This is a genomic window from Paenibacillus sp. 22594, assembly GCF_052044425.1.
Classification (GTDB): Bacteria; Bacillota; Bacilli; order Paenibacillales; family Paenibacillaceae; genus Paenibacillus_AQ.
Genome location: NZ_JBQENA010000003.1, coordinates 115,343 through 230,685, shown reverse-complemented (window position 1 = coordinate 230,685; position 115,343 = coordinate 115,343). Strand labels below are relative to the sequence as shown.

Below are 115,343 nucleotides of genomic sequence, written 5' to 3'. Positions count from 1 at the left end.
CGTGCCTTCCTTAAGGAATTAAGCGATGCCGGAGTTCAGGTAGCGTCTTATGGCAATTCCACATCCTTTTTTTCCAGCCGGGTCAACTATCGGAATCACCGTAAAATCGTGGTGATTGACGGAGATGTCGGATTCATGGGCGGGTTAAATGTGGGGGACGAATACCTCAGCCGCAGCAAGACGTATGGTTTCTGGCGCGATACCCATATGCTGATTAGGGGCGAAGCGGTGCGGACGATGCAGATTATTTTTCTGCAGGACTGGATGCATACAACGGGCGAAAAAATACTGGAGCAGGATTATCTCTCTCCGCAGCTGCGGTTTACGACGGGGGACGGGGCGGTGCAGATTATCGCCAGCGGACCGGACAACGAGCGGCGTGCCCTCAAAAATATTTTCTTTTCCATGATCACCTCGGCGGAAAAATCAGTATGGATCGCCAGCCCCTACTTTATCCCGGATGAGGATATCTTAACGGCACTGCGGGTGGCTGCGATGTCCGGCCTGGATGTGCGGCTGCTGTTTCCGGCCAAACCGGACAAGTGGATTCCCTTTCTGGCCTCCCATTCCTATTTCCCGGCTCTGCTGGAATCGGGCGTGAAGATTTATGAATATGAGAAGGGGTTCATTCATTCCAAGCTGCTGATTACCGACGGTCAAATTGCCACGATTGGAACAGCGAACATGGACATGCGCAGCTTCCATCTTAACTTCGAGGTCAATGCGCTGCTGCTGCAGACGGAAAGTGTCTCCCGTATCGTGGCGGATTTCGAACGCGACCTGCTGTCCACCCGTCAGATTGTGCATGAGACCTTCATGAACAAGCGGCTGCTGGAGCGGCTGCTGGAATCGGCAGCAAGACTGATGTCTCCGCTGCTGTGAGTCAAGCTTAGGCGGGCTTACGCATATGGCTGAGTAGTCCGCATTCCAACATCATACCTGAAAAGACCGCCGGACAAGGCTGCGTACAGCTGTCCGGCGGTCTTTGGCATGAATATAAGACAGAATTGCCTGTCAGGGAGTGTAATATTTCTTCTGTACTTAAAAAGTAGTGAAACCCAGGTTCTTCTGCATACGGAACAGGATGTATTTGATCCAGGTTACATCACTTTGGTACTTTTCCAGCGGCAGGCTGTACTGTGCATCCTCGTTGCTCCACAGCCGGTTGAAGTAGCTTTCTATTTCGGCATACAGCGGCTGGTCCTTCGTCATGCCGACCCACAGATTATTTTCCAGATTGAAGTCATCCAGGTTGCGCGCTGTAAAATTGGTTGAGCCGCCCAGAACTACCGACTGGCCGCTGCCTTTGGCAATGAACATCAGCTTGGAATGGTATTGTTCTGTGCCGGTATTGTACCAGCGGATGGCGATTTTTCCGCCGGTGCGCTTGTTCAGATCCATGGCCACCGGACGGTTGGGTATACCGATTTTATCGCGTCCGAAGGCGTTCTGGTTCGGGTCCATCAGGAGCCGGATGTCTGCTCCCCGTGCGGATGCCTTCACCAGTTCGTCCAGAATCCTGTCATCGGCCAGATAGAACATGCCCATCCAGAGCGTGTCGCCCTTGCCGGTGGAACGGATGCCCTCGAGTGCGTATTTATAGATTTTGCCTTCGGTCAAGTATCGCACCTCCAGCGGGCCGCCGGACTTCACTGCATTCTTTTGGGAGAATACGGGCATCTTGCTGAGAATCGGCCCCGCCTCAGACAGATCGGCTGCCGCCTGCTCGCTTTTCAGGATATCGGAGATGATGGGCCCCTGCACTTCCAGCGCAATGTTGGAATGATAGGCACTGGGATCATGCACATTACCTGAAGTGATCAGTGCGGTCTTCTCGCTGACCACCACTTTGCGGTGATTGGCTTTTACATTCAGCAGTTTCAGATAAGAGCGGGCCGTGATATCGGGGCCTTGGCTTGCCATCAGGTTGGGAATCCACCCTTGGCCGGACTGGCCAAACCATTGAATAAAGGTCCGCCATACGGCCGAGTAGGCGGGGGTCGAATCACGCAGCGAATCAACATCAGTCAGGATTACCTTGATTCCGGCGGCTCTCATCTCTTCCAGCAGCGGATTCGGGGCAGAGCCATAATTGGTATTGACCTCATCCGTGATGAAGACGATCTCCATATCGGGGTGGGCCTGCTGCTGTGTGACGAGTTTATCGGCCAGCTCCTGGCTTACTGCAGGAAAGTGCTGATCCTTATGGGTGTAATTATTGAACAGGAACAGATCGATCACCAAAAACTGCCTTGATTCTTCTATAATCTGCAGGATGCGGGGCAAGATCTGATCTTCGTGCTGCTCGCGCCCGCTCTTGTCCGGATAGGTAAGATCATGCCAGAAAGACACCTTGTCGACTTGGTACACGGGACTTTCAAAGGATATTCCCGCAGGAAGCGGTTTGTGGGTCTGATATATCATCACCCCGGCCAGCCAAAGAATAAGGAGTCCAAGCATCCACCAAATCCATTTGCGGCGGCGGGGTGATCGCTTGTGATGAGACGGAGAAAAATTCTGGCTATTGGCATTGTTGTTATCCGTTCGTCCGGACGGAGCGGTAGAGTTGTCTGGATTCATAGGTTCCTCCTGATGTGCTGCAGAGAGCTTGTGTATTAAGTATGCTCCGGCATAGTATTCAACTATTAACACCCGAAGCAGTAAATTGAAGCAGCTGTAATGGCTGATGACATATCCGGGAAGCGTATGTATAATGAGTGTAAATAATTTGTATAAGGTTTGAGCATTCAAATATATAGAGGGTCAGGGAAGAGAGTGGGTGCAACGTGTATTCGATCAAACAGGTCGTCGAAATGCTGGATATTCCTTCCGTTACGCTGAGAGCCTGGGAGAGCAGATATAAGGCGGTTATCCCCGAACGAACGGAATCCGGTTACAGGCTGTACAGCCAGGAGAATATCGAAGACCTGCGGTGGCTGAAGGAACAGACCGAGAAGCAGGGCATCAGTATTTCACACGCGGTCCGTTTGCTTAGAGCAAGCAAAGAGAAGCAGCTGGAAGAGCATACGGCTATGGCCGGGGGGATGCCAGGCGATGCTTTTGAAAAAATGAAAAATCAAATCTACACGGCGATGCTTGAATTCCAGGGGGAGCGGGCAAACGCGCTGATTGATTTTGGCTTTTCCCTCTACGGCTATGAGGCGATGTTCCATCAGGTGCTGGTGCCAATTCTGGTCAGAGTTGGCGATGCATGGGAGGCGGGGCTGGCGACTGTGGCCCAGGAGCATTACATGACACAGATGATATCCAACCGGTTTTATCAGTTCTTTCATGTCTTTCCTGTACAAGCCCATTTTCCGAAGGTGCTGGCGTTCTGTCCGTCCGGGGAGCATCATCAGATCGGACTATTGCTGTTTGCGCTGTTTCTGCGTAAGAATGGAGTCGAAGTGATCTACCTGGGGGCCAATACGCCTGAGGAAGGCATCATAGAGATGTTGAACAAGCAGAGCCGGGTCGGACTGGTCTGCCTGTCGGTAACCGGCAATGAACGGGTCGCTGCGACAGAGGATCTGATGGGACGGTTGAAGAAAGCATTTCCGAACCTTCAGTTCCTTGTGGGCGGCAAGGGGTATGAGGAGGTAGCTCCTCAATTCTCCGAGGCGCGTTATGTCATGAATGAGTCGCCGGAGCACTGGCAGGTGTGGTTTCAAGAGGTTTTTATGAAGCTGGAAATCAGACACTAAAAGATCAATAAGCACATCGAGCCCTTTCGAATCCGCTGAGATTCGGAGGGCTTTTTTTGTATGCAAACGGCCTTTGCGGAGAATCCTCCGAAACTCTTGAATGGTAAGCTTAACCGCAGTATTTACAACCCCGCCTAAAGTATGTATGATATTTGTATCATATATGTATAGTTATTGTATAAGGTTTGTTGAGGAGGCAGAGAAGATGACCGGAGGAAAGCGTACGGCAAAGGTAGCGGTAATCGGAGCAGGTCCCGGAGGACTGGCTGCCGCCATGCTCCTCGCCGCTGAAGGATATGAGGTCGATCTATATGAGAAGCAGGACGAGGTTGGAGGCAGATCGGGAGAGCTAAGACTCGGAGAGTACCGTTTTGACCGTGGGGCTACTTTTTTGATGATGCCGCATTTGCTGGAGGAACTGTTTGCTTCCGCAGGGCGCTCCTTACACTCCTATGTAGATTTAAAAGAACTTGATCCGCTGTATTCGCTGCATTTTGGAGACACCGTTTTTACGCCTTCGACAGACCAGGAGTATACAGCAGAACAGATTGAGCGTTTATTTCCGGGAAACGGGGAGGGTTATCGGCGGTTTATGTCCGAAGAAGGGGAGAAGCTGGAACGGGTAATTCCACTGCTGCAGCGGCCGTTTCAATCCCTGGGTGACTATGCCAAAAGAGATGTGCTTCATGCACTCCCCAAGCTGAATGCCGCCGACAATGTCTACAACCGGCTGTCCCGTTATTTTGATGATGAACGCCTGCGGTATTCCTTCACTTTTCAGGCTAAATACCTCGGCATGTCGCCCTGGGAGTGCCCGGGGACGTTCACCATTCTCTCATATATGGAGCACCGCTATGGCCTCTATCATCCGATTGGCGGCATTAATCGTGTACTTCAGGCGATGGCAGACATTATTAGAGAGCACGGCGGGCGTGTCCATACCTCCACCGGTGTTAAACGCATTATTGTGAAGAACCGGCATGCCGCAGGTCTTCAATTGGAGAACGGGGATACGGTAGAAGCAGATTATGTGGTGATCGGGGCTGATTTTGGCTCTGCCATGACAAAACTATTCGAACCAGGGGTTCTAAAAAGGTATGCCCCTGCCAAAATTTCCCGAAAACGCTATTCCTGCTCAACAGCCATGCTGTACCTCGGTGTGGACGGGGAAGTCGATCTGGCTCATCACTCCGTTCATTTCGCGCAGGACTACCGGCGCAATGTGGAGGAGATTACGAAGCTGGGCAGGTTGTCGAAGGATGCTTCAATCTACGTCCATAACCCGTCCGTGATCGATCCAACCCTGGCTCCGGCGGGCAAATCTTCATTATATGTGCTGATGCCCGTTCCTAATCTGACGGCGGAGGTGGACTGGGCGCAAGAGGGCGCAGCCGTAGAGGCCCAAATGATGGAACAGCTTCAGCATATCCCTCAGCTTGCCGGTATATCCGGGCGGGTGGAGGAGCGGCTGTTCTTCACCCCGCAAGACTGGCAGGATAAGCTGGATGTATATAATGGCGCAACCTTTAACATGGCCCACAATCTGGGCCAGATGATGTACCTGCGCCCGCACAACACCTTCCAGGAGGTGGGCGGCATCTGGCTGGTCGGCGGCGGAACCCATCCGGGCAGCGGCTTGCCGACGATTTTTGAGTCGGCGAAGATCAGTGCAAGGCTGCTGCGGGAGCACGACCGTGCCGCCCGCGGCAGCGCCTTTGTTCCGGCATCTGCCGGAACGGGGGTTCCGCTGTGAGCCGGGTCGCCGTCGTCGGCGGCGGGATCGGCGGGCTTACCGCGGCGCTGCTGCTCAGCCAGCAGGGCCACGAGGTTGTGGTGTACGAGCGCGGCCAGCAGGTGGGCGGGCGGGTGGCCTTTGAAGAGAGCGGGCCTTACCGGATTGACCGGGGGCCGACGATTGTGCTCCTGCCGGAGATGTTGCTCGGCATTATGAAAGAAGCAGGTCTGCCGGAAGGGAGCTTGGAGCTGCTGCGCTGCGATCCGCTCTACCGGATTCATTTCCAGAGCGGGCGTATCCTGACCAAGGTTGACGGAACCAAAGCGCAGGCTGCAGAGATTGAACGGCAATATCCTGGCGAAGGCAAAGGGTTCACCCGTTTTATGAAGGAAATGTCGGTACTCTATCCTCAGGGCAAGGCTTCATTTCTGGAGCGGGGGTTTGCACGGCGGAGAGATTTCTTCAGCCCCCGGAATCTGTCATTGATGGGACGTCTTCGAGCCTATAGGAGTCTGAGGTCGGCAGTCGGGCAGTATTTCCATAGCGAAGAGCTGAAGGATGCCTTTTCGCTGCAGAGCCTGTACATCGGTGGTGCGCCGTTCCGTACCCCGGGTATTTACACGATGCTGCCGTATGCCGAGCATGCCTTTGGCATCTGGATGCTGAAGGGCGGGTATGGACGTCTTCCGCAGATTATGGCCCGTGAGCTTGAACGCAGGGGCGTGGTCATTCATACGGACACTGAGGTAGAGTCGCTGAAAATAAGCAGCGGACGCTGCCAGGGAGTAAGGGTTCAAGGCCAAAGTATCCCGTATGATGCGGTCCTGTACAACGGTGATTTTCCGCTACTGGAGGAATTGCTGCCCCAGCAGATGTTCAAACCGACCGGACAGCGCGCGGACCCTGCCGAAGAGGATGCTGCTGTGACGTTAAAGCCTATCCGGCGCGGTGCATTCAAGCCCTCCTCGGGCTGTCTGCTGATTTATGCCGGAGCCAACAAACGCTGGCCGGATGCGATGGTCCATCAGTTTTTCCTGCCGGATAGCCTGAATGACAATCTTCGTGATTTGTTCGATAAAGGAACGATTTCAGAACATCCCTCTTATTACGTGTTCAATCCTGCAGCGCTGGATGACAGCGCGGCTCCTCCGGGAGAGAGTGTGCTATACTTCCTGATTCCGGTACCGGCTTCACCTGAGCTGGATTGGGATAACATTGCCGGACCGCTGGCTGACAAGGTGCTGGCAGATGCGGAGAAGAGAGGATTTCCGGGGCTGTCTGCCAGCATCGTCTGGCGCAAGCTTCGCACACCGGCGCAAGCGGAGCAAGAGGGTATGTTTGGCGGCGGAAGCTTTGGCATCGCTCCGGTACTGAGCCAATCCGGTGTGTTCCGGCCGCAGGCAAAACCCTATTCCGTACAAGGCTTATACGCCGCCGGTGCTTCGGTGCATCCGGGCGGCGGGGTACCGATTGTAATGCAGGGAGCCCGACTGGCAGTGCATGAACTTATGAAGGAGATGAGCGGTCATGGATAAAAGGATTATACAGCAATGTGAGGAACTCATGAAGAAAGGCTCCTCTTCGTTTCACAAGGCCTTTGACGGTCTGCCCAGTCCGCGCCGGGAAGCCGTACATGTGATTTATGCCTTCTGCCGGATGATCGATGACAGTGTAGACGAACCGGATAACTCCCTATACACCATTCATGAGCTCGGCGATTCTTTCAGAAATCTGGGGCAGGCGGAAGGGCATTTTATCTGGCCGGCTTTACGCTGGTTGTTCGATACCTTTCCACAGCTGGAACGGGAGCCGTTTCTACTGCAGATGGAAGGACAAACCCGGGATCTTACATTCACTCATTACGAAACTCTGGAGCAGCTCGAGACTTACTGCTATCTTGTAGCAGGCACAGTCGGAGAAATGCTGCTGCCGGTCCTGCGGGATGACCATAATGAAGAAGCACAGGCGGCAGGAATATCTCTTGGCATCGGGATGCAGCTTGTAAATATTATCCGCGATGTAGGCGAGGATTTAAGACGCGGGAGGCGTTATGTGCCGCTTGATATCATGAGGAGAAACGGTTACCGGGAGCAGGAACTGGAACGCGGCGAAGTGAATGAACAGTTCGTGGCTGTGATTCATGAGCTGAGGCGCGAGGCACTGGCCTGGTTTGAAAAAGGCTTGGTGAATGTAGAGACCTACCCGCCCGAGAGCGGATTGGCGGTAGAATTGGCAGCCGCCTTCTATGCAGCCATTCTGGATGATGTTGAAGCCGCAGACTATGATGTTTTCCGCCGCAGAGCCTACGTCAGCGATGAGGCGAAGCTTCAGATGTTCCGCCGCACAGCTGCGCGGTATGCCGACAAGGGCAGAGCGGCGGTGTACTAATGATCAAATATGTTTTCTGGGTGTGGTATACCGTTGGCGCCCTGCTGCTGATCCTGTTCAGTATCCCCGAGAGGCTACAATTTTCCAGTGGTATCTTTCTGATCCTGTATGCTGTATATGCTGCTGATTTATCGGTCAAGGGACAAACTTCATTTTTTATGTCCGACCGGTCAGTCATTTTTCAAAATAAACCGAAGGAGCGTTCCATGTGGCTCTCTGCTGCCCTGGTCTGGACGGGTGGAATGACGGTGGAGTGGATAGGTGTCCACTCCGGGCGCTTGTTCGGTGATTACGAATATACCCAAGTGCTCGGGCCGCTGATCTACGGCGTACCCGTCACTCTTGGATTTGCCTGGATTGCAGTGATCTGCAATGCCGCACTCATGAGCTATGATTTTGGACAAAAGGGATTCCGGCTGCTGGCTGTAAGATCCGTTCAGGTCGGCTTTTGGACCGTATTGCTGGATTTGGTGCTTGATCCGGTTGCCCATGCGCGCAATTTCTGGCAATGGGGGGGCGATGGAGGCTTTTATCATGTGCCATGGAGCAATTTTGCCGGATGGCTTATCGTCTCTGCCCTGCTGTCCTTATGTTTGCCGAATGTTCAGGTATCCCGTTCAGCCGCACGCCGGGGGACACGGCTCTACCAGGCAATTCTGATCCTGTTCGGATTGATCAGCCTGCGTGAAGGGCTGCCGCTCTGTGCAGTGATTGCCGGGGCTGGGGCCGCATTGTCGGAAGGGGGCCTGCACTATGCTGGAAGCCGTCAAGTCCAAAAGCTTTGATCAGATATTCTACCGCTATAATTCACTATATCTGCTCCGCCGGCATTTTCACTTCCTGGGCATCTCCGGTGAGCTTCAGCCCGAAGCTGCAGCAGGCAGGCCTATTCTCTATATTATGAATCACAGCTCCTGGTGGGATGGTCTGCTGGCCTATCATGCTGCAGGACGGATGAAAGGCAGTTCTCACTATTTCATGATGGAAGAGGAACAGCTCCGCAAATACGCTTTTTTTCGCAAGCTGGGAGCCTACTCTATTAACCGTGACCGGACGGGCGATCTCAGAGCGTCTTTACGGTATTCAGCCAATCTGCTTCATGCAGGGGGGAATGTGTGGATGTATCCGGAAGGGGAGATTCTACCGCTAAGCAGTGCTCCGCTCCTCCTGAAGGAAGGGGCAGCACTGATCCTGCGCATGTGTCCACAGGCAGCCGTCGTACCCGTCACCCTATATCATGGCTTGTTCCGGCATTCCAAGCCGGATGCGACGCTGCTTGCCGGTGAAGCGCTTATGCTTCCTTGGGCAGATCTGAAACGCAGCCACATTACCGGAATCCTGGAAACGATTCTCCAGGCGCAGCTGGATACTCACCGGCAGATGATTTTTTCAAATAAAGGGCATATGCCTGAGCAGTTCCGTCCCTTGATGAAGCAGGGGAGATCGACCAACGAATGGCTGGATTCCATGCGCGGGAGGGGTAGCCGATGAACCTTCTTCTGCAGTTTCTTTTTATTTTCTTGCTGCTGCAGCTGCTCTTTGCGCTGTGGAATGCAGCGCAGCTTCCCATGCTGGAAGACCCGCGGTGGAAGAAACGTTCAGATCCCTCCTTGATGGTGTCCGGCCAGCGGCTTAAGCGGCTGTCTATCCTGATCCCTGCCCGTGATGAAGCGGAAAATATTTCAGCCTGCCTTGCGTCCGTACTGTCCTGCGGGGATGCCGGAGTGGAGCTTGAGATTCTGGTGCTGGACGACCGTTCCACAGATGGAACGGGAAAGCTTGCCGCTGCAGCAGGAGGGGCACGGGTTCAGGTGCTGGAGGGTCGTGAGCTTCCTGACGGCTGGATAGGTAAAGCCTACGCCTGTGCTCAACTGGCGGAAGCCGCGGGCGGCGAATGGATGCTGTTTCTGGACGCCGATGTCAGGCTGCGGCCGGGTGCGCTTAGAGCCGCTGTGGCTGCCGCCGATATCCAGGGTTCGGGTCTGATTACCGGGTTTCCCCGGCAGATTACCGGCACCTGGCTGGAGAGGCTGGTTGTGCCTCTTATGGGCTTTACAATCATCTCGCATTTGCCGGTTCTCCTCGTCCGGGGATCGAACGATCCCCGCTTCGTAGCGGCGCACGGCGGCTTCATGCTGATTCACCGTGACAGTTACGACCGCTGCGGAGGGCATGAGGCTATCCGTAGCGAGCTGGTGGATGATATGTCGCTGGCCCGCGCGGTAAAACGGGCACGGGACCCAGTGACCCTGGCCGATATTACGGCTGTCTCCGAAATGCGGATGTATCATCAGGCTGCCGGAGTCTGGAACGGCTATGGCAAGAATATTTATGCCGGTCTCGGCCGCAATCCACTTCTTTTGCTGCTCATGCTGGCTTTTTATATACTTATGTATGTGGTGCCTTTCGGAATGGCTGTCTACAGCATGCTTAACGGTTTGGAAGCAGCGGCGTTCTGGTCCATCCTGTCCTATTTGGCAGGTGCCGCAGTCAAGAGAACCAGTGATGCTTCGGGCAGACAGCCCGTTTGGCTGTGTCTCTTGATGCCGGCCAGCATCATGTGTCTGGCTGCGATTGCGCTGGGCTCCTGGCGGGGCAGCCGCTCTCCTCAAGGCTACGAATGGAAAGGAAGGCGCTACCGATGAAACAGAAGGCAGTGATTATAGGTGCCGGCTTCGGCGGCTTATCTTCCGCAGTCACCCTGGCTGCCAAAGGCTGGGCTGTGACTCTGCTGGAACGCCAGTCCCATCCGGGAGGGAAGCTGCAGCGTATTGAGGAAGCCGGTTACACCTTTGACCGTGGGCCCAGCACCATTACAATGCCCCATGTGTTCCGTTCGCTGTACGAACAGGCGGGTGCCCGCATGGAAGACTACGTTCAGTTATATGAACTGGAGCCGCGCACACGCAATGTGTTTGCCGATGGGACGGTAGTGGATTTCTCTCGGGATAATGAATATATGCAGGAGCAGCTTGCAGTCTTTAGTCCCGGGGACGCCGCAAGCTATCCGGCGTTCATGGCTGAAGCCGCACTTCTGTACAGGCTCAGTGAGAAGCAGTTCCTGAACAGGCTGCTGCTCTCCTGGAAAGATAAAATCTCTCCGGCTCTGGTTCGTGATCTGCTGCGTGTGAGGCCTTTCCTTAGTCTGCAATCCTTGCTGCAGCGTTATTTCCGGCATCCCCATACTCTTGCAATGATGGGCCGTTATGCGACTTATGTGGGTTCATCACCGTACAAGGCTCCAGCGATTTTTGCCATGCTCGGGCATGTGGAGAGTCAGGGAGGAGTCTTCGGGGTTCGCGGAGGGACCTATAAGCTGGTGGAAGGGCTCGTCACTTTGGCGAAACAGCTGGGAGTGCAGGTGATTACAGGAACAGAGGTGACGCAGATTTCTGTTGTGAACGGCCGGGTGGAGGGGGTAGACACGGCGAAGGGCTTCTATGAGGCCCGGACCGTCATCGCCGGAGGCGATGTGCTGAGCATTAACCGTATGCTGCTCCCCCAGGAGACCCGGCCGGGAATGAGCGACCGCAGAATATCCGCCTATGAGCCTTCTTTATCAGGACTTGTCACCCTTGCGGGTGTACGGCGCAAATATACGCGCCTGTTGCACCATACCGTATTTTTCCCGGAACAGTATGAGCCTGAATTTAAGGATATTTTTGTCCGCAAGCGGCCTCCGCAGCATCCCACAATCTATATTTGCCACTCAGGCTATTCCGAACGGAAAATGGCGCCTGAGGGGGGCAGCAATTTGTTTATTTTGGCGAATGCACCGTATTTGAGCCATGCGACAGATTGGAGTCAGGATTCCGAAGCCTACGGTGAACGCGTGCTTGAAATGCTGGCTGGTCATGGCATCGACGGGATTAGGCAGGCCGAAGTGCTAAGGCGCTATACCCCGCAGAATATCGCAGACGACACGCTGGCGCACCGGGGAGCCATTTATGGAATTTCCTCCAACTCCGTCCGCCAGACCTTTTTTCGTCCAGGGAACCGTTCTGCAGATATCAAAGGGCTGTGGTATGTAGGCGGCACAACGCATCCTGGCGGCGGAACGCCGGTGGTATCCTTATCTGGAAGGCTGGTGGGTGAATACATTGCCGATTACACCTAGAGCAATCCGCTATTTTTAACAGTGCAGCTTACGTGCATGGATGTGGAATAGGGATATGCTATAATGAAGCGTGCTGGCAGACCTCCAGTACATGGAAAAGCTCATGCGGGAGACAGTACCTCCCTGCATATCATAGATCGTTAGGAACGGGGGATGACAGCATGAACCAGATGCCGCAGGATGAATTATCGTACAACGTAGAAAAGAAACCCGGCACAGCCCCGCAAGCTGCAAAACCTGACGGACATCAGTCTCTGCTGCCTTCATCCACAACGGGGGAACGCAAGATTGAACATGTGAGGCTCTGCTTGAACGAGGAAGTTGGCGGCAGCGGCATTACATCTGGATTCGAGCATTACCGCTTCCGCCACAATGCGCTCCCCGAGCTGAATTACGATGATATTTCGCTGCGGACAGTCTTCCTGGAACGGGAACTGCGTACACCGCTGCTGATCAGCTCCATGACCGGCGGAAGCAGTTCTACAGGCGCTATTAATGCCAGGCTGGCCGAGGCAGCCGAGCGCCGGGGATGGGCGCTCGGGGTCGGCTCCATCCGGGCGGCCGTGGAACGCTCCGAGCTTGCCTCCACCTTCCAAGTCCGTGATAGAGCGCCGGGGATTCCTGTCATCGCTAACATTGGAGCGGTGCAGCTGTCCTACGGCTTTGGTGTGGATGAATGCCGCCGTGCTGTAGAGATAGCCGGTGCGGATTGGCTGGTGCTGCATCTGAACGGGATTCAGGAGGTATTTCAGCCTGAGGGCAACACCGGGTTTGCCTCCTTGCTGTCGCGGATTGAGCAGGTATCCCAGGCACTTGAGATCCCTGTCGGAGTCAAGGAGGTCGGCTGGGGAATTGATGGGGAAACGGCTTCCCGGCTGTATGATGCGGGTGTTGCCTTTGTCGATGTAGCGGGAGCTGGCGGAACTTCATGGAGCCAGGTGGAGAAGTTCCGCAGCAGTGATCCGGTCCGGCGGGCCGCCGCAGAGGCCTTCGCCGATTGGGGGAATCCCACTGCCGAATGCATTGCAGAGGTAAGGGCGGCATCGAAGCACGGTGCGCTGATCGGCAGCGGCGGGCTGAGACACGGCGTGGATGCAGCGAAAGCACTCGCGCTTGGGGCCGATCTGGCCGGCTTCGGGCGGAATCTGCTTGGTCCGGCAGTGGAATCCGAGGAGGCGCTTGACCATGCGCTGGCCCAGGTGGAGCTGGAGCTGCGGACCGCAATGTTCGGTATCGGTGCGCCTGATCTGGCTGCACTGCGTAATACTCCCCGCCTAATAAAGCGCTGAAACGATTAAGAGAATATGGAAATAAGGAAGGGCACAAAACGATGATCAAACTGGTCCAAATGGACGAAACCACATTTCAATTTTTCTTGAGCCAATCCACACGGGATTATGCCGAGGATAAAATAAAAGCCGGATCCTGGGATACCGAGACTGCCATGCAGCTGTCCCAGGACGAGATGACCAAATCTTTGCCTGAAGGTCTAAACACCGATGGGGCTTATATCTTTTCAATAGTAGAGACGGAATCGGAAGCCCAAGCCGGGTATATCTGGTTCAACGTGATCGAGGGACGCAGCGGGCGAGAGGCCTTCATTTATGATTTTTATGTTTTCGAACCGTTCCAGGGTAAGGGGTATGGCAAGCAGACACTGCTTGCGCTTGATGAAGAAGCCCGTAAACTGGACATAACCAGAATCGGTCTGCATGTGTTCGGGCAGAACAACCGTGCTTTCGAGCTGTACAAAAAAATGGGTTTTCTCATCACCGATATCACCATGTCGAAAGAACTCTAGAATGGGTTGGCCATGCTGGCAGGGAAGAGACCTCGGGAGAGGTCTTTTTGGCGTTTTTGTACATGAAGGCGGGGGTGGAGCTCTCACTATAAGCAGGCCGCTGCCCTTTAACGGACACATCCGCCGGAGATCCGCTGTTGCTGGCGGTTTTGTTCTAATATATAATGGTTGAGATCAAGCCCCGGAATTTTTGCGGTGATCAATCCAACCGAAAATAGGAGTTGTCATATAAATGGCTTTGAAAGCAGGTATCGTAGGACTTCCGAACGTAGGGAAATCCACATTGTTCAATGCAATTACACAAGCGGGAGCAGAATCCGCCAACTATCCGTTCTGTACCATTGACCCGAACGTAGGTGTCGTGGAAGTGCCGGATGAGCGTCTGGATAAGCTGACAGAGCTGGTGCAGCCGAATAAGACGGTTCCCACGGCTTTTGAATTTGTGGATATTGCCGGTCTGGTGCGCGGTGCGAGCAAAGGCGAAGGCCTCGGCAACAAGTTCCTGGCCCACATTCGTGAAGTGGATGCGATCGTTCATGTTGTACGCTGCTTCGTGGATGAGAACGTTACCCATGTTGATGGCAAAGTGAACCCGATCAGCGACATCCAGACGATTAACCTGGAGCTGATTCTGGCTGACCTGGAGAGTATCGAGAAACGGATCGAACGCTCCCGCAAAAACATCAAAGGCGGCGACAAGAAATACGCCCAGGAAGTTGAAGTTCTGGAGCGCGTCAAAGAAGCACTCTATCAAGACCAACCTGCGCGCAGCGTGGAATTGTCCGATGACGAGCGTCTGATCGTGCGTGATCTTCACCTGCTCACCCTGAAGCCGGTGCTGTATGCGGCCAATGTGGGCGAGGATGAAGTTGCCAGTGCTGAAGAGAACCCTTATGTTCAGCAGGTACGCGAGTTTGCCGTTGCCGAGAATGCCGAAGTGGTACCGATCAGCGCCAAAGTGGAAGCGGAGATTGCCGAGCTGGAAGGCGAAGACAAGGCAATGTTTCTGGAAGAGCTGGGCCTGCAGGAATCCGGGCTGAACCGCCTGATCAAAGCAGCCTACAAACTTCTCGGACTCTACACTTACTTCACTGCAGGTGTGCAGGAGGTTCGTGCCTGGACGATCCGCAAGGGAACCAAAGCGCCTGGTGCCGCTGGTGTCATTCATACAGACTTCGAGCGCGGATTCATCCGTGCAGAGGTTGTCGCATACGCCGATCTGCTTGCTGCCGGTTCGATGAACGGTGCCAAGGAACGCGGACAACTGCGTCTGGAAGGCAAAGAGTATCTGGTGCAGGACGGCGACGTCATGCATTTCCGTTTCAACGTATAAGTAACCTAATGAAGTTATAACAGCAGGAGGAAGTCATCCGGGGTAGGGGTTCTACTGGCGGATGGCTTTTTTTGCATAAGACCGTAGTAATTCCGCCTATGTGAATAACATTTCCGCTGTTTTTACATAATAAGGAGCGGATTTCTCGGCTGCAAAAATATACGTGACCTGGTGTGCGGCACTGTAGCCAATTAGCAGGTTCGGTGGTATAATATAAAGTCGTATATCTATTTTTATTGTATCAACAATTTAAAGTTTTAATATTGAATATGAAATTGAATCAGGAGAGGTGAATTCCCTTGTTGGACCGATTGCAATCGCTGGCGGACCGCTATGAGAAACTCAGTGAACTGCTTTGTGACCCGGATGTTGCAAGCGACAGTAAGAAACTGAGGGACTATTCCAAAGAACAATCCGATTTGCAGCCCGCCTTTGAGGCGTATGCCGAATATAAAAATGTAATGGAAGAGCTTGAAGCCGCTAAGATGATGCAGGGCGAAAAGCTTGATGATGAAATGAAGGAAATGGTCAAGATGGAGATTGACGACCTTTCCTCGCGCCAGGTTGTCCTGGAGGAGAAAATCCGCCTTCTGTTACTGCCGAAGGATCCTAATGACGACAAAAACGTTATTGTGGAAATCCGTGGCGCAGCCGGTGGGGATGAGGCGGCATTGTTCGCATCAGATCTGTACCGGATGTACACCCGTTATGCCGATACCCAAGGTTGGCGCATTGAGCTGATGGATGTCAATACGAATGACCTCGGCGGATTCAAGGAGGTTATCTTCCTGATTAACGGACGTGGCGCGTACAGCAAAATGAAATTCGAAAGCGGCGCACACCGCGTTCAGCGTATTCCGGCCACGGAATCAGGTGGACGTATTCATACCTCGACTTCTACGGTTTCGGTTATGCCTGAAGCAGAAGAGTTCGAAATTGAAATTCACGATAAGGATATTCGCGTCGATACTTTCTGTTCCAGTGGCGCAGGCGGCCAGTCGGTTAATACCACCAAGTCAGCCGTTCGCGTAACCCACATCCCTACCGGGATAATGGCTACCTGTCAGGACGGAAAGTCCCAGAACTCCAACAAGGAGAAGGCATTGCAGGTCCTGCGTGCCCGCATCTCGGATATGAAACGCCAGGAAGAGGAAGCGAAGTACGCCGGAGAACGCAAGAGCAAAGTCGGCACCGGTGACCGCAGTGAGCGGATTCGTACGTATAACTTCCCGCAGAGCCGTGTAACCGATCACCGTATCGGCCTTACGCTGCACCGCCTGGAGCAGGTAATGAACGGAGATATTACAGAAATTATCTCGGCGTTGTCGATTGCCGAGCAAGCGGAATTGATGGAAAAAGGAGAATAATGCTTTGAAACACGACGCTTATGTCATGCTTAACGTGCAAAGCATCCGGGAAGCCTTTGCGGAGGCTTCTTCTTTTTTGGACCAAGCCGGGTGTAATGAGCCGCAGCGCAGCAGTCAGCTGTTGCTGGAGTATGTGCTGGGCTTGTCCGGGGCGGCCTATTATATGGCTCTGGCCGATCCGTTTCCGCCTGCGGTGCGTGAGGCCTGGGAAGCCGCAGTCACCCGCCGCGCGGCCGGTGAGCCGGTGCAGTATATCATCGGCGAGCAGGAGTTTTACGGGCGGGCTTTTGAGGTGACGCCCGATGTGCTGATTCCCCGGCCCGAGACGGAACTGCTCGTCGAGGCGATTCTGAAGTACGGCGCGGAGCTGTGGCCGGACGGCCTTGTGGCTGCGCCGGGCGAAGCGGCGCGGGACATTGCGGCTGTGGGTGAAGCGGCGCGGGACATTGCGGCTGTGGGTGAAGCAGCGCGGGACAGTGCGGCTGCGGATGAAGTGGCGCGGGACAGTGCGGCTGCGGGTGAAGCAGCAGGGGACGGTGTGGCTGCGGGTAAAACAGCCGCTGGGGGAGTTGAGGCGGGCAGCTTGGCAGCCCGCCGGGAGAGCGGCGCGGCAGGGACGCGCGCGCCGCGTCCGCTGACCGCCGTCGATATCGGCGCCGGCAGCGGAGCAATCTCCGTCACGCTGGCGGCGGAAGCACCGGCGTGGCGGGTCTGCGCCGGCGACATCTCGCCCGGCGCGCTGGCCGTGGCCGTGCGCAATGCGCAGCGGCACGGCACGGCAGTGGACCTGCGGCTCGGCGACCTGCTCGAGCCGTTTGCGGGGATGGAGACGGATATTCTCGTCTCCAACCCGCCGTATATTCCCGGCGCAGACATCGCCGGGCTGCAGCGCGAAGTGCGCGACCACGAGCCGCGCACTGCTCTGGATGGCGGCGACGACGGGCTGGACCCGTACCGCCGCATGATGGAACAGCTGGCGCTGCTTCCGGCGCCACCGCGCCTGGTCGGCTTCGAGCTCGGCCAGGGTCAGGCCGGGCAAGTGGCCAGCCTGCTGAAGGCGGCAGGCCATTGGAACGAGATCATCACGATCGATGATCTCGCGGGTATCCCCCGCCATGTGCTGGGGATAGCGCGCTAGAACGGCCAAAAACTATTTGCTGCTGGCGATTGCCCGTTTACGCGGTCAATCACCGCGCCGAACAAGGCTGCTAGAGAAGGCCGGACAAGCCGGAGACAAAGACATCTCCTGTAGTTTATCTTCTGTCTGCAAGAATAGCACTTTAGGAGTATAAACTGCTGACAGTGAAGTGGAATTTCTCCACATATCCAGCAGGCATCCCACTCAAAGTGACAGTTAGTGGGAATTCATCCACTTATATCGGATGAAATCAAAGCTATTCACTCTAGATAGCCAGATTAGTTCTACTTTTTCCCACTAATGACCTGGCGGAAGCCGATTACCGCTGATTTAGTTTTACTTTTTCCACTATATAGAGCGAACTTAAGAATCTAACCTTGCGATTTGGTGAATCCCTGTGATGAAAGGGGGGCCGTGTCGCTGTAGCTAATTTCTGCTTATTTAGACTATTAAGTATGCTTAAAGGTAAGGCATTCGTGTTACCTATTCCCGGATAGGTTGCGTTCTAATATGAACTAACTCTATGGTTTGGGCGGACATCCACCGCAGCGGAGCAGAACGATCCTCGTGAAAATTGTATTTTTGCTGCCCCTTCCTTTACAATAGAATAGACGGGCCCTCGGTGCAGACAGAAATTCAGAAGACCCAGTACGGAGTAAGGAGACAGATTATGCTTCAGAAGATTAAAAAGATCGACGGTGTCATCGTAATCATTCTATTGCTGCTGATGGTTGTCAGCATTTTTTCCATATACAGCGTCACGCATGGACGGGATAAGCTGGATGGGGCGCATCTCCGGATGATCAAGTTCTATGTGCTGGGCATTATTGCTTTTATCGGCCTGACTTTTGTGGATTATCGTTTGCTCGTGAAATATGCACTTTATGTGTATATTGCGGGAATAGGGATTCTGGTGCTGGTCAGCTTCATCGGCAAGGAGCAGAACGGGGCCCAGGGCTGGATTAAGCTCGGAGGGTTCAGTCTTCAGCCGGCGGAGCTATTCAAGTTGATATTGATTCTTTTCCTGGCGGCCGTGCTTGTCCGCAAGAACAAAAACAAACTGCTGTTCTGGCGGGATGTCGTCCCATTGGGACTGCTTACCATACTGCCGTTCCTGATCGTTATCAGCCAGAATGACCTAGGTAATGCCCTTTCCTATATCGTCATCCTGATCGGCCTGCTGTGGATCGGCAATATCAAGTTTACCCATGCACTGATTGGACTGCTGGTGATAGGCGGGACGGCAGCCGGGGGGATTATAAGCTATATTCACTACCATGATGAAATCAAGGATTTCCTTACCGATATCGGACGCTCCCACTGGGTGGAGCGCTTTGACCCGTGGCTGGTCCCTAATGAAGCGACTGCCAAAGCAAGCTACCATACCAAAAATGCCAAGCTGGCCATCGCCTCGGGAGGCATGAGCGGTGAGGGGTACATGGAAGGCAGCTCGGTGCAGACGGACCGGGTACCTTACACCTATTCCGATTCTATTTTTGTGCAGATTGCTGAGGAATTCGGCTTTGTTGGCTCGGCGCTGGTACTGCTTCTTTATTTTATACTGATTCACCGGATGATTCTGATTGCGCTGGAGTGCAAGGACCGGGGCGGACCCTTCCTGATCGTCGGCATTGTCGCCATGATGCTGTACCAGATCTTCGAGAATATCGGTGCATTCATCGGCCTGATGCCGCTGACCGGAATTACGCTGCCGTTCATTAGTTACGGGGGAACCTCACTGATGATCAATATGGCCAGCATCGGCCTGGTCATGAGTGTCCGCCTGCATGGTCAGGAAGTGGAAGAGGATCTGCCGAATCCGTCTTTATATCCCTCTCCGGCGAAGCAGGGATAGTTGTTTGGAAGATATACCTGGAAACCGCTGAAGCACATCTGATGATGGGCTCCGGCGGTTTTTTATTTTGCAGTGATGGTCTTGATGCCACACCAGGGATTTTATGGACGGTTTCTAAAAAATTGTATTTGTATTGCAGCTTGCTTTAAAATGGAAATTAACGGGTTTCTTCTGAATGTGTGCTCCAGCGGGAAACCGAATCCAGGTAGAGTTAGGGGCTAGCTCCATGCTGCAGAGGTTCAAAAAGATCGATGGTGTCATCGTCGTTGTTCTGCTTATGCTGATGGTCATCAGTATTTTATCGATATACAGTGTTACGCACGGACGAGATGACGACGGGCTGCACATTCAGATGCTGAAGTGGTATGGGCTGGGCTTTTTTGTGTTCTTCGGATTGTCCCTCTTTGATTATCGTCTTCTGGTCAAATATGCACATTATATCTATATGCTGGGCATAGTGATTCTGGTGGTGGTCAGCTTTTTCGGGAAGGTAAAGTACGGTGCGCGGGGCTGGCTGGAGGTAGGGGGATTAAGTGTTCAGCCGGCGGAGCTGTTTAAGCTGATTCTGATCCTTGCGCTGGCTGCACTGCTGGTCCGCAAAAATAAAAATGAGCTTCAGTTCTGGCGGGATGTCGTGCCGCTCAGTCTGATTGCGCTGCTGCCGTTTGTGATCGTCATCAGCCAGAATGACCTGGGCAACGCGCTAAGCTATATGGTCATCCTGCTCGGCTTGCTGTGGATTGGCCGGATTAAATGGTCTCATGCACTGATTGGACTGATTGTTGGGGGCGTAGCGGTGGGAGGGTTTATTTACAGCTACATTAATTATCATGAGCAAATGACCCACTTCCTCAGTGAAACCATTGGCCGCAAGCATTTTGTGGCCCGTTTTGACCCCTGGCTGGTGCCGGAGCTGGCAAGCAGCGACGACAGCTATCAGACACGCAATGCCAAAATAGCCATTGCCTCGGGCGGGCTCAGCGGGGAAGGCTATATGAAGGGCGGTTCGGTCCAGTCTGGTAAAATACCGGTGCTGTATACGGATGCGATCTTTGCCCAGATTGCCGAAGAGTTCGGTTTCGTGGGAGCGGCACTGCTCCTGCTGCTGTTTTTTATTCTCATCCACCGGATGATTCTGATTGCCCTGGAATGCAGTGACCGCGCCGGACCTTTTTTGATCATCGGGATTGTAGCCATGCTCCTGTATCAGATTCTTGAGAACATTGGCGCGTACATCGGCCTGATGCCTCTGACCGGAATAACGCTGCCGTTCATCAGCTATGGTGGGACCTCTGTTCTAATTAATATGGCCAGTATGGGCATTGCGATGAGTGTGCTGCTGTATGGTCAGGATGTAGAGGAAGACCTGCCAGCGCCGGTAGTGCATTTCTGAAGCCTGTAAAATTAATAGATTGATAGGTTTGCAGACTCTCCTTCCCGGGCATACTGGGGACATAAGCGTTTTTGAGGGAGAGGGGCTGCTGGAGATGGAACGGAACAAGACTGGAAAACAGGATTCCTTACGGGTAACTTTTAAGTATACTGCCATTTTAATTTGTTTTTTTATGGTTCTTATGATGGCCTGGGAAGGACAGAAAACCGATGCGGCTGTAGCGGAGGTGTCCATTCCACAGGATTCGATCCGGCTGCGGATTCTGGCGAATTCGGATGCGGCTGGCGATCAGCTGATCAAACGCCAGATCCGCGACCGTGTGGTCGACCAGATGAACGAGTGGGTGGCGTTGCTGGAAGATCCGCAGAGTCTGGAACAGGCCCGGACGCTGATCCGGAGCCATTTGCCGGAGCTTAATGCATTGGTGGCCCGGGAGCTGAATAAGCGGGGGATAGAATATGGCTATAACGTAGAGCTGGGTGTCGTCCCGTTTCCGACCAAAATGTACGGCGGCAAGGTCTATCCGGCCGGAGAGTATGAAGCGGTGCGCATCACGCTGGGCGCCGGCAAGGGACAGAACTGGTGGTGCGTGCTGTTTCCGCCGCTGTGCTTCATTGATGCAGGGTCCGGGGATGCAGCGGCACCTGCCGCGGCCAAAGCTAAGACCGCCTCGGCCGCAGCAGCTGGAGAGGGAGCCGAAGTGAAGACAGCGGATCAAGGGGTGGTAACCACAGCTTCTGTGAATACAGCGGTATCCGCTGCAAGCGGGGAAGCGGAAGCACCGAAGGTGCGGTTCTTCTTCTGGGAGCTGCTGGAGAAGTTATGGAGCTGGATCAGCGGATTATTCAGCTGAGATTCTATGAATCTATAACGGCCTATGTTACGATATAGTGTGAACTGAATCAGATTTCCTGCGGCGCCACCTGGTGGGGCCGCTTTTGTTGAACCTACGCTTTTGTTGAACCTATAAGAACATATATAAGGCTTTACATGCTGAGGCTATAAAGTCACCCTATGTAGAAAGCTTGTGATGAGAATGACAGAACCTCAAGATTCCATGTTTGCGGTCCAGCGCCGCAGCGGCCAAATCGAATCCACCCGGTATTGGAAGCTGTCTCCGGCAGAGGAAATTCGTACGGATTGCGTTCCTTATCCGCAGAGTACGGCAGACCAGGAAGCCATTGAAGAGGCGGCAGCTCTGCTGCGCGAAGGAAGTACCGTCGCGTTCCCGACCGAGACGGTGTACGGACTGGGGGCGGACGCCCGCAGCACAGCTGCGGTAGAAGCGGTTTTTGCCGCCAAGGGGAGGCCTTCCGACAATCCGCTGATCGTGCACATTGCCGAGTGGAGCGAATTGGACGGGCTGGTGACAGAGGTGCATCCTTTCGCGGCGGCGCTGATCGATGCTTTTTGGCCGGGGCCGCTAACTGTTGTACTGCCGGTCCGGCCAGACGTGCTGTCCCCACTGGTGACAGCGGGTCTGGATACAGTCGGCGTGCGCATGCCGGATCATCCGCTCGCTCTGGCGCTGATCCGCGCAGCAGGCTGCCCGGTGGCTGCGCCCAGCGCCAACCGCTCCGGGCGGCCGAGTCCAACGCTGGCCGCCCATGTGCTGGAGGACCTCGCCGGATACATCGGCGGGGTGCTTGACGGCGGCGCGGCCGGAGTCGGCCTGGAGTCGACCGTCGTGCAGGTGCAGCCGGACGGGACAGTCGCTGTGCTCCGTCCCGGCGGCATCACCGCCGAGCAGCTCGCGGCGGTGCTTGGTCCTGGGGCCGTCACCCCGGCCCCTGCCCCTGCCGTGGACGTTGCCGCCGGGGCTCCCGGCGCGTCCATGGACCCTGCGGAAGCGCCTGCGGCTGCTTCCGGCCATTCCCCCGGCGCGGCGCATGCCGCCGGGGACAATAGCCCGGCGCCGCGCGCGCCGGGCATGAAGTACACGCACTACGCCCCGCGCGGAGCGCTTGGCGTAGTGCGCGGGGCTTCCGCGCAGCGCGTGGCGGAAGCCGCCGCGGATCTGCTGCAGGCGGCGCAGCGCGCCGGCGAGATCACGGGCCTGCTCCTCTTCGAGGAGCACAGAGCCCTGTATCCCGCCAACGCGGCCGCCTGCGTGGTGTCCCTCGGCTCGCTGGCCTCGCCGGAGGAAGGAGCACGCTCCCTATATGCCGCGCTGCGGCGCTTCGATGAAGCGGGAGCGACCTACATTCTGGCCGAGGCCTGTCCGGATACCGGCCTCGGCGCAGCCATCATGAACCGGCTAATGAAAGCCGCCGGCGGAACCGTTATCGACGCGGGATAACCCTCGGGTGGCTTCATTGCCGTATACCCTGACTTGTAATGTGCCGGTATTGTACTCTCCCTGCGGATAGCGCACTACAGTCATGAATCCCCCCTTGTCCGCATATGGTTGTGGTACAAGACTTTCGGACTTTGGGGGTATGGGCATGGACATAGGGGGAGTATATGCTGGCTGGGGCCAAATAGTAACGATAGCCATTATGGCAATCGCGCTGGGGATGGACGCTTTTTCACTCGGTGTAGGCATCGGGATGAAGGGCATCCGTCTTTTGCATGTGCTGCAGCTCAGTCTCTTGATTGCTTTTTTTCATGTGCTGATGCCCCTGCTTGGCTTGTTCACCGGCAGCTATGTCGGACATTTCCTCGGACAAGTTACCACCTATGCAGCCGGAGGGCTGCTGGTACTGCTCGGCGGACACATGGTATTCAATTCCTTTCGGGCAGATCATACCCGAAATAATCCTGTGGATCACCGCAATTTCTGGGGGATGCTGCTGATTTCGCTCAGTGTGAGTATAGATTCATTTTCGGTAGGGGTTTCCCTTGGAATGTTTGTGAATAGCATAGTGTTAACCGTGCTCGCCTTTGGGGCCTGCGGGGGTCTGATGTCGATTTCCGGACTGCTGCTGGGAAGGAGAGTCAGCCGTGGGCTTGGTGATTACGGGGAGGCGCTGGGCGGGGGGATCCTGCTTGCGTTTGGCTTACTGTTCATCTTCTGATACAATTACGGCACAACAATATTTCATAAATCAATTTATTTGTTGATGGAGGTGGAAAGTATGCTGCATATTTTATTCGTCTGCACAGGAAATACGTGCCGTAGTCCTATGGCTGAGGGGCTTCTCCGGAAGCTTGCGAAGGAGCGGGGAATCGACGTGGAAGTGCGGTCTGCAGGCGTTTCCGCCATTTCCGGTACTTCCATATCCAGACATGCCGCGGCGATTCTGCGGGACGAAGGAGTTCATGATCATATCCAGTCCACGCAGTTGAGCGGAGAGACAGTAGCCTGGGCGGATCTGGTGCTTACCCTCACGGGAGGCCACAAACGCCACTTGCTGCAGTATTTTCCAGAGGCTGTTGCGAAGACATATACGCTAAAAGAATATGTCTACGATGAAGAAGCCGTGAACGCGGATATCCGCGAGCTGGATAGCCTGTATGCGGACGCCGAGCTTAGCCTTGCACTGGGAGCAGAACCGAAATCTGCTGATTTGCAGCGGATCATCGAAATCCGCCAACGGATTCCAAGCTTTGATATTTCCGATCCTTTTGGAGGTCCAAGGGAAGATTATGAGCTGGCCGCCGCCGAGATCCGTACAGCACTGTACAGTCTTCTGGATAAACTGGAGTCCTTACGCCGTTTGTAATGGTGGTTGATTTTTCGCAGCCATTCCTTTAAGATAAAATTAAATATTTTCCGGTTCCGGTGTAACTGGCGACAGATGTGGATCAAACCACGATGGAGCACTGGAATAAACGGCCGGTCGCCTGGGCAAAAGAGCACATCCGCAGTAGGTTGCGGACTGCTCTTTTTTGTTTAAAATGCAGGACTGCAGTTAGGTTAAGTTTCTACTTGCTTGAGGGAGGCGGAAGTGATGAATCAAGTCATGAAGCAAGACTCACGGGCGAATCAGGCATCTGGCCATCTATCCGGTGATGCTGGTCAATCGGCGGGAGCAGCGCTTTCTTTAACGGCCGCAACCGCTGCTGTAGTACGGGAGCTGTCAGAAGCCGGAAAGCTGGGCCCCGGGAAAATCCTAGTCGTTGGTGCAAGCACGAGCGAGGTAGCCGGGGTCCATATTGGTACTGGCGGTGCGCTGGAAGTGGCGCAGCAGTTGCTGGAGGGGATTGTTCAGGTAGCAGGGGAGAAGGGATTTCATCCGGTATACCAGTGCTGCGAACATTTGAACCGTTCGCTGGTGATGGAGCGTTCATTGCTGGAAAAGCTGGGGCTTAGGGAAGTATCGGCTGTGCCGATACCGGGGGCCGGCGGTTCTATGGCTGCGGCTGCTTATCGTTCGATGGACGATCCGGTACTTGCGGAGACAGTTGAAGCCCATGCCGGCCTAGATATCGGCGAGACATTGATCGGCATGCACTTGCGCCGGGTGGCGGTCCCTTTCCGGCCAAGCTTGCGTTACATTGGTTCGGCCCGGGTGAATGCTGCCTGGAGCAGACCTCCGCTGATCGGCGGGGAACGTGCGGTCTACCGTGCTCCGGAGACCAGCGGAGCAGGCAATTGCGATTAGTGCGCCTGAAATCTTTAAATGGTGGACAGACAGATGCATTTTTGCCGGAATGTCACTGAATATGGAGTTTGACTTTACACAACATAAACTAAAGAGCACTAGGGAGGAAATAAGAATCATGGAACAATTGCGTAAGAGTGACCCTGCAGTACTGGAAGCGATGGGACTGGAACTGAGCCGTCAGCGTGCCAACATTGAGCTTATTGCCTCGGAGAATATCGTCAGCGAAGCCGTAATGGAAGCGATGGGTTCTGTGCTCACGAATAAATATGCCGAAGGTTACCCCGGCAAACGGTATTATGGCGGTTGTGAAGATGTGGATATCGTAGAGAATCTGGCCCGTGACCGTGCCAAGCAGCTTTTCGGTGCCGATCATGCCAATGTACAGCCGCACTCCGGTGCCCAAGCTAATATGGCGGTATATCTTGCTGCGCTGAATCCGGGCGATACCGTTCTGGGGATGAACCTGGCGCATGGCGGCCATCTCACACACGGCAGCCCTGTGAATGCTTCCGGCCTCTTGTATAATTTTGTGGCTTATGGCGTGCAGGAAGATACCTTCCTGATTGATTATAATGAAGTGCGTAAGGCTGCATTCAAACACCGTCCCAAATTGATTGTTGCCGGAGCAAGCGCGTATCCTCGTACGATCGATTTTGAAGCCTTGGGCTCTATTGCGAACGATGTAGGTGCCTTGTTCATGGTGGATATGGCCCATATCGCCGGACTGGTGGCGGCCGGTCTTCACCCGAGTCCCGTTCCGCATGCCCATTTTGTAACCACAACCACGCACAAAACCCTGCGCGGTCCCCGCGGAGGTATGATTCTCTGCAGACAGCCTTGGGCAGCAGCGATCGATAAGGCCGTATTCCCGGGCTCGCAAGGCGGACCACTGATGCATGTGATTGCATCCAAAGCTGTTTCCTTTGGTGAAGCTCTTCAGCCTTCATTCAAAACCTATGCTGAGAATGTGGTGAAGAACGCCAAAGTGCTGGCAGAAACATTGATCGGTGAGGGAGTTAACATTGTATCCGGCGGTACTGACAACCACTTGATGCTGCTTGATACCCGCAATCTCAATATCACAGGCAAAGATGCAGAGAAAGTCCTCGATTCTATCGGTATCACGGTCAATAAGAATGCTATTCCGTTTGATCCTACCAGCCCTTTTGTGACAAGCGGAATCCGTATTGGTACACCTGCAGTCACTTCGCGCGGAATGGACGAGCAGGCGATGGTTACCATCGGCCGTATTATCGCCAACGTCTTGAAGAATCCTGCTGATGAAGGTAAGCTCGCTGAGGCTGCCCGTGAAGTCGCTGCACTGACGGAGCAATATCCGATCTATCCGGGCTTGCAGTACTAATTGGATCAAGCTAACTGTTGTGTATGAACACAGTATCGGTACAATATTTCCGTTATGAAGCTTGGAAAAAATAAATAATTACATGTAGGTTCCTTACCAATTACCGATTATTGAAGTAATCAGTAATTGGTGAGGTTTTTTATTTATGTTAATTATTGTATTGTAATAAATACTAAGAAAAACTTAAACATTCACACAAATGTAACTATATTACAAAACTTGATGTGGACAAAGTGGATAAATAAGGATATTGTTAGATTATAAGACATTAATTATAAAGGAGTGGAAGATGAATAAAATAAGCAATTTAGCGATTACTTTTAAAAAAACTTCTAAGTATATAAAAAAACACCAAACAACTTATTCTTTGAATTTAGTTCTGGTTATAGTTTCAGTTATTTTAAATCTAGTTCAACCTTTGATTTGGGCTAATACTATAGTCTCTATATTTAAAAGTGAATTCATAGAAGTATATAAATATTGCGCTTTTATGGTTGGATTTTACTTTCTGCAAGCATTGGTTAACTATGTACAATCGTTATTGGCTTCGCATTTGAGTGAAGAAATTACCTTCGACTTGAAAAGTGAAATGTATCACAAACTTATGGGATTACCTATGAAGGCATTTGATGATACCCCGGCAGGTGAATTGATATCAAGGTTACAATATGATCCTGAAGCTGTAGCGGATATTGTAATCAACAAGTTCACTTTATTATTAGTGAATATTTTAAAATTTTTGACTGTTATAGTTATAATGTTTTATTTACATATTGAGTTGACGCTGGTTACTTTAACTTTAGTTCCTTTTTCAATCGGGTTGTTTTTCTTTTCAGGCAGACTTATGAGGAAACAGATGATGGCGATATCGGTTTTGAAGGACAAGTTCTTTTCTCATATACAAGAGTCATTCACAGGAATCAAGACCATTAAAGGTCTAAACATTCAAGAAGTTAGAAAGCTTGAGTTTAATAACATTTTAAATATTCTAAAAAAGAAAAGTATTACGACCCGAAACTATTCAGCGTTGTCTCAGAATATTTCTCAATTCTTTATGTTTTGCACGCAAGTAGCAATTATTCTTACAGGATCTTTATTTGTATTAAAATATAAAACGCTTAATATTGCATTTTTTCTAGCTTTTAATAATTATTCCTCTCAATTCACATCTTCTGTAATGGAAATAATGGGATTAAACTCGAGTTTGCAGCAAATGGCAGTATCTATTCAACGCATATTACATTTGCAAGAAAATTTTGACTTAAAAGAAGAAACATCAGGTGACATACATAAAATCTTGACGGGAAGGGTGAAATTCATAAATGTGAGCTTTGCCTATGATATAAGAACTCCTGTGTTTAAGAATATAAATGTTGAAATTTATCCTAATAGTATGAATGTGATTATAGGACCAAGTGGGGGAGGTAAAACAACCTTTTTAAATTTGCTCCTTCGATTCTATCAACCATCCTCTGGGCTTATAGAAATCGATGATATTGATATAGATGATCTCAGTGTATTAACAATTGGTGAGGGGATATCAATAGTAGCGCAAGATTCATTTTTTTTTAATGAAACCATATTAAATAATTTGTTACTGGTAAATGCAGACGCTTCGTTAGAGGAAGTATATATGATTTGTGCACAAGCGCATATTCATGATTTTATCATTACACTTCCCGAGGGGTATTCGACAGTTATTGGGGACGGAGGTTCCAATTTATCGGGAGGACAGAGACAGAGACTTGCGGTTGCAAGGGCACTTTTGAAAAAATCTAAAATACTATTATTTGATGAACCTACCTCTTCTTTAGATAGAGAATCGCAACAATTTATTAATGAGATAATGCTTAATCTTTCGAGAGAACACACGGTAATTGTAATAACTCACAATTATTCGAATTTACACAATGCTGATCGTATTTTCTATATTAACAATGGAGAAATAATTGAGTCTAAAGAAGATGAAATTAATTTAGTTAATGCGAGGTATGTTTAAGTTAGGAGGTTGTTGTTTATGGTCACATCCGATAACGATCGCCAAAATATCCATATATCAATAATTGATAGCGGAATTGATGTGAGTAAACTAGCTCTTAACTGTTATGTGGCTACATCCTTCAATTATTGGATTGATGAAAAAGGTCATGTGGATTTCAAGTGTGCGGCTAACTGTTCAAATGACCATGGAACGATTATAGCAATTGCAATAAGGCATATCCATGAAAGTGTGAGATTTAATAGTCACAACATACTTGACAAAGATTTAAAATCGGACGGTCGAATCCTAATATCGGCTTTAAAACATGCAATTGAAGAAAATCCTGACATTATTCATATGAGCTTAGGAACAAGTAAATTGAAGTATTACTTACCTTTAAAAATTTTAATTAGAAGAGCCTGTAAAAAAGGAATAATAATAGTTTCTGCGGCCTCGAATACGGGAAAGATATCTTTTCCTTCGAACTTTAAAGATGTTGTTTCTGTAAAAGGAGATGGAGATATTAATTGCAATCAATATGATTTCAGAGAAGGGTATTTTATTGCTTCGAATAATGTTATGGATATTCCCAATATAAAATACATAGACAACTACGAAAATTATAGAGGAACAAGTATGGCAGCAGCATATATAACGGGTCAAATAGCGAAAATAAAAAGTGAAAGGGGGGGGGAGGCTAGAAATATAGGTGTTTTATTGAAAAGAAAAATAAATATTTAACAAATGGAGGTACTCATGATGACTGTTATTCCATATCAAATGGGCGAGTTTACAAAGGATTGGAGAGATAGTGAGGCCCAGGTAGTAACTTTTTGTATTACTGAAGATTGTAATCTTGCCTGCAAATATTGTTATATTGTTGGAAAAAATACAACCAATAAAATGAGCTTTGAAGTTGCTCGTGACGCGGTTGATTTTATATTAAGAAACTCGGAAGGTTTTAGACATGATGCCGTAATATGGGAATTTATAGGTGGAGAGCCATTTCTTGAGATCGATCTTATTGATAGGATTTGTGATTACATTAAGGTTCAAATGTTTACCTTAGAACATCCCTGGTTTGGAAATTATAGATTTAGCTTCTCATCAAATGGGATATATTATGGAACTCAAAAAGTACAAAATTTTATTAAAAAAAATCGTCATAAAGTAAGTATTGGAATAAGCGTTGATGGAAACCAAAAAAAACATGATCTGCAGCGAATATTTCCAGATGGAAGAGGATCGTATGATTTAGTTGTGAAAAATGTACCCTTATGGCAAGAACAATTTCCGAATACACATACCAAAGCAACATATTCCCATGAAGACATTCCCTATTTAATGGACAGTGTAATAAGTCTGTGGAATTTAGGAATTAAAGATGTATCTGCCAACATTATTTATGAGGATGTTTGGCATGAAGGAGACGAATTGATTTTTGAAGACCAATTGAAGAAATTAGCTGATTACATTTTAGAAAATGATCTTTGGATAGATCATAAAATTAGGTTCTTTCAAAAAGGATCGTTTGGGTTGCCCTTTACCGAAGAAGATCTAAATTCTACTTATTGCGGTACTGGGAATATGGTTGCAATAGACTATCAAGGAAAGCTCTATCCCTGCCTAAGATTTGTTGATTATTCATTGAATAATAGAGAAGGTTATTCAGTTGGAGATATATATTCGGGATTTAACCGGGATAAATTGAGACCCTTTGAAGTCCTGACAATAAGAAATCAAAGTCCAAAGGAATGTATTGAGTGCAGTGTTGCTAGTGGCTGCTCCTGGTGTGTTGGGAACAATTACGATGTAGCTGATTCAGGGACTATATTTAAAAGAACTACATTTAATTGTGAGATGCACAAAGCAAATTGTCGTGCTAATGATTATTTTTGGAGTAGATTTGAAGAAAAAACTGGTATGACTGTAGATAGAAAAAAAGGAAGATTACATAATACTAGGCAGAATTATCTTCAAATTATTCTCTCAACAGACGCTTCATTCAATTGTTTAGTACCAGAGAATAATAAAGAAGTCACCTATATGGAAGAGGATATTTATTTTGCAGGGTTGGAGTTCTGTGAAAGAAATAATTTGATCCCGGTTTTAGTAGGTGAAATCCCGTCTAGCAAGTCGAATAGGAGTGCTTTAAGAGTTGGGGGGAGCTATAATTCTGAAAATCCAGAAAATTCAATTATAGTATTTGATCATAGTGTTAAACAGTTGGATATGATCATTCCTGCCAAGAGCAAAAATTGTATTCTCATTATAAGTAAAAATGAGATAAGTGAATTAACTCAGTTAATAGTGAAAATAAATCTCAAATTCTCTAGAGTAAACCTGGTTATTTCTGATCTAGAACAATGGAGTCAACAAGATTTGGATAGTTATGATAATGAATTGCAAAAATTATCTGAATTTTTACTTTCAAGCTATTCTAGAATCGGGGAACCATTAGAATTAAACGTGCTCACCGACATATTGCATCTAGATAAAATGTCTAATTGTGATGCAGGGGAACACACCTTTACTCTTGCACCTAACGGGAAGTTTTATACTTGTCCTGCATTTTACTTTGAAAATGAGAAAAATTTTATAGGTGATCTTACAATAGGGATAGATATAAAAGATAAAGAAATGCTGAGTGTTGAAAAATCACCTATCTGCAACTCATGCGATGCCTATCATTGCAGCAGATGTAAATATTTAAATAAAAAACTAACCTCCCAAATTAATATACCGTCAAAGATTCAATGCACGATTAGCCACATTGAACGTAATAATTCTCATAAACTCAAGCTGATGATGAATGAAAATGGATTTATTGTACACAACAACTTTGAGAAAGTTAACTATGTTGATCCGCTTGAATTAATACTTTCTAAGAGAAATAATACCAAATTAAAAGGGAGTGAAATTAATGTCTAATGAAAAAGTAGGTATAGTTTCAGAGCAGGAAAAAGATGAAATATTGAATCTGTATGAAAGAAAGACTGCTCTTCAAGAATTGTTTTCCTCTTTACCTTGTTTGAATAATGATATTGCAGAAATAGAATTAATATATGAAAAGATTGTAGCTGACTTAGGAAAAACAACGGTTAAACTTGAACACTGGTGGAGTGAGAAGGCTCGTAAGTATACTTGGAAATCATCTGCAAACGGAAGTTGGAAAATAGATTTTAATACAAATGAGATTTTTTTGATCAAAGTTGAATAAATGATTGTTCTAGAGGTGGAATCAAATCCATTGATCACCAATCATTTAGCAAAACTTTAAAAAGGAGGTGAGAGAGAATGCGCCATTTGTTTTCTAAAACAAGTAACTCAAGAAGCGATGTGCAGGGATATGCATGCGGAACTTGTACATGGGGAAGTTGCGTAGGTGGCTGCAATACGAACTGCAATTGGTCCTGTAGTATTGGTTGTTTAACAAATTGTAGCGGGAAAGTAATATGGTAGTTTAGAAATTATTCATTGCAAGTATTCACAAGTAGTTTGAATAAAAATGCTCTAAGGATATTGATATCAAGGGTTAACCGGGTTGCTGGTTAGCCCTTTTCAATTTGCCAACTATGATATTCTTTTTAAGAAGTTTTGTCTTACAAAAACGATGTAATGGAGAATGTAATCCGGATATTAAGGATGTTATTCCCAAGTTTATAATTGAGCACAAAAGTAAAGCCTAGACGTATACAAATAATTTAACTAAAAAAGAGGTTCAGGAAAAATGGATATCTCATTAAATTGTTAAATGAACATTTTGCATTAATCTAAGTCCTTGCTAGACAAGGGAATTTCGAGCATGAAAAAGGACTTCACCCCAGCTTGGAGAAGTTTTCAAGTGACCAAACGAGAAAACCCAAGGGAGTGAAGTCACTATGTATATTCTCCAAGAAAGTCTATTTTCCTTTGAGGAGCTTCAAAAAATCGAATCGAAAGAACGACTCCCCATCTTTTTCAGCGCTCTAGACTTGAGACCGTATGCGAGACAATTAAGAAATTCTTCACCCCGGGGAGCGGACGGACACTGCCGTCAAGGTATTCTTCGCGCCTTACTCGCGGCTCCCTTAGAGAATATCGATACGTTCACCGGCCTAGCGCGCAGACTGGAGTTTGACCTTCGTTTCCGTTACCAATGTGGACTTCGGCTGGACATCCCCGCCCCATCGATTTCTACGTTAAGCCGGGTGTTTGCCGAGTTGACTCGCAAAAGCCTTGCCCAGCAGTTGTTTGAGGATCTCGTCGCTCAGTGTCAAGAAGCTGGAATCATCGACGGAACTCATGTCGCCATCGACAGCGCAACCATTCACGCCTACGAGAAAAAAGAACCCAAGCGAAAAAGCGAACTCACCGGCAATGCCAACTGGGAGTTAAACTCGATACGTTTGGCAACAAAGTGAAGTGGTTTGGCTATAAGCTGCATCTGGCCGTCGATGCCAAAAGTGAACTTCCTCTGGCACTCCAGGTGACCCCTGCCCATGTGAACGACGGAGACGAAGGGCCTGCGCTCATAACGCTTGTTGCTGCGAAATTCATAGTGAAATTCTTAATGCTGGATGCGGGCTACGACCAAATGAAAAATTACGAGACGGCGCGGAGAGTCGAGGCACAGGCAATTATTCCACTGAATCCACGAAATGAAAAGGAACCCCCTGCAGGCATGACAAGTAAAGGGACACCTTGCTGTTCGATGGGGTTTCCAATGACGTATTGGGGACAGGAAAAGGAACGTTTGAAGTTTCGTTGTCCGCATGCAACTGGGAAAGTGGATTGTCCTTTAGGCATGGCGGCTTGTTCCACATCCAATTATGGGATGGTAGTCAAGGTCGACACTCAGCAAGACCTTCGCCGCTATGCGATGCCGCACCGGGAAAGTCGGGGCTGGAAGGAACTTTACAACAAACGAACCAGTGTAGAACGCTGCAATTCAAGAATGAAGACCTATCTAACCGCAGACCAATTGCATGTTTGGGGCATTCAAAAAGTAACGACTCACCAATATTTGAATGCCATTGTGCTGCTTGCTTCTACGCTCGCTGTATCGAGAAAAAGTGTCGTAACTGCCGCCTAAAATTTATCCCTTCCGTAAATTCTGCCCGTCTGTGTGCTCTTCTTTTCTTAAAACCTTAATTTAATATGCAGTATAGCCTTATCTTTTTCCTGGAAAATGAATTATGCAAAATGCTCAAATAAATGTTCACAGAAAAGGAGTGTAATTAAACTGATTCATTCTGAGAAATATACATATTGTTCATGGAATTTTCGATAAAAATAGTGAAAAAAATGTGAATTTCATGAAAGTGAAGAAAAAACAATGAAAACTTTGACTTTTTTATTAAGCGTATTTAACTATTCACAGATATATTTCTGATAGCATGTATATTTCGCTGGATGAAATGCATCTCTAAGGATGATATAATAGACAAGATTTAGCCAGAGGAGAAGCAAAAGCGCTTTCTGCAGCTAACAAGACTTATAATTACCGGAGGGACAAGAATGGGAAAATTGGTGATTTGCGATCATCCTTTGATTCAGCACAAACTGACATTTATCCGCGATGTGCGGACCAACACGAAAGAGTTCAGAGAACATGTGGATGAAGTGGCTACACTCATGGCCTATGAGATTACACGCGATATTCCCCTGGAGACAATTACTGTACAGACGCCAGTGGCTGAGACACAGAGCAAAGTAATTTCGGGAAGAATGCTGGGGCTGATTCCGATTCTCCGCGCCGGCCTTGGAATGCTTGAAGGGGTTCTAAAATTGCTTCCGGCAGCCAAAGTGGGACATGTTGGCCTGTTCCGTGATCCAGATACACTGCAGCCTGTAGAATACTACATTAAGCTTCCTACGGATGTGCAGGAACGTGAGCTGATCGTTATCGATCCGATGCTGGCGACCGGGGGTTCGGCCATTGCGGCAATCACCTCGCTGAAGAACCGCGGATGCACCCAGATTAAGATGATGAACCTGATAGCTGCTCCAGAAGGTGTTGCTGCTGTACAAGCTGCCCACCCCGATGTTGATATCTATGTTGCTGCGCTGGATGACCATCTGAATGATCACGGCTACATTGTACCGGGACTCGGAGATGCCGGTGACCGTCTGTATGGAACCAAGTAAACATAATTAAGTAACAGTAGTAGCGAACAAAGAAAATACTTAAGTATTTTGAAGAGAGGGTAGGGGTTATGTCCAAAATTAAAGTGATGACGATTTTCGGAGTGCGCCCCGAGGCGATCAAAATGGCGCCTTTGGTTCTGGAGCTTGCCAGACATCCCGAACATATTGAATCCGTGGTTTGCGTAACAGCGCAGCATCGCGAATTGCTGGACCAGGTCCTTGAGGTCTTCAAAATCACTCCTGATTATGATCTGGATGTGATGAAGGAACGCCAGACGCTGAACGAAATTACCATTCGGGTGCTGGAGGGACTGGAACCGGTGCTTCGGGAAGCTAAGCCGGACCTTGTGCTGGTGCATGGCGATACACTTACCACCTTCCTTGCCAGCTATGCCTCCTTCCTGCAGCAAATTCAGGTAGGGCATGTAGAAGCAGGACTTCGGACCTGGAACAAGCTGTCCCCTTATCCTGAAGAAATGAACCGTCAGTTGACGGGAGTTCTTGCAGACCTACACTTTGCTCCGACCGACTGGTCAGCAGGCAATCTGAGACACGAGAATAAAAAAGAATCAAGTATTTATATCACAGGCAACACCGTAACCGATGTGTTTCAATATACCGTACAGCCGGACTACCGGCATCCTGTGCTGGATTTTGCTTCAGGAAAACGACTTATTTTAATGACGGCGCACCGCAGAGAATCCCAAGGCGAACCGCACCGTCATATTTTCCGTGCTGTCAAAAGAATCGCTGATGAATTTGAAGATGTAGCCATAGTTTATCCTGTGCATCCGAGTCCTGCAGTCAAGGAACCGGCACATGAGATACTCGGCGGACACCCTAGAATCAAGCTGATTGATCCGCTGGATGTCGTTGACCTGCATAATTTTTATCCGCATACCCACCTGATATTAACCGATTCCGGCGGCCTGCAGGAGGAAGCTCCCTCCTTTGGAGTTCCTGTGCTTGTGCTGCGTGATACAACCGAGCGCCCGGAAGGGATCGAGGCCGGAACACTGGAGCTTGTGGGGACGGACGAGGAGAAGGTGTATCAACGGACACATGCGCTTTTGACTGATCAGGACCTCTATCAGTCGATGAGCCGGGCCGCCAACCCGTATGGAGACGGTAAAGCCTCTGAAAGAATTGTCAATGCGATTTTGCATCATTTCGGTGTTGTTGAAGCGCGTCCGGAAGAGTTTCACAGAATGTTCACAAAGTGAACAACGAGGCTTGAAATCAATATTCTGAATACACCAAAATCAACATACAGTAAAACTGTACGGTTTATATGGTTTTGGAATCTTTTGCTGTGATTATTTTCATACTTTCATCCGAAAAAGCCCTGATTTGCGCTGGATTGACAAACTCTTGTAACATTCAGTAAAATGAATGGGACTTCTAAGGATGTGTTGAAATGAAGGGCCCTGATAAGCCTGAAAAACCGCATAAACAAACGGGTCATGCGCTTAAGGCCATGAGTCTTGTCAGCGCTGTCGGGATCAATTTGGCCGCCTTTACATTGGGCGGTTATTTCTTGGGGGCATGGCTCGACAAGAAATGGAACAACTCCGGTCTCGGTGTGGCGCTTGGGGTCGTTTTGGGTGTGCTGTGCGGGATAGCTGGTGTCATCTTCATTATTAAAACTGTCATGGAGGAAAGTGATGGATGATTTGTCTCGATACCGCAAGGTATTGGCATTGGCGACACTTTGCTTCGTGGTTGTATGCGTTCTGGCTGCGTCTGTACTACCGGATTTTCGGAATATAGGCTTCGGTATGGCGCTCGGCGGAGCCATTGGCTGCATTAATGTGACCTACCTGGGCTACAAAGTCCGGCAAGTAGCGGATACCATGGCAGGTGAAGGCAAGAGACGTGTAAGCCTGGGATATCTGACACGTGCTGCACTTAGTCTCTTGGGTGTAATGGTAGCCTTTAAAGTCCCGCAGGTATTCAATATGGTTGCGGTGGCTGGCAGTTTGCTCTTGGCTCCAATTCTTCTTATTATAATAGGAATTGGGTTTTCGCGTAGAGAAAGTTAAAGGCTGCAACGGAGAAAGGGGTGAGAAAAAATGCATAAATCACCAATTATTGAACTGGCCGGTTTTCAAATTGACCTTTCTATCGTGTTTATGCTATTAGTGACCTGTACCATTGTTTTTGTGCTCGCGCTTCTGGCAACGCGGAATTTATCGGTTGAGAATCCCGGCAAACTGCAAAATTTCTTGGAATGGGCGGTTGAATTCGTACAGGGTCTGATTTCAAGTACAATGGACCTCAAAAAGGGCAAACCTTTCCTTTCTCTGGGTCTGGCACTGATCATGTTTTTGTTTGTGGGCAACCTCCTCGGACTTCCGTTAGGAATTGTCACGGATTATCATGATGCGGAGCATGCCAAAGTGTTTGGCAAGGAGATAGTTTCCGTAACCAAAGAACTGGACAAACTCCATGCTGATGCTGAATCGGGAACTGTTTCTTCCGACACCCATGAAGAGGTTGAAGTAGGCGTCGCTTGGTGGAAATCTCCTACAGCTGACCCTGCGGTAGCAATGGGACTTGCGGTTATGATTTTCCTGATGACCCACATTGTGGGCATGACGCGTAATACCAAAAACTATTTCAAACACTATTTTGAACCTTACCCATTCTTCTTCCCGATCAATTTGATTGAGCAGGTATCGAAGCTGCTGACACACGGCATGCGTCTTTTCGGTAATATCTTTGCCGGCGAGGTTCTGATATCCGTTATCCTCAAATTAGCGGCGCTGGGTGTAGGGGGCTGGATTGCTTCTGTGCTTGGCCTGATTGTGTGGCAAGGGTTCAGTATATTCATCGGTACCATCCAGGCTTTTATCTTCGTTATGCTGACCATGGTGTATTTCTCGCAAATGCTTGAAACCCATGATGAGCACTAGATGCAAATGATGTACGAATGCAAGATTTATGCCAAGTCGGAAGCACTTTTCGAGTCTGGCTCATTAATACACACTAAAACATATCTTTGAGGAGGATTTACACAATGGGAGTTATGGCTTATTTGGCAGCTGCAATTGCAGTAGGTTTGGGAGCACTTGGTGCCGGTATTGGTAACGGTCTGATTGTCAGCAAAACAGTAGAAGGTATCGCCCGTCAACCGGAAGCGAAATCCACTCTGCAGACTACAATGTTCATCGGGGTCGCACTGGTAGAAGCCCTGCCGATCATCGGTGTAGTACTTGCTTTCATGTTCTACGTTGGAGCAGCTTAAGATTTACAAATGTTTGGCGGGGAAGGCAAAAGCCCTCCGCGCCTTCTTTTTAGAAAAGACCTAAGATATGAACGTGCAACAGAAAGGAGTGTCTAACATTGTCTTTTGTATGGGAATCTTCCGTGTTGGCAATTATTGCCTTCGGGATTTTATACTTTTTGCTCAACAAGTATGCTTTCGGGCCGTTGTTTTCCGTTATGGAGAAACGCCGCGAGCTCGTGCTGCAGCAGATGAATGAAGCTGCTCAGACCCGCGAACAGGCTGTTTCTTATGTCGAAGAGCAGAAACAGGCGCTTCAAACTGCCCGCAAAGAGGCTCTGGAGATTATAGAGCAGTCCAGACAGACCAGCAGCAAGCAAACTGAACAGTTGATCGGTCAGGCTAAGGTCGAGGCTTCACGCATTAAGGACGAGGCAGTCCGTGATATCCAGAACGAGAAGAACAAAGCGGTTGAAGAACTGCGCGGCGAACTTGGAGCGGCATCTGTCAAAATCGCGTCCAAGCTGCTTCAAAAGGAAGTCAGCACCGATCCTGAACAGGAAGCGCTTGTTGACCAATACCTTAAAGAGGTTGGAGGCCGGTCATGAGTCAGGCTACGATAGTCGCCAAAAGATATGCGAAGGCATTGTTCGAGGTTGCTTTTGAAGAACGGCAGACCCTGGAAATCGAAGAGGATCTGAAAAGCCTGGTTACTGCACTGAATTCGGATGCAGAGCTGCAGAGATTTATCAGCTCTCCGCGAATCTCCGGTGACGACAAGCTTGCCGTGTTAAAAAGAGCGTTGGAAGGCAAGCTGTCGGGGGCGGTTATCAACACTCTGGAAATCCTGATGAAGCGGGGTAGAATGGATATCCTTCCGGATCTGCTGGACAGCTATATCAAGATTGAAGGAGATAGTCTTGGTCTGGCAGATGCCACCGTCTATTCAACCTATTCGCTCAGTAGTAGCGAGTTAACCCAGGTTGCCGAGGAATTCGGCCGTTTGTCGGGCCGGAATATCCGTATCACAAATGTGGTTGATAAGAGCTTGCTTGGCGGACTCAAGGTCATCATCGGCGATACGCTGTATGACGGCAGCTTGTCCGGCAAACTTACGCGTCTTGAGAAATCTTTTAATGATAAGCATAGAAGATAGGGGTGAGGATATTGAGCATTAGACCTGAAGAGATCAGCAGTTTGATCAAAAGTCAAATTGAGCAATATAAAGCCGATATCGAAGTGGCCGAAATCGGCACCGTCATTCAAGTCGGCGACGGTATCGCCCGTGTCTACGGTCTGGAAAACGCGATGGCAGGGGAACTGCTGGAGTTCTCCAACGGAGTAGTGGGCATGGCGCTCAACCTGGAAGAAAGCAACGTAGGTGTTGTTATCCTGGGTGAGTACACGGAAATTCGTGAAGGCGATCAAGTAAAACGTACAGGGCAAATCATGCAGGTTCCCGTGGGCGAAGCCCTGCTGGGCCGTGTAGTGAACGCATTGGGTCTGCCGGTAGACGGCAAGGGTCCGATTGCAACAACGGAATTCCGTCCGGTGGAAAACAATGCACCAGGCGTTATCGACCGTAAATCGGTGCATGAGCCTATGCAGACCGGTCTTAAGGCCGTCGATGCGATGGTGCCAATCGGCCGCGGACAACGCGAGCTCATCATCGGTGACCGTCAAACGGGTAAAACTGCGATCGCCATTGATGCAATTATCAACCAAAAAGGCAATGGCATGAAATGTATCTATGTTGCCATCGGCCAGAAGCAATCCACAGTAGCACAGGTTGTTGAAACCCTTCGCCGCCACGGCGCGCTGGATTATACAATCGTTGTAACCGCGTCGGCCTCCGAGCCTTCACCGCTGCTGTATATCGCTCCATACGCAGGCTGCGCAATGGGCGAATATTTCATGTATAAAGGCGAACACGTTCTTGTAATCTATGATGACCTTTCGAAGCAAGCCTCTGCTTATCGCGAATTGTCCCTGCTGCTCCGCCGTCCACCGGGCCGCGAAGCGTTCCCTGGTGACGTATTCTATCTGCACTCCCGTCTGCTGGAACGTGCGGCTAAGCTTAGCGATGAGCTTGGTGGGGGTTCATTAACCGCTCTGCCTTTCATCGAAACACAGGCCTCTGACGTATCAGCGTACATTCCTACGAACGTAATCTCGATTACAGACGGTCAAATCTTCTTGGAATCCGACCTGTTCAACTCCGGTCAACGTCCGGCGATCAATGTGGGTATCTCTGTATCCCGTGTTGGTGGTTCGGCACAGATCAAAGCGATGAAGAAGGTTGCCGGCTCACTCCGTCTGGATTTGGCTCAATACCGCGAACTTCAGGCGTTCTCCCAGTTCGGTTCTGATCTCGATAAATCTACGCAGGCCCGCTTGAACCGTGGTGCGCGTATGATGGAGATTCTGAAACAGGGCGTTAACCAGCCGCTCTCCGTTGAGCATCAGGTTATCAGCTTGTATACCGCTGTCAAAGGCCATTTGGATGATATTCCTGTCAAAGACGTTAGACGTTTTGAAAAGGAATTCCTGGCTTATGTAGATAGCAATGCAGCTGATATTGCTAAATCCATTACCGACACCAAGGATTTGACTGCTGATAACGAAGCCGCCCTTAAGGGAGCTATCGACAAGTTCAAAAGAGGCTTCGCAACCAGCTAAGCTCTACAGTCATTTTATGGATGTCTTAAACCGGGCTTTGGCCTAGCCAAAGCTCTGGAATATGCTTACGAAGTTAGCACTATTTCGTCAAAGCTCAGATTATGCTTACGAAGTTAGCTTTGACTTCGTCAAAGCTCTAAGGTGGTGAAATCATGGCAAGAAGCATGCGTGATATTAAACGTCAAATCAAGAGCGTTCAGAACACCAGACAGATCACTAAAGCTATGGAGATGGTTGCCGCCTCCAAGCTGCGCAAAGCACAGGAAAAGGCAGAAGCGGCCCGTCCTTATTCAGAAAAGCTGAAAGAGGTCGTAGCCAGTATCGCCTCAGGCTCAAAGAATGCTACACATCCAATGCTGGTCAGCCGGCCTGTGAAGAAAACCGCGTATTTGATTGTCACCTCCGACAGAGGTCTGGCAGGCGGATACAACGCGAATATTCTGCGTAAAGTGACCATGCTGCTCGCGGAGCGCCACAAGACAAAGGATGAGTATGCTCTGTTCGTTATCGGCCGCAAGGGCCGTGACTTTCTGCGCCGCCGTGAATATCCGATCGTGGAGGAAGTTACCGAGCTCTCCGATACTCCGAAGTTTGCTGACATCAAGTCGATTGCCTACTCGGCGGTGCAACAGTTTGAAACAGGCGTTTACGACGAGCTCTACATCTGCTATAACCGCTTTGTGAATGCGATCAGTCAAGTGCCTACTGTTGACCGGCTGCTGCCTATGGAAGCGGTGGAACAGCATGATGGTAAGGCGGAAGGCTTGCAGGCAACGTATGAATATGAGCCATCAGCTGAAGGTGTGCTCGAAGTACTGCTTCCGAAGTATGCAGAAACGCTGATTTACAGCGCTATTTTGGATGGCAAGGCCAGTGAGCTGGGTGCGAAAATGACAGCAATGGGCAGTGCAACGAAGAACGCGTCAAAAATGATCGGAGAACTTACCCTTACGTATAACCGTGCCCGTCAGGCGGCAATTACGCAGGAAATTACCGAGATCGTGGCCGGAGCGAACGCGCAGTCTTAAAATATATGCGAAGCCAAACTCTTCAGCTTATATTTTTACAAGAAACGGGTGCCGTATAAGAGAGAATTGTCCCACTTATGCGGTGCGGTGATTTCTTTATAATGCAACAGCTTTCGAGGAGGGAAATATTATAATGAACAAAGGACGCGTTGTAAGCATTATGGGTCCGGTTGTCGATATTGAATTTGAACGCGGCCAGCTGCCCGAGATATTCAACGCCATCAAGATTGTAACCAGTCTGACAAACGGCCGCACGATTGATTTGACCCTGGAGGTTTCCAATCACCTGGGTGACAATCTGGTACGTTGTATCGCCATGTCTTCCACAGATGGTCTGGTTCGAGGCTTGGATGCACTTGATCAGGGAGGGCCGATTTCTGTTCCTGTTGGCGTAGCTACACTGGGTCGGGTATTTAACGTACTGGGAAATCCAATTGATAACGGCGCTGAAGTGGTTGCGGACAGAAATCCGATTCATCGCCTGGCTCCGACATTTGATGAACTGTCCACACAAGCGGAAATTCTGGAAACAGGGATCAAAGTTATCGATCTGCTGGCCCCTTACGCTAAAGGCGGTAAAATCGGCCTCTTCGGCGGTGCCGGCGTAGGTAAAACCGTAACCATCCAGGAACTGATCAACAACATTGCTCAGGAACACGGCGGGATTTCCGTATTCGCAGGTGTTGGTGAACGTACCCGTGAAGGTAATGACCTTTATCATGAAATGACCGATTCCGGCGTTATCAAGAAGACAGCAATGGTATTCGGACAAATGAATGAGCCGCCGGGAGCACGTCTTCGTGTAGCTCTGACCGGACTGACCATGGCGGAATATTTCCGTGATGTGGAAGGCCGCGATACGCTGCTCTTTATCGATAACATATTCCGCTTCACCCAAGCGGGTTCCGAAGTATCCGCATTGCTTGGCCGCATGCCTTCTGCCGTAGGTTACCAGCCTACTCTGGCAACAGAAATGGGCCAGCTGCAAGAGCGCATCACTTCCACCAAAAAAGGTTCGGTTACCTCCATTCAGGCGATCTACGTGCCGGCGGATGACTATACTGACCCTGCACCGGCAACGGCGTTTGCCCACTTGGATGCAACCACCAACCTGGAGCGTAAGATCTCCGAAAAAGGTATTTTCCCGGCTGTAGATCCGTTGGCATCCAGTTCGCGTATGCTGGCTCCGGAAATTGTTGGTGAAGAACATTATGACGTGGCACAGGGTGTTAAGCAGCTGCTGCAGCGTTACACCGAACTTCAGGACATCATTGCCATCCTGGGTATGGATGAACTCAGTGAAGAAGATAAAATCATTGTATCTCGTGCCCGTAAGGTTGAACGTTTCCTGTCGCAGCCATTCCACGTAGCTGAACAATTCACCGGTTTCAAAGGCAAATACGTGCCTATCAAAGAAACCGTACGCAGCTTCAAAGAAATTCTGGAAGGCAAACATGATGATCTTCCAGAAGCAGCGTTCCTATTCGTCGGAACAATCGAAGAAGCAGTGGAAAAAGCGAAAACGATGTAACCTTGAACTATGGCTTTCGATGCGAGCTTTATTCCGTAAAGCTCTGAGGAGGAATGAAAGTGAATACCTTTCTGTTGGAAATTGTCACGCCGGAGCATCTCGTCTACTCCAAGCAGGTTAGCAGCTTGACGGTAAAGGGTGCCGATGGCGATCTGGGTATTTTACCGGGACACATTCCGCTTGTAACTCCACTTCAGGTTGCTCCAATGTTCGTCAAAGCGGATGGTGCTACAATCACTATCGCTGTTCATGGCGGTTTCGTGGAAGTGCATAAAGACAAGGTGACCGTTCTGGCCGAAAGTGCCGAACTGCCTACGGAAATCGATGTTGAACGCGCTGAAGCGGCGAAGGAGCGCGCACAGCGCCGCCTTCAGGCCCGCAGCAAACAGGATGAAATTGATCACCGCCGTGCGGAGCTGGCGCTTCAGCGCGCCGTTACACGGATCAAAGTGTCCACCAGAAAAGGACAACAATAGCAATTACGGTCAAGCCTGTGGCTTGGCCGTTTTTTGCCGATATATGAAATTATATGTTGTACAATATCCTTCACTAGTCTCAATGAAACGGTCCGTCCGGGTTGATGGAAGGTGAAGCCGTTCCTGTTTGGAAAGTGAACATCTCGTAAACATCGCAGCTTACATTGCTTGAAATGTTTAAAAATTCGTAAAAGTACTGGATTCTTTTCCCCTACGCAAGTATGATATAAGAGTCGATTTCCGAGTAACCTAATACACAGGGGGCTAACATGGATACAGGGCTATATGATGAGTTGTCAAGCTCAATCGGCAGCAGCGGTATGGTTTCAATGATTGTATCTTTATTTTGTGTTGCAATATCTTGGTGGGCACTTCAGAACCTTAAGCTCGATTTGGTCATAAGATATCCCAAGAGCCCTCAGGCAAGACTGCTGCATTTATTGCTGGCTATCGTACTGGGTCACTTCGTGGCTGGGTTCCTGCTGGATTATCTCGGCTGGAGTGGGCAGATCCGCAACATGTTTTAAGAAGAGGTGCTTTGGTTATATCTCTGTTAGGCCAAAACGGTGAAAAAAGTGTCGAATAATACGGTTTTATTATGTCAACACTGATGTTAAGGAGCGTGCCCGCACCTCGGGCGCAGGTCAAGGAACGGTAACATAAGAATTTTATACTAAGCTTTAGTTTAAGAAATAATGGACGCGGAGGGAAACCGAAATGAGTAAATTTATCGTCCGCGGTGGCAACAGATTGACCGGGAGCGTGAAAGTTAGCGGCGCAAAAAATTCCGTACTACCGATCATAGCCGCCTCTCTATTGGCAGAAGAAGGAGTCAGCGTCATTGTGGACGCACCTCCGCTAGACGATGTAATGACAATCAGCAAAGTACTGGAATCTCTGGGTGCGGGTGTTACATACCAGAACGATATTATTGAGGTTGATGCCAGAAACCTTACTTCCTGTGAAGCACCATATGAATGGGTGCGGAAAATGCGGGCTTCCTTTTTGGTGATGGGCCCTCTTTTGTCCCGACTGGGTCATACACGCATTTCCTTACCAGGCGGCTGCGCCATCGGTACAAGACCGATCGACCAGCATTTGAAGGGTTTTGAGGCGCTTGGTGCCGAGATTAGTCTGGGCCAGGGTTACATTGAAGCAAAAATAAACGGACGATTGCGCGGGGCCAAGGTATATCTGGATGTGGCGAGCGTAGGCGCGACCGAAAACATAATGATGGCGGCGGCACTCGCCGAAGGCGTAACTGTAATTGAGAATGCGGCGAAAGAGCCAGAAATTGTGGACTTGGCTAACTATCTGAACGGAATGGGCGGCATTGTGCGCGGTGCGGGAACCGGAGTCATTCGCATCGAAGGCGTTGAACGCATGCATGGTGTTAAGCACCATGTCATTCCTGACCGGATCGAAGCAGGCACCTATATGGCGGCCGCTGCGATTACGGGAGGCGATGTCTACGTGGAAGGCGCAATTGCAGACCACCTCGGTCCTGTGATTGCCAAGATGGAAGAGATGGGCGTGACGATTATCCCGGATGAGAACGGTGTTCGTGTCATCAGTGACAAGCCGCTCAAGGCTGTGGATCTGAAGACATTGCCGTATCCCGGTTTCCCAACCGACATGCAATCACAGATGATGGCGTTATTGCTTCGTTCGGAAGGCACGAGTGTTGTGACCGAGACGGTATTTGAGAACCGGTTCATGCATGTGGATGAATTCCACAATATGAATGCCGAGATTAAGATTGAAGGACGATCCGCGATCGTAACCGGCAATGCGGAATTGGTCGGAGCCAAAGTAACAGCTACAGACCTCCGTGCAGGCGCTGCACTGATTTTGGCAGGACTGGTTGCAGAAGGCACGACAGAAGTTGGCGGAACCCATCATATCGATCGTGGATATGTGCATTTGGCCGAGAAACTGTCGGGACTTGGTGCGGACATATGGCGGATTTCCATGGAGGAGTCAGAAGCGGCTGCTACGGCTGTGAAGGAAGAGGTTGTTAAACCGGAAGCTTCCAGAAGCGAATCCTTCAAAAGCGAAGAGGTTAAGCCCCGTTTTCAGGTTCAGCCAACCTGGGTATAATTACAATTCATAGCTCTTCAAGACCACCTCTATTTGCAGGTGGTCTTTTTTCGTTGATCTCTCTTTCTCTTAGAATATCGTTCTAGCAGTTGCACGTAATTCATATCTATAAGAATCAACGGTGACTGAGGGAAGGAGACTTAGAGATGAAAGATTACCGCTATTTGCTGCGGCGTAAAATCAAACCGCTGCGCCGTATCATACGCGCGCGGCGCACCATACCCCGGCTAAGGCGGCTGGCCCCCGCCGCCTGGCTCGCAGCGCCCCTGCTGGCGGGGCTGCTGCTGCCGCTGGCCGTTGTCCTGCTGCGCGGGGGACAACCGGCGCCCCCGGCTGTGCCGCCGGCCACAGCCTCCCCGGCGCCGCCGGGTGTGGCTGCGGAGGAAGCCCCGCAGCCGAAGGTCGCTGTCTATTTGTCGCGCAGCGGACAAATAGAGACATTGCCGCTGGAGGACTACGTCAGCGGCGTGGTTGCGGCCGAGATGCCGGCGGACTTTGAGCTGGAAGCGCTCAAAGCGCAAGCCGTCGCGGCCCGCACCTTTATTGTCCGTCGCCTGCGGGCCGGCGACAGCAGTGGCGTGCCCGTTCCGGGCGCGGATGTGACGGATACGGTAAGCCATCAGGCTTACGTATCCCGGGCCGCGCTGGAACGGGAGTGGACGCTCGGCGGCAAGAGCGCCGGGCTGGCCAAGATCCGCCGCGCGGTCCTGGAGACGCGCGGGGTGGTCATGACCTACCAAGGACAGCCGATCACCGCGTCCTTCTTCGCCTCCAGTGGAGGTTATACCGAAAATTCCGAAGATTATTGGAAAGCGGCCATACCTTACCTGCGCAGTGTGGCCAGTCCATGGGATCAGGAAATCACGCCGAATCTGGCGGTGACATATACGTTCACAACGTCCGAACTGATACAGAAGCTAGGAATTGCAGATAGGGTCATTCCGGTTTCCGGCCATCTAGCTTCTTCTCTAGCAAGACCCGTCTCCTCATCCTCCTTGAGTCTTCCTGTGGAAGTGCTGTCCCTGACAACCGGACACCGGGTCAAGAAAATTTCTATCGCAGGCACGGTGTTCACCGGACGGGAGGTTCGCGAGAAGCTGGGGCTGCGTTCCAGCCAGTTCACCTGGAAGCGGCAGGGCGGAAAAGTAGTGATTACAACCTATGGCAACGGACATGGTGTCGGCATGAGCCAGTGGGGGGCGAACGGCATGGCGAAGGAGGGGAGCACCGCTACACAAATTCTCAAACACTATTATAGCGGCGTCTCTTTTAACCAAGTCTCAACTCTCCTGAAAAAATAACTTGAAAGATACGTATAAAAGCGAAGCGCCCGGTAACACTGGTTACTGAGGTGATAAGCATATGAATGAACAAGACAAAAACAAAACAAACCATGATGAATCTCTCAAAAATAAGCAGGGAGATTCAGGCGCACAGCCTTCTTCATGGAACAGACTGTTGTCCAAACGGTGGGTATTTCCGGCAGTCTACACGGCGGCAGCGGCAATTATACTAACCTTGGTGTGGGTCTATCAGGACGCAGGCCAGAAGCCGCTGAATCCAGACACCGCCGCTGTTGTTTCACAGGAAGCCGGAGGTACAGGTACTGAGGCAGGTGCAACCAAAAATGACCCTGCCGCGCTCGAAGTTGTAGCTTCCGCAGAAACCCTGGCCTGGCCGGTAGCCAGTCCGGCAGATGTAGAAGTGGTTAAGCCGTTCTATGACGAAAATGGAACCGAAGAGAATCATGTGGCAGCCATGGTGCAATATAATGACACCTTCGTGCCTAACGCAGGTATCGACATCGCCCGTGAGGACAATCAGTCTTTTGATGTCAAAGCCGCACTCAGCGGTGAAGTCACCCGGGTAGAAGATGTTGCCGTATTCGGCAAAGTGGTTGAGGTCACCAGCGCAGGCAATTTGAAGACCGTCTACCAAAGCCTTGGCGACACCAAGGTGAAGCAGGGGGACGAAGTGAAACAGGGCGACACGCTGGCAACAGCAGGCCGCAGTGAGATCGAGAAGAATCTTGGCAATCATGTGCACTTTGAAGTGTACGAGGATGGCAAGGTAGTTAATCCATCGGATCTGCTGCCACAGCGCTAAGTTTGAGAATTCAGCAGGGGGCCACAGGGCCTCCTGTTTTTTTGTCCGTGGAATCACATTTTGAAGCCATACCGCCGCGGGCAAGGGCATATTTAGGTTGTCCAGGAAATAAAATGAGCCTTCCGAAGCTTGTCACGTCCTGAAAGCGTGAATATATAGGCCCGCCCCTCATATAATGTACCAAACTATCCACAGTTGGGAGGCGGGAGCGTGCACGATTACATCAAGGAACGTACGATCAAAATCGGACGCTGCATCGTGGAAACCAGGCACACGGTCCGAACCATAGCCAAAGAATTTGGCGTTTCAAAGAGCACGGTGCATAAAGATTTAACGGAGCGTTTGCCGGAGATCAACCCTGATCTGGCCGATCAGGTGAAGCACATTCTCGAATATCACAAATCGATTCGTCATCTTCGGGGGGGAGAAGCCACAAAAATTAAATATAAAAAAACGACGGGGAAAAAGCGCGAGGTTGCCGTAGCCTCAAAGCCATAAGATTTTCGGAAATTTAAGGAATAATTCAGTTTTATTACATTGTATCCTTCCCCTAAAGTATGGTATTTTTAAATTTGGGACTAACTAACTATTTTCTCATTCAAGATGAAGCGGCTGCACCGTCCATACAAGGACAGTATCCGTTTCAGCGAGAAATAGAAGGATAAAAAGTATAGTGTGAAACTTATACTTTCTTATATTTTAAAATAACACTTTGGGGGCTCTTTCATTATGCTTAGCAAGGATATCGGAATCGATCTCGGCACGGCCAATGTGCTCATTCATGTCAAGGGAAGGGGAGTCGTTCTGGATGAACCCTCCGTGGTCACGCTCGAAAGTGATACAAAGAGAGTCCTTGCAGTAGGCGAACAAGCGCGGCGCATGGTAGGCCGTACACCGGGAAATATTATTACGATCCGTCCTCTCCGGGATGGGGTTATTGCGGATTTTGCGATTACGGAAATGATGTTGAAGTACTTCATTGACCGCGTAGGTGGCCGCTCCTGGTATGCAAGACCCCGTATTTTGATCTGCGCCCCCACAAATATTACCTCCGTTGAACAGAAATCGATCCGGGAAGCGGCGGAACGCAGCGGGGCTAAGGAAGTTTTTATGGAAGAAGAGCCCAAAGCCGCAGCGATCGGTGCGGGTATGGATATTTATCAGCCAAGTGGAAATATGGTCGTCGATATTGGCGGCGGAACGACGGATGTAGCCGTGTTGTCCATGGGCGACGTCGTCACCGCCTCCTCAATCAAAGTTGCAGGGGACAAGTTCGACGAGGCCATTTTAAGATATATTAAACAGAAGTACAAGCTGTTGATCGGCGAGCGCACGGCAGAGGATATCAAGGTTACTATCGGCTCCGTCCGTCCGGGCGGCATGAAATCCGAAATGGATATTCGCGGACGGGATATGGTAAGCGGACTTCCCCAGACACTCACCATTTCTTCCGGTGAGGTGAAGGAAGCGCTTTGGGATCCGGTTTCCTCCATCGTGGCTGCTGCCAAATCGGTATTGGAGCGCACACCGCCAGAGCTGTCAGCAGACATTATTGACCGCGGGGTCGTATTAACCGGCGGAGGCGCATTGCTTAACGGATTGGACGAGCTGCTCTCTGAGGAACTGCATGTTCCAGTCTGGGTGGCGGAGGATCCCATGCATTGTGTGGTTAAGGGTACCGGGATTATGCTTGATCAATTGGACAAGAATGTTAAGAAAAAATTCTAGGCTGCCGATAATATAAGTTAAAAGCACAATCAGGAAGGGGACTTACCCTAATGCTTAGAGGATTATATACGGCCGCTGCCGGATTGGTAACGCAGCAGCGCAGACATGATACAGCGACTCAGAATATTGCTAATTTGAAAACAACGGGGTACAAGCAGGTTGACAGCGTCAGCCATGCATTTCCCGATGTGCTGATCTCCGCCATGAGCAATGGCACCATCAAGCCTGTTGGACACCTGAATACAGGGGTGTTTGCCGAACAGTCTGTCTCTCAGTATTTGCAAGGAGATAATATCGAAAGCGGCAAGTCCACTGATTTTGCACTCTCCACAGATCTGCAGGTCGCAGATGCGGCAACTGGAAAAAACATCGTTTTTGATGGTTCAGGGAAGCATATAAGTCCTGACGGCGAAGTTACTTACCGTCCTCAGGCATTCTTTACAGTTCAGGATAACGACGGCAATAATTTATATACACGGAACGGCAGCTTTTCTGTGGGTCCGACTGGAGAGGTGCTTAGCGCAGGCGGCTTCAAGGTTGTCGACAGTAACGGCAAACCGATAGTCTTGACAGGACCGGAGGACGAGCTTAAAGTGGACGGGCAGGGCAATCTGATCGATCTCAAAACCGGTCTTCCTTCAGGAACGAAGATTGGTGTCAGCGTAATTACTAGACCGCAGGAGCTGGTGCGTGACGGGAACGGCGTCTTCCATGCCGATGATATCCAAGCTGCGGATATCCGCTACTCTAATGCAACTGACAACATGCAGGTGCGGCAGGGGTATCTGGAGAGTTCCAATGTTAATGTCACCCAGGTAACCGTGGATTTGAATGCGGCTTACCGGGCGTACGAAGCGAATCAGAAGGTTATCCAGTATTATGACAGCAGCTTGCAAAAGGCTGTAAACGAAGTCGGCAGAGTCTAGGACAGGAGGAGTAACCGATGAATAACTCGACAATAGGCGCATCCGTCTCAATGTCCAGTCTCCAGCAGCGTTTGGATATTATCGCCGAGAATATCGCCAATATGGATACAGACGGCTATAAGAGCAAGGAAGGTTCCTTCGAGGATGTGCTGACCCGAGTTCAACAGCAGTCCAAGGACTATGATCAGCCTGGCCGCAGTATGCCGCTCGGCTTTAATATCGGCTTTGGTGTTCGTGTGCCTAAGGTTACAAGCGATTGGGAGCAAGGTACGCCTAAGGAAACAGGGAATCCAACCGATCTGGCTCTTCAGGGCAATGGATTGTTCGGGGTTCAGGTGAACGGAGCCACTGCTTATACGCGTCAAGGGAATTTTCACTTTACTCCGGATACCGCTAATCCTGACAATATGATGCTTGTGGACAACACAGGCAACCCTGTGCTGAATACGCAGGGCAAGCCCTTGACAGTACCGAAGAATGTAAGTGCCGCCATCGATGAGAAAGGACGGGTGCTGACTAAGACGAGTGAGAGTGCACCTGCCAAGGTAGCGGGTACCATAATGATTGTAGAGCCTATCAGCAAGAGTGCTCTGCAGGCTGTAGACGGGAATTTCTATATGCTTGCTGGTGGAGTTACGCCTCAGCAGGCCTTTGTGCAAAGAGCGGCAGGTGAAGCTTCGGAGGTAGGCGTGCGATCCGGATACCTGGAGCGGTCTAACGTGGATTTAAGCAAAGAAATGACGGAAGCGTTGCAGATTCAGCGTATCTACCAGCTCACCGCCCGGGCACTATCCTCCAGTGATCAAATGCTAGGCCTGGCTAATAACATGCGCGGGTAGGTGAAGGAATGGATCGTCAGATCAATGGTAAGCCGGAATCAACCGAAGAAGAGCATCAGCAGCAACCTGTAAAGCGCCGGGGAATCTCTAAATGGACGATTGTTCAATGGTTTCTAATTCCGGTACTGCTGGTAGCAGCGCTGTCCGGTGGCTTGGTGACCGGTTACGTTGTCCTCGGTAAAAAAGATTTCAGCGATGTGCTTCAGTGGAGTACCTGGAAGCATGTTTACGATTTAGTGTTTGCGCCATAAATAAGCATTAATATTCACACTCCCTTGTTGTACAGGGGAGTTTTCTTTTTTATACTGGAAAATGTATAATGATGGAGGCCCCTGAGACAAAAAGGGCCCTCTCCGCCATGTGTGGTGGAGAAAGCCCCTTATCTCAACCTCCACTGCTGCAGGTGGTGAAGGATACTATAATATTTCCCGATACTGCCCATATTTATGCAGTACCGTGAAGAATAAAACAAAACGCTGCAGCGGCAGACAGTGTAGAAGATGCGGTTTATATCCGAAAGGAGCTTTGTATCCATGATGAATATCAATGAAATTCAAGAAATAATCCCCCACCGGCCCCCATTTCTGCTGGTGGACAAAATTACCGAAATAGAGATGGGCAAGCGGGCAGTTGGCATCAAGAATGTTACGGTGAATGAACCTTTTTTTGCGGGCCATTTCCCCGGATATCCGGTTATGCCAGGTGTACTAATCACTGAAGCACTCGCTCAGGTAGGTGCTGTAGCGATTCTTGGCGTGGAAGCCAACAGGGGGAAAATCGGTTTTCTGGCAGGCTTGGACGGATTCCGTTTCCGTGGTCAGGTTGTTCCGGGAGACACGCTTGAACTGGAAGTGGAGATTACACGCCTTAAGGGCAGCATAGGTAAAGGTCAAGCTACAGCGAAAGTGGATGGCAAAGTGGTTGCGTCCGGTGAAATAATGTTCGCACTCAGCTAAGACCTGTTATAAAATCATATATCATAAATGGAGAAGGAGAGATTTGATATGACTCAACTAAGCCCGAAGGCCGCAGAAACCCTATCACGCTGGCTGCAGGACCCATCTGTTGACGAGAACACCAAGGCGGAACTGAAAGCACTCGAGAATGAGCCGCAGGAACTGGAAGAACGCTTTTACAGAGATCTCGAGTTCGGTACAGGTGGTTTGCGCGGAGTTATCGGAGCAGGCAGCAACCGGATTAACCGGTATACGGTGGGCAGAGCGACTCAAGGCTTCGCTAATTATATTCTTGAGCAGCATACGGGCGAAGGCAGACCTTCTGTGGTAATTGCTCACGACTCCCGCCGCTTCTCGCCGGAGTTCACCCTTGAGGCTGCGCTGGTACTGGCCGGAAACGGTATTGAGACTCATCTGTTCACATCTCTGCGCTCTACGCCGCAGCTGTCTTTTGCTGTGCGTCATCTGAAGGCTACTGGAGGTATAGTGATTACTGCAAGCCACAATCCTCCGGAGTACAATGGCTATAAAGTATATAATGCCGAAGGTGGGCAGCTTGTTCCTCATGAGGCTGAGAAAGTCATCTCCTACATCATGGAAGTGGACTCCTTTAATGGCGTAAAGCGCATGTCCCAAGAAGAAGCAGAGGCTGGAGGACTGCTTCACTGGCTGGGTGAGCAAGAAGATGAAGCATTCACTGATACGGTGGCGGCTGTCAGTGTGGCCCGTGATGAGATTACATCCACGCTGGGACGTGATTTTAAAATTGTCTACACGCCGCTTCATGGGACAGGCAATCTGCCGGTCCGCAGTGTACTGAACAAAATCGGCTTCACTGAGGTGCATGTGGTGCCCGAGCAGGAGCAGCCGGATTCGGAATTCTCCACAGTGAAATCTCCTAATCCTGAAGAACGGGAAGCTTTCACTCTTGCGATAAAGCTTGGTGAGGAGCTCGGCGCTGATTTGCTGATTGGTACAGATCCGGATGCAGACCGCATGGGTGCTGTCGTACGCGACAACGAAGGGAAGTTCGTCGTTCTCTCCGGCAACCAGTCTGGAGCCCTCATGATTCATTATTATTTGAGCCGACTACAAGAACAGGGCAAGCTGCCAAGCAATGGAGCAGTCGTTAAGACCATTGTAACAAGTGAAATGGGTGCAGCTGTTGCTGAGCATTATGGGGCTACCGTATTTAATACCCTTACCGGGTTCAAATATATCGGTGAAAAAATGACCCAGTTCCAACAGTCCGGTGAATACACCTATCTGTTCGGCTATGAAGAGAGCTATGGATACCTTGCCGGCAATTATGCCCGTGACAAAGATGCCGTGCTTGCTTCCATGCTGATTGCTGAAGCGGGTGCATATTATAAAGCCCAAGGCAAGACGCTATATGATGTACTTCAGGAGCTTTACGAACAGTTCGGCTATTTCCTGGAGAGCCTGGAATCACGTACTTTGAAGGGCAAAGACGGTGTGGCGCAGATCCAGGGGATTATGAATGACTGGCGCAGCAATCCACCGAAGGAAATCGCCGGTGCAGCTGTAAGCGAGGTACTGGATTATTCATTGGGACTGAACGGACTCCCTAAAGAAAACGTTCTAAAGTATCTGCTGTCTGACGGTTCATGGTTCTGCTTACGGCCATCGGGCACAGAGCCGAAGATTAAAGTGTATTTTGCAGTACGGGGAGAATCGCTGCAGAACGCTAAAGACAAGGTTGCTACGCTTACAGAGCAGGTTATGTCCCGTGTCGACGGGAAATAAATAATAGAAGAACAGGATTCAAGCGAAACGGATACCGCTCCTCCAAGGACGCGCATCCGTTTCTGCTTGGAATTAGCCTTGAACAGGCTTTAAGTGAAAGAGGAGGTACTTTGGAGTGCAGCAGAAATGGCAACGTTGGAACATCGCTTCACGGAAGTGGTTATGGATAATAGTGGTGATTGGTGTGCTTGCCGCATTGCCTGTCGTCTATGACCGTCTGCAGACGGAGAAATCTTCCAAGACCGTTGAGTTTGTTTTTGATTATCGTGACTTGGTGGAGGTGGCCAGCTACCGGGCGAATCCACAGGACTATATCTCCCAGCAGCTTGATCGTTTGAAGGCTGCCGGAGTAGGCAGTATGGCTATTTACGAGAACACGCTGGAAGATTACCGCAAAGCCCGCCGGCTAATGATATGGGGGGCGGCGGATATCGCTAACCTCATGAACACCGTAATTCCGGAGAATGAGAACTATACATATGTCCTCTTTACCAGTCCGGAGAACAGTGAAGCCCTTGCACCTATCATCCGTGATGGCTTTAGCAGCTTGGATATAGCTACTGAGGATTGGAGTTTCCGCGGGCAACAAGGGCTTATTATCAAAACCCCGCTGGAGGATGCCACACTGAAGCCGTTGCAGCCGGACCCGTTTACTCTGGAGATGCTGCATGACAAAGGGTTTAATATCGTACCTCGGCTTGTGGATTCCCTGCCTTACAATGAGGCTGCCGTCACCAAACTGCTGGATCGGTACCAGGAGCTTGGTGTTAAACGTCTGCTTTTTGAAGGCGAGTCTGTTAAAGGATTTAACGATGATGCAGATTTGAAGAGCATTACTGCTTTCTCCAATCTTCTTAAGGAACGCGGAATGGGGATTGCTGCCATTGAGAACATCAAAGCACAGCAAAAAGGATTCAATAAATTAGCGTATCTGCTGGATTACAATGTAACCCGGCTGTACTCGCTCAGTGAAGGTGATTCCGCCCTTTCTCCGGAAACGATCGCCGACCGCTTTGCACTTGCCACAAAGGACCGCAACATCCGTATGATCTACATCAACACGATTCCATCGCGTGACACATCCAAGGCGGAGATTAAGGATACTCTGGATAATCTCATTACAAGCCTCAGTGAGCCTGGTGGCGCGGTTGAGAAAATTGAGAATAATGGATTTACTTTGGGACAAGCTACTGCCTTTGATGTTGTGGATTCCTCTTTCCAGCGGTATTTTAAATTGATTGCTGTGATAGGTGCAGTGGCGATGGTTGCTCTTTTGGTCTCCTACTTTATACCGTGGCTTACGTTGCCTGCCTGGGCCCTTGGTCTTGTGGGTAGCGCCGGGCTGATGCTACTGAAGCCGGAAATGTTCGAACAGGCTTTAGCGCTTGCAGTGGCGATTAGCGCACCGACTGTCGCAACCATACTGGCAATACGCAAAATTAATGAAATGGGTCCTCCGCTTAGGACTAATCCATTGACTTTTGTGGTTATGTCACCGCAGCGCCGCCTGACCCACAGTTTAGTACTCTATATCAAAACTGCGTTGATCTCCTTGAGTGCCGTGCCGTTTGTCATCGCGCTGCTGAACAATATCACCTATAGTCTCGTGCTCAATCAGTTCCGTGGTGTCAGTCTGCTGCATCTGGCGCCAATTGCGCTGATTGCTGTATATGTGCTGCTGTACCGTGGAGAGTTCGTTCTGAGCAAGACCGGAAAGCTTCTGCGGACACCGATTACCTTAGCTTGGGTGATAGCTGCCGGTGTGCTGGGAATCATGGGAATGTACTATCTGAGCCGGACTGGTAATAACGGCAATGTAAGCACTCTGGAAATGTCTTTCCGTAACTTCCTTGAGAATGCTGTCGGGGTCCGTCCGCGCAACAAAGAATTCCTCCTGGCCCATCCGCTGTTTATCCTGGGTGCTTTTATGGCCTATAAATACCGGAATGCCGCTTTTATCATGATCATTGCTGTTATCGGCCAGCTCTCCATGGTTGATACCTTTGCCCATATTCACTCTCCAATTCTGATTTCACTGGTTCGTGGACTCCTGGGACTGGGCCTGGGCCTGATTATTGGTCTGATCGCAGTAGGGGTATGGCAGCTTGTAGAAGGGTGTTGGAAACGATGGTCGCCGCTCCTCAGAAAATAATCATCTCGGGTTATTACGGTTTCCGAAACAGTGGAGATGAAGCGGTGCTGCAGTCTATCCTTATTGCACTGCAGAAGCATTCCCTGGCGACGGGGATAGCTATCGACCCTGTTGTACTATCGATAGATCCCGAATGGACGACAGCGACCTATGGCGTAAAGTCCGTACACCGCATGAAGCTTGGAGAGGTGCGAAACGCCATTGCCGGAAGTGCAGGATTGATTAGCGGGGGAGGCAGCCTGCTGCAGGATGTGACCGGGAGCAAGAGTATCCCATACTATCTCGGAATCATCAAGCTGGCTCAATGGATGGGCAAACCGACCTTTATTTATGCTCAGGGAATTGGCCCGGTCAACCGTAAGCTCTTTCACCCGTTAATCAAATCGGTTTTCCGCAAATGCAGCTATATCTCTGTACGGGATGAGCAGTCGCGTGAGTTGCTGCAGTCCATGGGATTAGACTGGAATAAGATAGAAGTGGTTCCTGACCCGGTGATGGGCTTAAGCCTTCCGGAAGATCAAGTACCAAGCAGCAAAGGAGCTCTTTCACCGTCGGCAGTTCAGACTGTTGGAATTTCGGTACGCTTCTGGGAACAATCGCGCGGGGAACTGGATGCTATCACCGAGGGGTTGCTGAAGGCCTGCAAGCAGACTCCGCTTCATCTTAGGTTTCTGCCTTTCCACCATTCATCTGATAATGAGGCTTCACGGTATATCATGCAGAAGCTGGAGAATGAAATCTCCCAGTATGGTGGAGTGGTCAGTATCTGTGAGGATGCACTGCATCCACAGCAAATGCTGCGGGAGGTAGGGGAATGTGATGTTCTAATCGGAATGCGGCTGCACAGCTTGATTTATGCTGCAGGCAGACGGGTGCCTCTCATTGGCATATCGTATGATCCGAAGATTGATCATTTTCTGGAACGGGTTGGTTGCCAGCCTATTGGAACGACGTCTTCACTGGACAGCGGCAAGCTTACTGCCGAAGTGCTGCAGCTTTTGTCAGCAGCGGATGAGTGGAAGCTTGAACGTGAGCCGCGTATTGCTTCACTAGTGCAGGAGGCAGAGGCGCCAGCCCGGCAAATTGTTGAATATTTCCGCCGTAAAGGGTGATTGATACATGAAAGCAGACAGTAGGATCCCCACTGTGCCGATTTTTGGCATCCGGGTATCCAAAATTGATATGAAAGCCACCGTGTCCTATTTGACCGATGCTGTCAAAAAACGTGAGCCGCATCAGGTCATTACAGCCAATCCAATCATGGTAATGACGGCATTGGAGAATCCGGCGTACATGGAAATTATGAGATCAGCCGAACTGGTGGTTCCCGATGGAACAGGTGTCGTGTGGGCCGCGGAATACTGCAAACAGCCTGTAGCTGAGCGTGTAGCAGGGTTTGATCTGTTACATGAATTACTGCACCGAGGAGAAAGCTACAATTGGAAGGTATATCTGCTGGGTTCTACACCCGAGGTGATTCGCGAGACGGCCTCCCGGTTACAAACTCAGTATCCCGGTATCATCATCGCGGGCTATCACGACGGATTTTTTGCTCCCGACGCGGATGAGGAGATTATTAGTGGAATCGTCAAAGCTCAGCCCGACCTGCTTTTTGTCGCTAGAGGAGCAGATAGTCAGGAGCCCTGGATCGCCAAATACAAAACCCGGCTGAACATCCCGGTCATGATGGGTGTCGGCGGGAGCTTTGATGTGATCTCCGGCAAGAGCCGCAGGGCGCCGAAAGCCTTCCAAAAACTTCGTGCGGAGTGGTTATATCGCCTTCTTAAGGAGCCAACCCGCTACAAAAGAATGCTTGCGCTGCCGAAATTCGCAGCAAAAGTGCTGCGTGAGAAAGATAAAGTGACAAAAGTTTAGAGAAACGCGGTTATTTAGTGCGAAAATCCGTTCAGCAGCCTAAAAACGGAATTGGAATTTGTTTTACGTTCAGCGTATAATTCAATGCGGTAGAGAAATGGAGGTCGACTGGTCAAATGTTAATCATATACATCGCCGGATTCATTGTGTGCATGGGACTTGCACTGCTTTTGACACCACTGGTGAAGAAATTCGCAATTAAGATTGGTGCCACGGATGTGCCGAATGCCCGTAAAGTGCATACTAAGATCATGCCCCGCCTCGGTGGACTAGGTATTTTTCTGGCGTTTGTGTTAGGTCTGCTTGCCGTATTACCGCTTATTCCTTATGATTTTACTCCGCGGGAGGTAAGTTTCATCAAAGCGCTGCTCTCGGGCGGCGGACTGATCGTTCTTATCGGTGCACTGGATGACCGGTTCGAGCTTTCGGCAAAGGTGAAACTGTTAGGCCAGATTGCCGCAGCGTGCATCGTTGTTTTTGGATTTGGGATTACCGTTGATTTCGTAAACATTCCATTTAATAATACGTATTCCTCGCTGGAAAGCTGGATTGCCATTCCGCTAACCATTTTCTGGATCGTCGGGGTAACGAACGCCGTTAACCTGATCGATGGGTTGGACGGGCTTGCTGCCGGGGTTTCCGGTATCGCAATCGCTACTATTGCTGTCATGGCGTTTTTGATGGGCAATACGATGGTTGCACTGCTTTGCCTGCTTCTGCTGGGCAGTATTCTGGGTTTCTTGTTCTTTAACTTTCATCCCGCCAAAATCTTCATGGGTGATACAGGCTCGCTGTTCCTGGGCTTCTGCCTTGCGCTGCTTGCCTTGCTGGGATTCAAACAGATTGCAGTTGTATCCTTTATTACACCGCTCTTGATCATCGGAGTTCCGCTGTCGGATACGTTTTTTGCTATCGTCCGCCGGAAGCTGCAGAAGAAACCCATCTTCGCTCCGGACAAAGGTCATCTGCATCACTGCCTGCGCGAGCTCGGCTTCAGCCACCGCCAGACCGTACTGATTATTTATGGAATTGCCGCATTCTTTGGGGTACTGGCTGTTATCCAAACATCTGCGGCCCTGTATGAAGCCAACTGGGTTACCTTCGTCGTAATTTGCGTGATGCTCTTCTTCCTGCAGATCGGCGCAGAGATCACGGGTGTCATCAGCAAGACCAAACGTCCTTTAATTAACTTTCTGCTAAGAATGCGAATGAAGGTCAGTCCGGAGCGCGGTTCTAAGTCATAAAGGCACTAAATACGGAAATATGCAATTATATTCCTTTAATTTACAAAGCTCATCCTTTTTAGGATGAGCTTTTTTATTGTATTCCTAAAAAATTCTGCCACTATGACCGATAAAGAACAAAGTGAAGAATATCGAGAACATATACTCAAAGGAGAGATATAACACATGTTACGCTTTAAGAGACCATTCGTTTGGCTGCTGCTGGCGGCTCTGATCGTTTCCATGTTTCCAGGCAAATACACGCCGCAAGCAGCGGCAGCAACTACTGCGACCACGACCTACTTCAGTCCGGATGATCTCACGCTGCGGAATACAGCAAAACTTGACCAAACAGCTGCCACTGGTTCTTTAACAGAAATTACCAGAAGTACAGTATATAAGACAAGCGCCCCCAACTTCTCCATTACGGGTACTTATGCACAGGTAACGGCTTCCACTATGAAAGTGACTGTGCAACAGATGACGCAGAGTGGGGGGAAGTGGGTTACCGATGAGACACATACTACTACTGGAGCGGTAACTACAGACACATTAAACCCTGATAACCGTTTCATTGCAAGTGGCCTCACCCTTTTCACAGGTTATAATAAAGTCACTTTCTCAGGGATGCAGGGCTCCTTGACACGCTCCGAATCGTTTTATGTTCTTTATGATAAGGTCCCTTACATTTCTTCTCTCCAAGTACTTGGAGGAGGACCTACGGCCATTAATTTAAATGAAGGTACAAAGGTTGTCGTACCTAACCAGCAGATTACGCTCCAAGGTAATGTAACGAATGCAACCAAGGTAGGCGTATCTCTTAACGGGGGTTCTTCCCTGCAAACCTCTCTTCTTGAGGATGGAACCTTCTTTACACCAGCTCTAACTTTGAAATCCGGGGAGAATACGCTGGACATTGTAGTGCAGAATGCAGCCGACTCCATTTCAATTAAACGTTCGGTGTTTTACTTTGACACCAATAAGCCATTTACCGATCTGCAAATCGTTCATGGCAAAACAGCACCCGCTGCACCCGCAACTCCACTTGATAAAGCTTACAGTATATTGGATAAGGTCCCCACATTAACGGATGCAGCAACATCTGCCAAAATCATCGGCCAGGTGCTTCTGCCTTATAATTCGAGTGCTAAAACCTTCGAAGACGACCATGAGGTCAAAATAAATGACATAGTGGTTCCGGTTGAAGTGCTTGAATCCTATACAGTTGCAGCGGACGGGGGCTTCACCACACAAGTTTCCACACCTCCAGCTACAGCAGCACAGAAAGAAATTATTATCCCGGCTCCGGATGGCGTGACGCCTCAATATCGTCTGATCACATTCCAGACTACAACTCCATTCACGCTTACTCCGGGAGCTTCTAACGTAATCATCGGAATTAAGTACGGGACTTATACTACATCGGTCAAAGAAACCTATAAGTTCTTGTCGGGCGAGAATGTTATTACGGATATGTACTATCTTTCAGGTTATAAAGAAGATCCTACAGCTACCATTGACGCTAAAACCTTATCGAGGCTTCCTTTAAACGGTGCTGAAGTTGGAACGCCTGACTTTTTCATTATGGTGAAGTCAAGCGCGGCACCTTCAACTTTACTGGGTTCTTACCTCCCTTTGGGTGCATCGCTGACGTTAGAGCCACAAACTAACCTTACTAACCTTGGTTCCAATGAGGCTGTCTATAAAGTATCCGGGTTTTCCAACGGACAGCAGAAGGTGAAATTTCAATTTAAAAACTCGCAATCCTTCTATAATGCAGATATTGCTTATGTCTCTAAAAACTATATTTATGTAGCTAATTTAAATGATGGTCAGACTTATACATTTAGTTCAGCTAATGCTGCAAATACTTTGACAGTATCAGGTGAATATATCGGATTCGAGAATATCAGCAATGCCCAGGTTTTCGTCAACGGAATTTCACCGACACTTTCGGTTACTGAATTTAATCCTAAGAACAACCCGAAATTCTCATTTGTATTGAACATTGCTGCTGAGGGACCGATCGTATATGGTGAGAATAAAATTGTATTCACCGGGACCTCCATGGACAATGTGGGGAATAAGAGAGAAATTCGTAAAGAACTGAAAATCTATGTTGTGGATACCAATGTATCCAACCTGTCGCAATTCCATCCTAAGCTGCCTAAAGGTAGAGCTGCGCTCAGCCATACAAATTTAAAGGACTATACGGATAAAGAACTTAACGATATTCTTGGATTGACTTCTGAATTCATCTATAAGAACGAAAAGTATGTTACAAGTCAAACCAGCTACGATTTGGTACTCAGAGGAGGAGCAGCAAACAAACTTAACCTGTACCAAGGTTCTGAACTGTTCCTATCCCTGGACAATAAAACTCTAGGCTCAACCTCGGATAAAAAAGGGCCAGAGCAGTTCACTTACAGAGGAAAGACCTACTACTATGATTTTGTGGGTAGCAGCACGGATTTCATTTTGCGGATCATGGACATTCCGGCAGAATCCGCGGGAAGCATTGTATATAACCTGGAATTAATCAATGAAACCGGTGCACGTACGAATCAACGTATGGAAGTGGAACGCGAAGTTTCTCCATACCGTATTTTATCTCCAGTAGAAACGGTCGGAAAACAGATCGTCGTCAATAAAAACTTTGTCCGTTTTGATATTGAAGCTGAAGGGGCAACCAAGGTTTTAGTTGATAAGTTTGTAGCTGTTCCACGCACAGATTTGCCGAACAGATTTACGCTGGATTATGTAGGTTTGAAGCCAGATAAGGCTACTACAATTAAAATTCAGATTGTTCGTGCTGCGGCAACCATAAATGATACAATCACTGTTTACTACGCTAGTGCCGTTCAAGTAGACACGCAATTTATGGCTGAAAAGGTTGCTGCCAAATATAGTGTATTCAACAAAGGACTGGAGCTTGCATTTCCAAAGGGGACCCTAATGAAAGGCAACACTACCTCCGGTGCGGCAAAGTACTATCCTGATACCAAACTGCTATTCGGAATCGCTGATCCGATAGATGGTGTTGTTGAACGTAAAAATGATTATGGCAACACAATCAACGTAGATGCAGATGCACGCACACCAGGAGGCCAAAGCACATTGCTGATCCCTTCCGATCTGGTTTTACGGTTTAACTCTACAGTAGAAACCAACAACTTCTCCCGGGTATCCGACATTTACTGGATCAGCGGAGGCCTTGGGGAAAAGGGAACTAAGGGCACTGCACTCTACAAACCAGCCACAAATGGTATTGCGCCATACTCGGTAGAGGGTAACTTCACACAAATTGAAGCTGAACGTAAAATTGTTCCTTCACAGCGTGGAGAGCTGACCCTCACGTTTAGTCCCAATATTGTGGATGAGGTTGGATCAACGATAACAGTGTACCGTTATACAGACTCGGGACAGTGGGAAAATATTGGTGGTGAGGTCGATACGAAGAAACACACGATCACCGTACCTTTTGATCAATTTGGATATTATACAGTAATGAAACTCCGCCGTGGATATACTGACATCACGAACCACCCGTGGGCAAGAAACCTCTTGAACGGGCTGTACTCCAAAGGTATTATGAAAAATCTGAGGTTCGATCAATTTGGAGCCGATGATACGACTACACGAGGTGAGTTTGCTACCCTGCTGGTAAAAGGGCTGAATATCCCTCTAAGCTACAATAACAGCCAGCAAACCTTCTTTGATATTGTGCCGGAGGCAGTTTCGACAACATGGGATTTCAAACATATTGAGACTGCGGCGAGAGCAGGGATCGTAACAGGCCTGAGCGATGGGTTCTTTGGCCCGGATCAGCCGCTTACAAGAGAACAGGCGGCAGTGATGATTGCAAGAGCCTTAAAACTCAAAATGGCTCTCAACGATGCCAAGCTGCTGACCACTCTTACCAAATCATTTGTGGATTCGGGAAGTATGGACTTTTACTCCAGACCAGCCATTGATGCGGTGTCTAAAGCCAAAATCATGGAAGGCAGTGCCGTGACGATTACGGGTCAAACCAAACCGGTATATAATTTCAATCCGAAGGGCAAGCTGACTAGAGCGGAAGCCGGAAAGATTGCTGTGTCGCTCTTCAAGAAGAGCACAAGCATCTTCCCAAAAACCTTCAATTAATGTAGGAATAGAACGACAGGTCCGCGAAAACTGTTCGCGGACCTGTTCTTTTGTAATGTAAAATATCTGCCATCGACATTAACTTTGTAATCTGCATCGTTTTACGTTACAATAACTTAGAAAATAATATTTTCTGAAAGGTGAAAGCCATCGATGAAACCGATTTTATCAAAAGCACAGCTGGATTACATGAAAGCAAAGAATTCGTTTGAGAATAGAGCTAAAGTTATGGAAAAAGAAATTGCCGCAAAACGTGCATTGCAGGAGATTACGCAGGAGGTTATGGAAGAACTTGTACAGGCTACAGGATTCCATGATGCATACAATGATCTTGTCACTGCAGAGAATGCTCTAATTGAATGGTCGCATACTACGATCAAACATGAGAAGACCTACCGCGAAAATCGCGGGGCAATTGATGCAATGTACGAGAATGTGAATGCCAGCCCTGAGAAACGTCAGGAATTGATTCAACTATCGATGAAGATTCGTTAGACCATAGCTATAGAGACAAGCGCCGAGAACGGCGCTTTTTGTTTGCTCTTATTATCAAAGAATGGTTTGAAATAGGATAATTATGTTTATTTACTTAACAAATATTGCTTAATGACGTTTTAAAAGCCTCTATGCTATACTGAGTCCCGTAGCCGCCCATCATTAACAATAGTTAGCAGAACATACATAATGTATCTTCTAATGGAAAAGTACCGGGTCGCAGGCCTCAAAAAAATATTTTTGAACAAAGCGCAACTTTTCTGAATCTCTTGCGTTTAAGGTGTAGAGTCATTTACCCACGGCATGTGCAGTATTGTATAGCATAGCCAAATGGAAAAATTAGCTTTACGTGACTTGAGGCACATTGTATAATACTTAGGTAGAATTAGGAATCTAGTATTACTCTGTCTTCAGCTTGTTTACAAGTTTCTGTGATACCCGTCACAGACATTATTTATACTTAATATGCTCAACTCGGGAAAGGGGGTGCATCGGCTAATGAGTGACATGAGCTACCCAACTAAAGAAAAATCTCAGTTCATGAACGTCCAAGGAGGAGAAAAAAAGGTTATGAAGAAAATTTTATCCGTAGCATTATCTACAGCAATGGCATTCTCGATGTTTGCCTCTGTAGCGTTTGGTGAAACTGCAACTGCAACAACTCCACAAGCAAAATTTGATGCTTTAGCAGCTAAGGGTGTCCTTAACGGATATCCAGACGGTAAAGCTCATCTTGAAAAAGATCTGACTCGCGCTGAATTTGCTAAGATCGTTACTAAATTGTTCGGTCTTACTGAAGTAACTGGCAAACTGTCTTACAAAGACAAAGGTTACACAGCAAGCAACTGGGCAGTTCCTTACATCGAAGCAGCTACTGCAGCTAACTTGATGCAAGGTAAAGATACTGTTAAAGGTCTCTTCGACTACAACGGTAAAGTAACAGTTGAAGAAGTAGCGGCTGTATTGTTCCGCGCTCTGAAACTTGAAACTCCAGCTACAACTGATAACTCCGCATCCGCATGGGCTAAGGGCTATGCTCAAGCTGTTATCAACGCAGGACTGGTTGCTCAAGGTACTAACTTCAAAGCTAACGCTACTCGCTCTTTGGTAGTAGAAGCAGCTTATGCAGTTGACACCATCAATAAAGCTCCTGCAATCAAAACTGTAGAAGTTTTGGATGCTTCAACTTTGAGCGTAACATTTGTTGACGGCAAAACTGCCGAAATCAAATTGGCTACAGCTCTTGTGGCTGACAAAGCAACTGAAGTAACCTTCACTTACAATGGTTACACCTACAAATACACAGTTACACTGACTGCTCCACAAGTTAAATCCGTAACTGTTCTGAATGCTAAGCAAATCCAAGTAGTATTCAACAGAACTGTGAATGAAGATTCAGCAAAAACAGTAACTAACTATACTTACCAAACCAATGCAATGGCTAAAGCTCAGGCTATTCCTGCTAAAGGAACAAACGGAACTGACATTGAATTGGGCGCTGATAAGAGAACTGTAACAATTACAACTCCAGCTGCTTTGAATTCCAGCCTGGGTGGAATCACTGCCGGAACTCCATTCAAATTCACTGTTACTGGCGTAAAAGATACGTCTGCTGCAACAGTTGCTGATTACACTGCAACTTTGACTTCCAGCGATTCCGTAGCTCCAGTACTTACTGCTGCTAGTTCAACAGCTAAGACAACAACAAACGTTGTTACTCTTACCTTCTCCGAACCAGTTGATCCAACTGGCGCAATCGTATATGTAGGTGGCACAGCTGCAAAATCCGAAGCTGGTTCCACTCCTACAACAATTAAAGTAACAACTGGTCAAACTCTGACTGCTGGTAAATCCTATGAAATCAGCGCTTTGAACTTCAAAGACTTCGCTGGTAACTTCTTGGCTCCAAACCCAACTGCTTTGTCTGTGGCTGTGTCCTCTGACGTAGTAGCTCCAGTGGTTCAAAGCGTAACAGCAACTCGCGATAACTTGATCAAAGTTGTATTTGACAAGAATGTTGCAGCTCCAATTACTGGTGCAGTTAAACTTCTTGATGGTAACGGAAACCCTGTAACAGTATTGAACTCCAAACCTGATGGAAAAAATCTTAATGTTGAACTTGGAACTGTACCTTTCAATTCCGCCGGTACTTTCACTGGTACATTGATCCTTACAGACGCAATCCAAGATACTCTGGGTAATGCTAAAACAACTACAAGTCATGCTGTTACGTTGACTAAGGACGTAATTGCTCCTGTAGTTCAATCCGCATCTTATGACACTAGCAAAATCGCTACTGGCGAAATTGTTGTTAAGTTCAGTGAAGATGTTACAGCTTCAGGTAGCGCTGCTGCATTCAGCTTGATCAATGCTAATGGTGTGGTAGTTACTAGTCCTACACTTGTGTCAGCTACTGGTGACGCAAATGATTCCACACAAGTGCGTGTTACTACAAGTACGGCTCTGAATTCCGGTACTTACACTCTGCGTGTAAACAATGGCGTTGCTAAGGATAAATCCACTCAAACAAACAGTAACGGTGCAGCTGTTCTGAACTTTACTGTGGGTGCTTCTAACGATAGCGGCAAACCAGAAGTAGCTACTACTGCAACTCCAGTACCAGCTGGAAATCGTTTGGCTGGTAACCAAATTAAGATCACCATGAAAGACAACATCGGTCTTGATCTGGTATCTGTTCAAAACGTAAGCAATTACTTGCTCAACGGTAAAGCACTTCCTGCTGGCGCTTATGTAACAGTTGAATTACCATCAGGCGTTTCTGAAAGTGCAGCAACTAATATTACTGCAGTTATCAACTTGCCAGCTGGCTCTATCGCATCCACTGAAGGTTACACACTGAATGTTACTAATGTTAAAGACAAAGCTGGAAATATCGCTAATGCGGTTGCTGTTTCCGGTCTGGGTCTAAACGATGATGTATCACCAGTGATGAATTCTGCAACAATCTCCAGCAATGGTTTGGTTGTTCTTGGATTCACTGAAGCTGTTTCCACAGTAACGGCTGGAACTTACGATGACTTCGAATTCGTAATCAATAACGTAACTGTAGCTGGATCCAATGTTCAAAACATTGCTACATTTGCACCAGGTACTGGTACTGATGCAGGTAAATATGTAGTTACCTTCAAACAACTGGTTGATGCTACTGGTCAATTGTTCCTGGATGTTGATGGTAGTGGTACTTACACTGCTGGTGATATCCTGATTCAAACTGCTTCCACTGCTTCTAATGGAACGTTTGATGTGAACAAGGTTGCAACATTAACTGTTAGAGTTTCCAATGCAGCTAATACTGTAACTGACGTTGTTAAATCACCAAGTCCATTCGCTAACCCAATCACTACTGGCACAAGCATCACAGTGAAATAATATTTCACTTAAGCTTTACATTAAGGCAGAGAGCAGTAATGCTCTCTGCCTTTTTATTTAGTTATTAGATCAGAAATGAGAAAGGGCTGAACTATAGACGTATGAATAAACTAACAAAAATTTCTGCGCTTACTGCAGTTCTAGGTGTCACTCTTATCGCAGGATCCATTATGAATCCTTTTGCCGAAGGAGCAAGTGTAGGCTCACAGCCAGGAACGGCCGATGATCCGGTTGTAACCAAAAGTTATGTGGATCAACAAATTCAGAAAGCGCTTCAAGGTGGTGGAGTTGCTACTCAAGCACCAGTGGCAACAGCTACCCCCGCACCCACTGCCGCACCAACCAAAGCTCCTACGCCTACACCATCAAGCACGCCTGCCCAGATTGCCTCAACTGCGTATGTTATTGTCGATGTGAAGCCAGGTCAAACCCTGATTGCTGGAGCAGGTTCGGAGTTTATTGTACGTGCTGGCAAGGCAGTAATCACTACGCAAGACAGCAATGGCGTCGGTGATCTAACCGATGGAGTAGACCTTGCCAATGGAACTGCAGCTCCGACCAACCATTTGCTGTCTTTTCCACGTGAAGGTCGAGGGATAACTGTCCAAGACGGTCAAACTTTGGGTCTGGTTGTCATGGTTCGCGGCACATATACATTAAAATAACAGATACTCCAGACATACATTTTTAAGAGCTTGATTTATTTACCTACAAGATAGGATGCCCTAACAATGGCTTGTTCATACTCTCGGAACGGTTTGCCACGACTGACAAACATTGAGGTGACTCGGGATTATGGATCAAGCGTACAATACTTCCTGTATTCTTAAAAAACATCAGGAGGTGCTTGATTATGGCACGTACTAATCGCACAGTAGTACCGGAAAGCCGGGCAATGCTCAAACAAATGCAGTATGAAATTGCTTCTGAGTTTGGTTTATATGGTGCTCCTTCTAGCGGTGGAGCGGATACTGAATTTGCCTCTGAGCTTGGTGTAACCGGTGGTTCCATGGGGTATGGATCTTCTTATCTGGGACATCTTACTTCCCGAGACAATGGATCTGTTGGTGGAGAAATTACCAAGAGGCTTGTGAAGCAGGCCGAGCAGTCTCTTTTTAAATAAGAATGCCTTGAATTGACACCATCCGGCAAATAAGATAATATGACTTTTGAGGAAAGCCATAACCTTTTCCAATCGGAAAAGGTTCATTTTTTGAACTTATTCAACAATAACTATGATTATTGAGTTGAGGGAATTAAGTAATGCTAGACCGAAGTGGACAAGTGGTCCAATTCTATCTTTTATGAGATATTTAGTCTGGTATTCACGAAAAATCCCTTTATACAGTGTCAAATAAACAATATGGGAGGTTGTTGTATTGTCTATTAAAGGACGTCATTTGTTTACTTCAGAGTCCGTAACCGAGGGACATCCGGATAAAATCTGCGATCAGATCTCCGATGCGGTCCTCGATGCTTTTTTGGCTAATGACCCTAATGCCCGTGTGGCTTGTGAAGTTGCTGTTGCAACCGGTCTGGTATTGGTCATTGGTGAGATCAGCACCAAATCGGAATATGTGGATATCCCGGCAATTGTTCGCAATACCATCAAGGAAATTGGCTATACGCGTGCGAAATTCGGTTTTGATTATAATACATGTGCAGTTTTGAGCTCACTAAATGAACAGTCGGCAGACATTGCCCAAGGGGTCAATGCTGCACTGGAGAACCGGGATCCAGCACAGGTTGCTGAAGAAACTGCGAATATTGGTGCCGGCGATCAAGGACTGATGTTTGGTTTTGCTACCAATGAAACTCCTGAATTAATGCCGCTGCCGATTGCATTGTCTCACCGTATTGCCCGCCGTTTGTCTGAGGTCCGCAAGAATGGTACCTTGGAATATTTGCGTCCCGACGGCAAAACCCAGGTGACCATTGAATACGACAATGATAGACCGGTTCGAGTGGACACTATAGTAGTCTCTACCCAGCATGCAGAAGAAATCTCACTTGAACAGATTCAGGCTGATATTAAGGAATATGTGATTCTGCCCGTAGTTCCGGCAGAGCTGCTTGATGAGAACACAAAGTACTTTATTAATCCAACAGGACGTTTTGTCATTGGTGGTCCGCAAGGCGATGCGGGTCTGACCGGACGTAAAATTATCGTCGATACCTATGGGGGTTATGCCCGTCATGGCGGTGGTGCGTTCTCAGGGAAGGATCCGACTAAAGTTGACCGTTCTGCGGCTTATGCAGCCCGTTATGTGGCTAAGAATTTGGTTGCTGCCGGCTTGGCTGACAAATGTGAGATTCAATTGGCTTATGCCATTGGGGTAGCAAATCCTGTCTCGATTAATGTGGATACATACGGAACAGGTAAAATCAGTGAAGAAAAGCTTGCCGAGCTGATTAGCAGCAATTTTGATCTTCGTCCAGCTGGAATCATTTCGATGCTGGATCTGCGTAAGCCTATCTATAGACAAACCGCAGCGTATGGCCATTTTGGGCGTACGGATGTTGACCTTCCATGGGAACGGGTGGACAGAGCCGAAATGCTGAAGACTCAGGCAGGATTATAAGGTACAGGTAATTTTCGCAACACTGGGCATGCCTAATGTTCTGATATAAATAAATTCTTTCTTATTATATGCTCGCCCGCAGGACAGCGCTTTGATCATTAAAGCCAGCTACTGCGGGCTTTTTTGTGTGCCTGGAAATGTGCTGGATCGTATTTGCCTCTTTCTCATCCTGGAAGTCTTCTAAACTTTGGAAGCCTTGTAGCCGAAATATAAGAATATATGTAAAAACGAATGTATGGCTTGAGAGGAGTCTATCACCACATGAAAAGAAAAGTTACCATATGGGCAGCACTCATTCTGGCAGGGGAATTACTCCTGGGGACGGTCTCTCCTTCACTAGGACTTGGGACATCGCCGGTATTCGCCGCGAGTGAATTCGGGTTGTCTGCAACTTCACCCGCTGCAGGGGAGACGAACATCAACATAGGCTCCTCGATCAAATTGAATTTTGACCATGTAGTGACTCCGCAGAGCGGAGATATCACAATTACTCAGGCAGGCACACCATTTGCCACTATTTCCGTAGGCAGTCTCGGACTGGTCGGAAACTCCAATTACTTTGAAATCAAATGGGGGCCTAATAAGCCACTCGAACCTAACAAAAGCTATAATGTATCACTTCCGAGGGGGTTATTCAAAGATAGCACGGGAGCGGAATCATTGGCGACAAATTGGACTTTCACTACATCCCCAGAAGCTAGTCCTGCGGTGTCTGTTACTGAATTCTCACCAGTGAACAACTCGCGGCCTGATTCTACAACACTGAACCAGTTGAGCTTCAAGCTCAACAAGAAGCTGCAAAAAGGCGGAGGGTCTGCAAAGCTCGTCTCTTCAGCCGACAATACACTTGTTCAGGAGTTCAAGTTCATAGACGGAGAACCCTATGTTAATGTGCAGAGCGATGGCACTACTACTACTGTAAGTATGACCTTGGCCAGTAGGCTGACGCCAGGCGGTACTTATTATGTACTGATCGACAACTATGCGCTCAAAGATGACGATAACCGCACCTTTTCCGGGATTTCGAGCGGCAGCGTATGGAGTTTCACGGCCAAAAGCAATGGAGTAGGTGCAACCGTTTCACCTGCTGGAGGTTCTACTGGAATTCATCCTGCAAGTGATATTCAGCTGAATTTTGACCGTCCGATGATGCCGAATACGGGCGCAATTTCGCTGACACCGGTTAACAACAGTGCAGGTAGTATAAGATATTTTAATGTCAATTCTACAGTGGTTACAGGAGGCGGAACGAGAACCATCACAGTAGATGCGGCCTCACCTGCGAACATGCTGCTGGAGAAAACCATGTATACCGTTTCTGTGCCGCAAGGAGCCTTTTATGATCAGGACGGCAATTTATTCCCTGCTTCCGGGCCACTTACATGGAGCTATACCACAAGTGAGATCACGGGGTTTGGCCTCGAGTCGCTTACACCAGCAGACCGCAGCGAAGCTGTAGGACTTAATCCAACTATCAAAATTACATTTAACAGGAATGTTGTACAGAATACTGCGGTGACAAATCCGGTAACCCTGTATAAGGGGGATGGTACTAAGCTGAATTCAAACCTATCGGCGGGTGCTACGGGCAAAGAGTTTATCGTAACCCCAGCCGCGGCATTTGAGAATAATACGACGTACTACTTGGATATTGCCAATGGCGCTTTTGTGGATGCTAACAATAGTCAGGTTATCTATGGCGGACTAAGCGGCAAAAATGTCTGGAGCTTTCAGACCTATTCGCTGGACAAGACGGCTCCCGTGCTCGCACTTGCACAACTGGATAATACCCGCACCATCCGCTTGAAATATGATGAAATACTAAAAACGGATGCGTCTTTGCTGCCTTCAAGCTTTGTCGTGACAGTTAACGATGAGAAGCGTGCGATTGATGGCATCTCCATTCAGGGAGACAGTATCTACATCACGCTCAGTACAGGAGTTGCTGTGGGTCAGGTTATCAAGATCAGCTATACAGGAGGACTTCGGACCATTCAGGATTTGAGCGGGAATGTTGCCAGTACCTTCTCCCAGCGTCAGGTTACCAATGGAGTCCAATCCGCTTTAACGACTCTGAAAGACGGAATACTTACCGGGAAAACTGTTTTGCTAAATTTTAATGATACATTAAAAGTGGCCAATTCTAATGCTTATAGCCAGTTCAATGTGTATGCAGATGGTACTTCTCTTGGGGTGAACACTATTACCTCTAGTGGGGCAACGGTTTACTTGAGCTTGAACAATGCAGCGACAAACACCCAGATTATCCGTGTGTCTTATTCTGCGGGCTCTTATCCGGTGCAGGATATGAATGGGCAGAATGTAGCGAATTTCAGTGATGTCTATATCCGCAATAGTGGGGACACGGTTGCACCAGCGTTTCAGAGTGCGACCGGTTCAGGCAACAAAATTGTACTGACCTATAACGAGGGATTATCTTCAACCAGTCTTCCAATGAACAGCCAGTTTTCCGTTCTGGTAGGCAGTACACCGAACTACGTTACGGGCGTGGATGTTAGTGGAGCGCAAGTCACCTTAAAGCTGCAGAGTGCGCTGGCAGTGAATCAGCCGACTACAGTCTCGTACGTACCAGGAACAACAGGAATCAGCGATCTGAACGGCAACCGTGCGCCATATCTTAACCTTCAGCCGGTGAGCGTTTCGGGTACAAGCGGTACTACAGTCCCTAATATCAGTTCAGCAACCATTACAGGGGACGAGCTGACTTTGACCTTCAGCAAAACCATGCAGGCCTCTTCAACACTGAACGCAAATCAATTTGCTGTAAGATTTGACGGCAGCAGTATTGGTGTGCAGAGCTATTACATGTCCGGCAATACACTCAAATTGGTACTGTCCAGCGTGGCAAAGACCGGTCAAGCGGTGGATGTATCCTATATGTCTAGTTCAGGTACTATCTCGGATCAAAGTGGGACTACCTTATCTTCCTTTAGCGCACTTACGGTACAAAATCTGACGGGGATTACAGGAAATGCCTCAATAGCAGGCAGCCCCTCTTATCTGGGGATCTTGGCAGCCAGTGAGTTTGGAAAAGAATATCCTTTGCTCAAAAGCGACTCCTCTACAACGGTAGATGACCGTTCGGTGTACAGCCAATCTGCAAAAAGATATAACCTGACAGCTGACCGCCTAAAGGCCAGTTATGATTTTGTATACAAACTCGGCAGTTCCGCAGTGGCTTTTGAGGTTCCTTCAACGGAATCGTCAGCCTATGTGAGTGTACCACTCAAACCTCTGCTGGATGCAGTGAACCGTGACAGCAAGGCGGTATTTCTGGTCCGTTATGGTGACCATCTATACAGTCTTGGGCTAAATAACGTGAATATGAACAGTCTTGCCGCGACACTCATTGCGGACAGCAACAATATCTCACTTGTTTTGCGGATGGAGAAGGTCCCTGCCGGCACCTTTGCACCATTTGAGCAAAAGCTGCAGTCACAGGGACTTCGGACCATAACAGGTCTTATGGATATCCGTCTAAGTGCTGCGGTTAATGGAAATTACACCAGCACTACTGCGTTGAGTGTACCTGCTGAATATACAGTACGCACAACTGCTACGCTGAATGGTGACCAGACATCGGCTGCCAGATTGGACCTTGCATACTATGACGCTGCGTATCTCCCAACCAAAATCAGCGCAGCGGGTAGTTATACGGTGATCAAAGCCGGCACAACCGGCAATCAGGTAGTGGGTACATTCCTCTCGACCCGGAGTTTTTCCGATATGAGCAGTCATTGGAGTAAAGCGATCGTTTCTCAATTAGCCGCTAAGAATATTATCGACAGCAGCTATGGCAGTACCTTTATGCCGGAGCAGAAGATTACACGGTCTGAGTTTGCTATTATGCTCAGCCGGGGGCTGGGGCTGCTGGGAGACAGGGAGACGGCACAGCGCTTCAGAGATGTACAGCCTTCAACACAGACAGGTGATTATATTGGCGCAGCCGCCAAAGCAGGGATTATTACCGGAAATACGGATGCTACATTCCGTCCGAATGATAATATCACCCGTGAGCAAATGGCAATTATGATGATTCGGGCTATGGAGTATACTGGCCATCCGATAACCCTGAATGGTAGCTCCGCTTCCGCTTTGGCGGCATTCAAGGATCGTTCCAGCATTCAAAGCCAGGCTGCTGAATTTGTGGCTAAGGCTGTACAGCAAGGAATTATCCTGGGAATGACTACCACAGAGTTCCAGCCCCAGGGTAATGCCACACGTGCCCAAGCTGCCGTTATGCTGCAACGGATGTTGACCATGGCAGGGTATCTGTAAAATCAAATGGAATATACTTAAGGCCCCGCTTTTGCGGGGCTTTTTTTGCATTCTCTGAGCCGCTCCAAGAAGAAGGGGATTTAGCTTAAATCTAGTAATATTCGCAACTTTTCCTCTTAAAATCAGTCTATTAAAGGGTAGCGGGAAACTAGGAATGTGTTCCCAGCCTTTGAAAGATTCTTGATATTTAAAAAAGAGATGGGAGAGTTACGCTGAAATGAATGAAGTTTTCATGGGGAAGAAGAGTAGAGAGCAGTTGCAGGAAATGAAGAAGCAGCCAGCCAAAAAGTGGATTGCGGCTTCATTGGCAGGAGTACTGTGGATCATGCCCGTCTTAGGCAGTGAAGGTATGCCGCAATTCAGCTCAGGACCAGCACCGATCGCTAGGGCAGCCTCGTCCTTTGCCGTAACCAAGCTGGGTGAAGAGATTATTACTTCAGGCGCTATTATGATGAAATATAAATACACATCAGCCCGTTCCGGGAAAACAGCCACCGGCCTGGCGGATGTCGTCCGCGTCGATCTTAGTAATCCTTACGTATCCCTCGATGTAATGACCGGTAAGGGCGGCCATTTGACTACACGGCAAAGTACAGGAGGCATGGCTGCAGAGACTGGGGCAGTAGCCGCGGTTAACGGAGACTATTTCAATACAGGCGGTGAAGGTGCACCCATTGGTGGGCAGGTGTCCGGCGGGGTTGTTGTATCCACACCTTCACAGCTTGACGGAATGTATGCTTTTGCTGTAACCAAAGACCGCAAACCGGTGATTGATGAGTATTCATTCGAAGGACTTGTTACCGCGGAGGACGGAGCCCAATTCCCGTTGTCTGGTATCAACAAAGGTGCATATAGCCCGGAGGGCGGCAGCTCGACCTATAGTCATGCTAATGCGGCTTATATCTACACAGATGCCTGGACGGCTCTAGACCGGCCAAAGAACAGCTCAACTACACCTACCGAGGTCCTTGTGGAGAATGACATCATTACCCAGATATCAGCAGATAAAGCTTTGCCCATGGCGGTTCCTAAGGGAGCCTACATTCTGCGGACACACGGGCTGGGAGCCCAGTTCGTTAAAGCTCATCTGGTTGTAGGGCAAAAGCTGAGCAGTGTCTACACCCTGCGTTCCAAATCTACGCAGCAGGAGCTCGATCCAGCCAGTCTGCAGATGATGATTGGCGGGCATACCATTCTGGTGAATAACGGCCAAGCGGCAACGTTTTCCCGTTCCACCTCCAGTATCGGAGGCTACCGTGCACGCACAGCGCTGGGCTACTCGCAGGATGGACGGTATGTGTACGTGATTGCAGTTGAAGACAATGCCAACAGTGCAGGCATGTCGCTGACTGAGCTGCAATCCTTCATGACAAATATCAATGTCTGGAAAGGGTTGAATCTGGACGGAGGCGGCTCTACAACCATGGTAGACCGGCCGCTCGCCGAAACCTCGACGACCCTGACCTTCAACACCGAGTATGGCACCGAGCAGCGGAGTATTGTCAACGGGGTGGGTGTGTATACCTCGGCTCCGAAAGGGGAAGTGAAAGGGATCAAGATTAGCGGCAGCTCGGCAATGCTGATCGGACAAAAGGTAAGCTATTCTTTAAAAGGCTATGATACGTACTACAATCCAATTGATGTGGCTTCGGGGAATCCTTCCTGGACTTCAAGTAACGGCAGTGTAACCATAAGCGGCGGGGAAGCTACTGCTGTCAAAGCAGGCACCGCTACATTGACAGCCGCCAGCGGGGCTGCCACTGCATCGACCGAGGTTACGGTACTAGGTGGAGAGAATCTCTCAAGCCTAACGGTAGGAACAGCAACCGCGCCACTCACAGCCGGGGCGTCAGTGTCTGTACCTGTGACAGCTGTAGCCCAAAATGGTTCTTCGCTTACCGTTCCGCCAGCTTCACTGGAGTGGGAGCTGATAGGCTTTAAGGGCAGTGTGGGGGACGGCAAACTTACAGTTGATTCCGTGGATCCTGGTGTTACAACAGGTTATGCAATCGCCCGTTATGACGGATTCAGCACTGCAGTTGTATTGTCAGCAGCAGCAGCTACCTCATGGGAGGATTTCGAAAATGTTGGCTATCCTATCGCATTCACATCCAACGTGAACAGTGTAACCGGATCGGCAGCAGTTGTGGCCGGCAGCGCTGAAAAAGCAGGCTCCAAAGTACTGTCACTCGGCTACGATATGACTGCGGGCAGCGGCAAAATGTACGCCTATGCCCAGCTTAACGGAAGCAGCGGCAAGAGCATACCGGCTGCGGCAACGTCGATGTCACTTGATGTGATGGGGGATATGAGCCTAAACTGGCTCCGGGCTGAAATAGTAGATGGAAGCGGGGCGGTTTCCTACATCGATCTGGCCAAAGTGATCGACTGGAACGGCTGGAAAAGCCTCAATATTAATCTGTCAGGTTCCGGCATCAAGTTCCCGGCATCATTGAAGCGTTTGTATGTGGTAAATGTGGAGGAAGGCCAGGATGAACGTGCCAAGACAGGCACAGTTGCTTTTGACAATCTGTCATTCGTCATGCCTTCACTATCCAGTGAAGCCGGACTTCCGAAGGGAACCGCCGCAATGAGCATCGGGTCCAAGTCTATTACACTAAACGGTGTGAAGAATCCGATTGATGTGGCTCCAATTGTCAAAAATGGAAGTACCTACGTGCCAATAAAGGTAGTTATGGATGCATTTGGCGGGAGTGCCTCATGGGATCAGAACACCAAAAAGATTCTGGTGCTGCGTGGAGCCAAGGCCCTTGATCTAACCGTAAACATGAAGGAATTTGTATTGAACGGTAAACGTCAAAGCGCTGAAGTAGCGCCTTTAATCCTACAAGGCAGGACTTTAGTACCGCTCAGATTAGTTTCAGAACAACTGGGATTGACCGTAAAATGGGAACAGAAAACGAAGACCGTAACTATCGAATCGTGATATGGTAATATTAAAGGAAAGCCTTTAATACGATCCGATAGAAATGGGGCAAGCATCCGTGGAATTTCAAGCCGATGCGATAGATCGCGTCATTAAGAATACCATCGACGTGATGGAGAGCAGCAAGTATCAGATATTTGAAATATTGCAGGTTGCACGGGATGAGCTTGTTGCACTCACCAAAGAACTGCAGCGGGTCATGGATGAAACGGATGAAACATTGCAAAAAGTAGACAAGCTGGAGCTGCAGTACCACCGCTCCCGTATCCGGCTGACGGAGGTCAGCCGGGACTTTGTCCGCTACTCTGAGAAGGATATCCGGATCGCTTATGAGAAAGCAACAGAGCTTCAGCTTGAGCTCATGATGACCAGAGAGAGGGAAGTCTATCTCCGGAGCAGACGTGACGAGCTACAGCTGCGGGTCCGCAGTGTCGAAAATTCGGTAGAACGGGCAGAATCTATTGGTTCGCAAATGAGTGTTGTTTTGGAGTATCTATCCGGGGAACTAGGACAAGTGACCAGAATTGTCGAATCTGCGAAGAACCGACAGATGATTGGACTCAAAATAATCCTGGCTCAGGAAGAGGAACGGAAAAGAATTGCCCGGGAAATTCATGACGGTCCCGCTCAAATGCTGGCGAATCTAGTCCTAAGGACGGAAATTGTAGAAAGAATGCTGGTAAAGCAGGAATTCGGGCTGGTACAGGACGAAGTAATAGACTTGAAAGGGCAGGTAAGATACAGTCTGGAAGAAATGCGTAAGGTGATTTTTAATCTGCGTCCGATGGCGCTCGATGATTTGGGTCTGATTCCGACACTTCGAAAATACGTGCATGATTATGAGGAAAAGACAAAGATCCGCACCTCTTTTGAAACGAGGGGCAAGGAGCACCGGCTGTCATCAGCTATGGAGGCAGCCGTATACCGTCTGGTCCAGGAGGCATTGTCGAATGCGGCCAAGCATGCTTTTCCAAGCTACGTATTGGTGGAGATCACCTATCAGGCACAGCTGATCAAGATTGTCGTGAAGGATAATGGATTAGGTTTCAATGTGAAAAAAATCAGTGAACAGGCAAATCGTGAAAGTTTTGGGTTGGTCGGCATGCGTGAACGCGTGGAACTGCTCGAAGGAAGAATGGAAATACTGTCAGCTGAGAATCAGGGCACAACAATCGTAATTCACATTCCGACGAATGTGGAAAAAGGGAAGGAGTAATGTGATGGAAAACCAGAATCCTGGCAAGTCGCCCATTAAAGTTCTTTTGGCCGATGATCATCAGTTGTTTCGTGAAGGGCTTAAGCGGATTTTAAATATGGAGGAAGATATTGAGGTCATTGGGGAATGCGGTGACGGTATTCAGGTACTTGAATTCTGCAATGAAACCAAACCTGATATCGTACTGATGGACATCAACATGCCGATTGAAAATGGTGTAGAAGCCACACAAAAGCTGCGGGAGATGTTCCCGGATGTCAAAGTGATTATTTTATCGATTCATGATGATGAGAGCTATGTATTTGAAACGCTGCGCAAGGGTGCCAATGGCTATTTACTGAAGGATATGGAGGCAGAATCGCTTATTAACGCGATCCGTTCGGTCTGCGAAGGCCATGCCTTTATTCATCCAAAGGTTACGGGCAAGCTCATCAACCAGCTGCGCCGCATGACATACCTCAATGAAACAGGAGCAATTGCTGAAACTGCGGTTAAAGAGGCTGGTGTCAAATTTGTTGCAGGCGACAATAATCCGCTGACCCGGCGTGAAGCAGAAGTGCTTCGGCTGATGGCTGAAGGCAAGAGCAACAAGATGATTGGTGAGTATCTGTTTATCAGCGAAAAAACCGTCAAGAACCATGTGAGTAGTATTCTTCAAAAAATGGAAGTTGACGATCGTACACAGGCTGTTATTAATTCGATTAAATATGGGTGGGTAACCCTGTAGATGATAGGTTAAGCTATTACATATAATGATTGCAGCTGCTCTGCTGCAGTCAAAGTATTGTTTGAGTCTGCAGCATATTCGAAGGGAAGTACAGTCTGCTCTGGGCAGTCACCGACCTTTTATAACCGGCATATATTGTCGGTATAAGAGGAGGTGTATCTCCATGGTAGCCCAGTTAATATGGATTGCGGCCATCTATGCTTTTGCGGTAGTGTTGGTTCATATGCTGAGTAAACGGGAGAAATCCCGGCAGGGTAGCCAGTCCGGCAAACGGCTTCATTACATTCTCATTACCCGTAATCATGAATTTGTAGTGGAATGGTATATCAGAACGCTGACCTTCCATTCATTACTAAGCGGAAAGATGCTGCAGGTAACCTTGATGGATGATGGATCCAGTGATGCAACGTTGGACGTAGCTGTTCGGCTTGCCCAGAACGGTTCTGCACTTGAATTTGTTCCGGCTATGCCGGCCTGTTCCTTTGAAACGGATCTAAACCTTCAATCTGGAATCATAGTAGATTTACGGGGGACCGGACAATTGGTGCCGCTGCCTTTTCTGCAAATGCCGTGGAGCAGGGGATGCAGATCAAAGCGAGGCGAATAATCATAACATATGCAAGCAAAGCAAGAAACGGGTGAAGCACACTCTTCAGAAATGGGGAAGTGTGCTTTTTTGTGTTGTCCAAACAAATTTTAGGAGGTGTAGCAGGTGCAGGCAGCAGTATATGCGGTAGAGCTTGAAGGAGACTGGAGTATGTGGGTTTCACTCCATATGAATGTTGACAGGTTATGGTGGAGCGGTACAGGGGGAGAAAGGGGTGGGTGGAATAATAATGAAGCGGACAAGCTGGTGCTCCTCTCTTCGGCGCTTCCTCTTGGTTGGGCGGTGAAGCTGAGGGAGCACTGGGATTCCTCCCGGGCAGCGCGGCAATGGCAGGAGGCGGACTGGGGGAGATATATGGCTGAGGTGCTCAGAGCTGAAATTGACGTGGAGAGAAGATGCGGCGGCAGCTGGAATGTGGGCGGACTCTGTAAAGAAGTCTCCTTCCTCGCTTCATGGAAGGAGGAGGAGAGAACGGCTGGATACAAGCAGGGACCCTTCATTGACAAGGAAAAGTATCAATCAGATATGGGCAGTGAGATGGGCATATGCGGGGCTGCTCTTGGAGCTGCGGCAGAGCAGTTGCTGCAAGTACTGGATGGCCGTTCATTACTCCAGCCTGAAGTCGAAGCGCTTCTAGAGGAGCAGCTTCCTGGACTAGCTGGGCAGTGGCGGGCGGCAGCTCAGCTCTGCCATTTGCAGGGGCGGCTGAGTCTAGAGGCCGCTGTTGGCGCAGCCCCTGCGCTTCGCAGCGCAGGGGCATGGCCCACGGCGCGCGGTGCCTCTGTGCGCCTGCTTGGCGCAGGCCGGTTCCCTGCGGTCACCGGCCGCCTCCTGCGCGCTGCGGCGCTCCGCCTGCCGCAGATGCGCCTGTTCCGGCGCGGCACGGCCGCCCGCCGCGCGGAAGAGCGCTGCCTGCGCTGCGGCAGCGCCGCCACGGGCCGCACGGCCTGCGCCGCGTGCGGCCTTGCGGGCTGCGCCTATTGCGAGGCCTGCCTCGCACTCGGGCGCAGCCGGGCTTGCGCGCTGCTGCTGCGCAGCGCGGCTTCTCCGGCCGTGCGTTGCACGGCCGGGGTTTCCCCCACCGTGGCGGCACGCCGGTGGGGGCTTAGCGCGGCGCAGGCGGGGGCCGCCGGCGCTGCGCTGGGGTTCCTGGCGGAGCCGCGGCAGCGCTCCGCCGCCCGGAGCCCAGAGCGGTTCCTGCTCTGGGCCGTCACGGGAGCGGGGAAAACGGAGATCACGTTCCCGCTCCTGGAGGCAGTGCTCGCTGCCGGAGGCCGTGCGCTCGTCGCCACGCCGCGGCGCGACGTCGTGCTGGAGCTGGCACCGCGGCTCGCAAAGGCGTTCCCGGCGGAGACACTCGCCGTGCTGTACGGCGGCAGCGCAGACCGCTGGACCCACGGCCAGCTGACTCTGGCCACAACCCACCAGCTGCTGCGCTTCTACCAGAGCTTTGACCTTGTCATCATCGATGAGCTCGATGCCTATCCCTACCACAACGATCCTATGCTGGCCTATGCGGCAGAGCATGCCTGCAAGCCAGGGGGTTCGTTCATCTACCTGTCTGCTACACCGCCAACGGATTTGCAGCATTTAGCCCGCGCAGGTAAGCTGCCGCATGCCAGGGTACCAGTCCGCTTCCATGGTCATCCGCTGCCGGTGCCCCGGCATGTTGGGATGTCTTCCGTCCATGTTTGCCTGAAGCGGGGAGCGTTGCCCGGAAATCTGCTGCAGGCACTTCGCAGATCCTTTGCGCGTAAGGCACAAATTTTTCTGTTTGTGTCGCGAATAGCCCACATCGAAGGATTACTGGCTCTTCTCCGCCAGGACTTTCCCGGAGCAGCAATTGAGGGCACCTCTTCCCGGGACCCGTCAAGAGCGGAGAAGGTTGAAGCTTTCCGCGGCCGCGCAATCTCACTTCTCATTACCACGACAATCCTCGAACGGGGAGTTACCGTTCTCCGCAGTGATGTTTTTATACTGGATGCGGACAGCAGCCTCTTCGATGAAGCCTCACTGGTCCAGATGGCTGGAAGAGCTGGGCGCTCCAAAGAAGATCCGGCCGGAACCGTTTTGTTTTTCTCCCCACAATGGACTAAATCGCAACGGGGGGCAGTTACACAGATCCGAACGATGAATACCATTGCCCGCAGACAAGGGTACATCAACAAGGGAGCGGGGTTATGAACTTGATGAGCACATGGTTCCATATAGCCAGGTCTCTGCTTGCTCCTTCCGCCTCGGACTGCCTCATATGCGGCAAACAGACTCAAGTCACATCAGAGATTCCAGGGGTTTGCAAGAGCTGTCTGATCTTGATTCCCTGGATTCGTAATCCGCGCTGCTCCAAATGCGGCCGCCATGTGGGCTGTCCGGATTGCAGCCGCAGCAGCGACCCGGTTCCGATAATCTGCAACCGCAGTGCGGTAGCCTACACAAGTGTAATGCGTGAGGTTCTTGGCCGGTATAAATATAGAGGGGACGAGCGTCTGGCCCCCGTACTCGGTCTGATGCTGGACCGGGCATATATGGTCCTCCAAGCAGAGCGGGGGCAGCCGCAGCTCGATGTAGGCTCCCGGCAAATCCATTCGAAGCTTTCTACTACCAAAAGCAAAAGCAAGCGTATCAGTCGTGCCAGCCTGTGGCAGGCAGATCTGCTGATTCCTGTTCCCGTAAGTGACGCCCGGCAGGCAGAGCGTGGGTTCAATCAGGCCGAGCGGCTGGCGGATGTTCTGTCCAGATGTAGAGGGATTCCCCAGCTGCCGCTGCTGGTCCGCACCCATCATACCGGCAAACAAAGCTTCAAAAGCCGAGCAGAACGGCTGGCGGATATGAAGCGTGCTTTTGCAGTCAATCCGGATCCGGCCACTGGAGCACAGTTTTCCCATTGGCTTGAGTCACATGGACGTCAGACTCAGTCACAGCCTTTGCAAATCGTCATTATTGATGATATCTACACGACAGGAAGTACGATCAGGGCTTGTGCTGAAACTATTCATGTATTAACCGGCAGGCTAGGCTGCACAGCGGAAATTTACAGCCTGACGTGGGCACGTTCGTGATTCTGCCTTAATCTAAGCAATGTTTCAGTATTTATTTGTAAAACTAATATAAACATTGCGCCTTAATAGCCGATACTAATGATAGACGAAGCTTCTGCAATCATGTAATCTAGGAGCATAAGATATTATACGCTGCACAAAATGTATGGAAGGGAGCCGCTGCTGAAAATGAATCTAGACAATTGTCCACGGTGCGGCCGGTTATACGTTAAAAACATTATGGAACTGTGCCAGCCCTGCATTAAGGATTTGGAGCATCAATATGAAACCTGCGTGAATTATTTGCGCGAAAACAGAGGCACTAATATTCAGGAGCTGTCCGATGCAACGGAAATTCCGATTAAGGAAATTACTCGTTTTATTCGGGAAGGCCGAATTTCTATAGCGAATGCGCCGAATATGATGTACCCTTGTGAAGTTTGCGGAACCTTGATCCGGGAAGGACATATGTGCGACAGCTGCCGCAGCCGTCTGCGCAAAGATTTGACCAATGCAGTGAAAGAAGCTGCTCCGGCAGAACCCTCCAAAAAGTCAGGGGAAGGCGCATATCGGGCCGTTGACAAGATGCGTGAATAATTAAATCTGCAAAATAACGCTTGCAGGTATAAAGAATGTTTCAAAGCTGGCCGATAAACTTAGTAAAGATTATCGGCTTTTTTATATTAAAAGGAAGGTGGAAGTTATGAAAATTAACGAGACCGGACGTATTAATGCGATTAACCCGTATCAACGCAGCGCGGAATCGCCTAGACAGGAACAACTGAAGAAAAGCACACGCAAGGATGAGGTTTCGATCTCAGATGAAGCGATAAAGCTATTGCAGGCACAGAAAAGTGGAGAAGTTGACGCCGAACGTGCAAGCAAGATTGAAAGCTTGAAACAGCAAGTTTCCGCAGGTACCTACCAAGTTGATGCAGCCAAGCTCGCAGCCACACTCGCCCCCTACTTTAAGCAATCCTCCGAGAATTAGGTGAAGACACCCATGCCATTGACAACATTGCTGGAATTGCTTGAGCGGCTGGACGAAGCACATATTCAAATGCTGGATCTGGCCGCTTTTAAAAAACAGACGATTATGGATAACAAGGTGGATGGTCTAATTGACATCCTGAACCGGGAATCCAAGCTAATGAAGCTAATTGAGCAGCTTGAAGGGCAGCGTGCGCAGGCCGCATATGATTTTCTGCAGGGGGTCGGGATTCGTTCCAACCTGAACCTGAACCTCTCAGAGCTCTCACGTCTTGTATTTGATCCTGAAGACAAGTCGCGGCTGCTGCATATTCAGCAGAAGCTTTCAGGCACACTACACCGCTTGAAGCAGGCCAATGAGCTGAATCAGAAGCTGATTGAGCAGTCGCTTACCTTTATAGATTATTCCCTGGATTTGCTCGTCGGAAGACCGAACCAGGATTTTACTTACCATCATCCGTCCGACAAGGGCAGTGGCTCTACACGGCCGGGTATTTTTGACGCACGCGGATAGACAGTTTATCTTGTGCAGGCCGTTCTGATGGAGCAACCACAAGGGAGGAACCAGTAGCATGACATCTACATTTCACTCGATTGAGACGGCAAGACGAAGCCTGTTCACACAGACCGCTGCGCTCAGCACAACCGGACACAATATCGCTAACGCCAATACGGAGGGCTACACCCGCCAGCGCGTGAACATGAAGGCCGCTTCTCCTATTGAAGCATACGGTCTTACTAATTCTACTGTTCCTGGCCAGATGGGTACCGGGGTCGAGTTCACTTCCATCGAGCGTATCCGCGAGATGTTCCTGGACGATCAATACCGGGGAGAGAACTCCGCCAGCGGCAACTGGAGCATCCAATCCGATACACTGGACAAGCTAGAAGCCATCGTGAATGAGCCTTCGAATACGGGTATTCGCACAGTACTGGATAATTTCTGGAAGTCCTGGTCGGACCTCAGTAAGAACCCGGAAGATCCTACAGCCCGTAAGATTGTTGTACAGACTGCAGAGTCGCTCACGGATGCGATGAACTATATGAGTACGCAGTTGAGCAATCTGGATCGGGATCTCAGTACCAATATTGATGTCAAAGGAAAACAGGTTCAGGGCTATTTGAGCTCTATCGCTGACCTGAATCAATCCATTGCCAAAATCGAAGGCATGGGTGATCACGCCAATGATTTGCGGGATCAGCGTGACCTGATGACAGACAAGCTGTCCAAGATTGCGAACATTACTGTTCTGGAGACCGATGCCGGCTATAATATATCGCTTGGGACCCGGCAGCTGGTTCAAGGACAAGCCGTTACTGCGACTGTGGACAGCGCGTTTCTCAACTCTGCTTATGCCTCTGGGGATCTCAAGGCTGGAGAGGCTTACGGAATGATCTTTTCCAGCAAAACCTACGTCGCGGATTATAAGAAACAGTTGGATGATATGGCCAATACAATCGCCAATGGCGAGGTGAAGGTTACGATTCCTGCGGGTTCAACACTTCCGGCTGGCACTACGGTGTTCAAGGATTCAGAAATTGTTAATGCCGATGGAACCAAAACTACGCTTCTTGCCGGTGCTGCGGTTCCTATCCCATTGACAGGTGATTTGAAAACTACAGTCAAGGGTCTGAATGGCCTTCATCAGCTGGGGTATGCGATGGATGGCAGCACAGGCCGCCCATTCTTTACACCATCAGTGGCCGGAGAAGCGATCACCGCGAGCAATCTTCGGCTGAATCCAGAAATTGCTGCAGATCCTTCCCTATTCGCTACTTCTCTCCGCGCCACTACAGACACTGCCGGAAAGGTATCGGTAATTAAAGGAAACAATACACTGGCACTTTTGTTCAGTAACATGAAGGACAACAATACGTTCACTACAGCGGATGGTATTAAGAGCGGCACTATCGGATCATATCTCAGCTCCATGGTGGGGCAACTGGGAATTCAATCCCAGGAAGCTACACGTCAGACGAGTAATGCCGATTATCTGGTGGAACAGGTGAATTCACGCCGCCAGTCTGTAAGCGGAGTGTCCCTGGATCAAGAAATGTCGGATATGCTGGTATTCCAGCATGCCTATAGCGCTGCTGCGCGGTTTATGACGACCTATGACGAAATGCTCGACAAACTAATTAATTCTACCGGCACCGTCGGCAGATAAAGGAGGAACAACATATGTTGAGGGTAACCTCCAATATGATGAATTCACAGCTGCTGCTTAACCTGAACCGCAATGCGCGTACTATGAACGATACCCAGCTCCAGCTGTCCAGCGGCCGCAAAATTAATAAGCCCTCTGATGACCCGGTTGGGATTACTTACTCCTTGCGTTACCGTGCCGAGTTGTCTTCGAATGAACAATACACCAAAAATGTAGACAGCGGGCTGTCTTGGCTTGATTATAACGACACCGTACTGGGACAGGCAGGAGATGTGGTTCAACGTCTGCGAGAGCTTACCGTAAAGGCTTCCACAGGAAGTAATCCGCAGTCGGCTTTGGATAGTATTAATGAAGAGGTTTTGCAGCTCAAAGAACAACTCGTGGATATTTCTAACAGCAAACTGAACGGGAAATATATTTTTAATGGTGAGCAATATACAACCAAGCCATATGATTTTGCTAAAGGTTCCGATGGTACCTATGACACATCTACCCCTGTCACTACAGACAATGGACAGATTCAGTATATCGTAGGTGAAGGGGTACAGCTGCCTATAAATATGACTGGGAATGATGTTTTCGGATATACGGGCGATTCTGATAATCTGTTTAATATTATTAATAGTATTTCTGCCAGTTTGAAAACAGGGGATATTACCGGAATTTCTAATCAGCTGGACAAAATTGATTCGCGTCAAGAAAAGATTTTGTCAGCCCGTTCGGAAATAGGTGCCAAGACTAATCGCGTTGAATTAATGCAGGAACGCCTAAGTGATCTGAATATTAACCTGACAGATCTGCAGGCTAAGACAGAGGATGCTGATTACGAGGGACTAATTATGCAGTCGAAAATTCAAGAGAATATCTATAATGCTTCTTTATCTGTAGGAGCCAAGATTATTTCTACAACTCTCGTTGACTTTATCAGATAACGGAGGTGGTTCTCCTTGCTGCAGCCTATTCTGAAAATTCGACAGACGCCAGCAATCATCGGGATTGATGCTGATTTAGGCGTGTTCTCCATAACCCAGCCTAAGGCTGAAGTGAATATCACGACTACACCTGGAGAGTTAAATGTTCAGTCTTCACGTCCTGATCTGACGATTGATCAGACCAGGGCACGCGCTGCATATAATGGAGGCAGTGTATTAGACATGAACAAAAGAATTTATTCCGGAATTCAGCAACTGTATCTTCAAGCCATTGCGCGCAGAGTAGAGCAAGGAACTCGAATGGCCGAATTTTTCAAGCCGGGTAATACAATTGCGGAAGTGTACGGAATGGATACCGAACCTAATTCATTTCCCGAACCATGTGGTCCGGCATCCTATGACAATGTGGACATTCATTTTGAGACGAGAGCCCCTGAGATCAGCTTCCGGGCGGCACAGGTTGATATTCAGGTGGAAAGGCATCGTCCAGAGACAGAGTATACACGTGGGAAGCTGGATATCTATATGCAGCAGTATGCATCGGTACAATTTATTCCACCGGAATTGAATGTTCAAACGTAAGGATATAAGCTATGGAAGTGCCAGAGAGCGCTTCTATAGCTTTTGTGTTATCTAATATAATTTTATATTAAAATCTTTACGAGATAGCTGGTTTTGCTGTGCAGAACTTTTAAGGAGTGAATAACTTGATTATAGAAACACTTTCAATGGGCAAACTTGAAGTAAATGAAGATCAGATTTATCATTTTCCTAAGGGTATTCCAGGCTTTGAAGAGGAGACGGAGTTTGCCCTAATTAAGATGAGTGAGTCCCCTTTCTGGGTGTTGCAATCATTGAAGGAGCAAGAGCTTTCCTTTTTGCTGAGTGATCCATTTGTCTTTTATCCATCCTACGAATTTGAACTACCTGATGATGAAGCAGAGGAACTAGGAATAGAATTGGATGTGCTCGTTCGCTGTATTATTACATTGAAGGAACAAATAGAGACTTCTACCATTAATCTTTTGGCGCCAATTGTATTGAATCCAACCGGATTGACAGGTAAACAAATTGTGCTCCACCATGCAGCTTATCACACGAAGCACAGCCTGCTGCAAGAGCAGCCAGTAATAGACGGAAAGGATGGTGGATGATATGCTGGTGCTGTCCCGCAAAAAAGGAGAGACCATCGTTATTCAAGACCAAATTGAACTGACGATCCTAAGTGTGGATGGTGACACTGTAAAGGTTGGTATCTCAGCCCCCAAACATGTGGATATTTTTCGTAAAGAGGTATACCTCTCTATACAGGAGTCTAACAGGGAGTCTGTGGCTCCACAGCAGTCTGAATTGAATGCACTGATTCATCGGCTTCGTAGACCACAAAGCAACGAATAACATCTAATTAAGGTACATAGAGGGAGTATCCCAGCAGCCGTTTCCATAGCTGTGGGGGATACCTCCTCTTTTGTTTTGGAGAAATCCCGCATATTTTCTAAAAAACTTTTGAAATGCTCTAAACAGTTGGGCACAAGCAGTCGATATATGTATTAGGCACTGAGCCGGCAGGGCGGCCGACCTTAATGGCTTAGCGCTTACCACATGGATGTGGAACTAACTTAATTTCAGGGAGGAAATATCAAATGATTATTAACCACAATATCGCGGCGTTGAATACTCACCGCCAACTGTCTGCTAACACTGCTAACACTAACAAAAATATCGAGAAATTGTCTTCTGGTCTTCGCATCAACCGTGCAGGTGATGACGCTGCTGGTCTGGCAATCTCCGAAAAAATGCGCGGCCAAATCCGCGGTTTGGATCAAGCTTCCCGCAACTCGCAAGACGGCATTTCCTTGATTCAAACAGCTGAAGGCGCACTGAACGAAACTCACAGCATTCTGCAACGTATGCGTGAACTTTCCGTTCAATCTGCTAATGACACAAACACAGCTGGCGACCGTAGTGAGCTTCAAAAAGAAATGGATCAATTGAATTCGGAAATTGACCGTATTCAATCAACAACCCAGTTTAATACTAAGAACTTGTTGGATGGTTCCATGGGTAGTGCGGTTAATGCTGATGCGGCTAATGTTAATAAGAACGGTGCAGTGACATTCTCTGGTACTGCTCTAGCTCTTACTACTAAGCTTACAGCCCTTGAAGACAAGAATGGTAATGGTTTAGGTATTACTTCAAATGACTCAATTACTATCTCTTATGTCAAAGACGGAACGACTGTTACTAATACTTTTGCTGTTAGTGCTGCACTGACGCTTGCTGCGGTGGGAACAACAGATGGAGCTGCTAATGATGCTAACATGGCATTAACTCTGAGTACTGCTGGAGCTGTAGTGACTGCAGCTGCTGCCGGAACAGCAGGAGCTGTTAACGGTCTCACAATAACTGTTAAAGATGCTAGCGGTAACGTTCGTACTGCTGCAACTAATGCACTCTCCTCATTCTCTGAAACCACTGCTGCAGTTAACAAGAGAACTGATGGAACAGCGAATTTCCAAATCGGTGCTAACACAGGCCAAACAATGAATCTTTCGATTGAAGACATGGGTGCCTCCGCACTTGGTGTTAAAGGATTGCAAATTTCAACACAATCCCAAGCGACAGTTGCAATTAAGGTAATTGATCAAGCGACTCAAAAAGTCTCCAGTGAACGTTCTAAACTGGGTGCTGTTCAAAACCGTCTTGAACATACTATCAATAACTTGGGAACAGCTTCCGAGAATTTGACTGCAGCTGAATCACGGATTCGCGATGTAGATATGGCGAAAGAAATGATGTCTCAAACTAAGAACAACATTCTTGCTCAAGCAGCTCAAGCAATGTTGGCTCAAGCAAACCAACAGCCACAAGGTGTGCTTCAACTGTTGAGATAAAATGTAGTATTAACTCAGTTTTATTTAGAAAAGGATGCAATATTATAGAAGGTATGGCCCCACATAGTGGGGCCATCTTTCTATACAAAACAATACTAAGCAAAATTAATAATTAATATTTAGGTAAATAAGGAGACCACCGCATGATGTTATTGAATAGAAACATTGAAGTTCTATCTCGGAATGCTGATCACTGGATATGTGAGCAAAAGGAAGCCGATTTTCGTCATGACTTATTTATTAAAGATAGTGAAGATAACGAAATCGTTATTAATAATAACCAAACTCTGTTGATGAAGAAAGAGATTGATAAATCGAGTTTACCCAATCCATTAAAAAGAGAGCTTATATTTGTAATGGGTATTAATTCTGTAGAAGAAATTGAAAAGCTAATTCAAACCATGAGTAAAGAGTCTTTTCTGATCATTATTGAACCTAACCCCATCTTCTTTAGTTATGCATTGAATAAAAGGGATTTATCGTTTTTTGTGAATTTCAATGTGATCCTCTTTGTTGATGAGTTGAATAACCTATCTATTTTTTTGGATAAAATGTTTTCGACGACTCTTGTCTATTATCTTAAGAGCATGAGGTTTTATTTCACATATTTTTATAGAAATTATGCTGTGGATAAATGTACCTATTTGGTAAGGGCAGTTAAGGAGACGGCAAAATATAAAGCAATGCTTTTCGGGAACTCTATTGAGGATAGCTTGTCGGGGTTTAGACACAATATGAAAAATCTACCATATTTAGTACATTCAAAAGACGTTTCTCATTTGAAAAATCTTTTTAAAGACATACCAGCAATAGTAGTAGCAGCTGGCCCATCTCTTAATAAAAATATAGAACAATTAAAACGGCTTACATCAAAGGTTGTTATAATTGCTGTAGACACAATTGTCCAAAGACTTTGTGAAGAAGGGATAATTCCAGACTTCATTTGTTCGATTGAGCGTGAAAAAGAAACTTACACCTATTTTTATGAGCAAAAAAACTATCCTGCTGAAATAACACTTATATCTCCCCTTCTTCTTTATCCTAAAATTTTCGAGGAGTTTAAGGGGGATATTATTATTCCAATGCGAGAGAACGTAGGGGAATATGTCTGGCTTCAAGAGACCTTGGGATTAAAGGGTGATAATTCAATCAGCATTGGTTTATCTTGTGCACATGTTGCTTTTGGATTTGCAGAACACATAGGCGCGTCCCCAATTGTATTGCTGGGTCAGGACCTTGCTTTTGGAAATTCTGAAGAGGAATCACATGCTGGAGGAACAATATACGATAATAAAGAGTTCACTAATGAAGTGTTTTCTACAATTGATAAAACTTATACTGAAGGTTATTATGGGGGAACAGTCCATACAACAGATATTTGGATTAATTTCCGTAAGTGGTTTGAAATAGAGATTTTCAATGAGAACATAGTTGTTATAAATGCCACTGAAGGTGGGGCTAAAATTGAAAACACCATCCAAATGAGCTTAATAGAAGTTGCTCAACAATACTGTTCAAATGATATAACACCAGTCAAAGAAGTCATGGATAGTGTGGGAAAATATCCTCTAGATAAAGTGCAAATGAAATTGATCTTGAAAGAGCAAAAAGATCTGTTTATCAGTATGAAAACTGAATTTGGGGAACAATTAAACATTATCAAGGAATTGAATATTAATGACCGTTTATCTGAAAAACAATTGTTGAAAGTGTTGGGTAAGTTAAGCAAAACAGATGTGCTTTTTGAGAAGATAAAGAATGATTGGCTTTTACGTCATAATTTACAACCGATAATGATGAGTTCTTTTTGGAATTTGTATGCGATAGAACAAACGTTATCGTCATCCAATTTAATTGCGAACAGAGATATCCAAATCGAATTTCTCACAGTCAGTGTTTTTGTCCTTGGGGAAATCATCTCTATTATTGAGGATAGTTCAAATAATCTTTAAAGGATATTGGAGCGTGAGGATATGGGAGAAAATAAGAAAATACTGGTAACTGGTGCGGATGGATTTATTGGATCTCACCTTACAGAAAAATTAACTGAAGTCGGATATGAAGTGAAAGCTTTCGTATATTACAACTCCTTTAACTCTTGGGGTTGGCTCGATCAATCCCCATATAAAAAAGAGTTTGAAATATTTGCAGGAGATATAAGAGATCCACACGGTGTAATGGAAGCAATGAAAGGATGCAGCAATGTGTTACATTTAGCCTCATTAATCGCGATTCCTTATTCATACCATTCTCCTGATACTTATGTAGATACAAATATCAAAGGTACTTTGAATGTGTTACAAGCTGCCCGTAAGCTGGATGTATCAAAAGTTGTGCATACCTCTACGAGCGAAGTTTATGGCACCGCACAATACGTACCCATAGATGAAAATCATCCTTTACAGGGGCAATCACCTTATTCAGCATCAAAAATTGGTGCTGACCAAATGGCACTCTCTTTTTATCGTTCTTTTGAAACACCGGTAGTGGTTATTCGCCCATTTAATACGTATGGTCCGCGTCAATCCGCACGTGCTGTGATCCCAACCATAATTACACAGCTTGCAACAGGACAAAAGAAAATTAAACTTGGATCAATAACACCGACGAGAGATTTCAACTATGTTCAGGATACAGTAAATGGGTTTATTGCGATGATGAATAATGAAAGAGCTATAGGTGAAGTGATCAATATAGGAAGTAATTACGAAATTTCTATAGGACAAACTGTTGAGGCTATTGCAGAAGTAATGGGGGTATCGGTAGAAATCTTAACAGATGAAATTCGATTGCGTCCCGAGAAAAGTGAAGTGGAACGGCTCTGGGCAGACAATACGAAAGCAAAAAATCTACTCGGATGGGAACCATCCTATGGTGGAATCGAAGGATTTAAACGCGGATTACAAGAAACGGTTGACTGGTTCATTAATCCAGCTAATCTAACCAACTATAAGGCAGATGTATATAATATATGAGTAGTCAATGGCAGCATATCGCTCGGAATATTAAGTCTCTATATGACAACAAGGATTTTGTACCTCTGCATGAGCCGACTTTTGGAGGAAAAGAGCTACAGTATGTAACCAACTGTATCCAGACTGGTTGGGTTTCATCGGTAGGCAAATATGTTAATGAATTTGAACAAAGACTTGCTGATTTCACTGGCGTGAAGAGAGCGGTGGCCATCGTAAATGGTACTGCGGCTTTGCATATTGCACTGAAAATTGCTGGTGTTAAAGCAAATGATGAAGTATTCATGCCTTCATTGACCTTTATAGCAACAGCTAATGCGGTTTCGTACTTACAGGCTGTTCCGCACTTTGTAGATGTATCCGAACATACCCTGGGACTTGATCCATATACGCTTGAGGAATATATTCAGGCAATTGGCATGATTGATAATGGACAGCTCATGAACAAACACACAGGCAGGATCATTCGTGCTGTTGTTCCTATGCATACTTTCGGGCATTCCGTGGATCTTGATCCGTTAATGGATATCTGCCAACGTTACCATCTTGTTCTTGTAGAAGATGCAGCTGAATCACTCGGTTCCTATTATAAAGGGAAGCATACAGGAGGTTTTGGGCTCGTAGGAGCCCTCAGCTTCAATGGAAACAAGATTATAACTACTGGTGGTGGCGGAGCCATTCTAACTAATGATGAAAAGCTTGCCGATTACGCCAAACATATTACTACAACTGCGAAAAATCCTCACCGCTGGGAATTTACTCATGATGAAGTAGGGTATAATTACCGGATGCCAAATATTAATGCTGCACTTGGTTGTGCCCAATTAGAGCAGATTGATGAATTTCAAAAAGCAAAAAGACTATTAACAAAGCATTATGAAAAATTGTTCGAAGGTGTAGAAGATGTCCAGCTGTTTACAGAGCCTTCTTTTGGAACAAGCAATTATTGGCTGCAAACCCTTCTAATTAATAAGGATCATGATGATCGTAATTTTGTGTTAGAGGTACTTAATAGTGAGGGTGTTATGGCTCGTCCGATATGGACACCGCTTGATGAACTACAGCCTTATTTTCATTGTCCAAAGGCAGATCTTCCGGTTACCAGACTACTGAAGAAGCGTATCATTAATATACCCTCAACTCCTTTGAGGGGGGAACCTAATGACTAAACGTAAGATATGTATTGTTACAGGAACACGTGCAGAATACGGTCTTTTGTATCGTATAATGAAAGAAATTCAAGCAGATGATGAACTCGATTTGCAACTAATAGCTACTGGTATGCATTTATCACCTGAATTTGGATTGACCTATAAGCAAATTGAAGAAGATGGGTTTATTATCGATGAAAAAATTGAAATGCTCTTATCTTCAGATACCCCAGTTGCCATCGCTAAATCCATGGGAATTGCTACATTGGGATTTGCGGAAGCGTTTCAGCGGTTGAAACCTGATATACTAGTTCTTCTCGGGGACCGGTTTGAAATATTCAGTGCTGCACAAACGGCATTAGTCATGCGTATTCCTGTTGCTCATATTTCTGGTGGCGAACTCACTGAGGGAGCCATTGATGAGTCCATTCGTCATTCATTAACAAAGATGAGTCATATCCACTTCACTGCAAATGAAGAGTATACAAGACGTGTTATTCAGCTTGGAGAGCAGCCGGATAGGGTGTTTAATGTAGGTGACACAGGTGTTGAAAATATAAGAAAGATATCATTGCAAACCAAAGATGAGTTGAGTGCCTTTTTTGGCTGGGAGTTAGCAGAATATTTCCTTATTACGTTTCATCCTGCCACATTGGAGACTAGAATGGCAGAAGAACAGGTGAAGAACTTGCTTTTTTCACTGAATTCATTTCCGGATTATAAGATTATTTTCACTAAATCTAATGCAGATACCGACAGCAGAAGAATTAATGAGTTAATAGATGAATATACCGAATCTCATCCTGAACGAGTAAAGACATTTTTTTCCTTAGGACAAATAAGATACTTAAGCACTATGAAATACTGCGCATTAGTCATTGGTAACTCTTCAAGTGGGATCGTTGAAGCACCAGTATTTTCGAAGCCGACAATTAATATTGGTGATAGACAGAAAGGCCGGTTAAAGGCAGACTCTATTATTGATTGTGCTCCTACTATTAATGATATTACTGAGGCCATTCAATTAGCTCTTTCGGTGGAGTTTCAAAACGGGTTGAACCAGCTAGAATTAAAGTATGAAGGGCAAACCACATCTACTGATATTAAGGACTACTTAAAGAAAATTGATTTATCCAATATTATCAAAAAAGAGTTTTACGATATAAATAGATGAGGATGGAAAATATGATGTACAGAGTTGGCGGTGATATAGAAATTGACGTCTCCTTACTACTCTCTAATAAGAAAAGAAACCTAGAAGCTTTAACTAAGGAATATCCACATCATTTATGGACCGGGACTGGACGTGCTGCTATTCTTTTGGCTCTGGAAGAACTGGAAATAAGAGGCGCTGAAAGAATAGCGTATTTACCCGTCTATATTTGCGACTCTGTTGTTCAGCCGTTTAGGGAAAAGAATTACACAATTCATTTTTATTCTATGGGTGCAGATTTGAAAACACCAGATCACTTACCTCAAAGATTGAATAATGTTGTCTTTTTATTTGTACATTATTTTGGTCTTGAGAATAAGGCAATTAAAAGATGGTTGGAAAATGAGAGATCTACGAAACGGTTTTTCGTTATTGAGGATTGTGTCCAGGCTGCATTTTCCGAATTCGATAACGAATTGTTCGACTTCAAAATATATAGCTATAGAAAGTTTACTCCTCAACCTGATGGAGCTTTATTGATAAGCAAGGAACAATTGCAATTAAACTTTAATAAACTTTGCCGACAAGATGAAAAAGATTTTTTGTTTGGTCAGGTAGAAGGGAAAATAAGGCGTTCATTATCCAAGGATGAAAGTGAGTTTTTGTCACTACTCAAGTCTTCTGAATCTCGATTAGATAGTAGGATGAGCGTAGGCAGAATGTCGGAGTTCTCAGTTTTTTTAATGGAAAGAATAGATATTGAGCAAATTAAGAAAAAGAGAAAAGAAAATTGGTCGGTCTTTAGCAATTTGATTGAAAGCGATCGCTTAATCAAAAAGTTTTTGACACCACTTTACACTACCATTATGGATAATGAAGTTCCATTAGGGTTCCCTGTCCTTGTCCCGGTTGATTTACGTAACAGTCTTCGCCAGTATTTGATTAATCATAATATTTTCTGTCCTATTCACTGGATTATCCCACAAAAGAGTTTTGATAACGATATGAAGATCAGTTCTGCCATTCTAACTATTCCAATTGACCAAAGAATTAGCGAAGAGCATATTTTGTATGTAGTAGAAGAGCTCCATCAATTTTTCTTAGAGGTGATTAAATGAAAAAGACATATATTATTGCTGAAGCAGGCGTTAATCATGATGGTGACATAAAATTAGCAAAGAAGCTTATTGATATTGCGGTTAGTGCTCAGGCTGATGCGGTGAAATTTCAAACATTTAAAACAGAGAATGTAATTAGTATGAACGCGCCTAAGGCTGACTATCAAATTGAAACAACCGGCAGCGAAGAGTCGCAGTTTGAGATGGTGAAAAAATTAGAACTTTCGTTTGCTCAATTTTCAGAGCTGAAATTATATTGCGATGATCACAATATTGAATTTTTATCCACTCCGTTCGATATGGAGAGTGCTGATTATTTAATTGATACTTTAGGTTTACAAACAATTAAAATACCTTCCGGTGAAATCACCAATGCCCCCCTGATTCATCATATTGCACAAAAATCCGTGAAAATTATATTATCGACAGGAATGTCAACTTTGAGCGAAATTGAATCTGCACTTGGTGTCATAGCATACGGATATCTATTACCTAATGAGTCTCCTTCTATTGAAGCCTTTAAAGCGGCGTTCATTTCTTCCGAAGGTCAGCGTTTATTAAAAGAAAGAGTTACTTTACTCCACTGTACTACTGAATATCCCGCACCTGTACACGATGTGAATTTGTTAGCTATGAATACAATGAGTACTGCTTTTGGATTGCGGACTGGTTACTCAGATCATACAGAAGGAATTGCAATACCAATTGCGGCTGTTGCCCTGGGGGCTACAGTGATTGAAAAACATATAACCTATGATAGGCAAGCAGAAGGACCGGATCATAAGGCATCTCTCTCCCCAGAAGAGTTACATCATATGGTTGAAGGGATCAGACAAGTAGAATTAGCCAAAGGGTCAGGTATAAAGATTCCTTCAGAATCAGAGTTGAAAAATCTTAATATTGCAAGAAAGAGCATCGTTGCACTTGGGAAAATAAGACAAGGTGAAACCTTAACTGCTGAAAATATAACTGTTAAAAGGCCTGGAAACGGCATACCTCCATTTGAATATTGGAATATGCTAAATATAAAAGCTTCTAGAGATTTTGATAATGATCAACAAATTACTTTAACATGATAGTTTCTGCTGAACGGGCAATAAGTATATTTGAGAAACTACCTTTAGCGATGCAATCCTTTTACTTTCATCCTCAATATGTAATTAATGATGTGTTTTATAAAGAGGGCTTACAACCAGTATTTTTTGTGCATGAGGATAATGATAATATTTATTATCATGCTTTTCATATGGGTAAAGTACCAGGTACGGAGTACTATGATATTCAGTCACCTTATGGATATGGAGGGCCGTTGATTACAGGCGACCGGCCATTTATTAATTCAAGCATTGAGGGTTATAAAAGATGGTGCTTGGAACAAAAAGTTATAGTCGAATTTATCAGGTTCCATCCACTGTTGAACAATCATTTGAATTATTATGGGGAAGTTAGAGAAAACAGACAGACGGTTTATATTGATCTGAACTCCGGTGGAGAACTGCTTAATCAATTTAGTACTCGAGTGCGTACTGCTATTAGGAAGGCTCAAAAGGACAAAGTAAGTATCTCAATGCAAAAATCCAAGGTGAACGTACAAATGTTTTTAGAAATGTATATTTCGCTAATGACGGAAAAGAATGCAGATGGTACTTATTATTTTAATAGTAAGTACTTTATAGAATTAATAGAGAATGATGCTGTTCACTTACTAAGTGCAGAGAATGAATCTGGGGAAGTAATCGGAGCTGCAATATTCTTTATCAATGGTGCCATAGCAGAATATCATCTCTCTGCTTCTAATACTGAAGGTAGAGAAAAAAATGTGACTAACCTACTAATTTACGAATTTGCAGAATATGCAAAAAAACTTAATGTTCAATCCTTGTATTTAGGTGGAGGGACAAACGGTTCAAGTTCAAATTCTTTGCTCTTTTTTAAAAAAGGATTTTCAAAACAAGAAGCTACCTTCTTCATTGGTAACTATAAGCATGGTGAAGCTATTTATGAAGAGTATAAAACTGAATATATAAAACAAAATCCACAAAAAGAACAGTTTATTCTATTCTATCGCTAAGAAATGAGGTGTGGATAATGGCATGGGATCAAACTTGGGAAAATATATTCAAAACTCGGGAATGGGGTAAGTATCCTTCTGAGGATTTAATCCGCTTTATTGCACGTAATTTTTATGGAGCTCCTAACAGGAGAGCGATTAAAATACTTGAAGTTGGCTGTGGAGTTGGTGCGAATTTATGGTATGTTGCAAGAGAGGGCTTTTCGGTGTTTGGAATTGATGGTTCTGCAACAGCAATTGATAAGGCAAGGGCCAGATTAAATAATGAAGTACCCGGTTGGGCGGGGGAACTTGGAGTAGGAGATATAGTCTCAATACCTTATGAAAGCTGTACGTTTGATGCTGTTATTGATAGTGAAGCAATATACGCAAATTCTTATGAAAATTCGGTGATGATATATAATGAAATCCATAGAGTTCTCAAACAAAACGGTATAATATTCAGTAGAGCGTTCGCAACGGGATGCTGGGGAGACGGGACTGGTCAATGTGTCGGCAATAACACTTGGATTGCTAACGAGGGTCCTCTAAAGGATAAAGGGATGAGCCGGTTTTCAACAAAAGAAGACATGGAAGAACTTATGAAAATTTTTGGCGAGCTGGAGATAGAGAGGCTTGAAAGAACCTATAACAATCAGAATGAGAAAGTGATTGAATGGATTGTTACCGGCATGAAACATTGACTGTTCAAAATATACTGAAGAGAATTCATTATATCCAAAAGGGGCGTAGCAGATGGATAACTGGCAAAGTATTTTAATCGCGCCTGAGATGACGGTTATTGAAACGATGAAAATTATTGATCAATCTTCATTGCAATTTGCAGTTGTTGTCGATAAAGATCGTAAATTGCTAGGAACTGTTACGGATGGTGATATTCGCAGAGGGATATTGAGAGGAATACCACTTGACTCACCGATTGATTTAGTTATGAATGTTTCGCCTATATTCGAGAAGCAAGGTAAGAAGTTTCTTCATTACAAAGAATTGATGGGCACAAGACAGTTAAGACAATTACCTATTGTAAATAGCAATAACCAGGTTCAGCGCATTCTCTTTGCTGATGATATTGCACAAGTATTGCCAAAAGAAAATGTTGTAGTCTTGATGGTTGGAGGTCTAGGAACCCGCCTGCGGCCCTTTACGGATGATATTCCAAAGCCAATGCTTAAAGTTGGCGATAAGCCAATTTTAGAAACGATTATTGAGGGCTTTAAAAATTACGGGTTTACCAAATTTATCCTATCAGTAAATTATAAAAAGGAAATAATCAAAGCATATTTCCAAGAGGGTAAGCACTTAGGTGTAAATATAGAGTACATTGAAGAAGGTAAGAGATTGGGTACTGCGGGAGCTTTATCACTTTTATCAGAAAAGCCGAGTGCACCATTTTTTGTCATGAATGGTGACTTGCTGACTAAAATGAACTACGAGCAATTGATGGAATTTCACTGTGAAACTAAATCAAACGCAACAATATGTGTAAGAGAATATGAATATCAGATTCCTTATGGAGTCATTGAAACCGAGAATCATCGGCTTCTTTCCATTGTAGAGAAACCTGTTCACAAAAGCTTTGTCAATGCAGGGATTTACGTGTTGGACCCGCAGGTGCTTGAGCATGTTCCACAAGACGAATTTTATGATATGCCGGACTTATTCAAGAAATTGGTGGACATGCAAGGTGGTGTCTCTGCTTTTCCATTAAGAGAGTATTGGCTTGATATTGGCCGAGTGGATGATTATGAGAAAGCAAACGGTGATTTTAGAGGTGTATTTATATGATCGATAACAAAAAAGTCCTTGCTATCATTCCTGCACGCGGGGGATCTAAGGGGATTCCCCGTAAAAATATTAAACAATTAGCTGGGAAACCACTTATTGCATGGACAATTGAAGAAGCGAATAAATCAAGGTATATTGATAGACTCATATTATCTTCAGAAGATCCTGAGATTATAGAAATTGCCGGAGCTTACGGGTGTGAGGCTCCTTTTGTACGCCCTAAAGAATTATCTGAAGATACAACCCCGGGTATTGCTCCAGTTATGCATGCGATAAATCAATTACCTGATTTCGATTATGTAGTATTACTACAGCCAACTTCCCCTTTAAGATTGATAGATGATATTGATGGATGCATCGAAAACATGGTGAATGTAGGAGCACCTGCTTGTGTTAGTGTTACAAAAACGGATAAATCCCCGTATTGGATGTATACCCTACAAAGTAATAAAATATTGAAACCATTAATTGAACAACATGAGACAATAACACGCCGTCAGGAACTACCTGACATTTATGCTTTAAATGGAGCTGTTTATGTAGCAGAGATAAATTGGCTTTTAAAAAGAGGTTCTTTTCTGGAAGATGAGACTGTTGCATTTGTAATGCCAAGGAATCGTTCAAATGATATTGATACTGCGGATGATTTCTTTTTTTGTGAGTTTTCATTAGGTAGAAGATAGATTCTAAAAGACGAAATTTATTGCGCATTATAATATTTACAATGAAACTTTCTTTTCAATAAAAGTAATGTCGCAACGCGTTTAACATTTAGCTAACATGCAAACTGTAAAAATCGGGGGCGAATATTTCTGGAGACGCTAAGTTTTAAAATTCAACCGCATGCAGATATTGAATTGGGTTTTAGCCGAAATGAACTGGACTATTACGTTACGTTACCAGTTAAAGACATAACTGACGAAACTGGTCTGATAATAACTATTCCAGGGTTTGGTGGACTTGCTAATTCAACTTATCAATTAGAAAAACTAAATCCATACCTTGCCGAAAAGTATAATTGTATAGTAGTCTCCTTGAATTATTTTGGTATATACCGAGGTGGTGTTACAAAAGTGGACGACTACTTCATTCATAATATAGAAAGGATTTATGGAGTTCCGAGCACTTACTGGCATAACATTTCATCGGATAACGATTTTTATGTGAAGGTAGGAAAACTACTGGAAAGTAAAGGGCTATCCCAATTAGACCCCCACTGTCAGGCTTTAAAAATCACGGAACAGAATGAGTATCAGTCTTTTGGGTTTTTACCTGCTCTCGATAACCTTACTGTGCTTGGCGATGTTCTTAAAAGATACCCTGCAATAAATAAGAGGAAAATCATTGCCTACGGTAGTTCGTATGGTGGTTATATAGCGATGCTTTGTGGCAAATTCGCGCCCAATACCTTCTCAGTCATAATTGACAACTCAGGGTTTTCACGTTCCCAATTGAAACACATCGTAGGCAGAGAAATATTTGAAAATGATTATACTGTTACTGTCAATTATAATAACAAACTTTATACTTTGCCATTCGCATATAATAATCCTTGGACGATCATGGATGAGACATCACCCCACTATTTTGGAGATTCTCATAAGCATATTCGTAACCTGTTAATTAGAGAGCATAGGGTTAAATCGGATACACGTTATTATATTTTTCATTGTGAAGAGGATCAAATTGCCTCCGTGGAAGATAAAGATAAAGTGGTAGCTCTGCTGTCCAATTATAATTCCACCTACTATAAACGAGTCGGAATGAGTGATCTGGATGGTACGCTTTTTAAAAAATATGCACACGCGATGGATGCATCTTTACGCAAACTGTTTGACCACGTCGCCGAACAGGACAAGGAATACGGATTGATGAAGGAAAGGGGCGAAAACGAATTCATTAATAATGAAGTCAACTCATTGAATTGTGGTAATAAAAATTATATTTTTAATTTTAGGGAAGATTTTACAATGAACGTTACCATAACGGATAACATAAAAACAGATTATAATTTGATTAGCTCATTTCAGTTAATGGGCGATTTATTAGATATTTGCGATTCGATAGACGAAGGTTTTAGTTTTATCATTGATAAGGTATCGGACAAGAACTATAATGATGCTGCTGTAGTAATGCAGGATATAATAGATGCACATACGGAGATGAATTTACGTATAGATACGTTTTCCGGGTTTCTAAGTGAAAATAACCTACATGCAGTTAGTACACAGTTCAAGAACTCTCTTTTAGCAGCTGTTATGCACTTTAATCATGAATACTGGGATTTATTGGAGTTAGAACTGATACAACAGGTCGTTCCCAATTTCTTATTGTGGAAAAATGAGCTGCACAACATTTTCACTCCGTATGTTACCAATTAATGAGGTAAGGTTTTGATAGACATTCCGCAGTCGCTAGTACCCTCACAATAACAATGCCATAAAAAGGATTGGTCACCGGGATTCTGGTACCGTCCTCTCATATAACGGATGTATTTTCGGTTAGTGCCAGAGTAATCAAGCATGAATCTGGACATAACCCGAATTCAGGGTGGAATTCCTGCCCCGTGCTAACAATAAAAGGGCGAATGACAGCCATCCCAGTATATTAATGAGTTTTTTGGATTACCAGAGCTTCATCCTTCAATAAAATCATCTCTATGAATACCGAGGAAGTTCATCTAGAGGCATCGCATGTAGATTACAAACAACCTTGCGAACAAGATGTGAAAGGTGATGGTTGTAACAACCTAATGAAGTTTTGGCATCTCAACATCTTTGGTCAAAAGCTATGCTCTGAGAGTGGGGAGAAGCGTTCTCTCGTAGGTATTAATTATTCTTCCAAGACGCAGCTTGGGAATTTTAGCTTCACCGAAATTCTGCCCGTCTGCCCACTTATAATACAAATCTCAAAAACGGAGCTTTGGAAGTGGCCCAACTTTGACTTGGAATTGAAAATTGAATTATGCAAAATGCTCGGTTGGAAAATCAATCACTAATTTATAGATTGAGCCACTAGATACGCTGAACTTAAGAGTTAAGTGAACATCACCTGGTAACACTTGGGATTCATTTATAAAATCTTAAGTTCGCTTCGTTTATATAGTTGTTTCAATATTAGTAATAACTAAAATTAGGGGCAGTTCAAAAATAATCATAAGGGGACTCTACCTTATATTATTGTTCTAACCTAAACATTCCCTGCAAGTAACCGATATATACTATATATAATCGAGGTTCTGTGGAGGTTGGGGTTTGATGAATGTTCAGTTTTCTCTTTCCACTAGTACTGTTGTTAAGGCACAAAGTAAATCCGATGTAATATCTGGTGCTGGAGTGGTTGTGCCGATTGTGGGGAACAAAGATGCTATGCCTGTTTCGGACATTAAGGATTTTAAGGACCTGAACCTCAGAGAACGACAAGGTGCTAACGTTTCGATGGCGGAAGAACAATTGATTAAGACGATCGAACGGGCAGTTAAATCGTTGCAAGGGCCACAGACTACCTTGGAGATCAGTGTTCACGAGAAGACTCATGACATCATGGTTAAAGTTATGAATAAGGATACAGGGGAATTGATTCGGGAGATACCTCCAGAAAAAACATTAGATCTAGTAGCCAAGATGATGGAAATTGCCGGGATACTGATAGACGAGAAAATCTAATAACAGGGGGTGTTGTTTTGGTTACACGTATTAATGGATTTTCAGGAATGGATATTGACAGTATGGTTAAGAGCATGATGGCGTCTAAACGCGTTCCTCTGGATAAGCTCAATCAGGATAAGCAGCTTTTGCAATGGAAGAGAGACAGTTATCGTGAAATGAATAGCAAGTTGTATGAATTCAAAAGCAGCAAGCTTACAGATAAATATGGCAAAAGTGAAGCTTTGAACTCTTACAAAGCCGTAGTTACAGGCAACACAGATGCCGTGAAGGCCGAGGCATTGGCTGAGGCTAACAGAATTGATATGAAGATAACTGTTGAGCAGCTTGCTACTAATGCCAGCATCGAAACATCAGGCCTTGGTTCTGGTAAGAAAAGTTCTTCTACGCTGATGCTGCTGGCTGCAGAACGGGAAGCGGCAAACAATGGAAAAGTTTTCTCTGAAATGCCGGTTGTTGATCAAGAAGCGCTGGTTAAGGCGCTGAGCGATAAGAAATATGAAATTAAGGTTAATGGAGTGAATTTCAAATTCACAGCGGCTACTAGCATCTCTACTATGGTGTCAACAATAACCTCGAACGAAGATGCAAAGGCAACGGCCACCTTTGATGAGATTACAGGCAAATTAATTATAAGTTCGAAAACCGGCGGTGCTACTGGCAAGATACAGATTGGAACAACAACTGTTGGGGAAGAATCAGTCATTGGATTATTTAACGGTATGCCCAGAACATCAATTGAAACCAAGGGCGCAGGTTCAGGCTTTACTCAAGCAAGCTCGCTGGTACAAATGCTGGGGGCTGACCCATCGAAAACTTATACCCTGAATTTAAATGGAAAAAGTTTCAGTTTTCTTGGCGGTGCCTCCATTCAAGATGTCCTTACTTCAATAAATGCTGATCCGGATTTGAATGCTACTTTTGATCAATCTACAGGTAAACTGATGTTTAAGTCCAATATTGCGGGCGGCAAAGTGAAATTTGGAGATAATGTTGGAGAGAACACTTTACTTGATCTCTTTAACTATACTTCAGGGAAAAATGCCAAGGTGACTATTAATGGCACTTCTATGGAGAAAGACAGCAACAACTTTGTAATGAACGGTATTAACTTAACGTTACTTTCCACTACGGCCAGTGATAAACCGGTTATGGTGGCTACTCAGACCGATTCCACGAAGGTTTTGGAATCTATTAAAGGATTTGTAGAGGATTATAATTCTTTAATTAAGCTGTTAAATGAAAAAACTAATGAAATCAAGTATCGTACGTATACCCCTCTTACTGATGAACAGAAGAAAGAGATGAAGGACGCTGACATCTTGGCTTGGACACAGAAAGCACAAAGCGGGTTATTGAAAAACGACGATATTATAAAGTCTGTTGTTTCTTCCTTGCGGACGTTGGTTACGGAAAAATTAGGCGACCTTGGGACGATGGGAATAACGACCGGGAAGTATTATGAGAATGGGAAACTGAGCATTAACGAAAGCAAATTAACACAGGCTATTGCTGACAATCCACAAAAAATAATAGATTTATTTCAGGGACCTGATAGTTCTTCCTCAAGCGGATTATTTGATAAAATGTCAGATAAAATAGGCGAAGCCTTGGAACTACTTTCTGAAAGAGTTGGTACGAACAGATTCTCCGCCGACACTACCGGGACATATAAAGAGGAAAGTGTCATGGGAAGATCACTTAAAAGATATAACAGCCGTATTGATGTCTTACAGAAGAATCTAACAATAACTGAAAACCGCTATTACAAACAATTTTCCGCCATGGAGGCGGCTATGAATAAACTGCAGTCCCAATCATCCGGTCTCATATCGAGCCTTACAAAATAGTTAGAGGGTGAGCGCATTGATCAATTCTCCTTATGATAAATACCGGAAATCGGTAGTACAGACCTCTACCCCCGCTCAATTGGTCGCTATGCTGTATGACGGGGCAATCCGTTTTGTACGGGCAGGACTGGACGGATTGAGCAAAAAGGATTATGAAAAAGCCAATATCAATCTCGGCAAAGCCCAGACTATCGTCAGTGAGCTGATGAGTACCCTTGACTATACTTATGAAATATCGAAAAACTTATACTCTATGTATGAATATACGAATTTCCTGCTGGTCGAAGCCAATATTCGTAAAGATATGACTAAGGCAGAAGAAGCGCTGGGTTACTTAACTGAACTGCGGGAAACCTGGCTTCAGGCTTCGAAGATCGCAGCAGGTCAGGGGCCAGAGCCGACATCTACGGAAAGTGCTAATGGATAAGGACAAGCTTATTGCAGAGTTGCGGCAGTTAACAGAGAATATGATGGAGCGGTTATACGGAGCAGATTTTGAAGAGTTGGAGACTTTCGTGGAAGAACGGCAGAAGCTGATTGATGACATCATCCGACAGTTCTCGTCGATTCCTGCATCGGCGGCGCAAAAAGTCGAAATCGAACGAATCTTGCAGCACGATCTGGAAATCACTGCCCGCATGAATGCCCTTCGCCTGGAGGCTCAGGATTGGCTTTATAAGCGTAATCAAGCTAAGCAGCAGCGCAATGCCTACGAGGCCGGATACACCCCGGACAGCTTCCTGATGGACCGGAAAAAATAATAATTTCCTGATGTTTCATCTCAGGAGCAGCCGGGTATTATATACCGTCTGCTCCTTTTTTTGATCCGGATATCACAATTTTTGCTTAAATTTGATTAATTAATGGATGGTAAAATATTGAAAGTAAACATTTACTATTCCAATTGACAATGGAGAAGCAGCGGTGGTATAGTCGAATTGTGAGCAAGACTCACGTTCATCTGATGACGAAGGGAATGTTTAGTCAATGGAAGGTAAAGTTAAATGGTTTAACGCAGAAAAAGGTTATGGTTTCATCGAAACTGCCGATGGTGGCGACGTATTCGTACACTTCTCCGCGATTCAAACTGACGGTTTCAAGACTTTGGATGAAGGCCAATCCGTAGAGTTCGACATCGTTGAAGGTGCACGCGGACCACAAGCAGCTAACGTCATCAAATTATAATCATCCGGCGCAGCCGACCTACATATATGGTAGATGGTTAGCAATTGAGACAACGCTAGCGTAGACCCTGGGAGATTTTTCCCAGGGTCTTTTTTAATGTTTTTTTACATAAAGTCATGCCAGATGTGGCGGAATTTAGCTGGAATTAGACAAAGTGTAAAATTAATTTCAAGAAAAACGTTAACATTCTCCAGTATTTGGGTAATAGAAGACGTTGGGCTTTCTATCTTGCCTCGACGTACATTCTTTATGCTTAGGCGTATGGCTCTTTGGACGAGACAGAGGTTCAGGAGCGATGCAGTAAGCCTATGCCCATCAAACACTCAGGAGGATGAAAAGCAGAATGAAAAAGACGTGGCGTGGATTAATGACAGGGATACTGGGTGCAAGCATGCTACTCGGATCTCTGGGCAGTATCTCTGCTGCCCCTGCCCCCAAAGATATTCAAGGACACTGGGCGCAGAAGCAATTGCAGGATTGGCTGAATAAAGGATATTTGGGCGGTTACCCGGATGGTACGGTGAAGCCTAACAAGGCGATAACGCGCGGCGAATATGTGGCACTGATTAATCGTCTGTTCGGGTTCAAAGATACGGGAACGATCAGCTTCACCGACGTGAAAAAGACTAACTGGGTATACTCCGAGGTGGCGAAAGCCGTGAAAGCCGGTTATATCGGCGGTTATGAGAATAAAACATTCCGTCCCACTAATCCATTGACCAGACAAGAAGCAGCCGTCATTGCTGCCAAATTGCTTAGCCTGAATACCGCCGCAGCTTCTACAACCTTTAAAGACAATGCTCAAATTGCCGCTTGGGCAAAAGGGGCAGTGGCAGCCGCAGCAGGTAAAAAGATCATCAACGGGTACCCGGATGGAACCTTTGGCCCCAAGAGATCGCTGACCCGGGCAGAGGCTGTAGGGATTATCAGCAATTCGGTTGTATTTAACCCTTCTACTCCTGGATTAACCCCTACACCAACTCCATCAGCGACGCCTGCGCCTGGTGCAACTCCTACTCCTACTCCTACTGCAACCCCTGTAACAGGTGGAGGTAGTGGCGGTGGCGGCGGTGGTATTATCACCACACCATCAGTAAGTGGTGTAACTTATGGACATGTGGGTTCGGTGACAGCAGATGTGTACCTTACTCCATCCGTAACCGGAGCAATCTATTATGTGGTGGCTCCTTACAGCAGCAGCATGCCGAATCCTAGTGCCTCGCAGGTAAAACTGGGAAAGACAAGTGCTGGAACCCTGGGAGTAAACTATGGAACCAAGGCCACAGCGGCAGGGTCAACTGTTTCTTTTTCGGTGTACGGGTTGCAGCCTAATACAGAATATGCAACATACATTATCGTTACAGATACTGCCGGGAACATGTCAACGGTATCGAAGCTTCTTTTGAAGACGAACACAAGTACTCCAACATCGATCACGCTGGTTGAACCGGGACATATGGGAACAGTGACAGCAGATGTCTATGTGAAATATGGGCAGACAGGTGGTGCTTCGGCTCCAGTAAGATATGTTGTACTGCCGGCTAATGCCGCCAACCCGACTGCGGCGCAGATTGCTGCTGGACAAAACAGCTCAGGGACCCAACTTACCGCACCTTGGACAGGTTGGATCACTCCGGCGCCTTCACCGGCGGTAAGACAGACACTGAGCTTGACTGGGCTAACTGCCAAAACCAGCTACAAGGTATATTTTATTACAGGTTCCGGTAGCGTCTGGTCACCGGTAGAAATTCTGCGTATTCAAACGAAGTAAGGACGGGGAATCTGCAATATTTAACTAGTAATACTAGGTCCGGTCAGGGCAGCTCAAGTTGCTCTGGCTGGATCTGTTTTTGTATATGGGGAGGCTATGACATCTTTTGTTAGTTAGATGTAAACACTGTCATGATTTGTTTTTTACTTAGCCCTGACAATTTGGTATAATGGCTATGTAAACAAAGGAGGAGTGCCCATGCAATTCAGCATTCGAGGTCAACAAATTGAAGTGACCGACGCTTTGAGAGATTATGTTGATAAGAAGCTCAGCAGACTTGAGAAGTACTTCGATGCACCCCCTACCTCTGAAGGATATGTGACGCTAGGCGTTGTTCGCGGCCTTCATACGGTGGAAGTTACAATCCCGCTGGCAGGTGTTACGCTTCGTGCGGAAGACCGCAGCGATGATATGTACGCATCCATCGATGCTGTAGTGGACAAGCTGGAACGCCAGATTCGCAAACACAAGACCAAGCTCAATCGTAAGTTCCGCCAGGAAGGAAGCCTGAAAACGCTCTTTGTGGAAGGAGCACCAAACAGCGTTGCTGTAGAGGAACAGGATTACGATGATTTGGAGGTCGTGCGGAACAAGCGCTTCACCTTGAAGCCTATGGATGTAGAAGAAGCGATCCTGCAAATGAACATGGTTGGACACAATTTCTTCGTGTTCTCCAATATCGACACTTCTGAAGTTAGCGTTGTTTATAAACGTAACGACGGCAAATACGGCCTGATCGAACAAGACTAGGTTTGGGTGTATGAAGCCGAACTCGACTTGGAGCAGGGGATTTGCTTCAGTCTGACAAAAGAAAATTAACCGAGCCCCTATTCGCCATAAGCGAATAGGGCTCTTGTGCGTATATACATGTGTTTATGACAAAATAGCGGCACTTTAGCAGTAATGAGCTCACTTGAAAAATAAGGTTGCGGCTGCTTGTATTGCGGCTTCTCTTACAAACTGTTACAATTTATGAAGCAGCGGAATCGAAATCATATATGGCCCTTTCAATATTAGTGAGGATGGGCTCGGTTCCACCATCTGTGTTGCATGAAAGGGGTTAACCATGCTAGGACTTGTAAAAAAAATATTCGGCGACACCAATGAACGTGATGTCAAACGTCTCATGAAGACGGTCGATGTAATTAATGGGTTGGAGCCCGATTTCGTATCACTTTCGGATGAAGAACTGAAAGCTAAGACCAATGAATTCCGTGCCCGGATTGAGAAGGGCGAAACCTTGGAAGAAATTCTTCCCGAGGCATTTGCAACCGTACGCGAAGCTTCCAAACGGACGCTGGGCATGCGGCATTTTGACGTTCAATTAGTTGGAGGCATGGCACTGCATGAAGGCCGGATCTCCGAGATGAAGACTGGTGAAGGCAAGACGCTGGTAGGTACACTGCCGGTCTACCTGAACGCTTTGCTCGGCAAAGGCGTACATGTGGTAACGGTCAATGACTACCTGGCTCAGCGCGACAGTGCGCAGATGGGACAAATTTATAACTTCCTGGGTATGACGGTTGGGGTGAACCTGAACGGCATGGACCATGCTGATAAGCAAGAAGCTTATGCCTGCGATATTACGTATGGCACAAACAACGAGTTCGGTTTTGACTATCTGCGCGATAACATGGTGCTCTATAAGGAGCAAATGGTTCAGCGTCCGCTCTATTTCTGTATTATTGATGAAGTTGACTCTATTCTGATTGATGAAGCGCGGACTCCTCTTATTATCTCCGGACAAGCTGAGAAATCGACGGAGCTGTATTATGCGGCTGACCGTTTCGTAAAGAGACTGACTGCTGAAGAGGATTATACTGTTGATATTAAGGTGAAATCCGTGGCATTAACGGAAAAGGGTGTGGCTACGGCAGAGCGTGCTTTTGGGGTGGAAAATCTGTATGACCATGCCAATGTAACCCTTAACCATCACATTGTACAAGCGCTCAAGGCAAACGTAATTATGCGCCGCGACGTCGACTATGTAGTGAATGAGGATGAGGTTGTCATTGTAGATGAATTCACCGGCCGTTTGATGGCAGGACGCCGTTACAGTGACGGGTTGCACCAGGCTATCGAAGCCAAGGAAGAAATTCAGGTGCAGAATGAGAGCATGACCCTGGCCACCATTACATTCCAGAACTATTTCCGGATGTACCGCAAGCTGGGTGGAATGACAGGGACAGCGAAGACCGAAGAAGAAGAGTTCAAGAAGATCTATGGTCTGGAAGTTCTGCAGGTGCCAACCAATAAACCGAATCAGCGTGCGGATATGCCGGACGTTGTATACAAAAGCGAAAACGGTAAGTTTAACGCAGTGGTAGCAGAAATTGTAGAGCGCCACAAAAAGAATCAGCCCGTTCTGGTAGGTACGGTTTCTATTGAGAACTCCGAACGTGTATCCGAAATGCTGAAACGCAAAGGTGTAAGACACCAGGTTCTGAATGCTAAGCATCATGCGGCGGAAGCAGAAATTATCTCCCATGCAGGTCAGCCGGGAACCGTAACCATTGCTACGAATATGGCTGGACGGGGTACGGATATCGTACTCGGTGAAGGGGTGACAGATCTCGGAGGTCTGCATATTATTGGTACAGAACGCCATGAATCACGCCGGATCGACAATCAGCTGCGCGGCCGCGCGGGACGTCAAGGCGACCCGGGATCCACTCAGTTCTACTTGTCGCTCGGCGACGAATTAATGAAGCGTTTTGGTGCGGACAACGTGCTGAATATGATGGACCGTCTTGGGTTTGAAGAGGATCAGCCGATCGAGAGCCGTATGATCACGCGTGCTGTAGAATCTGCCCAAAAACGTGTCGAAGGCAACAACTTCGATATTCGTAAAGTCGTACTTCAATATGATGACGTCATGAATCAGCAGCGTGAGATTATCTACAAGCAGCGCCGCGAGATTCTGGAGTCTGACAATATCAAAGACGTCGTAATTGAAATGATCAAGCCGGTTATTGACCGTATTGTTCATGCCCACTGCAGTGACGATATTCCCGAGAACTGGGAGCTGCAGGAAGTTGCTGATTATGTGAACAGCAAGCTTTTGGAAGAAGGCGAGCTGACACGGGACGATCTGTGGGGCAAAGAAGTTGAAGAGATCATCGAATTCATCTTTGGCCGTGTGCTGGAGAAGTACGCAGCCCGTGAAGAACGCCTGGGCTCTGAGCTGGTGCGTGAATTCGAAAAGGTTATCGTCTTGCGTTCGGTTGACAGCAAATGGATGGATCATATTGATGCGATGGATCAGCTTCGTCAAGGGATTCACTTGCGCGCGTATGGCGGTACTGACCCGCTACGCGAATATCAATTTGAAGGCTTTGAAATGTTCAATGCCATGACCGCCACCATTCAGGAGGAAGTTGCGACCTACATTATGAAGGCGCATATTGAAACCAATCAGGAACGGCAATCCGTAGTGGAAGAGAATAAAATCTCTACCAACGGTGAGCCTGCCGAGAAGCAGCCTGTGCATGTTGAGGCCGCTATCGGCCGCAACGATCCATGCCCTTGCGGCAGCGGCAAGAAATACAAGAACTGCCATGGACAGAACGCGTAAGTACAGCGGGCCTTTTGATTTTCCGGCTTTCGGCTTTATCCTTTTCAGTAAACCAGTGCGCAGACATTAATCTGCAAAAGCTGTTTACAGAACTGTACTTCATGTACTTCATATGCTTCATGTCTGTGCTCCACAGTTCAAGGGTTATAATGACAATAAAAAGCGGCTGGGCCCGGGGGACTCCCCGTTTGCGGCCCGGCCGCTTTTTTGGGCTTTGGGAGCTATGTTGATTCCTAAGCGAAGCAGAAGGCGTTATTCTTGAAACCTGGATTCAGGTGGAAGTAACGGAGGGGGAGTTTGGAACTGTAGGAGCGAATGCGTCCGCCTTTGTTCACAGATTTCAACCGCGGGCAGCGGTCTCCAATCAGGAAATCTGTGAACAACAGCGGCCGGAAGTCCAAACATTCCCCGCAGTTACGTCCATCACCGGGAACGAGTGTTGAAGAAGACGAGCTTCAGACAGCGAGGGTTATCAACTATATGGACAATGTCCAATCCAGCCGCCCCGGCGCAATGATTTTATATTGAAAGGTGAAGTGATCACACATGATTGATCCTAATGTTAAGCAGGACCTGCGTGAAATAGGCAAGAAACTTACCGACCTTAGGGGGTCTCTTTGACTTAGATCTGAAGCAGGAGATGATATCCAACTTCGAAGAAAAGATGGCAGCGCCCGGATTCTGGGATGATCCAGAGAAGGCACAAGGCGTCATCGCCGAGATGAACGCGGTGAAATCATCCGTGGATCAGTATGAGAAGCTGCAGCAGGAATACGATGATGCGGCGATGATGGCGGAGCTGGCAGATGAAGAGGGCGATGAGGATTTGGCGGCAGAGGTCGCCGGAACGATTCGCAGTGTGTCTGGCAAGGTCGATGAGTTCGAGCTGCAGCTGCTGCTCAACCAGCCGTATGACAAGCTCAATGCCATATTGGAGCTGCATCCCGGTGCCGGCGGAACGGAGTCCCAGGACTGGGGGCAGATGCTGTTGCGCATGTATACCCGCTGGGCGGAGAAACGGGGCTTCAAAGTAGAGGTCCTGGATTATTTGCCGGGCGATGAAGCAGGGATTAAGAGTGTTACGCTTTTGATCAAAGGCTACAATGTCTATGGCTATCTGAAAGCTGAAAAGGGAGTACACCGGCTGGTGCGCATTTCCCCGTTCGATGCCTCAGGCAGACGCCATACCTCGTTTGTATCCTGTGATGTGGTACCCGAGATTGCAGATGATGTAGAGGTGGATATCCGTACAGAGGATCTGAAGATCGATACGTATCGGGCCAGTGGCGCAGGCGGTCAGCATATCAATACGACGGATTCTGCGGTGCGTATTACTCACTTGCCTACCGGCGTAGTGGTAACGTGCCAGAATGAACGCTCACAGATCAAGAACCGGGAACAGGCGATGAAAATGCTGCGTTCCAAGCTGTATGAGCGCAAGCTGCAGGAGCAGCAGCAGCATCTCGATGAGATCCGCGGCGAGCAATCGGATATTGCATGGGGAAGCCAGATCCGCTCCTATGTATTCCATCCCTATAGTATGGTAAAGGATCACCGTACTTCTGTGGAAACCGGTAATGTTGGAGCGGTGATGGACGGCGATTTGGACGCTTTTATCGACGGATATTTGCGCAGCCAGATTAAGACAGAAGCAGAATAAGGGGATAATGATAATTCCTACGCGTCTTCGGAGGTGTAGGAATTTTTTTGAGAAGTTTAGGGTGTAATAGCTTCAAGTATAAACGTTAAGGAGAATAACTTTGCATGCAAAAAATCAATTCACGCAATAAACCCCCGCTGATTCCGCTGAACGGGCCATTGCGCCATACGGTGGATATTATGCTGATTCTGGTGGGCTCACTGATTACGGGGCTTGCTTTTAATCTGTTTTTTCTGCCGAACCAAATCGCTTCCGGAGGGGTATCGGGGTTATCCGTACTCGCGGAAGCCTGGTTTAAGGCTGAACCTGCCTTCACCCAGTGGGCACTGAACATTCCACTGTTTATTCTTGGGGTGATATTCCTGGGCAAGCAATATGGAATTAGGTCGTTGCTCGGCAGCTTTGTGCTGCCGCTGTTTATCTTTTTGACGAAAGACGGGCCTGTGCCGACCACGAATCCGCTGCTTGCTTCTATTTATGGCGGGATTGGGGTGGGATTGGGTCTGGGGCTGGTATTCCGCGGACGCGGGTCCACGGGAGGCTTGACCATTTTGGCGCAGATTATTCAGAAGATCACGGGATTCAGCTTCTCGCTGTCTGTGGTGCTGCTGGATGGTACGGTGATTACGCTGGCTGCTTTTGTACTGGGAATGGAACAGGCAATGTATGCGCTGATTGGCTTGTTTGTGACGGGCCGGGTCATCAACGCGCTGGAGGTTGGCTTCAGCACGACCAAGGTGGCCTACATCATTGCGGATAAGACAGAAGAGATTTCTCAGGCCATCCTGAACGATCTGGACCGTGGTCTGACCAAGCTGAATGCGCAAGGCGGCTATACGGGCGATAGCCGCACAGTACTTATGGTCGTTGTGGGCCAAAATGAGATTACCCGGCTGAAGGCAATTGTGCGTTCTGTTGATCCGGGGGCGTTCGTCATTATTACCGAGGCACATGAAGTGCTGGGCGAAGGGTTTAAAAGAGAAGTGCAGTCTCCTTAGGGGGTCTGCACTCTTTTTTTGGGAATATAAGTATTATGTGCTTCACGCTGATATCTTTCTAGCTCAATAAACTTGACGTTACATGTTGTATTTATATTAATTCGGTCGTATAATAATACATATTTCCAAGGGCGGTATTCATGATATTCATAACAGGCAGGAAGCGGGGATGACAGTGACAGGCAAGCTGAGAGCGGCAATTGTTGGATCAACGGGTTATGGGGGCGTGGAGCTGATCAGGCTGCTGCAGAACCATCCTGATATAGAGATTACTTCAGTGATTTCCTCTTCAAGCGCAGGTGTGCCTATTGAGGAAGGTTTTCCTCATTTAACGGGGATTGTGCAGCGTAATCTGGATGGAGTGGACGCGGCAGAGATTGCCGGCAGGGCGGATGTGGTATTTACAGCAACGCCGTCGGGGGTCAGTGCCAAGCTGGTGCCGCAGCTGCTGGAGGCAGGGCTGAAGGTCGTCGATCTGTCCGGTGACTTCCGG

100 protein-coding genes, 1 pseudogene and 1 riboswitch (2 of these 102 running past the window's edge) are annotated in these 115,343 nt (G+C 47.5%); of the genes and pseudogenes, 100 read left to right on the top strand and 1 reads right to left on the bottom strand.

What is annotated here, in order from left to right:
• A protein-coding gene (gene cls / locus ACTJKB_RS11780; RefSeq protein WP_440834148.1) for a cardiolipin synthase crosses the window boundary here: on the top strand, window positions 1–882 show its 3' portion. Its footprint begins 627 nt before the window's first position; 882 of the gene's 1,509 nt are visible here — the last part of the coding sequence; its start codon lies off the left edge, out of view; its stop codon occupies window positions 880–882.
• Window positions 883–1,041: 159 nt separating this feature from the next.
• On the opposite strand, the gene ACTJKB_RS11775 is transcribed toward cls, so the two are convergent.
• Entirely contained in the window at window positions 1,042–2,580 is a 1,539-nt protein-coding gene (locus ACTJKB_RS11775; RefSeq protein WP_440834147.1) for a phospholipase D family protein, read from the bottom strand.
• Between the two features lie 206 nt (window positions 2,581–2,786).
• On the opposite strand from ACTJKB_RS11775, the gene ACTJKB_RS11770 reads away from it, so the two are divergent.
• The 99 genes and pseudogenes from ACTJKB_RS11770 to argC form a co-directional block, all read left to right on the top strand.
• On the top strand, window positions 2,787–3,704 hold the full coding sequence (locus ACTJKB_RS11770) for a MerR family transcriptional regulator (RefSeq protein ID WP_440834145.1): 918 nt from the start codon (window positions 2,787–2,789) through the stop codon (window positions 3,702–3,704).
• A gap of 205 nt (window positions 3,705–3,909) precedes the next feature.
• The gene (locus ACTJKB_RS11765) at window positions 3,910–5,457 is read left to right on the top strand and encodes a phytoene desaturase family protein (protein WP_440834143.1); all 1,548 of its coding nucleotides are present in this window, start codon (window positions 3,910–3,912) and stop codon (window positions 5,455–5,457) included.
• Window positions 5,454–6,974 (top strand): phytoene desaturase family protein, encoded by a 1,521-nt coding sequence (locus ACTJKB_RS11760; protein ID WP_440834141.1) that lies wholly within the window; start codon window positions 5,454–5,456, stop codon window positions 6,972–6,974. The genes ACTJKB_RS11765 and ACTJKB_RS11760 overlap by 4 nt, the downstream gene beginning before the upstream one ends.
• On the top strand, window positions 6,967–7,827 hold the full coding sequence (locus ACTJKB_RS11755) for a phytoene/squalene synthase family protein (protein WP_440834139.1): 861 nt from the start codon (window positions 6,967–6,969) through the stop codon (window positions 7,825–7,827). The genes ACTJKB_RS11760 and ACTJKB_RS11755 overlap by 8 nt, the downstream gene beginning before the upstream one ends.
• Entirely contained in the window at window positions 7,827–8,612 is a 786-nt protein-coding gene (locus tag ACTJKB_RS11750; protein WP_440834137.1) for a carotenoid biosynthesis protein, read from the top strand. The genes ACTJKB_RS11755 and ACTJKB_RS11750 overlap by 1 nt, the downstream gene beginning before the upstream one ends.
• Window positions 8,581–9,318: a lysophospholipid acyltransferase family protein gene (locus tag ACTJKB_RS11745; protein ID WP_440834136.1), complete on the top strand. Its 738-nt coding sequence runs from the start codon at window positions 8,581–8,583 to the stop codon at window positions 9,316–9,318. The genes ACTJKB_RS11750 and ACTJKB_RS11745 overlap by 32 nt, the downstream gene beginning before the upstream one ends.
• On the top strand, window positions 9,315–10,472 hold the full coding sequence (locus tag ACTJKB_RS11740) for a glycosyltransferase (protein ID WP_440834134.1): 1,158 nt from the start codon (window positions 9,315–9,317) through the stop codon (window positions 10,470–10,472). Before ACTJKB_RS11745 ends, ACTJKB_RS11740 begins: the two co-directional genes overlap by 4 nt.
• The gene (locus ACTJKB_RS11735; protein WP_440834132.1) at window positions 10,469–11,944 is read left to right on the top strand and encodes a phytoene desaturase family protein; all 1,476 of its coding nucleotides are present in this window, start codon (window positions 10,469–10,471) and stop codon (window positions 11,942–11,944) included. Before ACTJKB_RS11740 ends, ACTJKB_RS11735 begins: the two co-directional genes overlap by 4 nt.
• Window positions 11,945–12,105: 161 nt before the next feature.
• Complete coding sequence (gene fni / locus ACTJKB_RS11730; RefSeq protein WP_440834130.1) at window positions 12,106–13,233, top strand: type 2 isopentenyl-diphosphate Delta-isomerase; 1,128 nt, start codon at window positions 12,106–12,108, stop codon at window positions 13,231–13,233.
• Window positions 13,234–13,274: 41 nt separating this feature from the next.
• Entirely contained in the window at window positions 13,275–13,745 is a 471-nt protein-coding gene (locus ACTJKB_RS11725) for a GNAT family N-acetyltransferase (RefSeq protein ID WP_440834128.1), read from the top strand.
• A 232-nt stretch (window positions 13,746–13,977) separates the two neighbouring features.
• Complete coding sequence (gene ychF / locus ACTJKB_RS11720; RefSeq protein WP_074087341.1) at window positions 13,978–15,078, top strand: redox-regulated ATPase YchF; 1,101 nt, start codon at window positions 13,978–13,980, stop codon at window positions 15,076–15,078.
• Between the two features lie 299 nt (window positions 15,079–15,377).
• Complete coding sequence (prfA, locus tag ACTJKB_RS11715; RefSeq protein ID WP_074087340.1) at window positions 15,378–16,445, top strand: peptide chain release factor 1; 1,068 nt, start codon at window positions 15,378–15,380, stop codon at window positions 16,443–16,445.
• A 4-nt stretch (window positions 16,446–16,449) separates the two neighbouring features.
• The gene (locus ACTJKB_RS11710; protein WP_440834126.1) at window positions 16,450–17,583 is read left to right on the top strand and encodes a N5-glutamine methyltransferase family protein; all 1,134 of its coding nucleotides are present in this window, start codon (window positions 16,450–16,452) and stop codon (window positions 17,581–17,583) included.
• Window positions 17,584–18,253: 670 nt separating this feature from the next.
• Window positions 18,254–19,438, top strand: a complete 1,185-nt coding sequence (locus tag ACTJKB_RS11705) for an FtsW/RodA/SpoVE family cell cycle protein (RefSeq protein ID WP_440834124.1) — start codon at window positions 18,254–18,256, stop codon at window positions 19,436–19,438.
• A gap of 226 nt (window positions 19,439–19,664) precedes the next feature.
• Window positions 19,665–20,831, top strand: coding sequence for an FtsW/RodA/SpoVE family cell cycle protein (locus ACTJKB_RS11700; RefSeq protein WP_440834122.1), 1,167 nt, complete (start codon window positions 19,665–19,667; stop codon window positions 20,829–20,831).
• Between the two features lie 172 nt (window positions 20,832–21,003).
• Window positions 21,004–21,684 (top strand): stage II sporulation protein R, encoded by a 681-nt coding sequence (gene spoIIR, locus ACTJKB_RS11695; RefSeq protein WP_440834120.1) that lies wholly within the window; start codon window positions 21,004–21,006, stop codon window positions 21,682–21,684.
• A gap of 204 nt (window positions 21,685–21,888) precedes the next feature.
• Complete coding sequence (locus ACTJKB_RS11690; RefSeq protein WP_440834118.1) at window positions 21,889–23,130, top strand: L-threonylcarbamoyladenylate synthase; 1,242 nt, start codon at window positions 21,889–21,891, stop codon at window positions 23,128–23,130.
• A gap of 145 nt (window positions 23,131–23,275) precedes the next feature.
• Entirely contained in the window at window positions 23,276–23,848 is a 573-nt protein-coding gene (locus ACTJKB_RS11685) for a manganese efflux pump MntP (protein WP_440834117.1), read from the top strand.
• A gap of 60 nt (window positions 23,849–23,908) precedes the next feature.
• Window positions 23,909–24,496: a low molecular weight protein arginine phosphatase gene (locus tag ACTJKB_RS11680; protein WP_074101958.1), complete on the top strand. Its 588-nt coding sequence runs from the start codon at window positions 23,909–23,911 to the stop codon at window positions 24,494–24,496.
• A 51-nt stretch (window positions 24,497–24,547) separates the two neighbouring features.
• Window positions 24,548–24,630: riboswitch (ZMP/ZTP riboswitch) on the top strand.
• Window positions 24,631–24,724: 94 nt separating this feature from the next.
• Window positions 24,725–25,378, top strand: coding sequence for a TIGR01440 family protein (locus ACTJKB_RS11675; RefSeq protein WP_440834115.1), 654 nt, complete (start codon window positions 24,725–24,727; stop codon window positions 25,376–25,378).
• A gap of 115 nt (window positions 25,379–25,493) precedes the next feature.
• The gene (gene glyA, locus ACTJKB_RS11670; RefSeq protein WP_440834743.1) at window positions 25,494–26,744 is read left to right on the top strand and encodes a serine hydroxymethyltransferase; all 1,251 of its coding nucleotides are present in this window, start codon (window positions 25,494–25,496) and stop codon (window positions 26,742–26,744) included.
• 289 nt (window positions 26,745–27,033) lie between these two features.
• Window positions 27,034–28,743 carry an ABC transporter ATP-binding protein gene (locus ACTJKB_RS11665; protein WP_440834113.1) on the top strand — a complete coding sequence of 570 codons (1,710 nt, stop codon included), beginning with the start codon at window positions 27,034–27,036 and terminating at the stop codon, window positions 28,741–28,743.
• An 18-nt stretch (window positions 28,744–28,761) separates the two neighbouring features.
• Window positions 28,762–29,466 (top strand): S8 family serine peptidase, encoded by a 705-nt coding sequence (locus ACTJKB_RS11660; protein WP_440834111.1) that lies wholly within the window; start codon window positions 28,762–28,764, stop codon window positions 29,464–29,466.
• A gap of 18 nt (window positions 29,467–29,484) precedes the next feature.
• Window positions 29,485–31,656, top strand: a complete 2,172-nt coding sequence (locus tag ACTJKB_RS11655; protein WP_440834109.1) for a radical SAM peptide maturase, CXXX-repeat target family — start codon at window positions 29,485–29,487, stop codon at window positions 31,654–31,656.
• Window positions 31,649–31,945 carry a CXXX repeat peptide modification system protein gene (locus ACTJKB_RS11650; protein WP_046505996.1) on the top strand — a complete coding sequence of 99 codons (297 nt, stop codon included), beginning with the start codon at window positions 31,649–31,651 and terminating at the stop codon, window positions 31,943–31,945. The genes ACTJKB_RS11655 and ACTJKB_RS11650 overlap by 8 nt, the downstream gene beginning before the upstream one ends.
• A gap of 77 nt (window positions 31,946–32,022) precedes the next feature.
• Window positions 32,023–32,187 (top strand): AC3_0185 family rSAM-modified Cys-rich RiPP, encoded by a 165-nt coding sequence (locus ACTJKB_RS11645; protein WP_082118155.1) that lies wholly within the window; start codon window positions 32,023–32,025, stop codon window positions 32,185–32,187.
• 419 nt (window positions 32,188–32,606) lie between these two features.
• Window positions 32,607–33,799: pseudogene (locus ACTJKB_RS11640) on the top strand (transposase).
• A gap of 425 nt (window positions 33,800–34,224) precedes the next feature.
• Window positions 34,225–34,854 (top strand): uracil phosphoribosyltransferase, encoded by a 630-nt coding sequence (gene upp / locus ACTJKB_RS11635; RefSeq protein WP_036699222.1) that lies wholly within the window; start codon window positions 34,225–34,227, stop codon window positions 34,852–34,854.
• A gap of 68 nt (window positions 34,855–34,922) precedes the next feature.
• A complete protein-coding gene (gene wecB, locus ACTJKB_RS11630; RefSeq protein ID WP_440834106.1) occupies window positions 34,923–36,077 on the top strand; it encodes a non-hydrolyzing UDP-N-acetylglucosamine 2-epimerase in 1,155 nt (384 codons plus the stop codon).
• Between the two features lie 194 nt (window positions 36,078–36,271).
• Entirely contained in the window at window positions 36,272–36,526 is a 255-nt protein-coding gene (locus ACTJKB_RS11625; RefSeq protein WP_440834104.1) for an AtpZ/AtpI family protein, read from the top strand.
• Window positions 36,519–36,896, top strand: coding sequence for an ATP synthase subunit I (locus ACTJKB_RS11620; RefSeq protein ID WP_440834102.1), 378 nt, complete (start codon window positions 36,519–36,521; stop codon window positions 36,894–36,896). The genes ACTJKB_RS11625 and ACTJKB_RS11620 overlap by 8 nt, the downstream gene beginning before the upstream one ends.
• Window positions 36,897–36,926: 30 nt before the next feature.
• Complete coding sequence (gene atpB / locus ACTJKB_RS11615; RefSeq protein ID WP_440834100.1) at window positions 36,927–37,769, top strand: F0F1 ATP synthase subunit A; 843 nt, start codon at window positions 36,927–36,929, stop codon at window positions 37,767–37,769.
• 104 nt (window positions 37,770–37,873) lie between these two features.
• Complete coding sequence (gene atpE / locus ACTJKB_RS11610; RefSeq protein ID WP_020426090.1) at window positions 37,874–38,101, top strand: F0F1 ATP synthase subunit C; 228 nt, start codon at window positions 37,874–37,876, stop codon at window positions 38,099–38,101.
• A 98-nt stretch (window positions 38,102–38,199) separates the two neighbouring features.
• Complete coding sequence (gene atpF / locus ACTJKB_RS11605; protein WP_440834098.1) at window positions 38,200–38,688, top strand: F0F1 ATP synthase subunit B; 489 nt, start codon at window positions 38,200–38,202, stop codon at window positions 38,686–38,688.
• Window positions 38,685–39,236, top strand: a complete 552-nt coding sequence (locus ACTJKB_RS11600) for a F0F1 ATP synthase subunit delta (RefSeq protein ID WP_440834096.1) — start codon at window positions 38,685–38,687, stop codon at window positions 39,234–39,236. The genes atpF and ACTJKB_RS11600 overlap by 4 nt, the downstream gene beginning before the upstream one ends.
• Before the next feature lie 11 nt (window positions 39,237–39,247).
• A complete protein-coding gene (gene atpA, locus ACTJKB_RS11595; protein ID WP_440834094.1) occupies window positions 39,248–40,759 on the top strand; it encodes a F0F1 ATP synthase subunit alpha in 1,512 nt (503 codons plus the stop codon).
• A gap of 152 nt (window positions 40,760–40,911) precedes the next feature.
• Window positions 40,912–41,787, top strand: a complete 876-nt coding sequence (gene atpG / locus ACTJKB_RS11590) for an ATP synthase F1 subunit gamma (protein WP_440834093.1) — start codon at window positions 40,912–40,914, stop codon at window positions 41,785–41,787.
• A gap of 133 nt (window positions 41,788–41,920) precedes the next feature.
• On the top strand, window positions 41,921–43,318 hold the full coding sequence (atpD, locus tag ACTJKB_RS11585) for a F0F1 ATP synthase subunit beta (protein ID WP_440834091.1): 1,398 nt from the start codon (window positions 41,921–41,923) through the stop codon (window positions 43,316–43,318).
• 59 nt (window positions 43,319–43,377) lie between these two features.
• Window positions 43,378–43,794, top strand: coding sequence for a F0F1 ATP synthase subunit epsilon (locus ACTJKB_RS11580; protein WP_440834089.1), 417 nt, complete (start codon window positions 43,378–43,380; stop codon window positions 43,792–43,794).
• A gap of 269 nt (window positions 43,795–44,063) precedes the next feature.
• Window positions 44,064–44,321: a DUF1146 family protein gene (locus ACTJKB_RS11575; protein WP_440834087.1), complete on the top strand. Its 258-nt coding sequence runs from the start codon at window positions 44,064–44,066 to the stop codon at window positions 44,319–44,321.
• 190 nt (window positions 44,322–44,511) lie between these two features.
• Entirely contained in the window at window positions 44,512–45,894 is a 1,383-nt protein-coding gene (gene murA, locus ACTJKB_RS11570; protein ID WP_440834085.1) for a UDP-N-acetylglucosamine 1-carboxyvinyltransferase, read from the top strand.
• Between the two features lie 335 nt (window positions 45,895–46,229).
• On the top strand, window positions 46,230–47,195 hold the full coding sequence (spoIID, locus tag ACTJKB_RS11565; RefSeq protein ID WP_440834083.1) for a stage II sporulation protein D: 966 nt from the start codon (window positions 46,230–46,232) through the stop codon (window positions 47,193–47,195).
• Between the two features lie 61 nt (window positions 47,196–47,256).
• A complete protein-coding gene (locus ACTJKB_RS11560; protein WP_440834081.1) occupies window positions 47,257–48,000 on the top strand; it encodes a peptidoglycan DD-metalloendopeptidase family protein in 744 nt (247 codons plus the stop codon).
• Window positions 48,001–48,210: 210 nt separating this feature from the next.
• The gene (spoIIID, locus tag ACTJKB_RS11555) at window positions 48,211–48,498 is read left to right on the top strand and encodes a sporulation transcriptional regulator SpoIIID (RefSeq protein WP_019915029.1); all 288 of its coding nucleotides are present in this window, start codon (window positions 48,211–48,213) and stop codon (window positions 48,496–48,498) included.
• Between the two features lie 231 nt (window positions 48,499–48,729).
• Complete coding sequence (locus ACTJKB_RS11550; RefSeq protein ID WP_074087314.1) at window positions 48,730–49,728, top strand: rod shape-determining protein; 999 nt, start codon at window positions 48,730–48,732, stop codon at window positions 49,726–49,728.
• A gap of 50 nt (window positions 49,729–49,778) precedes the next feature.
• Window positions 49,779–50,654 carry a flagellar hook-basal body protein gene (locus ACTJKB_RS11545; RefSeq protein ID WP_440834078.1) on the top strand — a complete coding sequence of 292 codons (876 nt, stop codon included), beginning with the start codon at window positions 49,779–49,781 and terminating at the stop codon, window positions 50,652–50,654.
• A 17-nt stretch (window positions 50,655–50,671) separates the two neighbouring features.
• Window positions 50,672–51,493, top strand: coding sequence for a flagellar hook-basal body protein (locus ACTJKB_RS11540; protein WP_440834076.1), 822 nt, complete (start codon window positions 50,672–50,674; stop codon window positions 51,491–51,493).
• Between the two features lie 8 nt (window positions 51,494–51,501).
• Window positions 51,502–51,744: a DNA-directed RNA polymerase subunit beta gene (locus ACTJKB_RS11535; RefSeq protein WP_440834074.1), complete on the top strand. Its 243-nt coding sequence runs from the start codon at window positions 51,502–51,504 to the stop codon at window positions 51,742–51,744.
• A gap of 282 nt (window positions 51,745–52,026) precedes the next feature.
• On the top strand, window positions 52,027–52,449 hold the full coding sequence (fabZ, locus tag ACTJKB_RS11530) for a 3-hydroxyacyl-ACP dehydratase FabZ (RefSeq protein WP_440834073.1): 423 nt from the start codon (window positions 52,027–52,029) through the stop codon (window positions 52,447–52,449).
• Between the two features lie 48 nt (window positions 52,450–52,497).
• A complete protein-coding gene (locus tag ACTJKB_RS11525) occupies window positions 52,498–54,216 on the top strand; it encodes a phospho-sugar mutase (protein ID WP_440834071.1) in 1,719 nt (572 codons plus the stop codon).
• Between the two features lie 115 nt (window positions 54,217–54,331).
• On the top strand, window positions 54,332–56,368 hold the full coding sequence (locus ACTJKB_RS11520) for a DUF5693 family protein (protein WP_440834070.1): 2,037 nt from the start codon (window positions 54,332–54,334) through the stop codon (window positions 56,366–56,368).
• Complete coding sequence (gene csaB, locus ACTJKB_RS11515) at window positions 56,344–57,480, top strand: polysaccharide pyruvyl transferase CsaB (RefSeq protein ID WP_440834742.1); 1,137 nt, start codon at window positions 56,344–56,346, stop codon at window positions 57,478–57,480. Before ACTJKB_RS11520 ends, csaB begins: the two co-directional genes overlap by 25 nt.
• Window positions 57,481–57,487: 7 nt before the next feature.
• Window positions 57,488–58,243: a WecB/TagA/CpsF family glycosyltransferase gene (locus ACTJKB_RS11510; RefSeq protein WP_440834069.1), complete on the top strand. Its 756-nt coding sequence runs from the start codon at window positions 57,488–57,490 to the stop codon at window positions 58,241–58,243.
• A 116-nt stretch (window positions 58,244–58,359) separates the two neighbouring features.
• Complete coding sequence (locus ACTJKB_RS11505) at window positions 58,360–59,487, top strand: glycosyltransferase family 4 protein (RefSeq protein ID WP_440834067.1); 1,128 nt, start codon at window positions 58,360–58,362, stop codon at window positions 59,485–59,487.
• A gap of 165 nt (window positions 59,488–59,652) precedes the next feature.
• Window positions 59,653–63,612, top strand: a complete 3,960-nt coding sequence (locus ACTJKB_RS11500) for an S-layer homology domain-containing protein (protein ID WP_440834066.1) — start codon at window positions 59,653–59,655, stop codon at window positions 63,610–63,612.
• 153 nt (window positions 63,613–63,765) lie between these two features.
• Entirely contained in the window at window positions 63,766–64,107 is a 342-nt protein-coding gene (locus ACTJKB_RS11495) for a hypothetical protein (protein ID WP_219214292.1), read from the top strand.
• 498 nt (window positions 64,108–64,605) lie between these two features.
• Window positions 64,606–67,497, top strand: a complete 2,892-nt coding sequence (locus ACTJKB_RS11490; protein WP_440834065.1) for a beta strand repeat-containing protein — start codon at window positions 64,606–64,608, stop codon at window positions 67,495–67,497.
• Between the two features lie 101 nt (window positions 67,498–67,598).
• The gene (locus ACTJKB_RS11485; protein WP_440834064.1) at window positions 67,599–68,162 is read left to right on the top strand and encodes a hypothetical protein; all 564 of its coding nucleotides are present in this window, start codon (window positions 67,599–67,601) and stop codon (window positions 68,160–68,162) included.
• Window positions 68,163–68,350: 188 nt separating this feature from the next.
• The gene (locus tag ACTJKB_RS11480; RefSeq protein ID WP_440834063.1) at window positions 68,351–68,620 is read left to right on the top strand and encodes a small, acid-soluble spore protein, alpha/beta type; all 270 of its coding nucleotides are present in this window, start codon (window positions 68,351–68,353) and stop codon (window positions 68,618–68,620) included.
• A gap of 256 nt (window positions 68,621–68,876) precedes the next feature.
• Window positions 68,877–70,079: a methionine adenosyltransferase gene (gene metK / locus ACTJKB_RS11475; protein WP_440834062.1), complete on the top strand. Its 1,203-nt coding sequence runs from the start codon at window positions 68,877–68,879 to the stop codon at window positions 70,077–70,079.
• Window positions 70,080–70,340: 261 nt separating this feature from the next.
• The gene (locus ACTJKB_RS11470; protein WP_440834060.1) at window positions 70,341–74,378 is read left to right on the top strand and encodes an Ig-like domain-containing protein; all 4,038 of its coding nucleotides are present in this window, start codon (window positions 70,341–70,343) and stop codon (window positions 74,376–74,378) included.
• A gap of 232 nt (window positions 74,379–74,610) precedes the next feature.
• Window positions 74,611–77,325 carry a stalk domain-containing protein gene (locus ACTJKB_RS11465; RefSeq protein ID WP_440834058.1) on the top strand — a complete coding sequence of 905 codons (2,715 nt, stop codon included), beginning with the start codon at window positions 74,611–74,613 and terminating at the stop codon, window positions 77,323–77,325.
• 58 nt (window positions 77,326–77,383) lie between these two features.
• Window positions 77,384–78,541, top strand: a complete 1,158-nt coding sequence (locus ACTJKB_RS11460) for a sensor histidine kinase (protein WP_074111414.1) — start codon at window positions 77,384–77,386, stop codon at window positions 78,539–78,541.
• A 4-nt stretch (window positions 78,542–78,545) separates the two neighbouring features.
• The gene (locus ACTJKB_RS11455; RefSeq protein WP_074087298.1) at window positions 78,546–79,268 is read left to right on the top strand and encodes a response regulator; all 723 of its coding nucleotides are present in this window, start codon (window positions 78,546–78,548) and stop codon (window positions 79,266–79,268) included.
• 163 nt (window positions 79,269–79,431) lie between these two features.
• Complete coding sequence (locus ACTJKB_RS11450) at window positions 79,432–79,875, top strand: glycosyltransferase family A protein (RefSeq protein ID WP_440834057.1); 444 nt, start codon at window positions 79,432–79,434, stop codon at window positions 79,873–79,875.
• Between the two features lie 105 nt (window positions 79,876–79,980).
• Entirely contained in the window at window positions 79,981–82,059 is a 2,079-nt protein-coding gene (locus tag ACTJKB_RS11445; RefSeq protein WP_440834056.1) for a DEAD/DEAH box helicase, read from the top strand.
• Window positions 82,056–82,934 (top strand): ComF family protein, encoded by an 879-nt coding sequence (locus tag ACTJKB_RS11440; protein ID WP_440834054.1) that lies wholly within the window; start codon window positions 82,056–82,058, stop codon window positions 82,932–82,934. The genes ACTJKB_RS11445 and ACTJKB_RS11440 overlap by 4 nt, the downstream gene beginning before the upstream one ends.
• A gap of 168 nt (window positions 82,935–83,102) precedes the next feature.
• Window positions 83,103–83,510, top strand: a complete 408-nt coding sequence (locus ACTJKB_RS11435) for a TIGR03826 family flagellar region protein (protein ID WP_440834053.1) — start codon at window positions 83,103–83,105, stop codon at window positions 83,508–83,510.
• A gap of 106 nt (window positions 83,511–83,616) precedes the next feature.
• Complete coding sequence (flgM, locus tag ACTJKB_RS11430; protein ID WP_074111271.1) at window positions 83,617–83,904, top strand: flagellar biosynthesis anti-sigma factor FlgM; 288 nt, start codon at window positions 83,617–83,619, stop codon at window positions 83,902–83,904.
• A gap of 12 nt (window positions 83,905–83,916) precedes the next feature.
• A complete protein-coding gene (locus tag ACTJKB_RS11425; protein ID WP_440834051.1) occupies window positions 83,917–84,417 on the top strand; it encodes a flagellar protein FlgN in 501 nt (166 codons plus the stop codon).
• A 58-nt stretch (window positions 84,418–84,475) separates the two neighbouring features.
• Entirely contained in the window at window positions 84,476–86,071 is a 1,596-nt protein-coding gene (gene flgK / locus ACTJKB_RS11420; RefSeq protein ID WP_440834049.1) for a flagellar hook-associated protein FlgK, read from the top strand.
• Between the two features lie 14 nt (window positions 86,072–86,085).
• Entirely contained in the window at window positions 86,086–87,003 is a 918-nt protein-coding gene (flgL, locus tag ACTJKB_RS11415) for a flagellar hook-associated protein FlgL (protein ID WP_440834048.1), read from the top strand.
• Between the two features lie 15 nt (window positions 87,004–87,018).
• On the top strand, window positions 87,019–87,585 hold the full coding sequence (locus ACTJKB_RS11410) for a DUF6470 family protein (protein WP_440834046.1): 567 nt from the start codon (window positions 87,019–87,021) through the stop codon (window positions 87,583–87,585).
• Window positions 87,586–87,710: 125 nt separating this feature from the next.
• A complete protein-coding gene (gene fliW, locus ACTJKB_RS11405) occupies window positions 87,711–88,157 on the top strand; it encodes a flagellar assembly protein FliW (RefSeq protein ID WP_440834045.1) in 447 nt (148 codons plus the stop codon).
• 1 nt (window position 88,158) lies between these two features.
• The gene (csrA, locus tag ACTJKB_RS11400; RefSeq protein ID WP_440834741.1) at window positions 88,159–88,401 is read left to right on the top strand and encodes a carbon storage regulator CsrA; all 243 of its coding nucleotides are present in this window, start codon (window positions 88,159–88,161) and stop codon (window positions 88,399–88,401) included.
• A 245-nt stretch (window positions 88,402–88,646) separates the two neighbouring features.
• A complete protein-coding gene (locus ACTJKB_RS11395) occupies window positions 88,647–89,897 on the top strand; it encodes a flagellin N-terminal helical domain-containing protein (RefSeq protein WP_440834044.1) in 1,251 nt (416 codons plus the stop codon).
• A gap of 143 nt (window positions 89,898–90,040) precedes the next feature.
• Window positions 90,041–91,849, top strand: a complete 1,809-nt coding sequence (locus ACTJKB_RS11390) for a motility associated factor glycosyltransferase family protein (RefSeq protein ID WP_440834043.1) — start codon at window positions 90,041–90,043, stop codon at window positions 91,847–91,849.
• 21 nt (window positions 91,850–91,870) lie between these two features.
• Window positions 91,871–92,872, top strand: coding sequence for an NAD-dependent 4,6-dehydratase LegB (locus ACTJKB_RS11385; protein WP_440834740.1), 1,002 nt, complete (start codon window positions 91,871–91,873; stop codon window positions 92,870–92,872).
• Entirely contained in the window at window positions 92,869–94,038 is a 1,170-nt protein-coding gene (locus ACTJKB_RS11380) for a LegC family aminotransferase (protein ID WP_440834042.1), read from the top strand. Before ACTJKB_RS11385 ends, ACTJKB_RS11380 begins: the two co-directional genes overlap by 4 nt.
• On the top strand, window positions 94,031–95,194 hold the full coding sequence (neuC, locus tag ACTJKB_RS11375; RefSeq protein ID WP_440834040.1) for a UDP-N-acetylglucosamine 2-epimerase: 1,164 nt from the start codon (window positions 94,031–94,033) through the stop codon (window positions 95,192–95,194). The genes ACTJKB_RS11380 and neuC overlap by 8 nt, the downstream gene beginning before the upstream one ends.
• Window positions 95,195–95,208: 14 nt before the next feature.
• Window positions 95,209–96,291 (top strand): hypothetical protein, encoded by a 1,083-nt coding sequence (locus ACTJKB_RS11370; protein ID WP_440834038.1) that lies wholly within the window; start codon window positions 95,209–95,211, stop codon window positions 96,289–96,291.
• The gene (neuB, locus tag ACTJKB_RS11365; RefSeq protein ID WP_440834036.1) at window positions 96,288–97,367 is read left to right on the top strand and encodes an N-acetylneuraminate synthase; all 1,080 of its coding nucleotides are present in this window, start codon (window positions 96,288–96,290) and stop codon (window positions 97,365–97,367) included. Before ACTJKB_RS11370 ends, neuB begins: the two co-directional genes overlap by 4 nt.
• Complete coding sequence (locus ACTJKB_RS11360) at window positions 97,364–98,362, top strand: GNAT family N-acetyltransferase (RefSeq protein ID WP_440834034.1); 999 nt, start codon at window positions 97,364–97,366, stop codon at window positions 98,360–98,362. Before neuB ends, ACTJKB_RS11360 begins: the two co-directional genes overlap by 4 nt.
• A gap of 17 nt (window positions 98,363–98,379) precedes the next feature.
• The gene (locus tag ACTJKB_RS11355; RefSeq protein WP_440834033.1) at window positions 98,380–99,045 is read left to right on the top strand and encodes a class I SAM-dependent methyltransferase; all 666 of its coding nucleotides are present in this window, start codon (window positions 98,380–98,382) and stop codon (window positions 99,043–99,045) included.
• Window positions 99,046–99,097: 52 nt separating this feature from the next.
• The gene (locus ACTJKB_RS11350) at window positions 99,098–100,147 is read left to right on the top strand and encodes a nucleotidyltransferase family protein (RefSeq protein WP_440834031.1); all 1,050 of its coding nucleotides are present in this window, start codon (window positions 99,098–99,100) and stop codon (window positions 100,145–100,147) included.
• A complete protein-coding gene (locus ACTJKB_RS11345) occupies window positions 100,144–100,830 on the top strand; it encodes an acylneuraminate cytidylyltransferase family protein (protein WP_440834030.1) in 687 nt (228 codons plus the stop codon). The genes ACTJKB_RS11350 and ACTJKB_RS11345 overlap by 4 nt, the downstream gene beginning before the upstream one ends.
• 123 nt (window positions 100,831–100,953) lie before the next feature.
• Window positions 100,954–102,528 (top strand): DUF2920 family protein, encoded by a 1,575-nt coding sequence (locus tag ACTJKB_RS11340; RefSeq protein ID WP_440834738.1) that lies wholly within the window; start codon window positions 100,954–100,956, stop codon window positions 102,526–102,528.
• An 876-nt stretch (window positions 102,529–103,404) separates the two neighbouring features.
• Window positions 103,405–103,812 (top strand): flagellar protein FlaG, encoded by a 408-nt coding sequence (locus ACTJKB_RS11335; RefSeq protein WP_440834028.1) that lies wholly within the window; start codon window positions 103,405–103,407, stop codon window positions 103,810–103,812.
• Window positions 103,813–103,829: 17 nt separating this feature from the next.
• Entirely contained in the window at window positions 103,830–105,662 is a 1,833-nt protein-coding gene (gene fliD, locus ACTJKB_RS11330; RefSeq protein WP_440834027.1) for a flagellar filament capping protein FliD, read from the top strand.
• Between the two features lie 16 nt (window positions 105,663–105,678).
• Entirely contained in the window at window positions 105,679–106,089 is a 411-nt protein-coding gene (gene fliS, locus ACTJKB_RS11325) for a flagellar export chaperone FliS (RefSeq protein ID WP_440834026.1), read from the top strand.
• Window positions 106,082–106,423 (top strand): flagellar protein FliT, encoded by a 342-nt coding sequence (locus ACTJKB_RS11320; protein ID WP_440834025.1) that lies wholly within the window; start codon window positions 106,082–106,084, stop codon window positions 106,421–106,423. The genes fliS and ACTJKB_RS11320 overlap by 8 nt, the downstream gene beginning before the upstream one ends.
• A gap of 226 nt (window positions 106,424–106,649) precedes the next feature.
• On the top strand, window positions 106,650–106,847 hold the full coding sequence (locus tag ACTJKB_RS11315; protein WP_019915069.1) for a cold shock domain-containing protein: 198 nt from the start codon (window positions 106,650–106,652) through the stop codon (window positions 106,845–106,847).
• Window positions 106,848–107,190: 343 nt separating this feature from the next.
• Window positions 107,191–108,618, top strand: coding sequence for an S-layer homology domain-containing protein (locus ACTJKB_RS11310; protein WP_440834023.1), 1,428 nt, complete (start codon window positions 107,191–107,193; stop codon window positions 108,616–108,618).
• A 198-nt stretch (window positions 108,619–108,816) separates the two neighbouring features.
• The gene (hpf, locus tag ACTJKB_RS11305) at window positions 108,817–109,368 is read left to right on the top strand and encodes a ribosome hibernation-promoting factor, HPF/YfiA family (protein ID WP_440834021.1); all 552 of its coding nucleotides are present in this window, start codon (window positions 108,817–108,819) and stop codon (window positions 109,366–109,368) included.
• Between the two features lie 316 nt (window positions 109,369–109,684).
• Window positions 109,685–112,192, top strand: coding sequence for a preprotein translocase subunit SecA (secA, locus tag ACTJKB_RS11300; RefSeq protein ID WP_440834019.1), 2,508 nt, complete (start codon window positions 109,685–109,687; stop codon window positions 112,190–112,192).
• 315 nt (window positions 112,193–112,507) lie between these two features.
• Window positions 112,508–112,720: a hypothetical protein gene (locus ACTJKB_RS11295; protein ID WP_440834018.1), complete on the top strand. Its 213-nt coding sequence runs from the start codon at window positions 112,508–112,510 to the stop codon at window positions 112,718–112,720.
• 18 nt (window positions 112,721–112,738) lie between these two features.
• Window positions 112,739–113,852, top strand: a protein-coding gene (gene prfB / locus ACTJKB_RS11290) for a peptide chain release factor 2 (protein WP_440834016.1) whose coding sequence is annotated in 2 segments (ribosomal slippage) — window positions 112,739–112,810 and window positions 112,812–113,852 — 1,113 coding nt in all. Because the reading frame shifts where the segments join, the coding sequence is not laid out codon by codon here.
• Between the two features lie 104 nt (window positions 113,853–113,956).
• Complete coding sequence (locus tag ACTJKB_RS11285; RefSeq protein WP_440834015.1) at window positions 113,957–114,850, top strand: YitT family protein; 894 nt, start codon at window positions 113,957–113,959, stop codon at window positions 114,848–114,850.
• Between the two features lie 169 nt (window positions 114,851–115,019).
• Window positions 115,020–115,343 carry the 5' portion of an N-acetyl-gamma-glutamyl-phosphate reductase gene (gene argC, locus ACTJKB_RS11280; protein WP_440834013.1) on the top strand. The gene runs 732 nt beyond the window's last position, so 324 of the gene's 1,056 nt are visible here — the first part of the coding sequence; its start codon is at window positions 115,020–115,022; its stop codon lies off the right edge, out of view.

Bases quoted from the DNA above. Each gene is read 5' to 3' on its own strand.
- ACTJKB_RS11765 (WP_440834143.1), top strand. From the start codon at position 3,910: ATGACCGGAGGAAAGCGTACGGCAAAGGTAGCGGTAATCGGAGCAGGT.
- ACTJKB_RS11575 (WP_440834087.1), top strand. From the start codon at position 44,064: ATGGATACAGGGCTATATGATGAGTTGTCAAGCTCAATCGGCAGCAGC.
- flgM (WP_074111271.1), top strand. From the start codon at position 83,617: ATGAAAATTAACGAGACCGGACGTATTAATGCGATTAACCCGTATCAA.
- ACTJKB_RS11345 (WP_440834030.1), top strand. From the start codon at position 100,144: ATGATCGATAACAAAAAAGTCCTTGCTATCATTCCTGCACGCGGGGGA.
- ACTJKB_RS11650 (WP_046505996.1), top strand. From the start codon at position 31,649: ATGTCTAATGAAAAAGTAGGTATAGTTTCAGAGCAGGAAAAAGATGAA.
- ACTJKB_RS11335 (WP_440834028.1), top strand. From the start codon at position 103,405: ATGAATGTTCAGTTTTCTCTTTCCACTAGTACTGTTGTTAAGGCACAA.
- ACTJKB_RS11545 (WP_440834078.1), top strand. From the start codon at position 49,779: ATGCTTAGAGGATTATATACGGCCGCTGCCGGATTGGTAACGCAGCAG.
- ACTJKB_RS11385 (WP_440834740.1), top strand. From the start codon at position 91,871: ATGGGAGAAAATAAGAAAATACTGGTAACTGGTGCGGATGGATTTATT.
- ACTJKB_RS11505 (WP_440834067.1), top strand. From the start codon at position 58,360: ATGTTAATCATATACATCGCCGGATTCATTGTGTGCATGGGACTTGCA.
- neuC (WP_440834040.1), top strand. From the start codon at position 94,031: ATGACTAAACGTAAGATATGTATTGTTACAGGAACACGTGCAGAATAC.
- ACTJKB_RS11655 (WP_440834109.1), top strand. From the start codon at position 29,485: ATGACTGTTATTCCATATCAAATGGGCGAGTTTACAAAGGATTGGAGA.
- ACTJKB_RS11315 (WP_019915069.1), top strand. From the start codon at position 106,650: ATGGAAGGTAAAGTTAAATGGTTTAACGCAGAAAAAGGTTATGGTTTC.
- ACTJKB_RS11675 (WP_440834115.1), top strand. From the start codon at position 24,725: ATGAATCAAGTCATGAAGCAAGACTCACGGGCGAATCAGGCATCTGGC.
- ACTJKB_RS11425 (WP_440834051.1), top strand. From the start codon at position 83,917: ATGCCATTGACAACATTGCTGGAATTGCTTGAGCGGCTGGACGAAGCA.
- spoIIR (WP_440834120.1), top strand. From the start codon at position 21,004: ATGGTTCTTATGATGGCCTGGGAAGGACAGAAAACCGATGCGGCTGTA.
- hpf (WP_440834021.1), top strand. From the start codon at position 108,817: ATGCAATTCAGCATTCGAGGTCAACAAATTGAAGTGACCGACGCTTTG.
- csaB (WP_440834742.1), top strand. From the start codon at position 56,344: ATGGTCGCCGCTCCTCAGAAAATAATCATCTCGGGTTATTACGGTTTC.
- ACTJKB_RS11600 (WP_440834096.1), top strand. From the start codon at position 38,685: ATGAGTCAGGCTACGATAGTCGCCAAAAGATATGCGAAGGCATTGTTC.
- ACTJKB_RS11510 (WP_440834069.1), top strand. From the start codon at position 57,488: ATGAAAGCAGACAGTAGGATCCCCACTGTGCCGATTTTTGGCATCCGG.
- secA (WP_440834019.1), top strand. From the start codon at position 109,685: ATGCTAGGACTTGTAAAAAAAATATTCGGCGACACCAATGAACGTGAT.
- flgL (WP_440834048.1), top strand. From the start codon at position 86,086: ATGTTGAGGGTAACCTCCAATATGATGAATTCACAGCTGCTGCTTAAC.
- ACTJKB_RS11380 (WP_440834042.1), top strand. From the start codon at position 92,869: ATGAGTAGTCAATGGCAGCATATCGCTCGGAATATTAAGTCTCTATAT.
- csrA (WP_440834741.1), top strand. From the start codon at position 88,159: ATGCTGGTGCTGTCCCGCAAAAAAGGAGAGACCATCGTTATTCAAGAC.
- ACTJKB_RS11470 (WP_440834060.1), top strand. From the start codon at position 70,341: ATGAAAAGAAAAGTTACCATATGGGCAGCACTCATTCTGGCAGGGGAA.
- ACTJKB_RS11755 (WP_440834139.1), top strand. From the start codon at position 6,967: ATGGATAAAAGGATTATACAGCAATGTGAGGAACTCATGAAGAAAGGC.
- ACTJKB_RS11660 (WP_440834111.1), top strand. From the start codon at position 28,762: ATGGTCACATCCGATAACGATCGCCAAAATATCCATATATCAATAATT.
- wecB (WP_440834106.1), top strand. From the start codon at position 34,923: ATGTCCAAAATTAAAGTGATGACGATTTTCGGAGTGCGCCCCGAGGCG.
- ACTJKB_RS11725 (WP_440834128.1), top strand. From the start codon at position 13,275: ATGATCAAACTGGTCCAAATGGACGAAACCACATTTCAATTTTTCTTG.
- ACTJKB_RS11775 (WP_440834147.1), bottom strand. From the start codon at position 2,580: ATGAATCCAGACAACTCTACCGCTCCGTCCGGACGAACGGATAACAAC.
- ACTJKB_RS11680 (WP_074101958.1), top strand. From the start codon at position 23,909: ATGCTGCATATTTTATTCGTCTGCACAGGAAATACGTGCCGTAGTCCT.
- ACTJKB_RS11705 (WP_440834124.1), top strand. From the start codon at position 18,254: ATGCTTCAGAAGATTAAAAAGATCGACGGTGTCATCGTAATCATTCTA.
- ychF (WP_074087341.1), top strand. From the start codon at position 13,978: ATGGCTTTGAAAGCAGGTATCGTAGGACTTCCGAACGTAGGGAAATCC.
- upp (WP_036699222.1), top strand. From the start codon at position 34,225: ATGGGAAAATTGGTGATTTGCGATCATCCTTTGATTCAGCACAAACTG.
- ACTJKB_RS11355 (WP_440834033.1), top strand. From the start codon at position 98,380: ATGGCATGGGATCAAACTTGGGAAAATATATTCAAAACTCGGGAATGG.
- ACTJKB_RS11370 (WP_440834038.1), top strand. From the start codon at position 95,209: ATGTACAGAGTTGGCGGTGATATAGAAATTGACGTCTCCTTACTACTC.
- ACTJKB_RS11700 (WP_440834122.1), top strand. From the start codon at position 19,665: ATGCTGCAGAGGTTCAAAAAGATCGATGGTGTCATCGTCGTTGTTCTG.
- ACTJKB_RS11750 (WP_440834137.1), top strand. From the start codon at position 7,827: ATGATCAAATATGTTTTCTGGGTGTGGTATACCGTTGGCGCCCTGCTG.
- murA (WP_440834085.1), top strand. From the start codon at position 44,512: ATGAGTAAATTTATCGTCCGCGGTGGCAACAGATTGACCGGGAGCGTG.
- ACTJKB_RS11295 (WP_440834018.1), top strand. From the start codon at position 112,508: ATGCGTCCGCCTTTGTTCACAGATTTCAACCGCGGGCAGCGGTCTCCA.
- ACTJKB_RS11690 (WP_440834118.1), top strand. From the start codon at position 21,889: ATGTTTGCGGTCCAGCGCCGCAGCGGCCAAATCGAATCCACCCGGTAT.
- ACTJKB_RS11490 (WP_440834065.1), top strand. From the start codon at position 64,606: ATGAGTGACATGAGCTACCCAACTAAAGAAAAATCTCAGTTCATGAAC.
- ACTJKB_RS11440 (WP_440834054.1), top strand. From the start codon at position 82,056: ATGAACTTGATGAGCACATGGTTCCATATAGCCAGGTCTCTGCTTGCT.
- fni (WP_440834130.1), top strand. From the start codon at position 12,106: ATGAACCAGATGCCGCAGGATGAATTATCGTACAACGTAGAAAAGAAA.
- ACTJKB_RS11390 (WP_440834043.1), top strand. From the start codon at position 90,041: ATGATGTTATTGAATAGAAACATTGAAGTTCTATCTCGGAATGCTGAT.
- ACTJKB_RS11735 (WP_440834132.1), top strand. From the start codon at position 10,469: ATGAAACAGAAGGCAGTGATTATAGGTGCCGGCTTCGGCGGCTTATCT.
- ACTJKB_RS11740 (WP_440834134.1), top strand. From the start codon at position 9,315: ATGAACCTTCTTCTGCAGTTTCTTTTTATTTTCTTGCTGCTGCAGCTG.
- ACTJKB_RS11465 (WP_440834058.1), top strand. From the start codon at position 74,611: ATGGGGAAGAAGAGTAGAGAGCAGTTGCAGGAAATGAAGAAGCAGCCA.
- ACTJKB_RS11485 (WP_440834064.1), top strand. From the start codon at position 67,599: ATGAATAAACTAACAAAAATTTCTGCGCTTACTGCAGTTCTAGGTGTC.
- atpD (WP_440834091.1), top strand. From the start codon at position 41,921: ATGAACAAAGGACGCGTTGTAAGCATTATGGGTCCGGTTGTCGATATT.
- ACTJKB_RS11620 (WP_440834102.1), top strand. From the start codon at position 36,519: ATGGATGATTTGTCTCGATACCGCAAGGTATTGGCATTGGCGACACTT.
- ACTJKB_RS11625 (WP_440834104.1), top strand. From the start codon at position 36,272: ATGAAGGGCCCTGATAAGCCTGAAAAACCGCATAAACAAACGGGTCAT.
- ACTJKB_RS11450 (WP_440834057.1), top strand. From the start codon at position 79,432: ATGGTAGCCCAGTTAATATGGATTGCGGCCATCTATGCTTTTGCGGTA.
- ACTJKB_RS11560 (WP_440834081.1), top strand. From the start codon at position 47,257: ATGAATGAACAAGACAAAAACAAAACAAACCATGATGAATCTCTCAAA.
- atpE (WP_020426090.1), top strand. From the start codon at position 37,874: ATGGGAGTTATGGCTTATTTGGCAGCTGCAATTGCAGTAGGTTTGGGA.
- ACTJKB_RS11495 (WP_219214292.1), top strand. From the start codon at position 63,766: ATGAAACCGATTTTATCAAAAGCACAGCTGGATTACATGAAAGCAAAG.
- ACTJKB_RS11745 (WP_440834136.1), top strand. From the start codon at position 8,581: ATGCTGGAAGCCGTCAAGTCCAAAAGCTTTGATCAGATATTCTACCGC.
- ACTJKB_RS11665 (WP_440834113.1), top strand. From the start codon at position 27,034: ATGAATAAAATAAGCAATTTAGCGATTACTTTTAAAAAAACTTCTAAG.
- ACTJKB_RS11435 (WP_440834053.1), top strand. From the start codon at position 83,103: ATGAATCTAGACAATTGTCCACGGTGCGGCCGGTTATACGTTAAAAAC.
- ACTJKB_RS11480 (WP_440834063.1), top strand. From the start codon at position 68,351: ATGGCACGTACTAATCGCACAGTAGTACCGGAAAGCCGGGCAATGCTC.
- atpB (WP_440834100.1), top strand. From the start codon at position 36,927: ATGCATAAATCACCAATTATTGAACTGGCCGGTTTTCAAATTGACCTT.
- ACTJKB_RS11500 (WP_440834066.1), top strand. From the start codon at position 59,653: ATGTTACGCTTTAAGAGACCATTCGTTTGGCTGCTGCTGGCGGCTCTG.
- ACTJKB_RS11455 (WP_074087298.1), top strand. From the start codon at position 78,546: ATGGAAAACCAGAATCCTGGCAAGTCGCCCATTAAAGTTCTTTTGGCC.
- ACTJKB_RS11535 (WP_440834074.1), top strand. From the start codon at position 51,502: ATGGATCGTCAGATCAATGGTAAGCCGGAATCAACCGAAGAAGAGCAT.
- ACTJKB_RS11550 (WP_074087314.1), top strand. From the start codon at position 48,730: ATGCTTAGCAAGGATATCGGAATCGATCTCGGCACGGCCAATGTGCTC.
- fabZ (WP_440834073.1), top strand. From the start codon at position 52,027: ATGATGAATATCAATGAAATTCAAGAAATAATCCCCCACCGGCCCCCA.
- flgK (WP_440834049.1), top strand. From the start codon at position 84,476: ATGACATCTACATTTCACTCGATTGAGACGGCAAGACGAAGCCTGTTC.
- ACTJKB_RS11525 (WP_440834071.1), top strand. From the start codon at position 52,498: ATGACTCAACTAAGCCCGAAGGCCGCAGAAACCCTATCACGCTGGCTG.
- ACTJKB_RS11285 (WP_440834015.1), top strand. From the start codon at position 113,957: ATGCAAAAAATCAATTCACGCAATAAACCCCCGCTGATTCCGCTGAAC.
- ACTJKB_RS11360 (WP_440834034.1), top strand. From the start codon at position 97,364: ATGATAGTTTCTGCTGAACGGGCAATAAGTATATTTGAGAAACTACCT.
- ACTJKB_RS11645 (WP_082118155.1), top strand. From the start codon at position 32,023: ATGCGCCATTTGTTTTCTAAAACAAGTAACTCAAGAAGCGATGTGCAG.
- ACTJKB_RS11395 (WP_440834044.1), top strand. From the start codon at position 88,647: ATGATTATTAACCACAATATCGCGGCGTTGAATACTCACCGCCAACTG.
- atpG (WP_440834093.1), top strand. From the start codon at position 40,912: ATGGCAAGAAGCATGCGTGATATTAAACGTCAAATCAAGAGCGTTCAG.
- ACTJKB_RS11320 (WP_440834025.1), top strand. From the start codon at position 106,082: ATGGATAAGGACAAGCTTATTGCAGAGTTGCGGCAGTTAACAGAGAAT.
- ACTJKB_RS11350 (WP_440834031.1), top strand. From the start codon at position 99,098: ATGGATAACTGGCAAAGTATTTTAATCGCGCCTGAGATGACGGTTATT.
- ACTJKB_RS11685 (WP_440834117.1), top strand. From the start codon at position 23,276: ATGGACATAGGGGGAGTATATGCTGGCTGGGGCCAAATAGTAACGATA.
- ACTJKB_RS11540 (WP_440834076.1), top strand. From the start codon at position 50,672: ATGAATAACTCGACAATAGGCGCATCCGTCTCAATGTCCAGTCTCCAG.
- neuB (WP_440834036.1), top strand. From the start codon at position 96,288: ATGAAAAAGACATATATTATTGCTGAAGCAGGCGTTAATCATGATGGT.
- ACTJKB_RS11310 (WP_440834023.1), top strand. From the start codon at position 107,191: ATGAAAAAGACGTGGCGTGGATTAATGACAGGGATACTGGGTGCAAGC.